Origin of the sequence: Feifania hominis (assembly GCF_014384765.1) — a bacterium.
Lineage (GTDB): Bacteria > Bacillota > Clostridia > Oscillospirales > Feifaniaceae > Feifania > Feifania hominis.
The window spans coordinates 1-115343 of the sequence record NZ_JACRSP010000002.1 but is presented as its reverse complement, the minus strand read 5'-3'; the positions used below and the strand labels follow the sequence as shown (position 1 = coordinate 115343).

Below are 115343 nucleotides of genomic sequence, written 5' to 3'. Positions count from 1 at the left end.
CAGGCAGGTGCGCTGTCCGTCGCGCATTTTGCCGGCGAGCATCGGGCCCCCCGAGACGAAGATGGTGGGGATGTTGACGCGCGCGGCCGCCATGAGCAGCCCCGGCACGTTTTTGTCGCAGTTCGGAACCATCACGAGGCCGTCGAACTGGTGGGCGATGGCCATGGCCTCGGTGGAGTCGGCGATCAGCTCGCGGGTGATCAGCGAGTACTTCATGCCGATGTGGCCCATTGCGATGCCGTCGCAGACTGCGATGGCGGGGAAGACGACCGGTGTGCCGCCGGCCATGAGCACGCCCGTGCGCACGGCCTCGGTGATCTTGTCGAGATTCATGTGGCCCGGTACGATCTCGTTGTAGGAGCTCACGATGCCGATGAGGGGGCGCTCAAGCTCCTCTTTCGTCATGCCGAGCGCGTTGAACAGGGAGCGGTGGGGCGCCTGCTGCAGCCCCGATTTGACATTGTCGCTTTTCATATGATACCGCCTTTCGGGTGATTGAAACAAAAATCTCAGCCGGGTGCGCCGGCTGAGATTTGTCGGTGGAATCTCTTACTTTTTCAGCCAGCTCATCATCTTGCGCAGCTTCGCGCCGACCGAGGAGCTCTGATGCTCGGCCTCCATGCGGCGGCGGGCATTGAAGTTCGGTCTGCCGCACTGGTTCTCCAGAATCCAGTTCTTGGCGAACGTGCCGTCCTGAATCTCGCCGAGGACTTTTTTCATCTCTTTTTTGGTCTCCTTGGTGATGATGCGCGGGCCGACCATGTAGTCGCCGTACTCGGCGGTGTCGCTGATGGAGTATCTCATGTACTCAAAGCCGCCCTGGTTGATCAGATCGACAATGAGCTTCATCTCGTGGATGCACTCAAAATAGGCGCTCTCCGGCTGGTAACCGGCTTCGACGAGAGTCTCGAAGCCCGCTTTCATCAGCGCGCAGACACCGCCGCAGAGAACGGCCTGCTCGCCGAAGAGATCGGTCTCGGTCTCCTCCTGGAAAGTGGTCTCCAGCACGCCGGCGCGCGCGCCGCCAATGGCGAGCGCATAGGCCAGACCGATGTCATGCGCCTTGCCGGTGTAATCCTGATGGACTGCAATCAGACAGGGTACGCCATGGCCCTCGACATACTGGCTGCGCACCGTGTGGCCCGGCCCCTTCGGGGCGATCATGAACACGTCGACATCTTTCGGCGGAACGATCTGACCGAAGTGGATGTTGAAGCCGTGGGCAAAGGCCAGGGCCTTGCCCTCGCTCAGGTTGGGCTCAATGGATTCGCGGTAGAGCTTGGCCTGCTTCTCGTCGTTGATGAGGATCATGATGATGTCGGCTCTCTTGGCGGCCTCGGCGGCAGTATAGACTTCAAAGCCCGCCTGCTCGGCGCTGGCCCAGGATTTGCTGCCCTCGTAGAGGCCGATGATGACGTGGACACCCGACTCTTTCATATTCAGCGCGTGGGCATGGCCCTGGCTGCCGTAGCCGATGACGGCGACGGTCTTTCCGTCGAGCAGCGCGAGATTGCAGTCTTCCTGATAGTACATTTTAGCCATTGTAATACACTCCTTTTAAATGGGTTGCTATTTTGATCGGAATTGGATATACTTCTATTAAGAGAAGCCGCGCCCCTGCCCGTTAGAGCGCCACCTTTGAGGGTGGAAGAGCCGTTAAAGGGGGCCCCGCTTCTCTTCTTTATGTTTTTAATGTCGCGTACCGCACCTATTGGGAAGGCGGCGCTTTCCGCAAAATCATTGCTGTCTGTTGCGATTTGTGGTATATCATTATTAGAAGTGTTCGCACTCTGTGCGTTACTTCCAGATGGAACTGTGCGCTTGACGTCTTGGACGTACACCCGGGGGACGGCCTTTGCCGCATCACCTGGACTGCGCAGGTTCCATTTTTTATTGATTGTCTCTCGAATGATTTTAATAATTGTGTGGGGCGGGTGCTTCTGTGCCCTGTAAACCCCAGGCTGGTCGTAATCGAAAGGGGAAAGCCGCTTTTGATGAGATCCTGATCAATTGAACTGTCTGGCGTCGGCAATGCCGCGTGTGACTCCGGTGAGACCGGTTTGGACCAGTTCCTTGATGTTATAGCCCTTGAGAATTTCGATAAAGGCCTCGATTTTGGGAAAGTCGCCTGTGATTTCAATGGTCAGAGAATCGGGTGCGACATCGACGATCTTCGCGCGGAAGATGCCGACGGTCTCGACGATGGCGGGCCGAGTTGTCTCGTTGGCCTCGACCTTGATCAGGGCGAGCTCGCGGTATACCGACTCACCCTCGGGCAGCTCAATGATCTGAATGACATCGTAGAGCTTTGCCAGCTGTTTTTTGATCTGGTCGAGAATCTGGTCGTTGCCGGTGGCGACAACTGTGATACGCGAGATGGTGGGATCCTGCGTGACGCCGACGGTGAGGCTGTCGATGTTGTAACCGCGCCGGCTGAACAGGCCCGTAACCCGGCTGAGAACGCCCGAGAGATTGCGAACCAGAATGGAGAGTACCAGTCGTTTCAAATGTGTTCCGCCTTTCTTTTTTCAGGTGTCCGATGGCCTTGAGACGGCCCGGAAGATATGACGAAACCTCGTACCAAAGCAAAAACTTAAAGTACGAGGCGGCTTAACAGAGCGTGTCGTGTGCACCCGGTTGACAGAAGCAGAACGCCTTAAATTTTAAGGCGGCATCAGCCGGGACACCGGTCCAAAAATTGTGTTAACTATTATAACAACTGGCGGGGGGCTTGTCAACGCCCAGTATCCGTGCAATCTATCCCAATTTCCCGCACGACGCGGCGCATTTTTTGTAGTGCCTTTCAGAAAAAAAGTGCAAACTTCTTCCAAAAGCTCTTCCGGGTGTGGTATACTACAAATAAGTATGACTTTTTCAGGACTGTACCGCCCGGCACGGCTGGGCGATGAAGAATAAGAGGCAAAGGAACGTTAGAATGAATTTCACCGATTTAAACCTGATCCCCGAGCTCATGCACGCCATTTCAGACATGGGCTACGAGATGCCCTCCCCGATTCAGGAGAAGGCGATCACTCCGGTGCTGGCGGGCTACGACCTGGTTGGCTGCGCCCAGACGGGCACCGGCAAGACTGCGGCTTTCGCGCTGCCTATTCTGCAGCAGCTGAGTACCCGCGAGGCGCAGGGGGTGCGGCCTATCCGCGCGCTGATTCTGACCCCCACGAGAGAACTTGCGCTCCAGATTGAAGAGAGTTTTGAAGCCCTTGGCAAATACCTGCCGCTCTGCGAGGCCGTCCTGTTCGGCGGCGTGGGTCAGCAGCCCCAGGTCGACGCGCTCAAGCGCGGCGTCGACATTCTCGTTGCGACCCCCGGGCGGCTTCTGGATCTCATCGGCCAGGGCTATGTCGATCTCAGACAGGTCGAGATCTTTGTGCTCGATGAGGCCGACCGCATGCTCGACATGGGCTTTATTCACGATGTGCGCCAGGTCATCAAAAAACTGCCAGAAAAACGCCAGACGCTGCTCTTTTCGGCCACCATGCCAAAGGAGATCCGCGAGCTGTCCAATTCCATGCTCAAAAATCCGGTGCGCGTCTCGGTGACGCCCGAGTCGTCGACGGTCGAGGCCATTGACCAGAAAGTCTGCTTTGTCGACCGCTCCAACAAGAGAAAGCTCCTGATTCACCTGCTCAAGGATGAGTCGGTGGTGTCGGCGCTCGTCTTCACCCGCACCAAGCACGGCGCCGACCGCGTTGCGCGCGAGCTGCAGCGCGCCGGCATCAAGGCGGCCGCCATTCACGGCGACAAGACCCAGGGCGCGCGGCAGGATGCGCTGGGCCGCTTTAAGGAGGGCAAAATCCGCGTGTTGGTCGCGACCGATATCGCGGCGCGCGGGCTCGACATCAGCGAGCTGTCCCACGTGTTCAACGTCGATCTGCCGGAGGTGCCTGAGACCTATGTCCACCGCATCGGCCGCACCGGCCGCGCGGGGCTTTCGGGCACGGCGATCTCCTTTTGCGAATACGGAGACATGGAGCTGTTTCGCGCTATAGAAAAGCTCATCGGCAAGGAGATTCCCGAGCTTGCCGGACATCCCTATCCCATGCAGGTGTTCTCCTCCGACGAACCGCGAGGCCGCGGCAGAGGCAGGGAGGAGGCCCGCCCGGTACAGGGTCTGCGCCCCGCGCCCGGCGAGAAGATCCGAAAGGCGGCGGCTCCGGTCGCAGCGCCGGGCGAGCGCATCAAAAAGGCGGGTACCCGCGATGAGGCCGCACAGAGACCTGCTGTGAAATCGTCGCTTGACCCGCTGGCGCGCCTGATCGCACCGGCGCCGAAGGATCAGCCGCCGGCTGACAAGGCCGACCGGGCTCAGCGCGCAGCCTCTGAGGAGCCGGCCGCGAAGAAGCGCCGTCGCCGCCGCAGAAAGCCGGCGGGCGAGACGGCCGCCGCGGCGTCTGCGCCGCAGGAGCCGCGCGTGCCGACCGCCCGGCCGGACCGCGGGCCGCGGTTCAGCCGGCAGGAGCCCTCGAGCGACTTCAAACCCTACTATCTGACGGAGTATCAACAGAGAAAACCGGGAAAGAAAAAAGTCTATCGCAGCCTGTAAGCAGAAAGCCCCGCGGGAATGTCCCGCGGGGCTGTTTTTATCAATTCGCTCTAGTACTGATCGGTTCTTGAAACGCCACAAAGAAACTCCGCCCGGGCGGAGCTGTCGAGTGGAGATCAGGCGTTTCTAAACGCCGGCAAGGCGGATGCAGTCCTCACACAGATACTTGCCGTGAACGGCGTGTAGTTTTTCCTCAGCCTGGCAGATGACACAGCAGGGGACGGCCTTGCGCATCAGCAGCGTATCGTGATCGGCATCATACGTCAGCGCCAGCGAGTCGCCTGCCTTGACACCGAGTGCCTGTCGGAAATCAGAGGGCACCACAATTCGACCGAGTTCGTCAATTCGTCTTTGATGAGTAAGCATAAAAACCCTCCTGTGACTGTATATATTTACCATATTACCGGAATATCCGGTAAAAGTCAATATCCATACGGGAGGTGATGCATACTATCAACAGGTGATAAGATGTACGAGAGAATCCGAAACCTCCGTGAAGACAAGGACTACACACAAAAGCATATCGCTGATGAACTGAAAGTTTCTCAGAAGACCTATTCCGACTATGAGCTGGGAAAGCTCAATATCCCAATATCCGCGCTCAAGATTCTCGCGCGTTATTTCGACACGAGCATCGACTATCTGGTGGGTCTCACCGACCGGCGCGAACCCTATCCGCCCGCAAAGGAGAAGTAGAGGGCAGGAGCCGTTGCTCCTGCCCTCTTTTTATGCCAATGGGACTTTTTTTGTCGCTTTTGAGAGCTTTGTGATGATGATGTAATAGCTGATGCAAAGGGGAATTGCCGAGCCGAGCCAGGCGAGGGGATTGGAGAAGCAGATCCCCTGAAAGCCAAACTGCTTTGACAGAACGCCCGCCGTAAAACAGCGCATCGCGAGTTCCATAAGTCCCGCGACCGTGGGGATGAAGCTGCGCCCGAGGCCCTGGAGCGTGTAGCGGTAGATGAAGAGAAACGCCAGCACAAAATACATCGAACAGTTGGTGACAAGATAGGTTTTGGCGTAGCCGAGAATTTCCGTTTTGCCCGGGCCGACAAAGAGGCCCACGAGGAAATTGCCGCCGAGAATGAGTATGGCCCCGAGTGTGAGCGAGGTCGCCACCGAGACCGCCGCACAGCGCCGCACGCCGGCGCGGATGCGGGGAATGTCGCCGGCGCCGAAGTTCTGCGCGGCATAGGTGCCCATGGCAATGCCAAAGGACATCAGCGGCTGCTGGCCGAGGTTGTCGATTTTGTGGCAGGCGGTGATGGCGGCGACGGCTGTCGAGCCGAGGCGGTTTACCGCCGCCTGCACCGTCATGGAGCCGATGGAGATGACCGAGGACTGAAAGGCCATGGGCAGCCCGATGCGGACGTGGTTCCAGACCGAGACCTGCTCGAGGCGCAAATCACTCTTTTCAAAGCGCAGAATGGGAAAGCGGCGCACAATGTGTATCAGGCACATGGCGCCCGAGACGAACTGTGAGATGACGGTAGCGATGGCCGCGCCCGCGACGCCCATGTGAAAGATGAGGATGAACGCAAAGTCGAGCACAATGTTCAAAAGACATGCGATCACCAGAAATACGACCGGCGTGCGGCTGTCGCCGAGCGCGCGGATGAGATTGGACAGCAGGTTGAACAGCATGGTTGCCGCAAGCCCTCCGCAGATGACCACAATGTAGCGGTAGGCATCCTGAAAAATGTCAGCCGGAACGCTCATCAGACGCATGACCGGTTTGCAGAACAGAACGCTCAGCGTGGTGAACACCACCGTGATCAGCACGGTCAATATCGCGCTGGTCGCCGCTGAGCGGCGCACACCGTCCTGGTCGCCGGCGCCGAAGCGCTGGGCTGTCACAACCGAAAAACCGGTTGTCAGCCCCTGTGAAACGCCGATGATCAGATAGGAGAAACTGCCAACCGATCCCACCGCGGCCAGAGCGTCGACGCTGATGGTGCGCCCGACAATGATGGTGTCGGCCATGTTGTAGAACTGCTGAAAAATATTGCCCAGAAGAAGCGGCAGAGCAAAAGACAGAATCAGCTTCAAGGGAGACCCCTTGGTCATATCTTTCATACAATCTCTCCCCTCGACATGTCATGGTGAATAGTTTAGCGCTGCGCGCTCCCGTCTGCAAGGGGAGCGAGACCTTTTTGTGAAAACTCACAGATTGGCGGCCGGCCGGACACGGATTCTGTGACAATATTATGGCGCAGCGGCGACATTGCAGCCGCCGCTGCGCGGCCGCGCACTTTTACAGAGGCTTTGGACACAAGAGGGCCCCGCGTCAAAGACGCGGGGCCCTTGGAATATCAGAGAGGTCCGCCGCACCTGGGGCAGAAAGAGAAGTCCTCCGTTGTCTCATAGCCGCAGTTTTGACACCGGCGAACTGTGGGGCCGGAAAAGTGCAGCTCGACGCCGTCGAGCGTCGTCTGTTCGCCGCGCTCCATGCGCCGGCCGATCCGGCTGTCGATTTCACAGGCCGCGCCGCAGCAGCTCATGCGGACAAAATAGTGACGCCCCCACGTGAACAGGGGGATGAAAAACAGCGAGAGTCGCTGGTAGTGCACGACGAGCTCCACCCGTGTGAGCCGCCCGCAGCGCGGGCAGGCAAGAAGCCCCTCAAGGGGAATGACCTTTTCGCCCGGCAGAATCCCAAAGAAGAAAAACATGTCAACCCTCCCCGATGAGTTTGAGCTTGCGTGAGCGCGGCATGGCCTTGATCTCACACTCGCGCGCGAGCGCAGCGCTCTTGGAGGCACAGGCCTCGCAGTAGACCAGCGTCAGCGGCCCCCGGCCGCGGGTGTATTTGGCGCCCTTGCCGCTGCGGTGCGCGGCGAGGCGCTTTTCGACGTCGTAGGTCCAGCCGGTGTAGAGCGTGCCGTCGGCGCAGCGCAGAATGTAGACGCTCGGTGTGCCGGCCGGTGTCAACTCCATGACAGAAGCAGCGCCAGCACGAGCGCAAGACTGATGAGAATCGAGAGCGACCCGAGCACGCCGCTGACTGAGCTCTTGCAGCCGCACTTTTCACAGTAGGCCGTGGTGACGGTCGGAATCGAGGCGAAGAGTCCAACGGTGAGGACCTGCTTGACGAGTGCGGGTACGGGCAGCAGCGCCCACACGGCGGCCGCAAAGACCGCGTTTAGCAGATAGCGCGCGCCGAGTATCCGCACAACGTCGCGGATCTCGCTGCGCTCGAGACGCAGATCGAACATGACGCCGATCATCAGCATGGCGAGAAAGGCGTTGCCGCTGCCAAAGATCTTTGCCACTGAGAAGACCTGAGCCGGCAGGCGAACCCGGCATAGAGACAGCACAAACATCACAAAATAGGTGAGGAAAGGCGCCGAGTGAAAGAGCTTTGAGACGATGTCGCGCAGCCGGACGCGGCGCTCGCCGGCAATGCTGCCGAACACGACGGCGTAAGAGCCGCCGAGGCTCCACAGGGCCTGTCCCATGTCAAACATGCTGATGACAACGATGCCGGCCGGCTCCAGAAAACTCTGCACAAAGGGCATGACAAAGGTGCCGATGTTGTAGCCGGGCAGATTGAGACCGTAGAGCGCGCGCACCGTCCCCTCCCGCCCGCGCGAGAGAAGAAAGCCGACCGCGAGCAGAATCACCGACGCGACGAAGCCCACCACGATGGAGACGAGCAGCGACAAGCTGAAAGAAAAGGTCTCAAAGCCGCCGATGAGCGCGGCGGGCAGCGTCAGATAGATTACGATTTTTGAGAGTAGCTTTGCGTCCTCAGCCTTGAAAAAACCGATGCGCTTGAGCACATATCCAACCGCGATGATTGCGACAAAACTCAGCGCCTTGAGCAGGACATCCCCCATGACAATCCCCCGATTTCACTGAACTGACCCAAATTATATCAGACCGTGAGGCGGGTGTAAAGCGCGTCAAAACAGATTGGCCGGGCGGTCTTAACAGAATCTTAACACAATAGACCTTACAATCTTTCCTCTTTTAAAATAAAATAGTATAAAAAGATAAGGAGGAGATGATTTGAACCAACGACTGCTGGCCAAAATCAAAGAATCGCTCGCCTCGGTCGCGCCCATTACGGCCCTTGTGCTGCTGCTGCATTTCACAGTGGCGCCTCTCGGGACGGGAACACTCGCGCTCTTCGCAGTCGGCGCGGTGATGCTGGTGCTCGGGATGGGTCTGTTCACCCTCGGCGCCGATGTCGCCATGATGCCGATGGGGGAGCGTGTCGGCGCGACGCTGACCAAATCGCGCAGTCTGCCGCTGCTCATCTGCGTGGGCTTTGTGATGGGAACGGTTATCACCCTCGCCGAGCCGGATTTGCAGGTGCTTGCGCGTCAGGTGCCCGCCGTACCCGACCGGGTGCTCATATGGACGGTCGCGGTGGGCGTCGGGCTCTTTCTCGTGGCGGCGCTGCTGCGCATCGTATTTCAAAAGAGGCTGTCCTATGTGCTGCTTGCGCTGTATGCAGTCGTGTTCGGACTCGCGATCTTTTCAAACGGGGATTTCCTTGCCGTGGCCTTTGACTCGGGCGGTGTGACGACAGGTCCCATCACAGTGCCGTTCATCATGGCGCTCGGCATCGGCGTCGCCGCCGTACGCGGCGGCGCAAGCGCAGAGGACGACAGCTTCGGACTGGTGGCGCTGTGCTCCGTCGGACCGATTCTGGCGGTGCTCGCGCTCGGCATGTTCTACGATTCCTCATCGGGCAGCTACGCCCCGACGCCGCTGCCGGCGGTGGAAAATCTCGGTGAGGCGCTGAAACTCTTCGGGCAGGAGCTGCCTCACTATGCCAGGGAGGTGGGCGTGGCACTGCTGCCGATTGTCGGCTTTTTCATTCTGTTTCAGGTGATAAAGCTGCGTCTGCCCAAAACGCAGATGATCAAAATGTGCGTGGGCATCGTCTATACTTATGTGGGCCTTGTGCTCTTTCTCACAGGCGTCAACGTCGGCTTCATGCCGGCGGGCAGCGAGCTCGGAGGGCTTATCGCCTCGCTCGATGCGCGGTGGCTGCTCATTCCCATCGGCATGGTGATCGGCTTTTTCATTGTCACGGCGGAACCGGCTGTCCATGTGCTCAACAAGCAGGTCGAGGAGATCACGGGCGGAACCATCACCCGCCGCGCCATGCTGCTGACGCTCTCCATCGGCGTCGCCGTATCCATCGGCCTTGCCATGATGCGGGTTCTTACCGGAATCGGCATCTGGTACTGTATTGTGCCGGGCTATCTGATCGCGCTGGGACTGACCTTTTTTGTGCCGCGGATCTTCACCGCTGTCGCCTTTGACTCGGGCGGCGTCGCGTCGGGTCCCATGACGGCGACATTTCTGCTGCCGTTTGCGATGGGCGCGTGCGAGGCGCTGGGAGGCAACGTGCTGACCGATGCGTTCGGCATCGTTGCCATGGTCGCCATGACACCGCTGATTGCCATACAGATACTTGGTGTCATCTATGTGTGCAAGGCAAAGAGAAACCCGGCACCGGAGCACAGAGAAGAGGAGCCGGAGATCATAGAACTGCAAACAGGGGGGACGACAAATGACACAGATTGAACAGCTGACGCTTACAGTCGGTATCGTCGACCGGGGAAAGGGAGAGAATATGACGGCCATTGCGAGGGAGCTCGGGGTGCGCCGCGCGACGATTCTGCTCGGTCTCGGCACGGCAAACAGCGAGATACTCGACTATCTCGGCCTCGGCGAGACGGAGAAAGACGTGGTGCTCATGGGAATTCCCGAGGCACTTCGAGAGCGGCTGTTTGCCGTTTTGACCGAGCGCATGCAGCTCGACCAGCCGGGGCACGGGATTCTCTTCTGCGTGCCGATGACGGCAATTGGAGGACTGCGGGCCATGGGCATGCTCATGGGAGATAAGGAGGGGACACGATGAGAGAATTTGAACTGATTGTCACCATTGTAAACAGAGGGTTTTCCGACAGCGTGGTCAAAGCTGCGCGCGAGGCGGGAGCCCAGGGGGGCACCATACTCCACGCGCGGGGAACCGGTGTCCACGAGGACGCAACCTTTTTCGGAATTACCATCCAGCCGGAAAAAGAGGTCGTGCTCACCCTTGTACCGCGCGCCGAGCGCGCCGAGATCATGCGTGCAATCTGCCGTGAGGCGGGACTTGATACGCCCGGCTGCGGGCTGTCTTTCTCACTGCCGGTGAGTGCCGTCGCAGGCATCAGCCACATGGGGCAGGAGCAGGCATAGCGCAAAAAGAGAGCGCCGGTGCGGCGCTCTGCCATAGACGAACGAGAAAAGGGCGGCTCACGGGAGCCGCCCTTTTAAAATACCAGCCGCGTGAGCAGCAGATAGATCACCGTGCCCCCGCCGATGGAGAGCAGGGTGTTTTTTCGCCAGAGGTGCAGCACTGTGATGCAGAGAAGGGCGATCAGCTCGGGGAATCCATGCGGGTAGACAGCGGGATTCACGCCCCTGAGACAGTAGACCACCAGCATCCCCATGATTGCAGTGGGCAGCACCTCGCCGAGGTAGACAACATACCGCGGCGGCGTACGCCGGTCGGGAAAGAGGAGAAAGGGAGCGATGCGCGTGAGAAAGGTGCCGGCAGCGACCGCACCGAAAAAGAGCATAGTGGAGAGAGTTGTCACAGCAGCTTCTCCTTTCTCATGGGCTTTTGCATCAGTGTCACCACGAGCAGAATCAACCCCATCGCGGGCAGCAGGAACCGGTCGGCGCCGAAGAGGACAAGGCAGAGCACCGTGGCCGCAACGCCGACGACAGCCGGCAGATGGTTTTGGGTCGCGCGCCACTGGTTCAGAAAAATGACCGTGAACAGCGCCGTGAGGACAAAGTCGAAGCCGGTTGTGTCAAGGCCGCTGAGAAAGCCGCCGGCAAGTCCGCCGATGGCCGAGCCGCCAATCCAGTAGAGGTGGTCGAGAAGCGTCACATAGAAGTAGAAGAGTGTCCGGTCGACCTCCTCAGGCGGCTTTGCTGAGCAGATGACGGAGAATGTCTCGTCGGTCAGCCCGAAGATCAGGTAGGGCTTGTATCGCCCTGTCCCGCGGAAAGTCTCAAGTGAGGACATGCCGTAGAAGAGGTGGCGCGCATTGACCATGATCGACATGAGAAAGGCATACAGCGGCGAAACGCCGAGCGTGATCAGGCTCACCGCGAGAAACTGCACGCCGCCGGCATAGATAAAGACACTGGTGCCGATGGCCCACCAGATGGAAAAACCGGCCGTTGTGATCAGAATGCCGAATGCAGTGCCAAGCACCAGATAGCCGGTCAGTATGGGTATGGTGTGTGGAAAAGCGGCTCTCAGCGCCGCCTGGTGCTGCGCGCGCCGCGTCTGTGTGGTCATGCTCTCACCTCTTCGGGCTGGAATGGAAAAATCATACCGCACCGGACGGCGCCGTGTCAAGCGCGTTGGGCCTGCATACGATGCACGTTTGCGCGTATGCCTATTGTGCGGTTGATGCCAAACGGTCTTCCGGCACGCGGTTGGTCTGCTTTCTGTTCAGAAAGTAGGACTTGTTTTTTAAGTAGGTTCCGTCCTCCGGTTTAAAGCTGCCGGCGAGCTCATTGTAGTATTCAGCGTTCTCCCACTCCCCGAGCCGGTCGTAGCAGACACACATCCAGATGGCGGGAAGATAGCCGCAGGAGTCGACGCTGACAAAGGCGCCCGTGCGCTCGTCGGTCTTGCGCCCGAGGGCGAGCGCATACCAGAAGATGGCGTCACGGTAGCGGGCGCGGCTGCGAAACCAGTGCCCGAGATCACAGCAGAGCTCAGCGTCCGGCGGGCCGTAGCGCAGAGCCTGCAACAGCGCGCCGAGCGCGCCGTCGGCATCTCCCAATTCGCTTCGGCAGGCCGAGAGCAGACGGCAGGCGTCGATGTTGTTGACCACCCAGCCGCGCCCCTGTGAGAGAAAGCTCGCAAAGGCGGCGGCAGCTTCCTGATACCGGCCGGCATAGTAGAGTTCGCGGGCGTAGTAGAACTGCTCGCGGGGTGTGAGAACTCTGCCGCCGGCGAGCAGTTTCTCGAAGATGCGCAGATTTCGCCCGGGTTCGGCGGCGTGAAGTTTTTGGTGAGTTACGGCGAGAGGGGAGTGGAGAATGACACCCGACGGCGCGATGACCTCGTGCACGGCCCCCTCCCAGCGAAACTTGCCGCGCCGAAGAATCCGCTCGCGGTAATAGCTGAAAGTGGGGCGGCCGGCGCTGTCGAAGGCCGTGTTGTACTTCATCATAACGACGTCGGTCTCGGGCAGGAGAGAGCTCTTGAGTGCAATGAGTCCGTCGCGGTCTTCAGCGGTGAGCACATCGTCGGCGTCCAGCCACATGCAGTAGTCCATGGTCGCCTGGTCAAAGGAGAAGTTGCGTGCCGCCGAGAAGTCGTCAATCCACAAAAAGTCGTATACGCGATCCGTGTAGCGCAAGGCGATTTCGCGGGTCGAATCGGTGCTGCCGGTGTCGACGATGACGATTTCATCCACTGCACCCCGCACGCTGTCCAGGCAGCGCGCGAGCACCTGCTGCTCATTTTTGACAATCATACACAGACTGATTGTTGCCATGGTCATTCCCCCCAAACGTGATTTCTATCACATGGTATGCCGGGGGAGGGCAATCGGTTCGTGCGCCGGACTGACACGGCTGCTCACAGGCAGATGAGCTTTAAATGGAGGCGGGTGTGCAGCGCGCCTGCCGTAAAATTGAGACGAATTGTGTAAAAACGGGCAAAATTGACTGTTTTGTCGCCGCAAGGTATGAAATCACATTGAAAACCACCTGTTTTTGTTATAAAATGACAGCAAATCGCAATTACTAAGGATGTCAGTTTGTGGCTGTGAGTTCGAGGTGATTTTACATGTCCCCGGCGATTCTGAAAGTGAATATGTTGGGCGGTTTTTCCATTTCCGGCCCCAAGGGCAGCTTTGACGATGACAGCAATCGCTCCAGGAAGATCTGGCTGCTGCTGAGTTATCTGATTGTCCACCGCGGCCGGCCTGTTGCGCAGAGAGAACTCATTGACATGCTTTGGCACGATGAGGAGATCACGGATCCGTCGAATGCACTCAAGGCGCTGATCCACCGGCTGCGTCTGATGCTGGAAACACTCGGCGACTGGCCGGGCAAGAAGATGGTTGTCTACCGGGGTGACAGCTACTTTTGGAACGCTGATCTGCCCGTGGAATATGACACAGAGCTCTTCTCGCTGCGCTGTTCCCGCGCGGCGGCACAGGGAATTTCCAATGAGGAGCGGCTCCAGCGCTGTGAAGAGGCGATGGAGCTCTACTGCGGCCCGTTTATGCCGAAGTATGAAAATGAGACATGGACAACGCCGCTGCGTGAGCAGTACCACGACATGTATCGGGAGAATGTCCTTCGCATGGTGGAGCTTCTGCGGCCGAAAGAGAACTACCGCGAAATTGTGCGGATTTGCAACACAGCGCGGACCTTTGACCCCTATGATGAGGAACTCTACTACCAGACGATCCATTCGCTCATTCAGCTCGGAATGCAGCAGTCGGCGCTCAACCTCTATCGCCGCATGACAAGTCTGTTTCTCGAGCACTCTGGCCAGGCGCCGAGCGAACGCGTCACAGAACTCTGCCGCAACATCACCGAAGTCTCGCACAGCACCGAGCGGGATCTTGTGAAAATCTCGGAGCAGCTGCGGGAAAAGGAACAGATCAGCGGCGCCTACTACTGTAAGTACGACCTCTTTCGGGAGATTTACCGGCTCCTGGCCCGCACGATTTCGCATACGGCGCAGCCGATTCACCTGTGTCTGTTCACGGTTGCGAATCAGCGCGGAGAAATTCCCACCGCGGGAATCCTCAGTGGAGCGATGGAACGTCTGGCGAGTGTCATTCATGTCTCGCTGTGCAGTGGTGACGTCTACACACGGTACAGCCCGTCGCAGTTTTTGCTGCTTTTGCCCTCGGCGACCGAGCAAAGCGGAGAGCAGATTGCCGAGCGGATTCTAAACCGCTTCTGGCAGGGGCAGAATCAGCATGATCTGGTCATCAGCTACAAGCTCTACCCCATAATGCCGGCGCACACAGTTGCACCCGATGAGGATCAGTCAGAGTTGGCAGTGGCCGCTCCGTAGAGGTGGGCATTCTCCGCCCTGAAAATGTATGAGTAATGCAAAAGTGGCGCCCGTCAGCAATGACGGGCGCCACTTTTACCGATAGCTCACTTTAAAAGAAGTTCTTTTTTGCTGAGGATGGCCTCGCAGGCAGCACAGGCGGGGCAGTCGCAGTACTTCGCTCCGGCGGCCTTGATCTCTCTGGCATGTGCCGCGATGTTTTTGGCGGCCTCCGCACCGAAATGGGCAGCGCCCTCATTCGATTCGGCAAAGGCGATCAGACCGTCAATCGGCCCGATGTCCTGCTCGAGCTCGGCGATGTAAGCCTTTGTCGCCTGGGCCTCGTTTTCCGTGCCGAGAGCGTCCAGCCAGGCCTGCGCGGCGGCTTTCGCCTCGGCGCAGCAGGACGCCGCGCCGATGAGTTCATGGGTCTTCTCTACGATAAAGTTGCGTTCCGCAGTGTTCATATTATCTGCTCCTTTTGCAGTTGAATTTCCTCTATTTTACCACTGCCGGCAAGTGGACGCAAGGCACGCGACGCCCGTTTTGACTCCGTGCACAAAAATGAAAAAAGAGACACCCCGTGCAGCATGGGCATGGGGTGTCTCTGTGCGCTGTATCTTTGCGTTTTGCCTGAGGCGGTTTCACCAGAGGTTTCCGCTCTCGTCAAAGGGCCACGGTGTCGGCTCGCCGAGTATGGTGAGATCGGGGTTGGCGCGCGCTTCGTCGAGCATGGCCTCGGAGATGAGTATGGTGTCAAGACTCAGCGTGTCCCGGATGCGGATGATGCGCGGCTGGGCATGGTCGATCTCCACGCAGGTGCGCACCGCCAGCTGTACTGCCTCTCGGTCGGTGTTGACGAAGAGGGGAATCTTGACCCCCTCGAGCACATTGCAGGTGATGGCGTTTGGATAGGTGATTTCGGTGTCCAGCTTGTTGACGAGGCGGCGGGTCGTCACATCGGCCATTCCCGAGCCGTTTGCATTGCCGTGAGTCTCGTCTGTCAGATCCAGAACCACGATGCGCTGCGCGTCGAACTTGCTGTCGAGGTAGGGAGTCATGGGCCGGCCGGTGATGTTGGGGTCCATGCCGTCGCCGCTGATGTTTTTGCCGATCTTGTCCACCACGAGCACATCCGTGCCGGAGAAGAGAAGTCTGCCCATTTTGGCCTTTGCCTCGAGCAGAAGCCCGGGCTCGCGCTCGGGAATTTCTTCGGCTGTCAGCGCGACGGCCCTGCAGGTCTCGTCGTAGGCATTTTCAATCAGACCGACGCCTGCGATGACATTGGCGCTCTTCAGAATGACGTTTGCAATTTTGGGCATGTTGACCGCCATGTGCTTGAAGCCCGCGGCGTGGCAGAATTCAGCGCCGTACTGCTTGCCCATGCCGATGGTGGCCATTTTCATCAGGCCGCTCTCATAGGGCCCCTGAAAGCCGGTGTGGGCCTTGATGCGGCCGCAGAGGATGATGCCGTCCGCCTCGGCGGCAAAGCGGTCGATGTAGACGGGAATCCCGTCGTCGGTGCGGCCGATCTGAACGGTTTCCATGCTGCAGAGGATGGGACAGCCCATCGCCTGCTCGGTGACGCCGTAGCTGGTCAGAATGTCCCGCTGTCCCTCAGCGGTCGCGCCGCCGTGACTGCCCATAGCGGGGAAGACAAAGGGTTCACCGCCGCACTCGCGCACAAAGTCCACAATGGCGCGGGTGATGAGGGCGATGTTGGCGACACCCCGGCTGCCGCAGGTGATGGCAACACGCATACCCGGGTGCACGCGGCTTCGGATCTTCTCACGCATGAGTTCGCCGCGGACAATGTCGGGCAGATTGGCCGGCTCGATGCGCTCTCTGGAAAAATGCTGGCGAACTTCAACCATACGGGGCAGGGGAACATTGGCAAGCAGTTCGGATACCACTCCCATTTGACATACCGCCTCTCCTTTTGATACTACCAATACTCTACCATAGTGAAGCGACCTTTTCAATGTGACAAAGTCACGCAAAAACGACAGGAAAGTCTTGTGAGAACCCGGGGGATTGGATACAATAGCAGTATCAATTTCTGGAGGACATACCATGACACTACAGACCGGCGTTTCAGCGCTGACCGTATTTTTTCAGGGGCTGCTCAGCTTTTTCTCCCCCTGTGTTCTGCCGCTTGTTCCGCTCTACATCGGCTATCTCGCCGGCGGCGCAAAGACTGTGGGTGAGGACGGCGAGATCCGTTACCGCCGCGCAACGGTAATCAGAAACACGGCCTTTTTTGTGCTGGGCGTGAGTTTTGCCTTTTTTGCCCTCGGCTTTGGCTTTACAGCTGCCGGCCGCTTTTTCAGCGGCAACCGCGCGCTCTTTGCCCGCATCGGCGGTGTTGTTGTCATTCTCTTCGGTGCGTTTCAGCTCTTCTCCGACCGGCCGATGGGGCGTGAACACCGGCTGCCGTTTAACCTCTCCCGGTTTTCCATGAACCCGTTGGTGGCGCTTGTGCTCGGTTTTACATTCAGCTTTGCCTGGACACCCTGCGTGGGGCCGGCGCTGGCAAGCGTACTGCTGATGGCGGGCTCGGCCGCCTCCTCGGCGGCGGGCTACGCGCTCATCGGGGTGTACACCCTCGGCTTTGTATTGCCCTTTCTTGCGGTGGGACTCTTCACCGGGACACTTCTGAGCTTCTTTCGCAGGCACCGAAACGTCGTACGCTATACGGTTAAGGCGGGCGGCATTTTGATGATTGCCATGGGCGTGATGATGTTTACCGGCTGGATGAACGGAATCACAAGCTATCTCTCGGGATTTGGCGCGCCCAATCCCCCCGCGTCAACTTCCCAGAGCGGGCAGACGGAAAACGGCGGCAAAGAGGAACAGACCGGCCGGGATCCCGCGCCCGAAACAGAGCCGGACGCGATTGCCGCACCCGACTTCACTCTCACCGATCAAAACGGCGTGAGCCACACGCTGTCGGACTATCGGGGACAGGTGGTCTTTTTGAACTTCTGGGCGACCTGGTGTCCGCCCTGCCAGAATGAGATGCCCCACATTCAGCAGCTCTATGAGAAATATGAGGAGAACAGCGGCGAGGTCGTGGTGCTCGGCGTGGCGAATCCGCGCGACGAGGAGCACCCCCACAACAACGACAAGACCGCCGAAGAGGTGGCAGACTTCCTCGAGGCGGGCGGCTACACGTTCCCCACGGTGATGGATACGACCGGTGATGTGCTTGCGGCCTATGGAATCGGCTCTTTTCCGACGACCTTTATGATTGATGCCGAGGGCAATGTGTTCGGCTATGTGCCTGGCGGCATGACGGCAGACATGATTCAGTCGGTCGTCGATCAGACGCTGGCGGCGGGTGAGTAGAGACGTCTTCCCGCAGAGGGGAATGCCCCGGTATACAGGTGGTTCGGAGAAGAAACTTGAATATGACAGTAAAAAAGGCTGCGCCGAGGTGCGCAGCCTTTTTTGGCGCTGATGAGGAGACGATCACTTTTTCTCTCTGATATGGCGCAGGTGCAGATATACTGTGTTTTTGGAAATATTCATGGCCTCAGCCACGGCGGGTACGGCATTTTTGATGTTGAAAATCCCGCGCTCATGCAGCAGGGAGATGACCTCACGGTTTTTGAGCGAGGGGAGTACCGAGGGCAGAGAGTCCACCTGCAGCTGAGCCTGAGCCACGGCCAGAGCAACCATTTCATTGGCGTTTTTGCCGAAATTTTCTGTGATCTGCGCCGGGTCGAAAGTGGGGGCCGTCGGGCTGAAGACGGATAGAAATTCCGACAGAGATGTATTGAGGTAAAAATTGATACACAGAAGTCCGATGATGCGCTCGTGTTCCCCGTGAATGGCTATGGTGGTGGACTTGAGCGGATCGCCTTTTTGATTTCGCGTGAAGTAGGAAATAGCAGTAGACCCGTTGCTCTCATTGAGCTGATCGAGCATGGACAGCGCCAGATCCGTAATGGGGGCGCCGGGCTGACGGCCCGTGTGGTGGCCGTTGACAATTTTGATGACAGAAGCACTCGGATCCTCCAGACTGTGCAGAACAATCTCGTAGCCGTTTCCCAGATATTCGGCCAGACCGTCCAACAGCGCGGAACAGGACGCCAGAACCTGTCGGTCGACAGCGGTCAAGATCAGTTTACCCTGCTTCATTGTATGTCACATCCAAATCTTTTTCCATAGTTGCTCAAAACAAAATGGTACCATGGATTCAGGGGAATCCATGGTACTGGCCGTTTATCTGACGCCTCTGTAAAGGGCGGAACACGACCTGAATGAATAACAAAAACATTATATCATATAGAAATAGCGCAGAGAAGAGAAATCATCGTGATTTTATTGTCACCTTATTGGTCTGTGCTTTTTTTAGCTGTTTTTTCAGTAAAATCGCCAAAAAGATAAATTAAATTTTATTCATATAAGCAATTTACTAAAATATATTTTATTGCTATGATAAAAGTAAAGGGCGGTGCGCCCTAAAAAGGGAGGGAGTGATTCGCATGAAACAGATCAGCACATCCGCCGCGCCGGAGGCTATCGGCCCGTATTCACAGGGGTGGGTCGCCGGTGGGATGGTGTTCACCTCGGGACAGATTCCGGTGGACCCGGCAACCGGCTCGGTACCCGAGGGAATTTCCGCTCAGGCGGAACAGAGCTGCAAGAATGTCGGCGCAGTTCTGGCCGCAGCGGGGGTCGGCTACGAGAAAGTGGTGAAGACAACCTGCTTTTTGGCCGATATGGGTGACTTTGCCGTTTTCAACGAGGTCTACGCCCGCTATTTTACCGGAAAGCCGGCACGAAGCTGTGTGGCGGTTAGAGAATTGCCAAAGGGAGTACTGTGTGAAATTGAGGCCGTTGCGCTGGCCGAGTAGCGCAAGGCCTTAAAATGAACAAACGGGGAGGAATTGAACATGGTTGATTTTACCAACCAAAGCATCAACTTTGATGTTCTGCGCAAGCGGGCCTTCAACATGCGCTGGGCGGAGGTGCCGGAGGGTGTGATCCCGCTGACCGCTGCCGATACGGACTTTCCGCCCGCGCCGGAGATCAGCGAGGCGCTGATCGAGTACATCAAAGGCGGCTATTTTTCCTATACGCCCAAAAGGGGGTTCGCATCGTTTCGCACTGCGGTGTCCAAGGCGCTCAAAGAGCGCAAGGGCGAAGTGGTTGACCCCGAGCTGATTCTGCCGATCGACAGCGCCGCGCGCGGCATGGACGCGATTGCGAAAGCCATTTTGCAGCCGGGCGACGAAGCGCTGGTCTTTGATCCGGTGGACTTTCTCTTTAAGACGTCCATGACGGCCGCCGGCGCCAAGATCAACCTCTTCCCGATGAAATTCCGGGAGGATGGAACCATTGACTTCTCCGATCTCGAGAAGTACATCACGCCGAAGACCAAGATGCTGGGTCTGTGCAACCCGCACAACCCGCTGGGCAAGGTGTATCCCCTTGAGGACCTCGACCACATTCTGAAGCTGTCGGAGAAATACGGCTTCTACATCATGAACGACGAGATCTGGTCTGACATTGTCTACCCGGATGCCAAGTTCAACAGCATTTTGAATCTGGGCAACGAGCGCAACAGAAAGACTCTGTCGGTGTTCGGATTCTCCAAGAGCTTCGGCATTGCCGGTCTGCGCGCGGGGTGCGTCTACTGCCAGGATCCGGAGCTCTTCGAGAAAGTTGTGCGCGCCTCTCAGGTGGAGGACACCATCGGTGGCATTGACGCACTGTCCCAGGTCGCCGGCCAGGCCTGCGTGGAGAAGTGCTACTATTGGGTGGATGAGTTCATGGCGCACGTCACGAAAAACAGAGACTATGCGCTTGAGCGTCTCAACGCCATGCCCGGTGTGAGCTGCTACAAGCCCCAGGCGACCTTTGTGCTCTTCCCCGACGTGAGCGGCGTGGGAATGGAGGCGGAGGAACTGGTGGGTTATCTCGCCGAAAAGCACAAGGTATCCATCGTTCCGGGCGGCGCGAAATTCTTCGGCCCCGGCTCGGCGGGACATGTGCGTATCTGTCTTGCCACCAGCCACGAAGTGCTCGCCGAAGCGCTCGACCGCATTGAGGCGGGCATTCGAGAGGTCGCGCAGAGAGCATGAGCGAAGAGCCGAGAAGCGGGCAGGGGAGATTTCCGGCGTCTTTCTGGCTTCTGAGCGTCTCATCCATGCTGGCGGGGGGATACGCCATCATGCTCCTGTCCCTGACGCTGATGTATGGCAACGACAGCGGCTATTCCTCCGCGGCGGCCGGATTTCTGTCATCCGTCTTTGCGTTCAGCTCCCTGGGGGCGCGCCCCTTTACCGGGCTGTGGTGTGACCGCCGCTCAAAGAGAGCGCTGCTCATTTTGGCCGCGGCTGGGTTCGCCGTCACTCCGGTGGGATTTCTGCTCCATGCGCCCTATGGCGTATTGGTGGCCGTGCGGATTGTGCAGGGAATCTGTCTGAGTGTGGCGACAACGGCCGCAGGGGCGCTTGCGACCGAACTCATCCCGCGCGGACGCTTTACCGAGGGAATTGGCTACTACGGTATCGGAATGGCCGCGTCTTCCGCCATTGCGCCGGGCGTGGGGCTCTGGCTCCACAGCAGTTTTGGCTATCTGGGTGTGTTTTTGTTCAGCAGCATTCTCGGCGTCGCCGTCATTGCGCTGACTCTTCCCGTTGCAGTGCCGGCCGCGCGGCGGGAGCAGGGTACTGTGCGGGCAAGAGGTTCTTTTCTCCGGGAGATGGTGGAACCGACCGCGCTTTTCGCCACGGCGGTCACACTGGTGCTTTCCGTGGCCCAGGTGACGGTGATGCAGTTTCTCAGCTACTTTACGGGAGAGTGGGGCATGTCGGGAACCGGCCTGTTCTACCCCGTCTCGGCGGTGGCTGTGATCGGTTTGAGGGCCGGGGCAGGACAGCTTCGCAGATGGGCTTCGGAACGCAGAATTCTGTTCGCCGGCTTTCTGCTGCTGATTGCGGCTTATGGGGGCCTGTCCCTCTTTCACCCATCGGCGGTTCTTCTCGCGGCGCTGGCGCTTTTCTATGGTTTGGGGCACAGCATGTCCGGCATGGTGCTCAACTCCATGGCCGTCGCGGATGCGCCGCCTGAGCGTGTCGGCGCTGCCAACGCAACCTACCTGTCCGCAAGTGACCTTGGTTATGCGCTGGGGCCCATTCTCTGGAATGTCTACTGCGCCCAAAGCGGATACCGCAGCATGTTCGCGATTGCGGCCGTGCTTGTCACGGCAATGCTTCTCGTGGTGTGTGCAAATTTTAGCATCAAAAAAAGAGAAACCGAGACTGGGAAATGAAAATGTTATAGAGAGGTTGAGTGTTTTATGGAAAAAATTCTCATAGCCATTCTGTATATCGCGGCAATCCTGTTCATCGGCGTCATGGCTGGACGCAAGGTGAAAACCGCCGATGAATTTGCCGTGGCAGATCGCAATATCCCTTTCTGGACCAACGTATTTTCGATGTCGTCCGCCTGGATCGGCGCCGGCTCGACGCTGGGCTGCGCGAGTATGTGCTACGCCTACGGCATTTCGGGCTTTTACCTTGCCATCGGCGTGGGCCTGGGCTCCGTTCTGGCGAGCGTGGTCTTCGCAAAACGAATCCGCATGGAGAATGTCACGACTATCCCCGAGCTGATTCGAAAACACCTGGGCAAAACCTGTGCCGACGCCATTGCGCTGCTGGCCATTTTCTCGACGTTCTCCGTCGTCGCGTCTCAGGTCCGTTCGCTTGGCACCATTCTCAACATGTTCATCCCCTCGCTGCCTCTGCTGACGGCCATGATCATCATGACGGTCATCATGCTGATTTACACGGTCATCGGCGGTATGACCGCCGCGACCAAGACAGACAAGCTGAACATCGGTCTGATGGTGCTTGCCGTCATGATTATTCTGCCGATTCTCTCACTGGTAAGCGTCGGCGGCGTGTCCAATATGGCCAAAACCATTCAGGCAGCCGAGCCGCTGAAGATGAAAGTCGCCGGTATGGTGGGCTGGGGAACCATGATTTCGTCCGGTCTGTACTTCGGCTGCAGCGGCATGGTCAACAGCGAGAACTTCCTGCGCGTCTGCGGCGCCCGCAGCGCAAAAGAGGCTCAGGGAGCCTCTCTGGTCGGCACGCTGATGATCTATTTCCCCTATCTGCTCTTTGCGAGCCTTGTCGGCCTTGTCGGCAGCGCGCTGCTTCCGGGCCTTGCGTCCTCTGACGCCGTGCTTCCTGCGATGATCGACAAATTTGCGGGCCCGCTTCTGGGCGCCGTTCTCCTGGCTGCACTTCTGGCCGCCGTCATGGGGACCGCTGCCTCCGTTACCATGCTGACGTCCGTAACCATTTCGCGCGACATCATCGGCCGCTTCAAGAGAGATATGACTGACAAGCAGATGCTGACCACACAGCGGATACTGATGATTCTTGTAGCTGTTGCAGGTCTTCTTGTCGGCTATTTCGGCTCCTCGATCGTCTCCATCATGGAAGATGTCGGTGCCCCCTCCGGTGCGGCGCTTGTGCCGATCTTCTGCGGTTTGTTCTTCTGGCGCAAGAAGATGAACCCGAAGGGCAGTCTCATCACCATCGGTGTCGCGGTGGCGTCCACTCTGATCTACTGGGCAGCGGGCTCTCCGCTCGGCATCAGCCACTTCCTGTTCGGTCTGGCCTGCTCCACAGTGACCATGTTCGTTGCAAACAGTATTTGCTACAAACCTGTTCCGGTAATGGATAAGCAGTGATTGAAAGGAGAGTACTTATGGGAATCATCGACTATATCATCATTGCCATCGGATGTGGACTTGGCATCGCCGTCTTTTACAACATGATTCGGGAAATGGTTCATAAATAAAGCTGGAAAAAGGGGGGAACAGATGTCCGGAAGACGTCTGTTCTCCTCTTTAACAAAGAAAGGAGCGTTTCCATGCGTTACGACAAAAACTGGGAAAATCTCTATTTCCCCGATTTTTCTCCCTTTGCAGCGCTTGATCCGCAGAGGGGTATCATGCTGATGAGCGCCGACATGTTTGCCCCCGACGGCACATTTCCAAAAGAGGTGAAAGATGCCATCCACAGAGCGGTGGATGAGGATCAGCTCCACTACCCGTCAAACGCAGTGCGTGAGGAGTTTCGCGCAGAGGTTGCAAAGAAGCTGCGGGAGTTCAACAACATTCATCTGGATGACAAAACGAAACTTCTGATCGTGCCCGGTTCGGCGTTTGGGCTCTTTTTGTCCATCCGCACGCTCATCAATCCCAACAGCGGAGACGAGGTCATCAACTTTACCCCCACGTTCGCTGAGAATATGAACGATGTGACCATGATGGGCGCAAAAAACGTCTTCTGTCCTCTGCACGAGGAAAACGGCTATCAGATCGATGTGGATGAGCTTGAGACCTACATCACGCCGCGCACAAAGTGCATCATTGTGACGCATCCTGCAAATCCCATCGGAACGGTTTACCCGCGCGAGACGCTTGAGAAGTTGGCTGCGCTTTTGAAAAAACATGACATCTTCGCCGTGGTGGATCAGGTATTTGAGCGCTGTGTCTACGACGGCAGGGAGTACACCACCTTTGCCTCTCTGCCGGAAATGGCGCAGCGTACGCTGACGGTATTCGGCCCCTCCAAGGAGCTGCGCCTGTCGGGGCTGCGTATCGGCTATGTCACAGGGCCGGCGGAACTCATTGACAAGATGGAGGTCGCGACCGACAACTATGTGGGGCTGCCGAATCCCCTGTCGCTGGTCGCCTGTACAGAGGCGTACCGCCATTTGGAGTACACAGAGCAGTGGCTCGCGATTCTGGAAAACCGCCGCAACGTGGCAAGGGAGATTCTCAACGACATACCAAATGTCTCCTGCCCGCTGCCTCCGGCTGGCTTCTCGTTCTGGTTGGACGTGCGCAAACTCGGCAAGTCCGACGAGATTGTGGAGTACCTGGTGAAAGAGGCACAGGTGGGCGTCGGCCCCGGTACCTGGTTCGGTATCAACTGTGAGGGCTTTTTGCGGGTGATGTTTGCCTGCTACCGGGACGATGAGACGGTCTACGAGGCCTGCCGCCGGATCGCAGTGGCGCTGAAAAAATACCAGGGCATTGCATAGTAAATCGACACAAAAAAGCGGCGGGCACATTGCCCGCCGCTTTTGGCGTGGGGACCCGGTGTCACGGCAGCGCCTCCCGGTCATGAAACCTGCTTTTACAGTCGCCCTTGAGTCCCACGGTTTTCATCAGTGTACGGGCCATCTCCTCCGCGGGGACATCCGCACCGTTTTTGAGCCAGTCAAAGAGCATTTTGTAGAGGCCTCCCGCGAGAAAGGAGCGCCCGTAGGGCGAGGGGGGATTGGCAAGAGGCGCCTGTGAGAGCATCCGGTCAAAATAGCCGAAAAACTGTTCCATCAGCAGAGATTCCACCCCGGCGTGGATGATGGTCTCACAGAATTCCATCTCCTGTTGGTGAATGTACCGAAAGATGGAGAGAAACGCCTCGTAGGTAGACAGATCTCGCTGGTTTAAAAGCCAGGAGTAGTAGGTCTCAAAGCTCTGGTCCGAGTGCTGCCAGAGGATGGCCTCCTTTCGGCGGTAGCTGCGGTAATAGGTCATACGCGAGACACCCGCCCTCTCGCAGAGCTCGCCGACGCTGATTTTGGCAAACGGCTTTTCTCGCATCAGCTTGATCAGCGCCGTATACATGCACTGCTGCAGAAATTCCCTGTGCTTTGACTGTTCCATGAACAAATCCTCTCTTTTGTCACACCTTTGCGGCGGCACATTGACGTGTTTTTTTGCAGATGTTACAATTATAACACACAGACGGCAATGTTGAAAACATCCACCAGCTTTGGATAGAGCCGGTGGATGTTTGCCTTATTTTAACGAGTGAGGAGACAAGAGATGAGCAAAAAAGCAGTGGCAATGGTACTGACGGTTGTGCTGGTGTTCTCCCTGTGCGGCGCGACAGCGCTCGCCGACGGGGAGACGCCTCCCATGCAAACCGATCCGGCACAGGTCGTTTCCGATGAGCAGACACCTCAGCAGGACACACAGACGCCGGCCGACCCGGAGGGGACGCTCTCCTATGAGAATTTGGAGCAGAGAGTTCGCGCAGGCGATTTGAAGATTCTGATTCTGGAGGAGAATATCGCGAGAGCCGAGTCTGTCGATTTTACACAGCTCAAAGAGGAGCTACGCGACCAGCTCAACACCATTGCCGACAAGCAGTGGTCACTCATTACGGCGGGAGGCTCGTTTGGCAGCCCGGAGATCTCTTTTAGTCCTGAGTTTATGGCAAATCCCGACAACCAGAAACTGCTCGGCGTCATCGGCGCCATGCAGCAGGGCATGAGCGCACTCACGTCGCTTGCCACCTCCTCGGCGCGCCAGTCGCTCGATCAGGCGTACGCTACCGCGCGCGAACAGTTTGACGCCCTGCAGGACGGCGAGACGCAAAAGAGCATTGCCGACGGGGTACGCCAGATGCGGGATATGCAGAATGCGGAGGTCATGCTGGCGCAGGCCACCTACATACAGCTTGTGGAGCTCAACGCCGCGCTCAACACACTCGACCGCTCGCTCGCAGCGATGGACCGGCAGATTGAGGAGCTCGAGCTGCGCTATGAGCTCGGGCAGATCTCGGCGCTGACGCTCAAACAGGTTAAGACCGCGCGCAGCTCGCTTGCGAGCCAGCGTGAGAGCTACGCCCTGACAGCCAGAACGGGCCTGATGGGCCTCGAATTCATGATCGGCGCCGGACCGACAGGCACGACGAAGCTCACCGCTCTGCCGCTGGTCACCAAAGAGCAGCTCGCGGCAATGGATCTGGAAAAGGATCTCGAGGCCGCCCAGCAGGCGAGCTACAGCCTGTACTCCGCAAAAAAGACGCTTGACGACGCCGAGCAGACATTCAAGGACGCCCAAAAGGAGTACGGGGAGCGGGAGTATCAGTATACCCAGGCGCAGCACACCTGGCAGGCGGACCAATACACCTATGAGGCTACGATCAAGGGCTTTGAGATATCCTTTCGCACGCTCTACGCCCAGGTGAAAGACTATGCACAGGTTCTCGACGCAGCGCAGACCGCACTCGCCGTTGAACAGGAGAGTTACGCGGCCGAGCAGCTCAAATACGAGCAGGGGAACCTCTCGCACAACAAGCTGCTCGACGCGGCGGATACCCTTGCCGCCGCGCAGGACAAGGTCGACACGGCACAGAGAAATCTCTTCTCAGCGTACAACAACTACCGCTGGGCCGTGGACTGCGGCATTTTAAACTGACAGGAGGCATATTTCGCCATGCAAACCAGAAGAATTCTATCACTCATTCTCGCCGCCGCCTGTATGCTGACGCTCGGCGGCTGTCAGAGCGCAGATGAGTCACCCGAAGGGGACGCGCCGACCGAGACCGGTGTGGCCGTTCAGGTCACGCAGGTGACGCTCGACACCGTTTCGACCGAAAACAGAGTTTCGGGCAAAATTGTGGCCGACAGCGAGACCTCCATCATGGTGGCCTCCACCGCCAAGTGCACGGAGGTCTATGTGCAGGCGGGCGACGAGGTTGAGGCGGGCGACAAAATCTGCCGCCTGGATCTGGAGAGCACCCTCTCCTCCTACAGCGCCGCTAGCATCAGCTACCAGTCGGCGGCGAGCAGCTACCAGGACCAAAAGGCCATTTTCGACAAGCAGGTGGCCCTCTACGAGAAGAATCTCAAGGATACCCGGGCGCTGCTTGAAATTGGGGCAGCATCCCAGGCCGAGGTTGATGCGGCCGAGCTCAATCTCATGACAGCGAAAGCCCAGAGGGACTCGACGCTTGCCCAGCTGGAGGCCGGCATGCAGAGCTACAAGTCCAACATGGAGCAGCTCAAGCTGGTCATTGAGAATGTGGACGCCGACGGCAACGTGATCGCCCCGGTGTCCGGAACGCTCGTGTCGCTCTCCGCAGTGGAGAACGGCTTTGTATCCGCCTCCATGCCGGTGGCGGTCATCAACGGTGTGGAACAGATGAAAGTGTCGGTCTCCGTCTCGGAGGCGCTGGTGCCAAAACTGGGCATCGGAGACGAGGTCGACGTATCGGTTTCGGCGGTCGATGCGAACTTTACGGGTACCGTCCGCTCGGTGGAGAAGACGGCAAATCTTCAGACAAAGCTCTATGCGGTGACCGTCTCGGTGCCGGCGGATGTGCCTGGGCTTCTCTCGGGTATGTCTGCCGACGTGACTTTCCACACGGACGTGTCGGCGGGCGCGGTTGTCGTTCCGAGCGAGGCCGTTCTCACAAGCGGTCAGACGCAGTATGTCTATGTGGTGGAAGAGGGGCTCGCAAAGTATGTGGAGGTGACCACCGGCCTGATCGGAAACGGTGTGACGGAGATCACTTCGGGTCTCGAAGCCGGCGCAGAGCTGGTGACGACGGGCCAGACCTATCTCAGTGACGGCGAGCCCGTTCGCATCGTCACGGTGGAGGGCTAGAGCCGGATGAATATCGCCAAGTTCTGTATCAAACACAAGGTCACAACGCTGATGGCAGTCATCATGGTCGTCATCTTCGGCGTGGTATTCACCACACAGCTTCAGATGTCCCTGCTGCCGGATATGGAGGCGCCGGCAGCTGTGGTCATGTGCTATTACAACGGCGCAAACCCCAGCGACATGGAGGAATTGGTGACCCGCCCGCTGGAGTCGGCCATCATGTCGGTTTCCGGCGTCGAGTCGGTGAGCTCCTCCTCATCGGACGGGGTCAGTCAGATTCAGATCACCTACGTCGAGGGTACGGATCTCGACATCGCAGCCACCAAGCTGCGCGAGCGCTTTGATATGCTCACGCTGCCCGACGGGGCCATTGACCCAGTCATTGTCAACATCAACATCAGCGACCTCATGCCAACGGCCATGGTCGCACTGATGGGTGACGACCTCTCACAGCTTCAGACCCTTGCGCAGGACACGGTGATTCCGGCGCTCGAGCGCATTGACGGCGTGGCGCAGGTCACCATTTCCGGCGGGGTGGAAAACCAGATCGCCGTGGAAATAGACACCGCCCGCGCCACCGGCCTTGGCCTGTCAAACACCTACATCTCCCAGATGCTGACCGCCGAAAACCTGCTCTATCCCGGCGGCAGTGTAAAAAACGGCTCACAGAATCTCACAGTATCCACCGACGCCAAATATCAGTCGGTGGAGGAGGTCGCCAACACCATTTTGCCACTGCCGACCGGAGGTACCATCCGGCTGGCAGAGGTTGCACGGGTGGGCCTTGAGACGACCGATCCGACGACGGTTGCAAAGCTGGACGCCACGCCCTGCGTTATTTTGCAGGTGTCCAAACAGTCGGGTGCAAACGAAGTCACAACGTCGCGCGCGGTGACACAGACACTCGAGGAGCTTCACGAAAAGACGCCGTCTGTGGTCTATTCGGTGCCCTATCTGGCCTCCGATTACATCACCATCGCGGTGGATGCCGCGATTCAGAATATCATTCTGGGTGTCGTTCTCGCCGCCGCCGTGGTCTTTGTCTTTCTGCGGCGCTTCGGGGCGACGGCAGCCATCGCGGTCTCCATGCCGGTCTGCATTCTGTCGGTCTTTGTGCTGATGAATGTGTTTGACCTGACACTGAACATGATGAGCCTCGGAGGCATCGCCATGGGCGTGGGCATGATCGTTGACAACTCCATCGTGGTGCTGGAAAACATCTACCGCTACGCCGGCAATGGCAGCAGCCGCATGGAGGCCTGCGTCGAGGGGACCCGAGAGGTACTGCTCTCTCTGACCACCTCCACTCTGACCACTGTGGCAGTCTTTCTGCCGCTCGGCCTTGCGGGCGGTCTTGCCGGCATGATTTTCACCGATTTTTGTCTGACCATCTCCTTTCTGATTCTGGCGTCGCTGGTCATTTCGGTAACGCTTGTGCCGCTGCTGTGCTATTTTCTGCTGGACGACCGGCGCGGGCTTGAGCACAAGCGCCACATGGCCCAGAGAGACCCCGAGAAGACTCTCGGCGGGCGGCTGATGAAGCTCTATCAGAAGATTCTCGACTACTTTTTGCGCCACCTGGGTTTTGGAATGCTTGCCTCCGTGGCGCTTGTGGTATTCTTTAGCGTGTGCTGTCTGTCGACGAATATGGTGCTCATGCCGGAGATGGACCAGGGGACTGTATCCGTTGCCGTGAGTATGCCGGTGGGCTCCGAGCTTGAGCAGACCACGGCGGTTGCTGACCGGGTAGTGGCCATCGCGCAGGAACATGTGCCAGAGCTCGACTATCTCTACTACACGGCCGAGCCGGAGTCGGCCTCGGTCAATTTGAACCTGGTCGGCCGGGCAGACCGCTCGCGCAGCAATGCTGAGGTGGCGGATGAGCTGCGTCTTCTGCTGCGGGATATTGCCGGCTGTGAAATTACAGTAGATTCGTCGGGAATGACCGCCATGCTCGGCGGGGGAGACGACATCAGCGTGGATATCACGGGTACGGACTACGAAACGCTCGCGGTGATTGCCGATGATCTGGTTGAGCGCATCTCCGAACTCGAGGACGCGGTGGAAGTGACAAGTTCGGTGTCCCGCCAGGTGCCGCAGGTGAGTGTGCGCATGAAGCGCGAAGCGGCCGCGCAGTACGGTCTGACCGCGGCCACAGTGGGAGCGGCCGTCCGCTCGGAGCTGACCGGTGCCACGGCGACCACTGTGACAATCCGAAACAGGGAGCTCGACGTTGTGGTGCGCGGTGACGGCGCCGCCTCCGGCAGTCTCGACGCGCTGCGCTCCATGCCGGTGGCAACACCCTACGGCGGCACGGTACCGCTGTCCGCCGTGGCGCAGGTGGAGGTGAGCCTCGCGCCGCAGACAATCACCCGCGTCAACCAGTCCCGTCAGGTGAGCGTCACAGGTGACACGATCAGCGGAAATACAACCGCCATCACCGGGCAGATCAATCACATTCTGGAGAGCTACCCCATGCCCGACGGCTATACGGCTGAGATCAGCGGCGCCTACACCAGCATGATGGAGAACTTCGGCGATCTGTTGCTCGCGCTCATTGTGGCGCTGGGACTTGTGTACTTTGTGCTGGCGTCCCAGTTTGAGTCCTTTCTCATGCCGGTCATTGTCATGATGATTCTGCCGGTCGCCTTTTCGGGAGCGCTGTTCGCGCTGCCGCTGACAGGTCGCGATCTGTCGATGGTCTCGCTGGTGGCGCTGATTATGCTGGCGGGCACCGTGGTCAATTCCTCCATCATTCTGGTCGACTACATCCGCCAGCGGCGCGAGCAGGGAGAGAGCCGGGAACAGGCGATCCTGCAGGCGTGTCCGCTGCGTGTGCGCCCGGTGCTGATGACCACACTGACGACGATTCTGGCGCTGGTTCCCATGGCGCTCGGCATCGGTGAGTCCAACGAGATGATGTCCGATATGGGCATTGCCATGATCAGCGGCATGGTGATCTCCACGGCGATTACGCTGCTGTTCACCCCCGTTTACTACTCGGTTATCGACAATCTCAGCCGACTCTTCCGCCGAAAGAGAGGTGGCGGCGAGCCACAGGTGAACTGGGAGACCGTTTTACAGGATGAGACAATCGAACAGAAGAGCTGACCAACAGAGCAGGCGGGTATTTTTCCCGCCTGCTCTGTTAGCAGAACCCCCCGTTGGCGCATAAAATGAAGTGGCGGCCTGTGCTCTTTGACACGCCGCGAATCCCAAAAAGGAGACTTCATATGGCAGCGACCATAACGGGGATTGTTTTCAACGATCTCAATCACAACGGCCAGTACGACACGGGCGAACCGGGGATTCCGGGCGTCTATGTCACTCTATACAGTGCGGGCGGGTGCACGACAACGCAGACCGATGCCGCCGGAAACTACGGCTTTTCGGTGGCGTCGGCGGGTACCTACACGGTCTACGAGCCCGTGGCGAGCCCCAACGCCTGTCCACCCACTGCATTCTATCAACCCAACGGCTTTACCATGTCAAATGGACCGCGAAAGCTGACGCTCAGCGTGACGGCGGCCCAGGTCAACAACGGGGCCGTAATTGGCTCACAAAATTTCAGCCATGACACAGTGGACAACCCGCTTGTCTGCAACACACGGCTGATTCAGTTTGTGGGGCGACCCACCAACTGGTACAACATCAACATCGTCACCGGTCAGTCGGTTCTGCAGGGGCCGGTTTCACCGGCACATGATGTCAACGCCATTGGCTACAACATTCTCGACAACTATCTCTACGGCTACGATCATACCACCAACAACATCGTCCGAATCGACGAGACGGGCAATCTGATCCAGTTGCTGAGGCCCACGGGGCTTCCCGCGAGCAATTACAACACCGGAACCTTTGACATCAGCGGTTTTCTGTATCTGTTTGTCAACAACGGCACCCGGTTTTACACGGTGGATCTGCGTCCCAATTCCGCGACGTTTATGAAACTGGTGGATCCCGCGGCGGGATACACCGAGCAGACATCGAACTACGGCACGGCGCTCTCTGCCGCGACCAACATCAGCGACTGGGTCTACGACCTCGTGGACGGCGACCTCTACGGAATCCAGCGAAACGGCGTTTTGACCCGCATCGTACCCGCAACGGGGCAGGTTACATCTCTCACCACCACCGCGCCGAATCCCGACGCCTCGTTCGGCGCCGTCGCCATCGACAGCACCGGCACCATCTATGCCATCGCAAACAACGACGGCACCATCTACAAGTATACGTTCAGCGGGAATACGGCAACCGGCACGGCGTTTTCCAAGACTTTTTTTGATTCGTTCAACGACGGCACCATGTGTCCCACGGCGGCAGTCAATGTGGACTATGGGGACGCTCCCGACACCGGCAGCGGGAACGGGCAGGGAAATTACAACACGCTGCTCGCCAACAACGGCCCGCGGCACGAGCTGATCAACGCACTCTACCTCGGAACACAGGTCACCGCCGATCCGGATGCGCACCAGAACGCAACTGCGACCGGAGACGATCTGACGCTGGGCATTCCAGACGACGGGCTCACGCTGCCGCTGACCCCTGTGTCGCTGAGTGCCACGAGCTATTCGCTGCCTGTGACGGTGACGAATCAGACGGGTGTCCCCGCCAATCTCTACGGCTGGATCGACTTCAACAAAAACGGCCTCTTTGAGCCGGACGAGGCGGCGCCGGTGGTCAGTGTGCCAAGCGCGACAGGAACCCAGACGGCAGTTTTGACTTTTGCCATCCCGGCTGGAACCCTCAGCCCCGGCGACACGTTTTTGCGCCTGCGGCTGACGACCGATTCCCTCTCGGGCGCGACGGGCATTCAGGATGGCAGAAGCGTCGGCCCAGCCTCAGACGGCGAGGTCGAGGACTATCTGATCACCCTGGCGGCCATTGCCGATCTCGCGGTGGTAAAGACGGCTGACCGGGCCACACTGACAACCGGTGAGACGATCACCTACACGATTGCTGTGAGCAATCTCGGCCCCGACCCGGCGACGGACAGCGTGCTCCATGACGTGGCTCCAGCGGAGCTCACGGGGGTGCTGTACAGCACGGACGCGGGGGTGACCTGGTTTGTCTGGCCGGGCAGTCTTTCGCTCGGCACACTGGCTCCCGGTGCCTCGAACACCATTTTGCTGCGGGGTGTCTACAGCGCCGCGGGAAACGGTGCTGTGGCCAACACGGCCGAAGTTACGACGTCGGCGACCGACCCCGACCTGAGCAACAACACCTCGACTGTCATCACGCCGGTCGTACCGTCGGCCGATCTGTCGGTGACAAAGACTGCAGACCCCGCATCTGTCACGGCCGGACAGCAGCTCACCTATACGCTTCGCGTTGCGAACGGCGGCCCCAATACCGCCCAGAATGTGATTTTGACCGACGCCGTCCCGAGCGCCGTGCTCAATGTGGAGTATTCCACTGACGGCGGCGTCACCTATCAGCCCTGGAGCGGCTCACTTTCGCTGGGAGATATGGCGATAAACGCGGTTGAGAGCGTTCTCATACGAGGCATCGTCGACCCTGCCGCAAGCGGTTCCATTGTCAATACGGCAATTGTGGCCTCGGTTACGCCGGACCCCGATCTGAGCAACAACACCTCGAGTGTTGAGACACCGGTGGAGGAGTCGGCGGACATCTCTGTCGTAAAACTGGGCAGCCCGAAGCCGGTTCAGGCCGGCCAGACTCTCAGCTACACCGTCGCCGTTGCAAATGCGGGCCCCTCGGTGGCGCAGGCGGTCACACTGACCGACCCCGTTACGGGTGAGCTCACAGACGTGGAGTTTTCCACTGACAACGGCGCGACGTTTCAGAGCTGGCCCGGCTCATACCAAGTCGGCGACATGGTCCCCGGCAGTGCCCGGACGATTCTCATTCGCGGTACGGTGAGCTCCTCTGCTGACGGCGACATCGAGAATACGGCGACGGTGTCGAGCCCGACGCCCGATCCCGACCCGACCAACAACTCCTCAACGGATGTGACCCCGGTCGATCTCAGCGCCGATCTCGCGGTGACCAAGACCGGCAGCCCGAGCCCAGTGCCGGCCGGAGGTGCTTTGACCTACACCGTGACGGTGACGAACAACGGCCCGTCCGATGCGCAGACGGTCACACTGAGCGATGCGATTCCCGCTGAGGTAGAGAGTACGGAGTATTCGCTCGACGGCATCTCATACCAGCCGTGGGCCGGATCCGTTGTTCTGGGAACGCTGGCGCAGGGTGCGAGTCAGACCGTTTTGATCCGCGGCACGGTCGCCGCGGCGGCAGCCGGAACCATCTCCAACACGGCGGTGGTGTCGAGCCCGACGCCCGACCCCGATCCAACCAACAACGAGGACACCGTCATCGTTCCGGTCAACACCTCGGCCGACCTGGCCGTGACAAAGTCGGGCGCGCCGAATCCGGTCAACCGCGGGGAGCTGTTGACCTACACTGTGACGGTGACAAACAACGGTCCCGACCCCGCTGTTGACGCAGTGCTCACCGATGCTGTCCCGGCGGAGCTGACGGGCGCGGAGTTTTCTGTCGACGGCGGCGCAAGCTGGCAGAGCTGGACCGGCACCTACGCGCTCGGAACTCTTGCAAACGCGGCCAGCAGACAGATTCTCATCCGCGGCACTGTCACGCCCGCGGCCGCGGGGCTCATCGAAAACACCGCCGTCGTGTCAAGCGACACGCCCGACCCCAATCCCGACAACAATGAGGCGACTGAACTCACGGCGGTGGGCGAGGCTGCGGACCTGTCGGTGGTGAAAACCTCATCCCCCTCGCCGGTGCAGGCGGGAGACCAGCTGACCTACACAGTGGTCATTGCCAACGCCGGCCCGGATGCCGCACAGAATGTGGAGCTGGCAGATTTGCTGCCGTCGGGGCTTTTAAATCCCGAATTTGCGGTGCAGGGCGGTTCCAATTTTGCACCCTGGGTCAGCCCCTATCAGGTGGGGACACTGGCCGCCGGAGGTCAGTTCACCGTCACCATCCGTGCGACGGTAGACCCGTCGACTGCACCCGGCGTCATCTCCAATACCGCCGTGGTGAGCAGTTCCACGCCCGACCCGGAACCGGATAACAACACAGATTCTGAGGACACCCCGGTGGAGGTTCTAGCCGATGTGGTGGTGACAAAGGTTGCAAATGCAACACCCGCCGTGCCGTCGGAGTCCTTTGGCTACACGATCGCCGTGACCAATGCCGGCCCCTCCGACGCACAGAATGTGATTTTGACCGACGCAGTGCCTGCGGCGCTGCTCGTACCGGAGTTCTCAGTCGACGGGGGAGGGAGCTACTTTCCGTGGAGCAGCCCCTATGCGCTCGGAACGCTTGCAGCCGGCGACAGCCGCAGCATCCTCATCCGGGGAATTGTCAGCCCGTCTGCCACAGGTGCGCTTCTCAACACCGCCGTGGCGGCAAGTTCCACCCCGGATCCCGACCTGTCAAACAACACCGCGACGGATGAGACGCTGATTTTATCCGTGGCCGATCTCTCCGTTGTCAAGACGGGGAGTCCGAACCCCGTGTCCGCCGGGGGGCAGATTGTCTACACGCTCGCTCTGGCAAATGCGGGCCCGGCCGAGGCTGAGAACGTCGTACTCAGCGATGCGCTGCCGCAGGGACTGAGCGCGGCGGAGGTGTCGCTGGACGGCGGTGTGAGCTGGCTGCCGTGGAGCGGAACGCTTTCCGTCGGCAGTCTGGCGGCAGGGGAGGCACGTACTGTTCTCATCCGCGCTGCAGTGGGCTCCGATGTGACGGGAACGCTTCAAAACACCGCGGTGATCTCGAGCGACACGCCCGACCCGAATCCCGACAACAACACCTCCACCGAGGAGACCGCCGTGGAGGCCTCGGCTGATCTCGCAGTTGTGAAGACGGCCCAGCCCTCCCTTGTCGTACCGGGCGATGAGTTGACCTACACGGTTGTTCTCTCAAACGCAGGGCCGGCGGATGCCCAGAATGTACTGCTGAGCGATGAGCTTCCCGCTGCGCTTCTCAACGCCGTCTTTTCGACTGACGGCGGCGCCACGTGGCAGAGCTGGAGCAGCCCCTACGCGCTCGGAACGCTTACAGCCGGCGAGAGCAGAAGCATCCTGATTCGCGCCACGGTGGGTTCCGCCTCCGGGTCCATTGTCAACACGGCCGTGGTGAGCGGCACCACTCCCGATCCGGACCCGTCAAACAACTCCTCTTCGGTTGAGACGCCTGTGGGAGCGCTGGCTGATCTCTGTATCACCAAGACGGCCAGTCCCTGCCCGGTGGGGCGCGGTCAGCGACTGGTCTATACGATCTGTGTCGCCAATGCCGGGCCGGGCGACGCGCAGGAGGTGACGATCGCCGACACGCTGCCGTGTGAGCTGTGCAACGGGGCACTTTCTCTGGATGGCGGCGCCTGCTGGCAGCCCTGGAGCGGAATCTATACACTCGGTACGCTGCCGGCGAACACCTCCGTGTGCATTCGGGTATCGGGTGTGGTGAGCCGCTGTGCCTGCGGCAATATCGTCAACACCGCGCGGGTGCTCTCTGCAACGCCTGACCCAAACCCCGACAACAACACCGCGTGCACCACAACCCCGGTAAGAGGCGGCTGTGGCAGTTCATCCTGCTGCTGAGTACGCGAGCCATAGCATAGAATAGAAGAGACCTGCGGCCGACGGCCGCAGGTCTCTTTGTGTAAAAAACAAAAGCTTGCGAGTAATCTCGCAAGCTTTTGTTTTCTTAGGTGGTGGAGACGAAGAGGATCGAACTCTCGACCTTACGGATGCGAACCGTACGCTCTCCCAGCTGAGCTACGCCCCCATTTTTTCGACGAATTCTATTTTACCACAAATAAAAATTCGGTCAAGAGGTATTTTTAAAATTGGCGTTTTTTGAGTGGCGCAAAAACTTACATATTTTTTACCGCCCTTGGCATAATGTGGACAGAGGACATCTGTTTCGATTATAATGGGGGTGAAACGTTGAATCATTTGGGAGGCGACAGCTTGAAAAATTTTGATTCCCGGACATACAGCATCAACGACTTTGTCGAGTGGGATGAGCGTAAGCAGCTTGAGATCGCGCCGAAGTTCCAGCGCCGCTCGGTCTGGTCGCCCCAGGCGAAATCCTATTTGATCGACACCATTCTGCGGGACAAGCCTCTGCCGAAGATATTCATCCGCTCGATCACCGACCCAAAGACCCGAACCACTCTGCGCGAGATTGTCGACGGACAGCAGCGCACGCGCGCTATTTTATCCTTTGTGCACGACGGCTTTCGGGTGAGCAAGGTCCACAATGAGGAGTACGGTGGGCTCAAATACTCGGAACTTCCCGAGCAGGTGCAGGCGGAATTTTTGAAGTATGAGATTTCGGTTGATCTGTTGCTCGATCTCGACGACCGCGATGTGCTCGACATCTTTGCGCGGCTGAACACCTACTCCATCGCTCTGAACAAGCAGGAACTGATCAACGCCAAATATTTTGGCTACTTCAAACAATTTGTCTATAAGCTTGCCGGCGACTACCTCACGTTCTGGAAAGAAAACGGCATATTTACCGACCGACGTATCATGCGCATGGCGGAGGTGGAACTGGTCACCGACCTTGTCATCGCCATTCTCGACGGCATTCAGTCGCACAAGTCGGCGGAGAAGTACTATCAGCTCTACGATGAGAGTTTTGACGCGCGCAAACAGGTGGAGGAGCGCTTTCACGCAACCATTGACCTGATCGGCAATCTCTTTGACAATGGGCTTGGAGACACGGCCTTTCGCAATGTTCCCATTTTCTACTCCATGTTTCTGGCGCTCTACCATATGAACTATGGAATCAAGGGGCTCGATGCGCCGCGGTGCGCGATCACCAAAAGGGAATACCCCAAAGTGAAAAACGCGCTCGAGGAGCTCGACAGCATTCTCACCAGCGAAGAGGTACAACCCGAACACTATGAGTTCATCAGCTCCACGCGCGGCGCTACGGCGGATGTGCCGGCCCGACGCACCCGCAGCGAGTTTATCAGCCGGATGATCTTCGAGAATCTGGAGTCGTGACATGACAGATGATCGAAGGCTCGACACGCTGCTTGAGGAGTTTCAAGGCATGTGTGATGTCTGTCTCAAATGTTTTTACAGCGCGGTTGATCTCCATGAAAACCACCCTGAAATTCGACCGCTGTTTGATGACGCCATGCGTGATATGGTCGTTGAGCAGGCTTTCGCCCGTGTACTCAATGAGTGGCAGAACTTTCTCGAACAGAGCTTTCTGCTGCTCATGCTAGGTGTGCCCCTGCGCGGCGGCACGCCGGTGAAAACCTATGTCTCCCCGCTCGATATTGAGCATGCGCAGCGCCTCGTTCGCAACACCAACCCCTATCCCGACTGGGGAGATTTGGACAAGGTCCTGACCTGTGCGGAAAACTTCTTTGAGAGCGGTGGCCCGTTTGCGGTGCTCAAGACCATGCGCAGCCAGCTCAATGCGGTCAAAAAAGTGAGAAACCGCGTTGCCCACAACTCGGCAAAGGCCCGCAAGGACTTTGAGAACCTTGTGCGCGGCGTCAAGCCGAGACAGACATTTTTCGAATACTATACGGTCTATCTCAAGGATGTGGCGGAACTGCTCACGGGCCCGCCGCTACATAGCGACGGAGGAACCCCATGACCCAGCAGGAACGACAGGCGGATATCGAGGCGATCCTCTCCCACCGGAGAGACAATGGCGGCGATTTCTGGGCCACGGCAGACGGGCGGCTGCTCAAGGGAGCGCCCTTTTCCACGATCGAGTGCGCAGGCTATCTCGTTGAGCTGGGGCTGCCGCCGGAGGACCCCGTCATGCTTGCAACGGCGGAGCGTATTCTGCAGGCCTGGCGGGAGGACGGACGTTTTCGCGTGTATCCCCAGGGTGTAATTTACCCCTGTCAGACAGCGCATGCGGCGTCGGCCCTCTGCCGGATGGGATATGCGAGTGATGCACGGCTGCAGAAGACCTTTGAATACTTTTTGGACATTCAATACCACGACGGCGGCTGGCGCTGCGGAAAATTCAGCTTTGGCCGCGGGCCCGAGACCGAGTATTCCGACCCCTTTCCGACGCTGACCGTTCTCGACGCTTTCCGCTTTCTCGAGGGCTATGAGAGCATACAGCTGCTGGACCGGGCGGTGGAGTTTCTTCTCTTTCACTGGACAGTCCGACGGCCGATTGGCCCCTGTCACTATGGAATCGGAACTCTCTTTATGCAGGTGGAATACCCCTTTCGCGGCTACAATCTGTTCCACTATGTCCACACGCTGTCCCACTATCGCCGCGCCCGGGAGGATCCGCGCTTTCAACAGGCCTTTGAGACGCTTCGCCAGAAGACGGTGGACGGGCAAATAGTCGTACAGCGGGTGGTGCCAAAGCTCGCAAAATTGAACTTCTGTAAAAAGGGTCAACCGAGTGACGCGGCGACACAGCGCTATCGAGAAATACTGGAAAACCTTGAAAAATGAGATGGGCGTGGCCGTAGGCCGCGCCTTTTTTGCATTTTTTGGGGCAAATTCTATTGTCGGTTTTCGACGTTACTGCTATAATGATGACAACTTGGAATACAAGGGAAATAGAAGACGCATTCTCTGTAAAGGAAAGGACTGGCATCGGTATGGAACACTACTATCAGCCCGAGATCGAATGTGCATCCCGGGAACAAATCAGGGCCTGGCAGGATGAGAGACTTGTCAAAACCGTGCGCCGCGTGTGGGACAATGTGCCCTACTACAAAAAGAAGATGGTCGAGCGCGGCGTGACCCCAGACGACATCCGGTCGGTGGACGACCTGCGAAAGCTGCCCTTTCTGACCAAGGATGATCTGAGGGACGCCTACCCCTACGGCCTGATGGCGACGCCGCTTCACGACTGCGTGAGAATCCAGTCGACCAGCGGCACGACCGGCCGCCGGGTGGTGGCCTTTTACACTCAGCACGATATTGATCTCTGGGAGGACTGCTGCGCACGCGCTATCATGGCGGCCGGCGGCACGGCGGACGATGTGGTGCACGTCTGTTACGGCTACGGTCTTTTCACCGGCGGCCCGGGGCTCAACGGCGGTTCGCACCGGGTGGGCTCGCTGACGCTGCCGATGTCTTCGGGCAACACGGACCGTCAGATTCAGTTCATGTGCGATCTCGGCTCCACCATCCTCTGCTGCACGCCCTCCTACGCGGCCTATCTCGCGGAGAGCATCTGTGAGCGCGGGCTGCAAAATCAGATCAAGCTCAAAGCCGGCATCTTCGGCGCCGAGGCGTGGACGGAGGAGATGCGCCGCGACATCGAACAGAAACTCGGTATCAAGGCCTATGACATCTATGGTCTGACGGAAATTTCGGGCCCGGGCGTCTCCTTTGAATGCAGTGCGCAGACCGGCATGCACATCAACGAGGACCACTTCATCGCCGAGATCATCGATCCCACGACCGGCGAGGTTCTGCCCGACGGTGAGAAAGGTGAGCTGGTCTTCACCAGCATCACCAAGGAGGCGTTCCCGCTTCTGCGCTACCGTACGCGCGACATCTGCGTACTCACGCGGGAACCTTGCTCCTGCGGAAGAACCCATGTCAAAATGTCCAAACCGATGGGGCGCAGCGATGATATGCTCATTGTCAAGGGCGTCAACGTCTTCCCGTCTCAGGTTGAAACCGTACTTCTCAACAAGGGTTACCCGGCAAACTACCAGATCGTCGTCAGCCGGGAGAACAACAGCGACAAGCTTGAAGTTCAGGTCGAGATGACGCCGGAGATGTTCTCCGACGCACTCAGCGAGGTCTCCACGCGCGAGAAAGAACTGGTGGAGGCGCTCAAGGCCATGCTCGGCATCCACGCGGTGGTGAAACTCGTCGCGCCGAAGAGCATCGTGCGCAGCGAGGGCAAGGCCGTACGTGTCATTGACAAACGCAAACTCTATTAGGAAGGGAGCGATACCATGACCGTCAAACAGATTTCTATTTTCATGGAAAACCAACCCGGCAAGCTCGCGGAGTTTACAAAGCTGCTCGAGAGAAACAACATCGATCTGCGCGCGCTGTCCATCGCCGACACGCAGGACTTCGGCATCCTGCGCGTGATTGTGGACGATTCGCTCGCCACCATTCAGATTCTGCGCGAGGCGGGGTATGTCTGCTCGGTCACGCCGGTTCTGGCACTGGAAATTCCCGATCAGCCGGGCAGCCTTGTGAAACTTCTCAACATTCTCGGCGACAGCGGCGTCAACATCGAGTACACCTATGCATTTCTCTCGCGCAAGAAAGACCGCGCCTTTATCATTCTGCGGGTGGCCGACAACGCACAGGCCATTGAGGTGCTCGGTCAAAACGGCATTCAGCCGATCTGCCAGGAGGAATTTGCAGAGATCTTCGAATAAAAGCAAAGAAAGAGGCGTCGCATGACGCCTCTTTTTTATGCAGTTGACAGACGGCGCAGAAAAATGTATCATAAGTATGAAAAATTATATTTTTCATACTTATGATACAAGCGAGGGTTTGCCATGAAAGCGCCGGAGGGAAAATACATGGGTTCGGTCAAAGTGGGCGAGAGAGGACAGATTGTCATTCCCAAAGCCGCCCGCGAACTGTTTGGCATTCAGCCGGGCGACACGCTGTTGCTTCTGGCGGATGTGCAGAGGGGAATCGCACTGGTGCAGTACGATGACTACTTTGAGTTTGCCAAGGCGATTTTTGAGGCGGGAAAGCCGCCGAAGGAGGAGCACCATGACGGCGATTGAGACGCGTGGCCTTTCCAAAATCTATGGGAAAAAGGCTGCTGTCAGTGAGCTGGATCTCGCCATTCAAGCGGGGGAGTTCTTTGCTCTGCTGGGACTCAACGGCGCAGGGAAGACTACGACCATCCGTATGCTGACCTGCCTGACGAGACCCACGGGCGGCGATGCGTTGATTCTGGGCAGAAGTGTGATACGGGAGCCGGAGGCTGTCAGAAAATGCGCCAATATATCCCCGCAGGAGACGGCGGTTGCTCCGAATCTCACCGTGAGAGAGAATCTGATGCTCATCGCACAGATCTACGGAATGAGTCGGGCTCAGGCCGCACGCCGGACAGATGAAATCACGCAGCAGCTCTCACTCGACGAGATTGTGAAGAGCCGGGCGAAAACCCTGTCAGGTGGCTGGCAGCGCAGATTGAGTCTTGCAATGGCGCTCATAACACAGCCCAAAGTGCTCTATCTCGACGAACCCACCCTGGGACTTGATATTCTTGCCCGCCGCGAACTGTGGAGAGCAATGGAAGATCTCAAGGGGCGGGTTACCGTTGTGTTGACCACCCACTATCTCGAGGAGGCCGAGGCACTCGCCGATCGGATCGGCATCATGGCGAACGGTCGGCTCAAGGCAGTTGGTACGGCAGCAGAGATCAAAAGTGCTGCCCGCAGCGACAACTTTGAGGATGCGTTTCTCGCGCTTGCACAGGGGGGAGGCACGGTATGAAAAGTGTGGTCTTTGCTGCGCGAACACAGCGGGAGCTGCTGCGCGACCCGCTGAGTCTCTCCTTTGCGCTTGGGTTCCCGCTGGTGGTTTTGCTGCTGCTCACGGCCATTCAGGCGAATATTCCGGTCAGCCTGTTTGAGCTCGATCAGCTCGCTCCGGGAATTGCGGTGTTCGGTCTGTCCTTTGTGGCGCTCTTCTCGGGACTGCTCATTGCAAAGGACCGGACCAGCTCTTTTCTCACGCGGCTTTTTGTCTCGCCAATGAGACCGGTCGATTTCATACTTGGCTATACGCTTCCGCTTGTTCCGCTCTCCCTCGCCCAATCGGCTGTTTGTCTTGCAGCGGCTCTTGCGCTCGGTCTGCGTGCAACTGCGAGGCTGCTGCTGGTACTCGTCACATTGCTGCCAACGGCTGTCCTGTTTATTGCGATAGGTCTTCTCTGCGGAAGTCTTTTGAGCGATAAACAGGTTGGAGGGGTCTGCGGAGCGCTCCTGACAAACCTGAGTGCCTGGCTCAGCGGTATCTGGTTTGACCTCTCTCTGGTTGGAGGCGCTTTTGAGACCATCGCGTATCTGCTTCCTTTCGCCCATGCAGTTGACGCGTCGCGTGCGGCGCTGTGTGGCGACTACGCGGCGATTATGCCCCATTTGTGGTGGGTGATCGGCTATGCGGCGGCGCTTTTTACAATTGCAGTGGCGGTGTTTCGGCGAAAGATGACAGGCGACAAAGGCTAGTTAAGGAAATCACAGCATTCGCACTGGTGTGGACGGCTGTTGAGGTTGCGATGGACGGCTGGCCGGCAGAGAGCATTTTTCAGAATGGGACATATCGAAACGGAGAATGGGAGCGTGACATGGACAGAGAAAAGCTGATTGCGGCGTTTGAGAGAAACAACTACCGCGCGCACTTTTTTGAGACGGCGGCACAGGCTGTCGACTATCTGGACCGTGAGATCGACGGACAGACCGTGGGCTTCGGCGATTCGCAGACACTCTATGACATGGGTGTCTACGAGCGGCTGGCCGTCCACAATGAGGTGCACGACCCTCAACACAGACCGCAGGGTGCATCCTTTCATGAGGTGGCGCGCGAATGTCTGTTGACCGACGTTTTTCTCACCTCAGTCAACGCCGCGAGCGAAAGCGGGATTCTGGTCAACATCGACGGCACCGGCAACCGGGTCGGCGGCTCGCTCTTCAGCCACAGGAGGGTCTTCTTCATCTTTGGCGTCAACAAGATTGCACCGACGCTGGAGCAGGCCGTCTGGCGCGCGCGCAACATCGCGGCGCCTCTCAACGCGAAGCGGCACGGCTATCGGACACCCTGCGCGGTAAAGTGCGACGGATGCTACGACTGCGCGAGTGCCGATCGAATCTGCAACGTGCTCGCCATTCACTACAAGAAGATGCGCGGTACTGATGTTGCCGAGATTGTTATCATCAACGAGAAACTCGGGCTGTAAAGAGCGCTCCGTCCACAGGACGGAGCGCTCTTTTTGTCGTCAGAGACAGCTGCACTATTTTTTCTTTCGGTCGCGCCTCTTGTGTGCACGCTCTGCGCGCAGGGAGGCGAGACGGTCGGCGGCCGCCTGTTTGAAAGTCTCGAGCCCCTCGGCCCAGCGCTTCGAGCTCATCCGCGGGAACGCCCTGAGCAGGCGCTGAAAGGAGAACTGCTCAAAACGGGGAAGTTCCGCAAAGCGTTCGCGAAGCCGCTGGCGAAACTCATCGAGCTCGGGGTTGCCCGGATGCTCGGCGCGCCATTCAGCAAGCCGCTCGTTCCACTTTTCGGCCGAAAGCTCCCACTTTTCGCCAAATTCGGCCGCCGCTGCGCGGAAGCGGGCCAGAGTTGCCCTGAAGTCGATCAGAGACCGCACGGTCAGCGTGATATCCACAACGAGCACGGTAAAAAGCACGAGGGCAACGCAGGAGCGCTCACCATCCGGCAGCAGGCCGATGAACCATACGACCAGCGGGTGGATAAAGTAGATCACAGCGACCGCCATCAGACCGAAGAGGATGGAGTTAGTCAGGCACACGCGGCCATTCAAGTGGAAGCGGTGATTGGAATAGTCCCACCAGCGGGCGTGAAAGAGCCACTCCATCAGTACGCTCGTGACATATTCGAGCGCGCTCATCACGAGCAGTCCAAGCGCGAAGACTGCGAGCGGATGCGCGGCAACGGGCTCGAGAAGCCACACGCCGAGAAGCGCCCCGCAGCCGTAAATCGGACAGAGCGGCCCATAGAGAAAACCGCGGTTTATAAATTTTTTCGCCGGTATGGAGCAGTAGACCACCTCACAGCACCAGCCGAGTACGCTGTAGAGCAAAAAGTAGAGAAACCAGAGTTCCGTTTGTGCCGGCACGTATGCCACTCCCTCAATCAAACTGACAACAGTATACCGCATCGCCGGCTACGCGCGCCATAGACAGATTGCACGATTTGTCCGAAGCAGCAGATTGAACAAAGAGCTTTTTGACAATTTGTGCAGTCAGACGAATTTGTGGAAAATTCATACGCCATTCACAAAGATGCTCTATACTGAATTTGTTCGTAAAAAGTGACAAGGGGCCGTGATCATGACACAGAAATTTGACTTTGCCGATGCGCTTGACCTGTCGGAGGACACCGCGCTCTCCTGGCGGTCGCTCGGCGAGCTCGCAGCAGGATACATTGAAGTACAGAACACTTACCGCGCCGCCATTCGTGAAATCAACACCAAGCTGGAAATTCTCGACGATGAATTTCGCATGCGCCACCAGAGAAATCCAATCCACTACATGCAGAGCCGGCTCAAGACGCCGCGCAGCATCATGGAGAAGCTCCGGCGCAAGGGCCTGCCGTTCACGCCGGAGTCGGTGCGGGAGAATCTGACTGATGTCGCTGGGATTCGGGTCATCTGTCACTACATCGACGACATCTATATGGTGGCAAAGCTTCTCACAGCGCAGGACGACATCACACTGGTGCGCGAAACCGACTACATCAAGAATCCAAAGCCCAACGGCTATCGCAGCCTACATCTGGTCGTTCAAGTGCCGGTCTTCTTCGCGGAGCGCACAGAGCGCGTGCCGGTGGAGATCCAGATTCGCACCGTCGCGATGGATTTCTGGGCGAGTCTCGAGCACGAGCTGCGCTACAAGGCGGCGGAGGATGTGCCGGACTACCTGGTCAAGGAGTTGACCGAGTGTGCCGAGATCATCAACCGCACTGACATGAAAATGCAGTGGATTTACAAGGCGCTCGGCGAGATCAAAGACGTGGGCAAGAAAAACTGAAGTCGAAACAGAAAAACGGCCGCATCACTGCGGCCGTTTATTTTTGTCTCTTTTGGAAAAAGTAAGGGGGAAATATTCTGACAGAGGGTGATGCATTTGGGTACCACAGTGGGCACCAGACTTGAGCGCCGCGAGGCATGGGAAAAGGTGACGGGAAAGGCAAAGTACACTGCCGACACCACGGCCGCGGGCATGCTCTATACCAGCCTTGTTACCAGCACGGTTGCACACGGTAAAATCGTGAACATTGACACAACAGAGGCCGACCACGCCGCAGGGGTGATCTCCATTCTCACCGGCAAGCGGGTGAGTATTCTCTCAGGCGCTCTGCTGGAGGACCGGCCGCCGCTCGCCTTTGAGAAAGTGCGCTATTACGGCGAGCCGGTCGCCATGGTCGTGGCGCTCGCACCTGAGCTCGCGGCCGCCGCGGCGCGGCTGATTGCGGTCGAGTACGAGCCGCTGCCGGCGGTGGGTACGGTTGAGCAGGCGCTCGCGCCGGGGGCGCCGCTGGTGCACGAGAAACTCGGCGAATACGTCGTCACAGCCGAGGACGTCTCACCTGAGCCGGGCACCAACATCGCAAGCTCCTGCAAAATCCGCAAGGGCGACATGGCGGTTGGCTGGGGGGCAAGCGAAGTGGTAATCGAGCGTCACTTCTCACTGCCCGCGTCGAGCCACGCCGCGATGGAGACCCACTGCGCCGACTGTGAGATTGCGGCTGACGGCACGGTGACTGTCACAACGGCCTCACAGTCGCCCTACACGGTCAAGAAGCTGCTCGCCAAACTCTTCTCGCTCGAGGAGAGCAAGGTCATCGTCAAAGTACCGCTTGTCGGGGGCGGCTACGGCGGGAAGTCGACGGTGGAGCTTGAGATTCTCGCATATCTTGCAAGCCAGGCGGCGGGAGGGCGGCCGGTGCGCGTTCAGTTCGACCGCGAGCAGGAGCTTGCGACCACACCGGGGCGCATGGCGCTCGAGGCCGATGTCAAGCTCGGCGCGACGAGAGACGGACTTCTGCAGGCGGCCGAGTACCGCTTTTGTCTTGACACAGGGGCCTACTCCGACATCGCGCCGTACATGGCCAAGGCTATGGCGGTCGACTGCACCGGACCCTACCGGCTCGAGAACGTGTCGTGTGACTCGCTGTGTGTCTACACCAACCACAATTACTGCACGGCCTTTCGCGGCTTTTCCCACGAGAGCTTCACGTTTTGCATTGAGCGGGCGCTCGACGAACTCGCAAAGGCCTGCGGCGTCGACGCACTGGAAATTCGACGCAAAAACGCCGTTGGGGAGGGGGATACCTCGCCGACTCAGGTACGCATCACCCGCTCCAACACCGGCGATCTTACGGCCTGTTTGAATCAACTGGAGAGCATGGCAAACTGGCAGGAGGGAGACCTTGTTGACATCGGCGACAACAAGGTTCGTGCAAAGGGCCTTGCCTGTCTGTGGAAGACACCCGACCCGCCGTCCAACGCCTCGGCGGGGGCGGTGATCACATTCAATTCCGACGGAAGTTTAAATCTCAGTACCGGTGTTGTCGAGATGGGCTCGGGCGGGCAGACAAGTCTTGTACAGATGCTCGCAGACAAGCTGAATATGGAGGCTTCGCGCATCCATGTCACACTCGGTGTCGACACGGCGCTCGCGCCCGAGTACTACAAGACCGTCGCGAGCATGACGACCTACATCGCGGGTCGGGCTGTGATGCAGGCGGCAGATGATCTGGTCCGCCAGCTCAAAGAACGCGCTGCAATCGCGCTGAGAAGCCCGGTGGAGGATCTGGAGTGCGGCGGAGAAAAAATCTATCTGCGCCACCTACCCGAGATGGCAATCGGCTTTCAGGACCTCGCGTTCGGCGTCAAGTATCCCGACGGCAACACGGTCGGCGGCCAGGTGATCGGCACCGGTAGCTTTGTGGTCAACCACATCGGGCCGCTCGACCCCGAGAGCGGAAAGGGAAAGGCCGGCACGGCGTGGACAGTGGGCGCGCAGATGGTGGAGGTGGAATACGACCGCACCGAGCACACCTACCGCCTCATCCGCGCGGCGACGGTCATGGACGTCGGCAGGGCCATTGACCCGGAGCTGACGGCCTGTCTCATCCGCGGCGGCATGAGCATGGGACTGTCACTGGCAAGCCGGGAGATGTTCCACTACAGCGCCGACTGCAAAAACGAGACGACAAGTCTTCGCACCTATAAACTGCTGCACTTCGGGCAGGAACCGCGGTATCTTGTCGGTTTTGTCGAGACCCCGCAGCAGGACGCACCGTTTGGCTGTCGGGCCTGCTCCGAACACGGCATCATCGGCATGCCGGCGGCCCTCGGAAATGCACTGAGCCGCGCGGCGGACGTGGAACTCAATGCGCTGCCCATTCAGCCGGAGAACATCTGGCAGGCGGTCAGAACACAGAGGGGAGAGAAGAGATGAGCATACCGGTCAATTTCAAATATATCCGCCCCGACACGCTGCAACAGGCGTGTTCGGCCTATGACGCGGTCGTGTCCCAAAACGAAACGCCTCTCTTTTACGCGGGCGGATCAGAGATCATCTCCATGGCGCGCGTGGGCAGCATTGCGCCGGCGGCCGTTGTGGACTTAAAAGGCATACCCGAGTGCACCGCCTACCGCAGCGAACCGCAGAGACTTGTCATCGGCTCCTGCGTGACGCTCAGCCAAATTCGTGAGGCGGGGGATTTTCCGCTTCTCGGCGAGGCAGGCGGGCGCATTGCCGACCACACCAACCAGACGCGCATCACACTCGGCGGCAACGTCTGCGGCACGATCGTCTACCGCGAGGCGGTTTTGCCGCTGCTGCTCGCCGACGCGGCAGTCTGCCTCTGCGGGCCGGATGGAGAGCGGACAGCCCCCATAGCAGAGGTGTTCGACGAGCGACTGCGGCTTGGGCCGGGCGAATTTGTCACCCAATTTGCTGTGGAAAAGAAGTACTGCACGGCGCCCTTTGTACACGTCAAGAAGATGAAAAACGAGAAGATCGGCTATCCGCTTCTGACAATCTGCGCCATGAAAGTGGACGGCAGCGTTCGACTCGCTTTTTCGGGGCTTCTTTCCTACCCCTTTCGCAGCAGGCAGATGGAGACGGCGGCAAACGACCGTTCGCTGGGGCTTGGCGACCGGGTGCGCGCCACGGTGGAAAAGCTGCCGCAGAGCCCCATGGCAAATCTCGACGGCAGCGCCGAGTATCGCCTCTTCGTACTGGAGAACACGCTTCTCAAGACTTTGCAGAGAATGGAGGAACTGTGATGGTGCAATACGATGGAAAGGTGACCATTGAGCTGACGGTAAACGGCGAGAGGCGCGAGGCGACCGTGCGTCCGGCGGATGTGCTTCTCGATGTGCTGCGTGACAGACTCGGGCTCACGGGGGCCAAGGCGGGATGTAAGAATGGAGACTGCGGCGTGTGCACAGTACTTGTGGACGGGTGGCCGGTCAAGAGCTGCCTGATGCTCGCCGTCGAGGCGGTGGGCCATACCATCACAACGGTGGAGGGCCTTCACAACACGCCGCTGCAAAAGGCATTTGTCGACAAGTCAGCCTTTCAGTGCGGCTACTGCACGTCGGGTTTTCTGATGGTGATGCAGTCGCTTCTGCTCCAGCATCCCGACTGCGATGAGAACACGCTCGAACAGTGGCTTCAGTCGAACCTCTGCCGCTGCACCAGCTATGCCGAGATCCGCGAGGCGGCGCAGAGCCTCTTTCCGAATGCGCACACCTCGCGGTAGGGCTCATACCACGGGGCAGACAGGCATACAATGGTGGGGACAACAAACGAAGGGAAGTTCTCACCATGCAAAAGAAAAGTCAGACTCTGTTTCACGTTCTGTTCTGGGGTTCGCTCTGGGGGATCACCGAGGCGACGGTGGGCTATGCGCTGCATCTGCTGCCTGCGGGAATCGGTTGGGTATTCTGGTATCCGATCGCCTTTGCCTTTCTGTCGCTGGCGTACCATTTTTCAAGAAGCGATTCGGCGGTCATGCTCACGGCCTGTTTTGCCGCCGGAATCAAACTGCTCAACCTCCTCACCGGAATGCGTCCCGATCGGGTAGTCAACCCCGCGGTGTCGATGCTGCTCGAGGCGGCGGGATTTCTCATTGCCTGCCGTCTGGTGCAGAAGCTCTCGTCGCGCAGCGGCTGGATGCTGCGCTCGATAGGAGCCAATCTGATCTGGCGTGTCGGATATCTCTACTATCTGCTCTGCGTGCCAGACTGGATGTTTGAGATTTCGGCCTACTCCTCGCGCGGGGCGATGGCCGGATTTCTGGTGCGAGAGCTGCTTGTAACAGGGGCAATTGTCCTCGCTGCGCAGGGACTCTGCCGGCTCGCGGCGAGAAGAGTCAGTCCGCCGGTGTGGCGGCTCGGCTCGGGTGCAAAGCTCGCCGTCGCGTTCGGTGTGGCGGCAGTGAACCTCGCAATGCAGTTTCTGTGAGACCGGTTCGCTTTGTCACAGGGGCGATCGACGCGGGCAAGACCACATGTCTTCGCACGATGTGGGCCGGGGAGGGCGGCGAGGGCCTGGCGCTGGAAAAGTGCTTCTGGCGCGGGCAAATGGTCGGCCAGCGAATGGTGAGCCTGTGCAGCGGGCAGGGCGTTCTCTTCAGTGTAAAAAAGCCCTTTTGCCCCCGGGAGTTTCAGGCCGCCGATGAGATCGGTGAATTCTGCGTTTCAGGAGAGGGACTTGCGTTTTTTGAGAGCGAGCTTGAGAGCTTTACGGCGTCGAAGATCTTTCTCGATGAGTTCGGCCCGCTTGAACTGATGGGCAGGGGTTTTGCCCCTGCGCTGCGCCGCTTTCTCAACAGAAGTGACGCCGCACTCACCATTGCGGTGCGCGAGAGCTGTCTTGACAACATTCAGACGGCATTTGGGTTTGAGGCGCAAGAGATCATTTGGGTATAGAGAGAGGGCTGGAACCTGTGGTTTCCAGCCCTCTTTTTCTCACTGGCGGCTGACCAGAAAGGCGTTTGGCAGAGTTCGGCCGTTTTCCTTGTCGCCCGCAGAGGGCTTTGTGATCTTGCGGCCGTTGTAGTACATGATGCTCGAAGAGCCGCCGTCGAGGTTGCAGGCCTGCACCGCGTCGTAGCGCAGCATGATGTCGGCGCAATCCTCAACAGTACAGCCAATGGAATAGCCCGGCTGGCGGCCGTCGATGATCAACATGAGCACTTCGCCGGTCTCTGTCTGGCCGATGGCCGAGCGGGGGTGAAGCCCCCAGCCGGCGGAACCCTCGACCATTTTTTCGCCGTTGATGACAAGTGCCGGTTTGAATTCGACTGCGTCGCGAAACTGCGACAGATCGGAGTAGGTTCCGATGTTCAGCCGGTTCTTTTTGTCAAAGCCGATGACCTTGTAGCTGCCGCCGGCGGGCTGATTGAGAATCTCACCGTCTGAGAGAACGAGTCCGTAGGGAGTGCCGCCGTTGCCGCGTCCGTTCGGATCGAGAAAGCCGCTGGCGTTGATGCCGAGTACCGCGTCGTTTTGCTCGGCGAGCTTGGAGAGGATGGTGCCTCTCTCGCCGAGCGTGGGACTCGGGGCCAGGCTGACCGTGGAGGGATCTTTGACGATGGCGAGCTTTCCGACATAGCCCTCGCCCTCGACCTGCACAATGACGATTCCGTTGCGGGTGTCGATGGCGAGCACCTGATCGCCGGCGGTGGTGCGAATCGTGGTGCCGCCGTCGCCGATTCCAGCCTTGTCAATCATCAGATAGCCGTCGGCATCCAGCACCTCGTCGGGGTGAGCAGCAACATAGGCGTTGAAGCTGTCCTGATCGATCATCGGATAGTTGGCGAAGAACTTTTTCTGCTCTTTGGCCCAGGGTTTTGCGTCTGCCACAGAGGGGAATGTTCCGTTCCAATCGCTCGCCGCGCCGTCTTGCAGCTGCTCGGTGTTTTCAAGGCCGGCCATTGCCTCTTCGATGACACTGCGCGGAATGAAAGCGGTGGCAAGCCAGTGATGGGAAAGTGTGCTCATGGCAGTCTCAATGTAAATGGTACGCCACTTTTTGATAAAGGGAATGTCCGAGAAGACGGCGATGCAGTAGAGAACCACCAGAACTGCCGCGGCGACGGCGAGCTTGGTGAGCCGCCGGCGGACCCGGCTGCTCTTTTTCACCGGCGCCCCGGGGCGTGTCTGCGCCTGCGCGGGAGAGCGGGACGGGAGAGCGGACGGCTTTGGCCCGTTATTCCTGACGGGCTTCGCCTCTGCCGCGGCAGCGTGCTGTACCTCAGCGGAACAGACCGGCGGCGCAGGTGTTTTGCTCACAGCTGCCGCTGCTGCCACGGGCTTTGGCAGTTCAACCGGCTGCGCCACAGCGGCCGATGGACCGGCGTCTCGCGCCGGGGCGCTCTGAGCGGGGCGCAGGCGAATCACCTGGGCCCCGCGGCGCGGCGGAATACTGCCCACGTGGTAGATCGCGGTGGGGCGGGGATCCTCGGGGAGATTTTGGGCGCGCTGAAGTTCCGCGATTTCACGGTGCAGTTCGTTCCAGACGGAATCCCAGTTGCCGTTGATCTCGCGGATGTCCTCTTTGAGAGCGGATGTGCCGCTGTTTGGCTTTTTTTCGTAATCCAATGTACTCACTCTCTTTGGGTAAATGGTGGCGGGCCTGTCCGCCCGCTCCACTCTATGCGCCGGTTCGGTATTTTATGTACTGTATCTTTAGACGAATGGGAACAAAGTTTGTTTCCGGCGGAATTTTAACAAAGTGTAAAAAGTGGGGGTTGTCGCAAGGTGATCCCTCCATTTATCAGATTGTGTTTTGAAACTCTGTTTTGTATGCGATAAACTGTGATATACTGGATGCATCGATGAAAAAGGGGAGACAGCAATGAGAGCACATGTGAAAAGACCCGAGCCGATCGCGCTGATTCACGGCCTTACGGCGCAGGATTTTTCGACGGTGGAGAACATACTGCGCGAACAGGAGGCACAGGTACTGGAAGTCGGCTGCGACCGGCTGCACTGGCAGGTGGGGACGCTTGCGGGCTTTGCGGGTTTTCAGCCGCCGCAGCCGGCCGAGAATGTCCCGCTTGCCTCGGCAGTGCTTCTCTTTTCGGGTTTTTCCGGCAAGGCGGTTGACCGGGCGCTGGATGCGCTGCGCACCACCGGTGTGAAAATTCCGCTCAAGGCCGTTGTGACGGCGACAAACCAGAGTTGGAGCTTTTCTGCGCTCGCCGAGGAGCTCGAAAAGGAGCGCGCGGCAATCATGGCCCGAAAGAGCGTCGATAACCCGGAGTAGAGTATGCAATAGGCGCACTGCGGTTACCGGAAAACACACAGTGGGGGCGAAACGTCGACGGCCGTCGACGTTTCAAAAAAATGTTTTAACACGCCGGACTTGCCGGTGTTGACGTGGGGAGCGGCAGCATGCTACGCTGAGCTCAAATCCGGGTCAAAAGGCCCTTTGGAGGCGAGCGGTATGGAGAACAGATATCCCCATGAGAGCGTGACACAGTTTGTCGAAGAGGTATTTTGCAGACTGGGTGCCCGGCGGCAGGACGCCGGGCGCGCCGCTGAGGTCATTGTGACAGCCGATCTCTTTGATATCTTCACCCACGGCGTTGAGCGCGTTCCCGACTATTATGAGGCAGTTCGCCACGGGCGCATCCATCCGGCGGCGCAGCCGGAAATTCTGCGGGAGACACCGGTCTCGGCTCTGGTTGACGGGCATGAGGGAATCGGCCACGCACTTGCCGTGTGGTGTATGGAGCTTGCCATCCGCAAGGCGAAAGAGAGCGGCGTTGGAATCGTCAGTCTGCGCAATTCCAATCACTACGGCTTTGCGGGCTACTATCCGCTCATGGCCATTCGAGAGCATCTGATCGGATTCTCGGTCACAAATACCGAGGGGATTATGGTCGGCACAAACAGCCGTCAGGCGCTGCTTGGAACAAATCCGATTGCGTTCGGCATGTATGCCGAGCCCTATGTCTTTCTGCTCGACATGGCGACGACTGTCATACCGGCCGGCAAAGTTTCGCTCTACTCGCGCGACGGCAGAGATCTCGAGCGGGGCTGGGCTGTGGGAGCAGACGGCCGTGTCTGTACCGATGCGCCGACCGTACGGGCCTGTATCAACTCGAAAAAGACCGGCGGAATTCTGCCGCTCGGCGGAGAGGGTGAGACCTTTGGAGGCCACAAGGGGTATGGACTGGGCCTCATGGTGGAAATCCTCTCAGGCATTCTCGCGGGGGGCGATACGAGCAATCTCATTCGCCGCCTGGACCCCTGGGTGGACCGCAACAGCGAATTTTTTGTGGCCATGGACTATGGAATGTTCGGAGAGCCTGCGCAGATGGAGGCACATCTGTCGGACTATCTCCACACGTTGCGCACGGCCGAGCGGGCCGACCCGGCCGTGCCGATTTACACCCACGGAGAGAAAGAGCAGCGCGCGGCCGAATACAACCGTGCGCACGGTGTTCTCATACACGAAAAGACCGCTCAAAAGCTGCTGCATGTCGCGCAGGAGCTCGGCATTGACTTTGATGCCTGTCGGAAGAAAATACAGCCGTAGAGCATGCGGCGCCCGGAGAGGAGAGACATGAGGCCTCTGAGCAGAAAGCAGGCGATCCTTTTTCACATTTTTCTGTCTGTGGTGTTGAGCGCCGTATTGGCGCTCTACCTTTCAGGCAGACTTGCGTGTCCGCTGCGGCGGTTTGCGGGGATTCCCTGCCCGCTCTGTGGCATGTCCCGCTCAATTTTTGCCCTTTTGAGAGGACAATTCGCCCTCTCCGTTCAACTTCATCCCATGACGATTCCGCTGCTTACAGCAGTGTTTTTGGCCGTACACGCGCGTCTGTTTTCAAAGCTGCGCCCGTATCTTTACCGGGGATGCGCGGCCGTGGCAGCGCTGACGCTGGCAGTCTATTTCTACCGGCTCTGGCTGGAGCAGATTCCCTAGAGCAGCCAGTCGCACCGTTTTATGAAACTGGCTTCGTTATAAAAAAGGCTCTTTTGCAGATACTATCGGCAAGGAGGGTTGTCCATGAAAAAAGAACCGAGCTTTTATACCGACCCCGAGGCGGGGACAATTGTACAGGTGATCTGCGGCGGACACGGCGAGGTGCTGCAAAATGGCGGGCTGAATCTGCGCCGTCTGCAGTCCAATGACACCGAGGCTGCCCACGAGAAGCACCTGCCTGTGGTGCGGCGGTACAAAAACGCCATCCGTGTTGAGGTCGGCGAAGTCTTTCACCCTATGACGCCGGAGCACAGCATCGGCTTTGTCTATCTTGAGACCGAACGCGGCGGCCAGCGCGTGGATCTCAAGCCGGACGAGGAGCCGGTTGCCGACTTTGTTGTCCCCGAGGGGGATGTTCCCATCGCCGCCTACGCCTACTGCAACCTGCACGGCTTCTGGCGCACGGAAATCTGACAATTCAACAGCGGGGAGCGCGGAGGATTCCGCGCTCCCGTTTTTTTGTGATACACTGAAAAAAAGGCAGGGAGTGCTGTCCGAAACTGCGGGGCTCAGACGCTCTATAGACGGAGAACGAAAGGGGGGCTGACATGCACCGGATGGAACTTGTCAGAATCTGTGACCGGGCGGTAGTGGAACTTGCCGCCGGAAGCAGTCAGGCGCTCGGCGTCCTATACGACCACATGGCAAGGCTGATCTACTCCATTGCCTACGCCATTGTGGAAAATGAGCAGGATGCGCAGGATGTTTTGCAGGATACGCTCATTGAGACGGTAAAGTATGCGCCGACCTATCGTCCGGGCAGCAACGCCAGGGCCTGGATTCTCACCATAGCCCGCCATCTGGCTGTTGACGCCGTCAGAAAGAGAAAACCGCTGGCACCGCTTGAGGCGGCAGAAGAATTGGCAGCGGACGGCGGTGTCGACCGGTCGTGCCTCGAGGTGTTCGAGCTGCTCGGCCGTCTTGATCTGGAGGCACGTCAGATCGTGGTGTTTCGCCTGTACGCGGGCCTGTCCTACCGCGAGATATCTCAGGTGATGGGGCTGACGGTGGCAAACGCACAGAAAAAGTACCAGCGTGCGCTCAAAAAGCTGAAAATCGAATGTGAGACGGGAGGCGCCGTATGAATAAGAGAGAGATCAGACACACACTTGAGCAGCTCGACAGACTCCCCCTGCCGGACCGGGAGGCAATGCTGCGCTTTTATCAGCCGCAGGCGCGGCCCGCAGGAACCGCGCCTCGAAGACCGGCACACCGCAGATTCGCGGCGGTCTGCGCTGCCGCTGTGCTTGTGATCGCCGGGGCCGCCGGCATCGCCGTCGTGGCAGAGGCGAGAGAGTACAACACGGCAGTGGCTTTCTTCGAACAAAACGACCTGTCTTCACAGGGACTCACCAGAGAGGAACTCAAACGGGTTTATCGCGACATCAAAACGGGAGCTTTTACCTATGGGAAAACGGCGGATGTACTCGCACGCAGCGTAAGCGGTTACGAGATCTTTCAGCAGGAACCGACACCACAGGATCTCGAGGAGATTTGGAACTACAAAAACAGCGGCGATCTCCTGGCCGCGCAGACCACTCAGAGCGACATGCGGTGGGAGTATCACTATCAAATGGATTCCACGCTCGGTTTTGAGAGGCTTGCATACACCACGCTGACAAAGTGGGAGGGGGATACCGAGCTGTGGAGCGCCGAGCTTCGCGATTTTGTCATCAGCGGAACCGCCGCCGCCGGAGAGTATGTTGTGGTCTTTGGCGAGAGCAGCAGCTGGTCATCCGAGCAGAGGGATTTCGGCCGGCTTGCACTCATTGACGCGGACGGCACGGTTCTGTGGGACATCTCGCCCGACAATGGGTTTCACAGAGAGACCTATTCGCAGGCACTCTGTGACGAGAGCGGAATTGTCGTCTTTGGCAGAGGAGATCTCGAGCAGCTCTGTTTTACAAGATACGACTACAGCGGAAATTGTCTGCAATTTGAAAAACAGCAAGTCGGGCTCTATGGCATTGGTGCAGCCGTCAGGCTAAACGACGGCTATCTCGTACAGTTGAGAAGTTTCTCGCGCGACATTCTGATGCGCCTTGACGCCGACGGATCCGCTGTGGATTCTTTTACCTACACAGCGGATGACGCGCAGTATGTGATTCGAGACATGCTGCCGTTCGGCGGAAAAATCTACCTGAGCGCCTACGCGGTGCCGAAGACGGGAGAGGATCGCGAGGGCCTGAATTCACTCGTCGAGTACATCTTTGAGCAGAGGGGTGGGGCGATTGCGCCGGATGAACTGACGCCGCTTCTGCGCGAGCACTACACGGCAGTTCTTCTCGTCTGTGATTCGGCGAGCGGCCAGCCGGTCGAATTCTACTCGGTCAGGGGATCGGTCGGCGCAGAACTTACCGAGTCGGATGGCGGGAGCATGGTCTGGGAGGTGGAGAGCATTGCCGATGTCTCCTTTTCGCCGATGACCTCCTCGTTTACTTTCGGTGGGACGAGCCGCCTGTTTCGCTATGAATTCGACCGGACAGGCTTTCTCATTCACCGAGAGAAAACCGGGGAACTGCGGGATTTCAGAAGATGATGAAAGGGCTGTGGGGGATACTCCACGGCCCTTTTCACTGTCAGGGGACAAAATGTAACACCCTTGTTTCGCATTGGCTTTCGGATTGACAAGACCTGTAAATTCCCCTATGATATCTTTAGCATTTTACCCCTGTTGCCCGGGAGGGTGACGACAAAGGCGGAGGATTTATGGAGAAGACATACGATATTGTTGCGCTGGGAGAGTGTCTGGTGGATTTTATCTCCACTGCGCAGGGAGAAAAACTGTTTTTGGAGGGAAATCCGGGCGGCGCGCCGGCAAATGTTCTTGCGGCGGCATCTCGCCTCGGACGGCACACCGCGTTCATCGGCAAGCTGGGAGACGATGGATTTGGCCATTTTTTAAACCGGGCTCTGAAACAGGCGGGTGTCGGAACCGGCGGTGTGGTCTTCACGAAAGAGCACCCGACGACACTTGCCATGGTGACGCTGGATGAGGATGGAAACCGCGACTTTTCCTTTTACCGCGAGCGTACGGCGGACGTGATGCTCCGGCCGGAGGAGATCGACTGGAAGCTGATCGAAACCACGCGCATCTTCCACTTTGGTTCGGTCTCCATGACGGCAGAGCCATCGCGCGGCGCGACTCTTGCCGCAGCGCAGCGGGCGCGTGAGGCGGGCGCCGTGGTCTCCTTTGACCCCAATCTCCGCGAACCGCTCTGGGGGAGTCTGGAGCAGGCGAAAGAGAGCATCCTGCAGGGAATGGCTCTGGCGGACGTGGTCAAGCTGTCGGGAGAGGAACTTGTCTTTCTCACCGGCGGCGAGGGGGAGGCTGCGATGCGGCAGCTTGCACAGCAGTGTGACACAAAGATCCTGACGGTGACACTTGCGGCGCAGGGCTGTCTGTGCCTTGCGGGCGGCGCATTCTATGAGAGCCGCACCTACGATGTCAAAGCGATTGATACCACCGGTGCGGGCGATGCCTTTTGGGGTGCGTTTCTCAGCCGGCTGACAGGGGCCGGGATTCCGGGAGAGCAGGAGCTTCTGCAGATTCTGGACTTTGCCAACGCGGCGGGCTCCCTCACCACAACCAGAAAGGGAGCCATTCCCGCGATGCCGGATGAGGAGCAGATCAGAGCTTGTATGCGGTCGATTGCCAAGGCTTAGAGTGCAATAAAAGAGCCGCGTGTTAACGCGGCTCTTTTATGAATCCCTATCTTTGCTTTTTCCCTCCGAAAAGTCCCGTTACTTCCTGCAGAAATCCTCCACCACATCGTAAAGATGGATGGGGGAGAGCCCGTGTATGTTGCACTGCTGCGCAAGCTGATACACAGCGCGGTAATCCGTAGAGAGCCGGCGCGAACGAATGCCCTTTGTCGACTCGATGCCGAACATGGGCGGCGCGACGGTTCTATCCAGGTACACGCGATAGGTACATGCCATCTTCCACACACTCCTTCCACTTCATAAATCTCCGCCTGCATAGCATCCTATGCGCAAGCGGTTTTCATGCAGTCAGAATCAACTGTAGATCTTGTTGAATCTTGACCGCATACATACAATATGATGTATTTTATCGCCAAAGTCAAGATGATCTGACAAAATGTAGCAAATTTGAGGCAAATTTTACCGCTTGTGGTTATCTGAGTAGATAATTCGACAGGGAGGAACACGAGAACAGTGGCACTCGCGGAAAAATTGGTTTATCTCAAACGAAAACACCATCTGACAACAGCGGAATTGTCGGCCATCTCCGGCGTTCCGGTGGGCACGCTCAACAAACTGCTCTGCGGCGCAATCCGAAATCCGGCGACAAGGACGCTGACCAACCTTGCCAATGCCCTGGGTGTAACAGTGCGCTATCTCATTGACGACACGATTGACACAGTCTGCGAGCAGGTTGTCGTCTCGCGGGGCGTCGGAACCGTGGCAGTCAGCGCCGACGAAGTGCAGCTGCTGCGCCGGATCCGGGCGCTGTCGGAGTCGGGGAAGCGGTCGCTGGAGCTGCTTTTGGACGGCTACGATTTTTGCCGCGGTACACAGCGCAGTGAGGAGAAAAGACAGCTTTTTTGCTATATTCCTGTTGCCAATGGCCACAGCGGCATCTATGTTGACGCGGTCTGTGTCGATCTCTATGAGATAGAACGCAACGCCGCAACTGCGCAGGCTGACTTTCTAATCAAGCTCGTCAGCCAGGACCTCGAGCCGCTCTACCCGAAGGGGACGCTTCTGGCTGTAAAAGAGGGGGAGCTGACAAATGGCCAGCTCGGCGTATTCCTGCTTCAGCGCGAGGGCTATGTCGGGCGTTACCAGAGAAAGGGCAGGTCGGTCAGGATTGTTTCCCTCAATGGAAAGAGAAAGATCACTGTCGGTGAAGACGACGAATTTCGTGTTGTGGGCAGGGTGCTGGGGGCTGCGAGAAACTGCACCTGGATCGGGCACAGTTCCAGCATTGTACTCTAGAGGATAAACAAAAGCGGCGCATCCGATCGGATGCGCCGCTTTCCTTTGAATCAGCTCAGTATTTGATAACCCGGTAGAGAAGCACAGCCATCTCGGCGCGGGTCATACGCCCCTTGGGATTGATGGTGTCGCCGTCGCCCTGGATAAGTTCGGCGCGAACCAGCGTCGCGACCGATTCCATCGCGTAGGAGGAGATGTCAGACCGATCCACAAAGCCAGACAAATTTGAGTAACTGCCCTTGGTCAGTGAGCGATCATAGGTGTCAAGCGTTCGCATGACGAGAACCATGGCGTCCTCGCGGGTGAGCGGGTCACCCGGGCGGAAGTAGCCGTCGGAGCCCTGGGCGATGCCGAGCACTTTGGCTGCGGTGATGGCATCGTAGTAGTAGCTGTTTCTCGGAACATCTCGAAACGGATTGGAACTGGTGCCCTTAAAGTCAAAGGCCCGGCTGAGCATCAAAATAAAGTCGCCGCGGGTGATGTTGCTCTGAGGCTGAAACGTGCTGTCGCCGACACCGCCGACAATTTTTTCCTCATAGAGATTGTCAATGGCTTCTACCGCCCACTTGTGACTTTTGGTGACATCCCTAAAATAGCGGGAACTGTCGCGCGGCTGCGTCACCTCTACGGCGACTTTTCCGGTGAAGCTGTATCCCTCGCTGTCGTAGCCGGTGTAGGAGATGCTCACTGTGCCGCTGTACCCTTCGGCCGGCACAAAACTGACCGAGGAGAGATAGGGGGAAGAGCTGCGGTAGTACTTGGTGCTTGAAGAGACTTTTGAGCCGTACTGTGAGAGGGAAGTGAAATCATAGTAAAGCGTACCGCTGCTCTTCGATGGCAGAGTGAATTTGACATAATTCAACGTCCGCCCGGTTGCGTTTTTACAGGCAGCGTTGAAGTCGGCGCTGTCAAAGGCGACGCTGGAGCCGCTGCCGGTCTGATATTTTACGGGCTTACCGACATAGACTTTTATTTTTCCGGTGAAAGAGTAACCGCCGGTACTGGTTCCGGTATAGGTGAGCGTGACGCTTCCGGTAAACGTGCTCTTCGGCACAAAGCTCACCGCAGAGAGGTAGGGCGAAGAGCTGCGGTAGTATTTGGTGCTCGAGGAGACCGCCGAGTCGTAATTGCCGTTGACGGAATAGTCATAGTAGAGCTTGCCGTAGCTGGAGGAGGGGAGTGTGAACTTCACATAGGAGAGATTGGAACCGGTTGCGCTCTTGCTGGCGCTGTTGAGATCGTCGGAGGATAGAGTCAAAACTCCACCCTGCTCCATATAGTAACTGAGCGTCTGTTCCTCCGTTTTGGAGACGACTATCTCAACCTGACCGCTGTAGCTGCCGCCGTCGACATCATAGCCGGTGTAGGAGATCAACACGGTTCCACTGTACCCCTCTTTGGGAACGAAGGTGATATCCGACAGGTTAGGGGAGCCGCTGCGATAATATTTGGTCTTGTTGCTCACCGCCGTACCGGTGTCTGAGGGCGAGGAGTAGCTATAGTAGAGTTTTCCGTAACTCGAGGATGGAAGCGTAAAGACCACATGGGAGAGAGTCTTGCCCTTTTCATAGGAACAGACAGTGTTAAAATCAGTACTGGAGAAAGTCTGAGGCGTCTTGTCATTGGTGGCGTAGGAGACAATCGTCTGACTGCGCTTGGAGACTTCGATGAGAAGTTTGCCGGTGAACGAGTGTCCCTCCACTCCCACGCCGGTGTAGTTGATGGTGACAGTGCCGGAGTAGCCGCTCTTCGGAACGAAGCTCACACTCGAGAGTTCCGGCGACTTGCCGCGGTAATACTCCCGGTCCTCAGCCACCGCGGTGCCCGGTTTTGCGGCGCTGGTATAGCCAGTGTAGAGCTTTCCATAGCTCGTGGAGGGCAGAGTGAACATCACATGGCTCAGTTCTTCGTCGAGCACTTTTTTGCAGACGGTTTCAAAGGGAGCGGCCGTCAGGGAGACGGGAGTATCGTACTTGGTCTGAAGTGTAATGTTCTCGGTCGAAGCAGCGCTTGCCACAATTTGCAAAATAATGGTGCCGACCGGCTTTTCGGGCTCCTCCCTGGTGTAGCCGCTGACAAGATAGGAGACGTCGCCGCCGTCGGATGCAGTGAAAGTCAGAGGGCTGCTCTTGAGATCGGCGAGGCGAAAGCTCGTGCCGTATTCGTAGTTTCGCCCGCCGTACTTCAGAGTACCGAAAGAGGGGTTGACACCCTCAATGACAAGGCTATAGAGCTCTCCCTCATCGTTCTTCTGGTAGCGGGAGGTGAATTCATCCGCCGTGATGGTGACACTCGCCGGCGCGGTCAGGCTCTTCTTGATGGAGCCGGTGAATGTGGCGGTACTCTGCTCGGCGCGAATCACGCGGATGGTATAGTCAGTCCAATAGAGATTGTTGTCGTCTTTTTTCTGGTAGACCACCCTCATTCTGACGGCTGCACCGCCGACCTCGGCAACGGAGCCGTCGGGAAACTGCGCAATGGCATGGGGATATTTTGCCTTATCGTAGTGGATGGATATTCCCTGAACGAGATCGACCGTTCCCTGAAACGTGTAGCCTACCGTCAGCGTCAGTTCGACCGACTGGGAGGCGTCCACCTCGGTTTTTGCAGAGGAGTGAGAAACTTCACTCAAAACCAGGTCGCCGCCCTCCAGAATATCATCGGCGTAGACGGGCAGCGCCGGCACACCGGCAAGCAGCGACACCAAAAGTATCAGACTGAGTGCGCAGGACAGAAACCGCTTCATAAAAAACCCTCCATTTGTTACTTGCTTTCCCAATTGATTAGACGAGAGCAGATGTTGAAACGTTGCAAAAGACACCGGGCTGCAACCCGAAAGTTTTGTCAAATTATTATAGTATAGGTTTTGCGCGAAATTGCGCAAATAGAGCGGACAGCCTCGCTTAAAACGACATCGCGCGGCCGCCGTGCTCGAAACAAAAGCGGCCTGTCTTTGACGGGCCGCTTTTACTGGTTTTATTCGGTGCGCTCATCGCCCCAGAAGAAGAGGGCGACGGTGCCGGGGCCGGTGTGGCTGCCGATTGTGGTGCCCACGCTGTTGATCACGACCGGGCCGTTGAGCTTTTTGAATCGGGCTTCGACGAGGTCTGCGACTGCGCGGGCGTCCTCGTAACAGTCGGAGTTTGAGATATAGCACTTGCCGCTGTAGTTGAGCCCGTCTTTCGCGTGCTGCTCCATGCGGTTGACAATCTCTTTGATCACCTGCTTTTTGCCGCGGATTTTACTGCGCGGAATCAGACGGCCCAGATTGTCCATATTGAGCAGCGGGCAGATGGAGAGAACCGTGCCGAACCAGCCGGCGGCCTTGGTGATGCGCCCGCCTTTGACATAGAAAGTCAGATCGGTGGAGAAGAACCAGTGGTGCAGGTGGAGCCGGTGCTCCAGCGCCCAGGCGTAAAGCTCGTCAAGCTCCATGCCCTCGTCGCGCAGATCGGCAAGCCGGTCCATCAACAGACCGTAGCCCGAAGAGGCGCCGAGCGAGTCGACGATGTAAATTTTGCGGTCGGGATACTTCTCAAGCAGTTCGTCTCTCGCGGCATTGGCGGAGTTGAGCACACCCGAGATACCAGAGGAGAGGGTGACATGCAAAATGTCCTTTCCCTGTTCCAGAAAGGGCGTGAAGTAGTCGACAAACTCCTCCACGTTCACCTGGGAGGTCCTAGTCTCGGCGCCGTTTGCCATGGCGCGGTAAAACTCCTTAAAGGGCATGGTCTGTCCGAGATCGTCGGGATACTGTTTGCCATCAAGCTCGTAGTGAAAGCAGATGTAGTGGATGTCTCTATTTTCAAAATGCTCTTTTGAAAGATCAGCCGTTGAACAGCAGCTGAGAATATAATTGGCCATGAAATCCTCTCACTTTCTCTGTAAAATGCCGCAGATATGACAAATAATTACAGTTCTATTAAAGCAGATTCCAAAACATCTGTCAATTTACACTTTTGCGTCTGTGTCAAAAACTTGTGTTTGCCCGGCCGCCGCTGTGTCGAGCGGGGCTGGAAGTACAGAAAAGCGGACTGTGTGCCCTAACATGGGCAGACAGTCCGCTTTTTTGCCGCTTCTGTGTATCGGGTTACTTTTCCATAAAGTTTTTGAGCATCTGAGCTGTCTCGGCGCGGGTAGCTCTGCCTGTCGGGTCGAGAATGCCGTTGCCTTTGCCCTCCATGATTCCCTCTCTTACAGCCCAGCGCATGGCATCCAATGCCCAGGCGCTGATCTGATCGGCATCAAGGAAAGTTATTTCCGCATCTTCCGCAGGCTTTCCCGCATACCTCCAGAGCATGGTGGCAAGCTGCTCACGGGTGATCGCATCCTCCGGGCCAAAAGCTTCGGCGCTGTATCCGGTCACCACGCCGCTGGCTGACGCCCAGCGGACAGCATCCGCATACCATGTATGCTGCAAAACATCCTGGAACGTGAACGCATCGCTCACGGCCGGGTTGCCCTCCTTATTGTAAAGGATCTGAACCAGCATGGCACGAGTCAGGGTGTCGTCGGGGGCAAAGCGTCCCTCTCCATAGCCGTGCATCAGACCGTGCTCCAGACAGAAATGGATGCCGTCGTGGTACCAGGCATGGGGGTCGGCATCTACATAGTCCGCCATGGGGCAGCTGCTGTCACGGGGACAGGTTGTGTAATCGCTCTCCAGGGCGAAGACCACCGCCACGGTGACGCTTCGCGCGGGCATGGTAAAGGTGTAGCTCCCATCGTCCTGACGGGTGAGCTTAAGCTCATTGCCGAGGCTGTCGGTCACAGTGACGCAGACCGGGGCATATCCCTCATCCGGTGTGGGTGTTACAGCGATGATTTGACCGCTGGAAGCTCGGATATGGCTGGTTTTGACCGTTCCGTGTTCGACACTCTTAACGGCAATGGCATGGGTGATCGTGCCGCTGCCATCAGAAGAGGTAGAGGACGCGGTATAGCCGATGGCGTAGGTGGAAAATTTACTGGCATAAATGTGAATGCGGCCGTTGGCGACATCCAGCCGGAACGTTCCGCCGGCCCGGGTGTCACTCGCTGTCAGGGCTTCGGCCTGTGTACCATGATAGCGGTAGACTGTCACACTGTCTGTGCGTTTCCCGGCGAAGTCAAAGGGTACCACAATCTCCATAACCGTATTGCCGGTGTCGCTTATTGCCTGCGGGTCGCCGTTGTCGAGCTTTTTCTCAATCTTGATGTCGAGATAATTCAGAGTTTTACCAGGGGCGGCCGCCTTGATGGCATCGGCGTTTTCAGCGGTATCCTCGGTCCGGCTCTCCACCGTCATGGTGACAGTGACAGAGGTTGCCGCACTTTCGTCCTTGACCGCCTGAGCCACCCTTTCCAGGCCGCCCACCACCACAGCTGGGGTAGTGGTGCCGCTGATTACCAACTCGGAATTCACATCGTCGCCGGGCAGAGTGATCGTATCCACAGCCAGATCCCCGGTCTTCACCTCGATCAAAACGGTCATGATCTTATCCCCCTGGGTGGCCACGATGTTGTAGAATCCGGCGGGCGCGTAGAAGGTATATTTGCCCTCGGCGTCGGTGGTGGTTTCGGCAATGGTTTTTCCGCCCTGTTTCAGAGCGACGGCCACACCGGCGGCCGGAGTGTGACTGCTGTCCTCCACATCGCCGGTGATGACGTGCTCACCTTGATCAAAGATATGGACGGGCCCCTCTGCGTAAGCGTAATAATACGACTCTTCCTCACCGGCGGACTCGCTCTTCAACATGATCTCTCTGTCAAGCCGCTTTCCATCGGCGACCGCGCCGGTGAGAAAGGCCTCGGCCTCGTCTTCGCCGGCATCGGAGAGGACCAAAATGCCGTAGTTGGCGCCGTCGCCCAGCATATCAGCCCCCAGGAATGTGCCGCCCTTCAAGGACAGCTGCGAAAGGGCGGTGGGCGTATGGTCATCCACGGTGGAGTAGGCGTAGGTCATCAGCCCGCCGTAGGTGCCGCCCTCGACGGTCAGCCGGCCGCCCCTCTGCTGGATATATCCGCTCAGTCGGCCGCCGCCGGCTTCGTCTTTCAGGGTCAGGCTGCCGTTGCCCAGCGAGAGGAAAGCCTCCACGGTTTTTCCGTTTAAATCAAGCGTGAGTGTCTTGTGCTGCGCCGGGTCCTCGCTTTCGACAAACAGGCCGGCCATTCCCTCCACATCGGTATAGCTCTCGAGCACCTTGATGGTGCTGCCGCTCGGGGCCTTTTCAAAGGCCATGCTCAGAGTGGGGTATCGGGTCGTCGTTCCGTCGGGGGCGGTGACCTCCAGCACGTTCTTACCCCAGATGGCGTAGAGGGTGATGTCGCTTTGAATCCAGGTGTCGTGTCCCACCTTATAGGGATCACCGCTGGGGTATTCTTTCTTGTTGTTCCACTTCAGGAACGTATAGCCCTCCCGGGTCATACTCTCGGGGGAGGCGATGGTGAAGTAAGCCCCGCCAGTCCCGTCAAAGGTTTTGCTCTGCGCCGCCGGAACGCCGGTTACAGAATCACCGTCCCCGTTGCCGTCGTAGGTCACGAGAACGGTGGTGACGTTGAGGGTCGTGAACGTGTCGCTCACAGAGGCCGAGGCCTTATAATTCTTACTTTCCTGTTCCCGGACCTGGATGGTGTACTCGGTGGCTTTCGTCAAACCAGTGACGGTAAATTTGCCGTCGGAAACGCTCACCGCTTTCCATGTGTTCCCGCCGTCGATGCTGTATTCGAGGGCCTTTGCCCAGTCGGCCTCTGCCACACGCACCGCGGCACTGCTGCCCGTGATGTCCATGACCTCAATGCTGCCCATCGTCCCGGCATCCGCCTGGGCAATGACGGCGGAGACCGAGGCGGGTGCTGTATCCGCGTGGTCGGCGTCCCCCACGACCTTGTACCAGACGGTATACGTCCCGGCGTCCGTGCCGGTGGGGAGATCTTCGCTCCAGCTCGTACCGTCCAGGCTGTACTGCATGGTGCCGCCGCTGGCGACGCCGGCGGTGATCAGAGTCTTGGCTGTCTGACTGTAAACCATGTCTTTCACCCCGGCAGGCGGAGTGGTCACAGAGGAGGCCGCTTTGGAGATGGTGTACTCCGCAGAGGCGGTAGCGCCGCCCACGGTGATGCTGGCCTTATAGTTTCCCACGCCGGTGGGAGCGGCATTCAGGTCGCTCCAGCTCTCGCCGCTCTTTTGGGCATACTTGATGCTGCTGGCACTCACACTTGCGCCGGCTAAGGTGCTGGCAGAAAGGGTGGCCGCCGCGCTTTCCGCGCCGCCCACAGTGGTCAGCGCGGGCGCGCTGATGGTCAAGCTCGTGTCGGTTGCCGTACAGTTTGCACTGCCGCAGGTGGCCGTGATGGTGGCGCCGTTTGCGGCGTAGGTCCAGTTGTGGGTGTGGTTGATGGCGAAGACCAGCTCTCCGCTCGCGTTTTTCGCAATGGTATAGGTGGGGTCATAGCTTACAAAATAGTCGGAAATCTCCGCGTCTGCCATGTGGGTCGCCCAGCCGGAGGTAAAGGCACTGGTCTGCAAGTATTTTGGCTTATTGGCATAGACTGCGGCGGGGCTGGCCGGTTTGGCCAGCGGGCCCGCGATACGAACCGGCTCAAACGAGCTGTCATAATTGTAGAAATTCAGGTCGCAGGCCGTGGTGCCGTCCTCATCGTGATTTCCGGAGAAGAGGGCGTCGCCGGAAATCGTGAGCACATCGTCATCCTTCAGCTGGATGCCGCCGGCGCCGGAAGACGAGTCATGACTACTACCGGGGTCATGGATATTCCCGGTGATTTCGCCGCCGGTGATGGTGATGGTGTTGTCGCCGCCGCAGTAGAGGCTGGCCGTGCTCGCGTCATTCCCTGTGATTGAACCGCCGGTCATGGTAAAGTCCACATATCCGTACAGACGGATGCCGCCTCTATCGTTATCCCGGATTACCGTCTTGTCGGCGAGAAGAACCGTGACGCGGTCGGTGGACCCCGGCTTACCGATTTGGGCGCCGTTTACATAGTTGTCGCTGATGACCGCGCCGTAGAGATTGAGATTCCCGCCGGTGGCTTTAATACCCGTGTCGTTATTGCCGGACAGCTGGCCGCCGTAGAGGTTGGCGGTCCCTTTCTCCAGATTGAGGCCCTTTGCGTCTGTGCTTGTACCGTTTGTGTTGTTAATGAGCGCGCCGTTCCACAGGTTGAAGGTGCCGCCGTTTACATGGACAAAGCCGGCATTGGGTTTGCCGGTGATGTAGCCGCTGTTGACCACAAAAGGGCCAGCCTCATCCTTCACCCAGAGCATCCCGTCCTCCCTGAAGCGATAGGTTACGCTGCCCGCCTGGCAGTCGCTGAGATTGAGAGTACCGCCCTGATTGACATTAATCGGGCCGTTTGCGTTATCCGAGCCGTTCCAGTCATCGGTCGTATAGGTGATGCTGTGGCCGTTCAGGCAGAGGTTGAGGGTTGCGTCGTTGATGTGGGCCTTGCTGGAACTGGTGAGCGTCACATCCGTGGCCAGGAAATAATTGCCGCCGGTGGGGAGGGCATCGCTTTGGTTCCAGGCAATCCAGGTCTCCTCCGCATGACTGCAGGTATCCTTCCCGTGGGAATTCGTATTGACGCAGAGGGTGTGCCTGTGGTTGGAGCTTGCGGTGAAAGAAACATATGGTTCGTTGGTATAGCTTTCAACGGTGACGGCGGTATCTGCGTCGTCACCGGCTTTGAAATCGGAGTAGTCGGAGCTGTCCGGTTTGGCGAAGGGGTCGCTGTCGGAGCCCCATGCCAGAGCCTGCGTCTCGCCGGAGGCGGTCACCCGGCCCGCATCTGCGATGATGCCGTCTTCGCCGTAAACGCCGTAGCTGTTACCGTTTTGAACGGTCGTTCCGGTAGCGGTGAGGCTCCCGCCGCTGACGATGATTCGGGAGGATGTGCCATAGGAATACACACCGACACTGATATTGGTTCTGTGGAAGTCGGTTTTGGTGCTCTCTCCGCCCACGGCTGTCACCGTGCCGCCGTTTAGGAACAGACTGCCGCCCAAATAGATGCCCCTGCTGCTATATTCGGCTTTTGAAGCGGTGACGTTCAGAGTCACCCCTTCCTCAACGACAAGAGACTTTGATAAATTCAGGGCATAAATATCATAGGGCATGGAATCTTCCGGCGTCTGCGTGACCACATTCAGTGTGCCGCTGCCCTTGATGGTCAGATTCCCGGCGCATTTGATGCCGTAGAACTTGCCCGTGCTGCTGTTGGTTATGGTATTGACCGAGTTATCCACCAGTACGATGGTGGTATTGCTGCCAAGATCGAGGGCCCATTCTTCATTCGACGTCTGCAAATTCAGTCCGTCTAAGGTCAGGGTGCAGGTGGCCTTGTCCCAGCTGTACCCGTCGCCGGATGTGTCCGCGGTACTGCTCTTAAAACTCAGCGGTTCGGTCAGCGGCGCATCTGCCGCCAGGGCCGAAACAGGGAGCAGACCGAGGCAGAGGCACAAGGCCAACGCCAAACTCAAAAGCCGTTTTTTCATAAAAGCATCCTTCCTCTTTCATTTTTTGGGTGCCAGATTGCAGGAGAAACATCGTGTGTGGGAAAACAGACGGAATGACGCCATGTTTACCAAAAGCCGATCTGTCAGGGAATTCATTGCGTCGGCCTCTGTTTTCCATGCCAGTGAGTCTATATACAAAGATTATACAATATATTCAGAGTAAAAGCCACATAAAAAGTAGTAGAAAACAATGCCCCGCCCAGTATAAAAACAGACAGGATGATTTTTATAAAATCATCCTGGTTAATCCGGGCCATAAAAAGTTGGCAGAAGCGGAGGAGCTGCGAGTGTGTCACAGGCGAACGGCGGAGAAATGCGGGCTTGTAAGCGCCAAGCAGCCCGGCGGCCAGCCGGGCGGAGGGAGCGGCGGGGCAGAGCCGAGGCAGCACCCGTGCCGAGCTGGGCAAATGTGACGAGTACGCACCCCGCCGCAGACGGCGCAGCCCGAGAGGGCGGCGACGGCGAGGACGAGGAGGCGAGCGCAGGAGCGCGAGCGAGAGAACGTGGAGCCCCCGCCGAAACCGTAGTTTCGGTGGGGAAGAGGAGGCGCAGCGGAGCAGACGGATGCCCGGTGGCCAGCCGGGCGGAGGGAGCGGCGCTTGCACCGACGACAGCCGAAGCGAACCTTGAGCCGCCCCGCGGCGAAAGGGCTCGCGCAGGCGGTAGGGTGGCGGGGGATATTCCAAAGTGTGAAAAAGTTGAGTTTAACCACACCCCGAGCGCGTGATCTTGCAGGGTATTTTTTATCTGGTACACTCGGTTTTGTATGACTGGCCCCTCTTCCACAGATGGGGGGAGGGGATGAAGAAAGCCCCCGCAATGCGCGGAGGCCTTTTGCTTACTTGATATGGAGCAGCCGGATTACGTCCTTTTCGGATTCCATCACCCGATCTGCGATGAACTCAATGAATGGTCTGTCGTCGGTGTGAGCCTTTTCCAATAGAGCGATATATTCCTGCCGAAGCACCGGAGGGATGACTGCGAGCATATAGCCGTCCTGAATCAGCGCGGTATTCATCAGCAGACGGGCAAGTCTTCCGTTTCCATCTATGAACGGATGGATGAAGACAAACTTCTTGTGGAGCAGGGCGGCGAACTCGACCGGGTGATATTGTTCGCGCTCGGAGTTTGTCCACTCAAAGAGATTTTTCATCTCGCGCTCGATGGTATCAACCGCGCTGACCTCATATTGAGACCCGGAGATAAAGACGGGGATACGACGGTATTGCCCGGCCTTGTCCGGCTCAATCTCTGCATAGAACATTCTGTGCATGGTGAGCGCGTCAGCCTCGGTGATCTCCCTCTTCCCAAGCAGAGTAAACATGAAGTCATATGCCTTTCCATGACCGATGGTCTCGAACGTATCACGCAGTGGCTTCCCGCCGACGGTGAGACCATCTTCAAGAAGAACCTTTGTTTCGCTGATGGTCAGCGTGTTCCCCTCGAGAGCATTGCTTGACCATGTAAGACCGATTCGGTAGTAGTCTTTGAGTTGATTGAGCAGCTCGCCCTCAAAGGGGCGCAGCGCGTCAATTTTGGCCTTGTATTCGTCGATCGTCTGATAGAGGTTCATCTATTCCTCCCGCTCCATTTTCTCGTCTATCGCCTCGTTGATATAGCCGTTGAGGCTTTTCCCCTCACTGTCGGCTTGAGCCTGTATGATGGCTTTTTTGCCCTTTGGCATAGTGAGATTTACACGGTCGTAGTTCTCTTTCTGCCATTGGTTTTTATATTCTGCTTTTCCTGCCATAATAAACCCCTTTCGGTGATTGTATCTGAATTTCAACAACTTCCCCACCCTGACTAAAGTATATCACAAAAACAAATCTTGCGCAAGATAAAAGGCTTTTTCTCAAAAACTTGAATGGCGCGATAAAGACATTTTTTGACGTCTATCTTGACGCCTATTTTGCTTGAAAAGGGGTGAAAAAAGGGCCTTTTTTTGAAAATGCCAAAGACAGAAAAACACCCGAAAAGCCTAGAACCAAGCGGCTTTGCGGGTGTTTTGAATGGTGGAGACGGAGGGGCTCGAACCCACGACCTCACGGATGTGAACCGTGCGCTCTGACCAGCTGAGCTACGTCTCCGTTTTTTTTCGGTGAATGTTATTATACATGATTTGAATGGCAAATGCAACAGTGAATTTCGGCAAATTGGCGCGGGGTCACTCCATCAGGCCGTACTTTTTTTTCACCCGGTCGAGCTTTGTGAGAATGGGCCCGGTCAGCACAAGCAGAAAGACGACACTCGCCGCCGCGTGAATGAGGTTGAAGCTCACCCCCGCCGCATAGGCGGCAAGCACGGTCTTTTTTGTCAGCGTGCCATAGATGGTCAAAACACTGACCAGATCCATGATTCCGCCATAGAGAAAAAAGGTGGCCACGCCTCCGTAGATCGTGAGGGCAAGCGGCTTTTTGGGGTATCCGGCGCGGCAGAGGAGCCCCGCGAGAAAACCGATCATACCAAAGCAGAACATCTGAAAGGGCGTCCACGGTCCCTGTCCGAAAAAGAAGTTTGACACAAAGCCCGAGAGGGCGCCCACCAGAAAGCCGCTTTCGGGGCCGAGGCCCACCCCGGCGAGAATGACAATGGCGGCGACCGGCTTGAAGTTCGGCACCATGAAAAAGGCGCCCCGCCCCGCCACGGCGAGAGCGGTGAGAACGGCGATGAGCATCAGCTCGCGCGCCTGGGGCCTGCGCCGCTCAAACACAAGCGCAAAGGGAACCATGGTGTAGAGCAGGAGCAGAACGCTGATCAGATAGTACTGCCGGTCGCCGAGCACTCGCACGCCGAACCAGAGCGTCAGAGGCATAGCGATAAAAATAAGAAGCGCGCAGAGGATCGTCCGTCTGCTCAGAGCTGTTTTTTGCACAGCGCACACACCTCCTCAACGGTAATGGCGTGGGGAAAGAGCCCGCGGCACATGCGGTTTGCCGCGGTCGTGTAAAAGTGGTTGCCGGGGAAGAACGAGGCGGGGGTGCCCGACGAGACAATCTGCCCATCGAAAAAGAGCGCGCAGAAGTCGGCATAGCGCGCGCAGAACTCCACATCGTGCGAGACGAGAAGAACCGTGACACCGCCCGCGCAGAGCCTGCGCAGCAGCGCGCCAAATTTCTCCTTAAAGGCGCCGTCCATCCCCTTGGTCGGCTCGTCGAGAAGCAGAAGCTGCGGCTCGGTGAGCAGAACTTTCGCAAGGGCCGCGCGCTGCTGCTCTCCGCCCGAGAGGTCGTAGGGGTGCGCGTCGAGCAGAGAGGAGAGCTCACACAGAGAAATCATCTCTTCGATGCGGGCCGGGTCCTCCGTCATCTCGGCGAGCTCCTCGTGCACGGTGCCTTTGGCAAAGAGCGTCTCGGGGCTCTGGGGGAGCATGCCCGTGCGAAGCGTGGTCTGCACATGGCCGCGAAGCGGGCGGCGAAGCCCCATGGCAAGGGCGAGAGCGGTCGATTTGCCCGCGCCGTTTGCGCCGACCATCGCGCAGCAGCGGCCCGCCGGCACACGTAGACTGAGCCCCTTGAGCACGTCTTCGCTGTGGCGCTCGTAGCGAAACCAGACTTCGTCAAAGGTGAGCGCGGCCGGCTGTGCCGCGGGCTCATCCGGCGCGGCCGTGTCGTCGGGGACCAGAGGGAGAGTCTGAAGAAAATCGCGCCCCTCGCGCACGGTCAGCGGCGCGGGACCGACGCCGTTGAGTAGACCGTAAAGCTGCATGGGCGCCGGCATGGAGCGAAACATCGGGTGACCGAGCGCGCGGAGCCTGGCCCCGATCTCCCGCGGGGAGCCGTCGGCGAGCACACGCCCGCCGTCGAGCACAACGGCGCGGTCCGACAGGGGAAGGGCCTCCTCGAGGCGGTGTTCGGTGAGCAGGACGGTGACGCCGAGCTCGCGGTTGAGACGGCGCACGGTCTGCAGAAAGTCGGCGGCGGCGATGGGGTCGAGCTGGCTTGTCGGTTCGTCGAGCAGCAGCACCGAGGGGCTCATGGCCATGACCGACGCGAGATTGAGAAGCTGCTTCTGCCCGCCCGAGAGGGTGGAGACGTCGCGGTGGAACCAGTCGGCAATGCCGAAATAGCTCGCCATTTCCGCGACGCGCAGACGGATGGTCTGCTGCGGAAGACCGAGGCTTTCCAGGCCGAAAGCGAGCTCGTGCCAGACCTTGTCCGTGACAATCTGACTGTCCGGATTCTGCATGACATAGCCGATCTCGGCGGCCTCGCGCCGCGCCCCAAGGGCCGTGAGCGCAAGCCCCTCAAAGAGAACCTCACCCGAGCGCTGCCCGTGTGGGGTCAGCACACTCTTGAGCTGGCGCAGCAGCGTCGACTTTCCGCAGCCGGACACCCCGCAGAGCGTGACAAACTCACCCGCTTCGATGGAGAGGGTGACACCATCGAGCGCGGGCCGCGGCGAGGCGGGATAGGTAAAGCTCAGATTTTGGAAAGCGATCTGTTCCATTGAAGCTCCTCAAGGACGGCGGCAGCCGGGGGAATGAGACAGAGCAGGGCAAAGCCGATCATGCCCAGCAGAGAGAAAACCCCGGAGCCGCCAATTTGAATGGCGGGAAAATAGCGGGCTGAAAGCAGGCCTGTGGACATGCAGGCAGCGGTGGCGGCGGTGAGAACGGCGATGCCCGCGAGCAGCGCCGCGTCGCGCCGGGTGAAACGCCACAGGCCGAAAGAGGTGCGCCCGGGCAGCCCGTAGCCGCGCGCGCGCATGCTGTCGGCGGTCTCAATGGAGTGCTCGAGCGCCCAGGTTGTCATGATCGAGACAATGGACAGCCCGCTTCGGATTCGTTCCATCAGCCGGCCTTTTCCGGCGTCGCGGCCGATGCAGCGCCGGGCGGCCGCGATCTCGCCGATCTGTCGGCGGTACCGGGGAACAAAGCGCAGCACCATGGAGAAGACGAGCGACAGCGCCGGAATCACCCGGCCGAACAGGTGGATGAATTTCTCAGATGTCATCACGATATTGTAGCAGTGAAACCACATAAGGATGCACACGAGCATGCCGCCCGCCGCCGCGCCGTACCACAGAGATTCGAGCGTCAGCGGATTGCCGCCGGCAAAGTAGCCGAGCACGGTGACCCCCCGGTGATTGAACAGGGGATTGACGGCGACGCAGAGCACAAACATCGGCAGCAGCACACGAAGCGCAAAGCGCAGGGCCTCTCTCCCCTGGAGCAGCACCCCGTAGAGCAGCGCCGCGCCGAGGGACACAGCGAGCAGAACTGGGTGGACGGTGAACATGCTCAGCGCGATGACCGCGATAAAATAGCAGAAGTTCACCGCCGGGTGAAACGAGCCGAAGCCGTCTCTCAAGACAGAGCCCCCCCCTCGCCGGCGCCGACGTCGCGCCCGAGGTCGCAGGTGTAGACCCACTCGACCGTCTCGCCGCCCGTCAGCGCAAAAGAGGAGCAGCCGACACTCGGAAAGACGCCGTCTACGCGGTACATCCAGCCCGAGCGCTCGCCGCAGTCGAACTCATAGAGGTTGCCGATGCCCTCGATGTAAGCTGTCTGATAGAGGGGAGAATCGGTGAATTCCAGATGAATTTTCTCCTGGCGGGTCACGCGCTTGAGCACGCTGAAGACGGTGTCACCCTGCTCGAGGGGGATCTCGGAGGCATGCAGGAGGATGCCGTCTTGCGGCAGCAGCTCGCGCACGGCATCGTCGAGCGCATCGCTCTCAACGGCGCGCTCACAGCGAATCGATACGGTACAGACGGCGGACTTGTTGGTCTCGCCCGGCTCGCTTGTTTTTTCGGGCTCGTCCGGCTTCTGCTCCGGCGGCGCCGGAGCGGGTTCCGGTTCAGAGGGCTCCTCCGGGGAGAGCGGCGCATCCTCGCCGGGGTCCTCCACGGGTGCGGCTGTGGGGGAAGATGGCGGCTCGTGCGTCTGCGGCGTCAGGTCGTCCGGATTAGAGTCAGACGGAGAAGCGGTCTCCTGCGGGGGGACGGCCGGCGAGCAGCCCGCGAGCAGCGCCAGAATAACAAGCGCGGCGAGCAGCACGGCAAATTTTCTTTTTGTTACGAGTGTTTTCAAGTTTTCGCTCCTATCGTTCACCGAGCAGGGAGTTCAGACGGCTCAAAATGGTGATAACTTCGGCGCGGGTGATCAGGCCCTTTGGCGCCAGATCGTCCCCGCGGCCGCCGACAAGCCCGTTTTCCACGCAGAATGCGGCCGCCTCTGCGGCCCATTCGGAAAGCGCGCCGCGATCGGGAAATTTTGCAAGAGCCGCGCGGTCGGCTGCCGTTTCGAGCCCGCACGCCTCAGCGGCGCGGGCGACAATGGTCATCATCTCCTCACGGCTGATGGGACTCATGCCGTCAAAGAGGCCGGCCTCCCGGCCCTTGACCACTCCGCGCGAGGCGGCAGCCGCGACGCCGGGACAGAACCACCGGTCAGGCGCCAGGTCGGAGAGCACGGGCGTTGACAGCGGCTCGAGGAGCCGCCAGCCGAGACTCTCTGACAGAGCGCCGACACACTCACCGCGCAGCGCCGTGCGGTCGGGCTCAAACAGGGTACCCTCGCGCACGATGCCGTAGCCGCCGGTCGCGGCAACCTGGCCGGCGCACCAGTGGCCGTCGATGTCGGTGAAGACGGGAACTGACGGCTGCACGGCGTCGGTCAGATCATAGAGCCGGTTTTTCCCGCTTCTCAGCCGCTCGACAGCGCTGAGTGCACAGAGCGCCTGTTCGGTTGCCATGCGGTTGGACGGGCCGCCTGCGAGATGGGCAAAGCCGCCGTCGCTGTTCTGAAAGGCGAGCAGCGCATCGAGCACTCCCGCAAAACGCCCGTCGAGTTCCGGATCAATGCCGAGCGAGGCGAGCGCAATGACAACCTGCGCGGCGCTCTCACAGTTGGCCTCGCCATAGGATTCGTAGCCGCCGCCGGGGAGCTTCAAAGAGGCGAGAACCGTGACGCCGCGGTCGACAGCCTGCCGCACACGCTCCAGATGGCAATAGGGGGCAAGGGCGCTCAGAGCCATGGCGGTGACGTCCGCATCCGGCTCGCCGCCGAGAGAGAACCCGCCGCCCGGCAGCTCGCGCGTGAGGATCAAATCGATGAGATACTCCCGCGCGGCGGGATGGGTGGCATCGGTATCGGGAATCGGGTAGTCGGCGCTGTCAAAGGCGACCAGTGCAAAGATAGTGCCGTTGATGCCCTGCTTTGACACCTTGTCGGCGTCGGTGAGACAGTCGAGTAGCGAGTAGCCGCCGACGTCGTCCACCCCGGCGCCGAGCGCGGTGAGGGCGATGACACGGCGGGAGTACTCGGTGTATTTTGTGCGGGTGAGGACCCCCTGTTTGTCGCGCAGCTCCTGCGATACTCTCGCGACATAGCTCTCGCGCAGCTCGTCGGGGAGCTGGCCCGCGCGGGCGAGGGCAAAGATGGCCCACTCGGATTCGTCGTAGATTCCGGAGTCAAAGGTGCGAAGCAACCACCCGGCAGCGCGGCCTGCTTCGTCGGTGACAGCCAGGGCCGCAAGCCCCGCCGTCAGAATCAGACACAGGGCAAGCACCGCTGCCAGAAGTCTCTTACGCATAACCATTACCTGCTTTCCAAAAAAATAGAAGCTCAAAAAGAGCTCCCGTTGTGCGGTGCTGCTCCTCTCATCCCAAGAACGCGCGCGGCTGCGGCATGGCAGTTCTCCTGGCTTATGGCTCATCCGCCGGAACGCCTTCTCGGGCCGAAACCCAATGGCATCTGTTCCCTTGTCGCCAAATACAGTAATGGATGTTGCGCGGGATTCGCACCCGACTTCTCTCTTGGGGGTCGCCCCACCATGCCGAATCAATTGTGATATATCATAGAAACGCAGGGAACGTTTGCCCCGAATGGTTTCCATCGAATACTTTTTCATTATAATCTCTTTTGCTCGGCGATTCAACGCTCTTTTTTGTGTTAAGATATACAGTAGAACAAAAGCGGAGGTTCCGGTATGCAGGAAGAGTCAATCACAGAATTACTCAAACGGCAGCGCGATTTTTATCGCGCGGGGAAAACGGTGGCTCTCGACTTTCGCCGCGCGGCGCTCGAGGCGCTTGACGCAGCGCTTGTGCGCTGGGAGAGCGATCTCTATGAGGCGCTTTGGCGCGACCTCGGCAAGAGCAAAACGGAGAGCTATGCAACGGAGCTCGGCTTTGTGCGCGCCGAAATCCGCCACACGCTGCGCCATCTGCGCCGGTGGGCGGCGCCGCGGCGGGTGCGCACGCCGATGATGCTCTTTCCCGCGCGCGGGCGTATTTTACAGGAACCCTATGGGGTGGCGCTCATCATCGGGCCGTTCAACTACCCGGTTCAGCTTTTGCTCGAGCCGCTCGTCGGGGCGATTGCAGCGGGCAACTGCGCGGTGCTCAAAGCGTCCGAACTCACCCCTCATGTCGCCCAGGTGCTCGCCGAGCTCGTCTCACAGACCTTTGACAGCGGCCATGTCGCGCTTGTCACCGGCGGACCTGAGACGGCGCAGGCGCTTCTGCGCTGCCGGTTTGACACCATTTTCTTCACCGGCAGCACCCGGGTGGGCAGACTGGTATATGAGGCGGCGGCACAGCATCTGACGCCGGTGACGCTCGAACTCGGCGGCAAGAGCCCCGTCATCGTGTCGGCGCGGGCAAATCTCGCCGTTGCCGCCGAGCGGATTGTCTGGGGAAAGCTGCTGAACGCGGGTCAGACCTGCGTTGCGCCCGACTATGTTTTGGCTGAGCGGCCGATTGTGGGTGAGCTCACTGAGAAGATCTGCAAGACGATCACAGACTTTTACGGGCCTGACCCGCGCCGGAGCCCGGACTACGGCAGAATCGTCACACAGTCCCATACCGAGCGCCTGCGCGGACTTCTTGAGGAGGACCGCGACCGGATTGTCTTCGGCGGCGAGACGGATGTTGAGAGCCGCTATGTGGCGCCGACCGTGGTCATGGCGCAGCCGTCGAGCGCCTGCATGCGCGAGGAGCTCTTCGGGCCGATTTTGCCGGTGCTGGAGGTGGGAGATCTTGACGAGGCCATCCGCTTTGTCAAAGAGAGGGAAAAGCCGCTTGCGGCCTATGTTTTTACCGAGGACCGCTCTGAGGCGAAGCGCGTGACGCGGGTGATTTCCTTTGGCGGGGGCTGTGTCAACGACACCATCACCCATCTGATCAACCCCAATCTCCCCTTTGGGGGCGTCGGCCTGTCGGGCCTTGGCGCCTACCACGGAAAGGCGAGTTTTGACACCTTTTCCCACGCAAAGTCCATTGTCACAAAGACGACGCGTTTTTCCGTCCGGGTGCAGTATCCGCCGTACAGTGAGAAAAAACTGGGGCTGCTGAAAAAAGTGATGAAATGACAGGCCGCGCCGCCGTGCGGCGGGCCGGTTCATAGAGTGGAGGAGAAAGAATGGTATTGTATTTTTCCGCAACGGGCAACAGCGAGTTTGCGGCAGAGCGCATCGGCCGGACGACAGGCGACGAGGTGCAGAATCTCTTTGAAAAGATCAAAACCGGCGATTTTTCCCGGATGCATTCGGACCGCTCGTGGGTGGTTGTCGTGCCGACGTATGCCTGGAGAATCCCGCGCATTGTGCAAAACTGGCTGGAGAACACGACGCTCTCGGGGAACAGACGGGTGTATTTTGTGATGACCTGCGGCGAAAATGTCGGCAACGCAGGCAAATACCTGAAAAAGCTCTGTGAGAAAAAGAAGATGGACTACTGCGGATGCTTTGCAGTCAAAATGCCCGAAAACTACATTGCGATGTTCACCACGCCGAATGAAGACGAGGCGGCGCGCATCGTGGAGCGGGCCGAGGGCGAAATAGACCGCGCGGCCCGTCTCATTGAAACAGGCGAGAACTTTCCGCAGAGCGCCGTTTCCCTCGGCGGCAGAGTGAGCAGCAGTTTTGTCAATAAGATGTTTTATCCGCTGATTGTCCACGCAAAAAAATTCTGCGCTACCGACGCGTGCATATCCTGCGGCCGGTGCGTTGAAGTCTGTCCGCTCTCCAATGTCCGCCTCAAAGAGGGAAGACCGGTGTGGGGCGACCGCTGCACACACTGCATGGCGTGCATCAACCGCTGCCCGACAGAGGCGATTGAATACGGGACGCACAGCAGGGGACTGCCGCGCTACGTCTGTTCAAAGAAAGTGTAGGCAGAAATGTAAAAAAGGGAGATGATACCGGTTTGGTATCATCTCCCTTTTGTCTCTGTGCCGCCTGTTGTTATGTTCTGTCTTCAAACCGGCCGAGAGGGAAGTTCGCGTCAATGGAGACCGCCATCTCACAGGTGAGTTCGGCGAGCTGAGCAATGTCTGCAAGCGAGCTCGTCTCAATGGGGGTGTGGGTGTAGCGGGTCGGCCAGGCGAGTTCCAGCATCCCGATGCCCTCGCCCTCAAATTGCAGATAGCAGGCGTCGGTCACCGTACCGATGGAGGCTGTGCGCTGCAGATTGATGCCGCGGCGCTTCGCGCAGGCGAGCGCGTGATCGCGCAGATTCTTGTGGGCAATGTAGCCGTTGAGGGTGCCGCGGCCGTGAAAGTCGTAGAGCACCATCACAGGGCCGTTGTCCATGGTGACGTTGTCCTTGCCGTGCAGGTCGGGTGTGTCGCCGCACTGCGCGCAGTCGAGACTGATGGCAAGATCGCACTTCGCCGTGCGCGCGGCCATCATGGCGCCGCGCAGATTGAACTCCTCCCAGCAGGTGCCGACGACATAGATGGTCGCCTCGTGCGGGAGGCCCTTGAGCATGGAGGCCACCTGACACAGCGCCGCAACACCGGCCTTGTCGTCAATGGCGGTGCCGCTGACGCGACCGTTTTGCAGCTCGCGAAACGTCGGCGTGTAGCAGATGGGACAGCCGACCTGAATGCCGAGCGCGCGCACCTCGTCGCCCGATTTGCAGCCGATGTCGATGTAGAGCTCGGGAATTTTGTTGACGACATACTTCTCCTCGGGCGGGGTGACGTGGTGCGCCTTGTTGCCGACAACGCCCTTGTAGAAGCTCACGCCGTCCTCCGCGCCGACGGTCATCTCAAGCGCAGGCAGTATTTTTTCCGGAATGCCGCCGAGGCGGTCAAAGCGGATGTAGCCGTCGTCGTCGATGCAGCGCACAATGAAGCCGAGCGTGTCCATATGCGCAAAGAGCATGACGCGCGGCGCCGCGGGATTGGAGCCGGGGAATGTGGCAATCACATTGCCGATTTTATCCTGTACAACATCGTCGGTGTATTTTTGGAGTTCCGCTTTCACCTTGTCTGCGAGCAGACTCTCGTAGCCGCACAGGGAAAAGGTGGTCATAAACTCCCGCATGGTCTCTTTGAGTGGGTACATGGTATTCCTCTCTTCCGATTAAAGTTTGTGCATGAGCTCTTTTGTCGCCGGGTAGAGCTCGTCGTAGAGCTTGCGCAAAGGCTTGTAGAGCTCGTGCTGCCCGGCATTGGGCGAATAGGTCACACCGGGCTTGATCAGCCGGTCGAATTCGCTGCGGTCACGGTAGTAGCCGACGCCGAGGCCGGCCAGCATGCAGTCGCCGTAGGAGGCGCCGACCGTGATTTGACTTGTGTGTATGGTCTCGCCGGTGACGTCGGAGATCATCTGCAGCCACGGCGGATTCTTCGTGCCGCCGCCGACCGCCATGACCTTGCTGATGGTGGAATTGCCCGCGTGCCAGATGTCAAAGTGCTGGGCGATGGCGTACGAGATGCCCTCGAGCGCCGACTTGTAGAGGTGGGCGCGCGTGTGGTTGAGATTGAGCCCGAAGAAGACGCCGCGGGCCTTGGGGTCCTGAATGGGCGTGCGCTCGCCGACAAAGTAGGGCAGGCAGATCAGCCCGTCGGATCCTGCGGGGATTCCCTCGATTTCGTCCATCATGATGTCGTAGGCGTTGCGGCCGGTCTCACGCTCTTTCTCGATGGCGTCGAAGAAGATGTTGTCGCGAAACCACCTGGTCAGTGTGCCCGAGGTGGAGGTTCCGCCCGCGATCATATAAGTGTCGGGGAAGATAAAGGGGGCGGTGGAGAGTAGATCGTCCTGCTTCCACTCGTCCGTGACGAGAATGAAGAACGTCGAGGAGCCGAGCATGACCATCAGCGATCCTGTGTTGTAGACGCCGGTTGAGACGGCCTCGGCAGGTGCGTCGATGGTGCCGACGATGACGGGCGTGCCCTCGGCGAGACCTGTGGCCTGCGCAGCTTCCTTTGTGACCTTGCCGGCGATGTCGGTCGTCCAGCCAAAGTCGGCGAGCTTGTCGCGCGGAATGTCGACGAGTTTGCCGACGGTCTCATCGTAGGCGAGCTTGTCGTGACGGTAGAGCGGCGACCAGCCGTTGCAGGTGTAGTAGTCCATCACGAAGTTGCCGGTGAGCTTGGCCACCAGATAGGTTGCGCCGGGAATGAGCTTGTAGGTCTTTTTGTAGATCTCGGGCTCGTTGTTTTTGATCCAGAGCGCCTTGGGCAGCAGGGTCGTTGTGTTCATGCGGCGCGTCAGTGAGACGTTCTCGCGCTCGAAGAGGTCGTTTAAATAGGCGATTTCTCTGGTGTTTCTCGTGTCGATGCCATAGAGGATGGCGTTTCGCAGGGGCTTGCAGTCGCGGTCGACCGGCAGCACGTCGCCGCCGTTGACGCTTGTGCCCACCGCCGCAATGTCGGTGGGTGCAAGGCCGCTCTTCTCAAAGAGGGCCCGGGTGATCACGCACAGATCGCCCCACCAGGACTGCTCGGCGTCGTGCTCGCACCAGCCCGGTTTCGGCGTGAGAAGTTTGTGGCCGACGGCGTGCTTGGCAATCAGATTGCCCTCGCCGTCCATGATGGAGCCCTTGCTCTCATAGGTGCCGACGTCCACGCCGAGAAAATAGGTCTTTTCCATGTTGCCTCCTCCTCGCACAGCGGCGAAGTGAATTTGAGGGAAATGTCAATACCAACATTATAGCGAAAAGCCTCAGAGGAAACAAGGGTGGGAGGACGATTGTCCTCCCACCCGAGACAGGGAAGTCAGAGATTATTTTTCAAACCGGCCGAGTTTGAAGTTCTTGTCAAGCGAGCAGACCATCTCGCCGACGATGTCGCCGACCGCCTTGATGTCCTTGACGTCACAGACCTCATTCGGGCTGTGGGTGTAGCGGAAGGCGTTGCCGCACTCGAGCATGGCGACGCCGTCGCCCTCGAGCTGCAGATAGGCCGAGTCAGTCAGACCGCCGATGCCGGCAGTGCGCTGAACAGGGAGTCCCAGGCGGTCGGCGCACTCGACGAATTTGTCGCGCAGACCACGGTGCACAATGGTGCCGTTGAGAGTGCCGCGGCCGTGGAACGTGTACGTTTTCAGGCAGGCGCCGCCGCCCATTTTGGCGTTTGCGGAGCCGCGGGTGTCGGGGGTCGTGCAGTCGGCGCCGCCGTCGATGCAGATGCCGATATCAACGTTGCAGGTGCGGTTTGCCATCATGGCGCCGCGCAGATTGAACTCCTCCCACACAGTTGCGACGACAAAGACAGTCGCGGCGTGGGGCGTCTTCGACAGACGCTCGGCAACTTCCACCAGAGCGACGCAGCCCGAGCGGTCGTCAACCGAAGTGGCGGCGATGCGGTCGTTTAAGAGCTGACGGAACGCGGGCGCGTACACGACCGGGCAGCCAACCTGAATGCCGGCGGCATAGACCTCCTCGGCGGATTTTGCACCGATGTCAATGTAGAGCTCGGGAATGGTGTTGACTTTGTATTTCTCGCTGGCGGGCGTGATGTGGTGGGCCTTGAAGCCAAAGGTACCGGGAACCCAGCCGGAGCCGTCCTCCTTGCCGACAAGCAGCTTCTTCGCCGGCAGGACTTTCTCGGGGATGCCGCCCATACGGTCGACGCGGATGTAGCCGTCGTCATCGATGCGGCGCACGATGAAACCGAGCTGATCGGTGTGGCCGAAGACCATGATTCTCGGCGCCTCGGGATCCGTGCCGGGGAATGTGGCGATGCAGTTGCCGACCTTGTCGATGCGCACATCGTCTGTGTACTTCTCAAAGTAACCCTTAATCTTGTATGCCATTTCCGACTCGTAGCCGCACAGCGCGGGAGTCAGGCAGAAATCCTTTAAAATTGCGTTGAGTTCTTGTACATTCATCTGGTTATCCTCCTTTTCGTTGTGGTTTAGAAACGGTGCAGATCGAACGACTTGTCGATGCTCAGGCAGACGTTGCCGGCGAGAATGCCGAGCATCTGCACGTCGAGCAGGCCGCTGAGCTCGCCCGGCGAGTGGTTGTAGCGGCTGGTTGCGCCGACATTGATGCAGGCGACGCCGTCGTTTTCAAGCTGCAGGTAGGAGGTATCGGACAGACCGCCGATGGCCGCGTTGACCTGGTAGGGCATATTCAGCTCTTTGGCCACCTTGATGAAGCGGTCGTAGAGACCCTTGTGGGCGATGGTGCCGTTGAGGGTGCCGCGGCCGTGGAACGAGTAGGCGCTGATGACAGGGCCGCCCTCGTAGACGGTGTTGTTGACGCTGTTGTTCTTGAGATCGGGGGTGTCGGCGGCGAGGCTGCCGTCAAGGCAGATGCCGATGTCGCACGGAGCGGTGCGGTTCGCCATCATGGCGCCGCGCAGGTTGAACTCCTCCCACACCGTGCCGACAAGGTAGATTGTCGAGGCGTGGGGCTTCTGCGAGATGATCTCGGCAGCCTCGATCAGGGCGGTGCAGCACTTGCGGTTGTCACCGGAGGTGCCGAGCGCGCGGTGGTTGAGCAGCTCGGTGAAAGCCGGCTCATAGACGACCGGGCAGCCGACCTGGATGCCGGCGTCGTAGACCTCCTGAGCGCAGAGCGCGCCGATGTCGATGTAGAGCTCGGGGATGGTGTTGACGGTGAACTTCTCCTCAGCGGACTGCTTGTGGTGGGGCTTGACGCCGAAGACGCCCTGCACATAGCCGGAGCCGTCCTCCTTGCCGATCCAGACGGCAGAGGCGGGAAGAACTTTCTCGGGGATGCCGCCCATGCGGTCGACGCGGATGAAGCCGTCGTCATCAATGCGGCGCACGATGAAGCCGAGCTGGTCCATGTGGGCAAACATCATGATCTTCGGCGCCTCGGGATCGGTTCCCGGGAACGTGGCGATCATGTTGCCGATCTTGTCGAGCCGGACGTCGTCTGTGTAGGCTTCCATATAGGCTTTCATCTTCTTGGCAACAAGAGATTCATAGCCGCACAGGCCCGGCGTCAGCATGAGGTCTTTGCAGATTTCTGTGACACGATTGATATCCATTTGTCGTCCTCCTTGCGCTATTTCAATTTGTACTGACACGGTTAGGGGAGGTTGCCCTCCACCATGAATTCTACCATAGCGAATTTGGGAAAACAACGAGCGCCGCTATGGAATCGCCGAAAAAAGAGGCAGAAAGGTACAAATTGGTTTTTTGAAATTAGACCATTCTATGAAAGGTTCAATACCATATGGATACCATTTACAGCTGACCCCGCGGGTATATGAAAAAAGAGAGGACGCCGAAGCGTCCTCTTATTTTATGCGGGGCTCTCGCTGCCTACGATTTTGGTCGAGAGCTTTTTCCAACTGCCCGAGTGGTAGCGAATGGCCGACGGTATGAGGCCGAGCGCCCAGCCGATGGGAACGGCGTAGCAGACCCCGTGATAGCCCCAGAGGATGCCGAACAGAACAGACAGCCCGATCTTGGCCACCAGTTCCACGATACCCGACAGAAGCGGCACTCTGACGTCGCCCATGCCCTGGAGCATGTAGTTGTAAAGCCAGATGAGCCCCAGAAAGACGAAAAAGGCGGCTGAGATGTTCAGATTCATTCGCGCCAGAGGGACAATGTCCTCAATGTGGGCGTCGGCATCCGAGATGAACAGGCGGATGAGCCGGTCGCCGAAGACAAACAGAATGCCGGCCGCGGCAACGCAGAGACCGGTCACGATGCCCGCCACTTTGCGGTGCCCCTCTCTGATGCGGTCAAATTTCTGGGCACCGAGATTCTGCCCGGCGTAGACTGCAAAGGCCTCGGCAATGGTGAAGTAGATCATGGTTGCGAAGTTTTGAATGCGGTAGCTTGTGGAGTGAGCGGCCACCACATCTGTACCAAATGTGTTGACGACGCCGGACACCGTCATATCACCGATGGAGAGCAGGACGCTTGAAAGGCTCATGGGAATGCCGATGCGCGCAATCTGCCCGATGCTGTGAAAGTCGGGGCGCCACTCGCGCCCGCGGGCGCGAAAGATCGGGAAGCGCCGCCAGATGGTGACGACGCACAACGTCGCCGAGATGATCTGCGAGAGCACCGTTGCGATCGCGACGCCGGCGACCCCCATGCGAAAGACCAGCACGAAGATCAGATCGAGCAGAATGTTGAGCACCGACGAGAGAATGAGAAACAGCAGCGGCGTGCGGCTGTCGCCGACCGAGCGGAGGATGGCGGCGGCCGCATTGTAGGTGAGCTGGCCCACGCTCGCGCCGATGCAGATCTGAAGATAGAGCGAGGCGCTGTCGAGAATCTCGGCCGGCGTCTGCATCAGAATCATCAGCGGCCGCGCGCCGAAGATGCCGGCAAGGGACAGCAGAACCGCGCAGACCGCAGTGATGTAACAGGAACTTACCATCGTGCGGCGCACCATCTTCTCGTTTCCGGCGCCGAAGTACTGCGCGATAACGGCCGAAAAGGCGGTGGTCAGCCCCATGGTGAACGAGAGCAGGAAAAAGGTCGCGTTGCCCGTCGTACCGATTGCCGCAAGCGCGCGCGAGCCGTCAAAATTGCCCACGATGAGCATGTCGATCACATTGTAGAGCTGCTGAAACACGGCGCCCACCAGCATGGGGATGGTGAAACGCAGAATGAGCCCGAGCGGCTTGCCGGACGTCATGTCGTTGACCATGGAGGACCTCCTCTCCGAATTAAAACGTTTTGATTATAAAGAACCTGCCTAGCTTTGGCAGGCATGGACGAAATCTTCAAACAGAGCGAGACAGGCGCCGTCGCGAGACACGCGCCGCTCGGGGTGAAACTGTACAGCATGCAGATAGGCGCCCTGTGTCCCTTCGATAGCCTCGATGACGCCGTCGGCGGCTCGAGCCGTGACACGGAGCCCCTGACCGAGCGCTTTGATCGCCTGGTGGTGGGTAGAATTGACAAGCGACTTTTCGCCGCCAAACAGCCGTTCCATTCGGCTGCCGGGTTCGATGGAAATGCCGTGGTGCAGGTCATAGGGCTCACCGGGCTGCCAGTGGGCGAGAGACTCGGGAAGCTCTGTCGGAAGATCTTGATAGAGGGTGCCGCCGAGCGCGACATTGAAAAGCTGCATCCCGCGGCAGACGCCGAAGAGCGGCAGACCCCGCTCGCGGGCGAGACTGACCAGCGCAAGCTCAAACACGTCGCGCGCCATGGAGCAGGCACTGCAGCCGCGAGCCGGTTCCTGCCCGTAGAAAGAGGGGTGAATATCCGCCCCGCCCGGGATGAAGAGACCGTCGAGAAGCCTGATCATCTGAAGGAGATTCTCCTCACAGTCGTGCTGATGAAGCAGCAGAGGAAGTCCGCCCGCTGCAACGATCGCATTCGGATAGTCCTCATAGAGAGAACACTTGTTGTATTTTTCCGCCTCATCTACAAAAGTGGGAATTCCAATGACCGGTTTCAAGTAAAAACCCCCTTTACACAGTACCATCATTATACAAAAGCCGCAGTGAAAGTACAAGAGATTTCAAACGTATGACAGGGGCGCACCCAATGGGTGCGCCCCTGTCAAAAAGAAAAAAAGGGGGGATTAAAAACGTTTCACATCAAAGCTCGCGTCGAGACTTGTCACAATGGCGGCGACAAGCTCGCCGGTCTGCTCGATATCCGAGAGCTGCGAGAGCTCCGCCGGAGAGTGGGCATACCGACCCGGAGAGCCCATATCGAGAATGGCGACGCCGTCATTTTCGAGCTGCATATAGGCCGAATCGGTGAGACCGCCGATGCCGGCGCGGCGCTGAACGGGAATGCCCTCGCGCTCGGCGCAGGCCACGGCGAGATCAAAGAGATGCCTGTTGGCGATGGCGCCGTTGAGTGTGCCGCGACCGTGGAAATTGTATTTGGTGATAACGGGGCCGCCGCCGACTTTGACGCTGTTTTGCGAGCGGGTGTCGGGCGTGTCGCCGCTGCCGCCGCCGTCGACCGAGAGGGCAATGTCCGCCCGGGCGGTGCGGTTGGCCATCATGGCGCCGCGAAGATTGAACTCCTCCCACACCGTGCCGACGAGGTATACCGTACAGGGGTGCTCTCTGTCTTTGAGAAGAGAGGCCGCCTTGACGAGGGCCGTACAGCCGGAGCGGTTGTCGCGAAACGTCGTGACGACGCGGCCGTTCAGCACCGGCGTGTTTTGCGGCGCATAGACCACGGGGCAGCCGACCTCAATACCGGCGGCGCGCACCTCTTCGGCCGACTCCGCGCCGATGTCGATGTAGAGCTCGGGCAGGGTGTTCACCCTGTATTTTTCCTCGGGCGGGGTGATGTGGTGGGCCTTGAAGCCGAAGACGCCGGGCACCCAGTCCGTGCCGTCTTCGCGGCAGATGAGAACCGGCTTTGCAGGCAAAACCTTCTCGGGGATGCCACCGAGGCGGTCGACGCGGATAAAGCCGTCATCGTCGATGCGGCGCACGATAAAGCCGAGCGAGTCCATGTGCGAAAACGCCATGACCTTCGGCGCGCTCGGGTCGGTGCCGGGGAATGTGGCGATGACATTGCCGACTTTATCAATTCTCACATCGTCGGTAAAGCGCCCGAACTGGGCGCTGAGCGCCTGCGCCATGCGGGACTCATAGCCAGAGGGCGCGGGCGTCAGAGTAAAGGTGCGATAGATTTCACGAAGCTCTGTTCTGTCCATACAATCCCTCCTCAAAAGCGCTTCGGGTCGAAGTCTGCGCGTAGCTCAAGCAGCATGGCGCCCACAAGCTCGCCCGTCTTTTCGATGGAGAAAACATCGGCCGACTCGTTCGGCGAGTGGGCATAGCGGCAGGGCGAGCCGATCTCGATGCAGGCGACGCCGTCGTTTTCAAGCTGTAGATAGGCGGCGTCAGTGAGACCGCCGATACCCGCCGCTCTCTGACAGGGCAGGCCGTGGCGCTCGGCGGTTGCGAGCGCATGCTCGAGAAGAGGCCGGTTGACAATCAGGCCATTGAGCGTGCCGCGGCCGTGGAATGAGTACTTCTTGACCACGGGTCCACCGCCGAGAGTGAGGTTGGAGGCCGAGCGCATATCGGGCGTGTCGGCGGCGCTGCTGCCGTCGACGCAGATGCCGATGTCGCATTTGACTGTGCGGTTTGCCATCATGGCGCCGCGCAGATTGAACTCCTCCCACACTGTGCCGACGAGGTGCACCGTGCACTCGTGGGCCTGACCGGCGAGAAGAGACGCCATTTTGATCAGCGCCGTACAGCCGGAACGGTTGTCAATCGAGGTGCCCGCCACATGAGTACCGAGCAGCTGCTGGAAAGCGGGGCGGTAGACGACCGGACAGCCGACCTCGATACCGGCGGCGCGCACCTCTTCGGCCGACTTTGCGCCAATGTCGATGTAGAGCTCGGGCAGGGTGTTGACGCGAAATTTCTCCTCGGGCGAGGTGGTGTGGTGAGCCTTGACGCCGAATGTGCCGTCGATCCAGCCCGCGCCATCCTCCCGGCAGATCTTAACCGGCGACGCCGGAAGGACTTTCTCAGGGATGCCGCCGAGACGGTCGACGCGGATGTAGCCGTCGTCGTCGATGCGGCGGATGATAAAGCCGAGCGAATCCATATGGGCAAAGGCCATCACATGGTGGGCGTCGGGTCTGGTGCCGGGGAATGTGGCGATGCAGTTGCCGACGCGGTCGATGACAACGTCGTCGGTGTATTTGAGAAAGTACTCTCTCATTTTGAAGGCCATCGCCGACTCGTAGCCCGACGGAGCGGGCGTGAGCATCAAATCGCGAAGTACGCCGGTCAGTTCGCTGGTATTCATAGCGGCCACCTCAGAAGCGGCTCGGGTCAAAGTCCCGATCAAAGGTGCAGAGCATTTCGGTAATCAGCTCGCCGACCTGAACCATATCGCCCATGTCGGTCATTTCGACCGGCGTATGGGTATAGCGGAACGGAGAGCCGATTTCAATGATGGCGACACCCTTGTCTTCGAGCTGTACCCACGCGCCGTCGTTGACGCCGCCGAAGCCGGAGGCACGCTGGATGTTGAGACCGAGCTTTTTCGCGGCTTTGAGCGTGTGGTTGACCAGCTTCGTGTTGGCGATTGTGCCGTTTAAGGTGCCGCGGCTGTGGAAAGTGTACTTGGTCATGCCGGGGCCGTCGCCCATTTTGATGTTGTTCCAGCCCTTGAGATCGGGGGTGCAGCCGTCGAGGCCGCCGCCGTCGATGGCGATGGCGATATCGGGGTGTGTCGTGCGGCAGGCGATCACCGCGCCGCGGATGTTGAACTCCTCCCACACGGTTGCAACGAGAAAGACGGTGGAGGCGTGCTCGCGGTTCTTGAGCAGAGAGGCAACCTGCACGAGATTGGCGCATCCGGCGCGGTCGTCGATGGCCGTGCCGATCACGCGGTCACCCTGAAGCTCTTCAAAATCGGGCTTGTAGACGACCGGGCAGCCGACCTCAATGCCGAGCGCGCGAACCTCCTCGGCCGATTTTGCGCCGATGTCGATGTAGAGCTCGGGGATGGTTGCCACCTTGAACTTCTCGTCAGCCGACGTCAGATGGTGAGACTTATTGCCGAACATACCGGTGATATAGCTCTTGCCGTCCTCCGTGCCGATGAGCACCTTGAGCGCGGGCAGAACCTTTTCCGGGATACCGCCGAGGCGGTCGACGCGGATGAAGCCGTCGTCGTCGATGCGGCGCACAATGAAGCCCAGCGAATCGGTGTGGGCGTAGACCATGACTTTGGGCGCTTCGGGGTCGGTGCCGGGGAATGTGGCGATGACGTTGCCGATCTTGTCGATGCGCACATCGTCGGTATAGGCCTTGAAATCCTCCTGGATGCGATAGGCCATTTTGGATTCATAGCCCGACAGGGAGGGGGTCATACAGTAGTCGCGAAGAAGTGCGGTGAGCTCCTGTTTGTTCATAAACTTAAATCCTCCTCAATCTTACCATAATGGATCACTCTAAGCTCATTCTAGCACGGAGACGGCGGCAACTCAATGGACCGCGGCCGGAGCCGGGAAAAATTTGCAGATTCCGCCGGAACTGATATGGACCACCGGTTATTTGGAGCTGAACCACATCAAGACCAATTCCCGCGCCGTAATCGAAAGCCCCGCCGGGGCTGCCGCATCCGCCGGCGCCGGCGGGAGAAAGCTCTGATTGCCTTGTCTGGCCCCGGCGATCGGTGGTATACTGGTATCAACAAATCTGTAGCGGGAGCTGATGAGATGGAACTGCTGTTGGACACGGGCAATCTTCATGAAATTGAGCGCTGCTGCGCGCAGTATGCTGTCGCGGGCGTGACGACCAACCCGAGCATCATGTCAAAGGAGAGCGCGGACTTCTTCGAGTTGCTGCGCGCCATCCGCGGCGTGATCGGCAGGGAGGCGACGCTGCACGTTCAGACCGTGGGGGCGAGCACGCAGGAGATTTTGAGAGACGCCGACACGCTGCTCGACCGCGTTGGGAGCGACACCTATATCAAGATTCCGACCACCGCGCAGGGGCTCACAGCGATGAAGCAGCTCAAGGAGCGCGGCGTACATGTGACGGCAACGGCGGTCTACTCGGTTTCGCAGGCGCTCATGGCAGCCTCTGTCGGAGCCGACTACATCGCGCCGTATTTCAACCGAATCTGCAACTTCGGCGCCGACGGCGCGGCGGAGATTGCGCGGATGGCCGAGCTCTACCGCGTACAGGGCTGCAAAACCAAGATCGTGGCCGCGAGCTTCAAGAACATCGGCCAGGTGATCGAGGCGCTGCTCGCGGGCGCACAGGCTGTGACGGTGCCGGGTGAGCTGCTCGACCAGATGACGGCCAATCCCGCCATTGAGCAGGCGGTCAAAAACTTCCGCGCCGACTGGGACGGCCGCCATGGCGGCAGGGCGATCTGTGAACTCTGACGGGGTGGTGAACATGCAGCTGCGCGACTATCTGCCTTTCTGGGCGAAACTCGACGGCAGTCAGCAGGACCGCCTGAACCGGGCGGCGCTGTACTGCACGGCGAAGAGGGGAACCATCCTGCACAACGGCTCGCAGGACTGCGTCGGTGTGCTCGTGCTCACCGACGGCCGCATGCGGACCTACACCCTGTCCGGCGAGGGGAGAGAGGTGACGCTCTACCGGCTGTTTGAACGGGATATGTGCGTCTTTTCGGCGTCCTGCGTCATGCGGGGGGTCACCTTTGACGTGACCATTGCGGCGGAGAGCGACGTCTCTTTCTTTCAGATTCCAAGCGATCTGTTCCGCGAGCTGATGCGGGAGTCTGCCGTTGTGGCAAACTATGTCAACGAGCTGATTGCAACGAGGATGAGCGACGTGATGTGGCTGCTCGACCAGGTGATGTACCGCCGGATGGACGCACGGGTCGCCGCCGCGCTTCTTGAGGAGGCGGAGCTTGAGCAGAGCGAACAGCTCAAGCTCACCCATGAGGAGCTCGCGCGCCATCTGGGCAGCGCCCGCGAGGTGATCACCCGCATGCTCAAGTATTTGCAGAGCGAGGGGCTGGTCTCGCTCGGGCGCGGCGCCGTCTGTCTGCTCGACGAGGCGGGGCTGCGCCGCCTTGCGGGAGACAGCCTGCGCTGAAACTGTGACATGGTCACGGAAAGAACTGCTGCGAACGCGTATGATACAGACAAAAGAACCCGAAAGGAGAATACGCCATGTCAGTCGTATCTGTAAATGAGAGAAATTTTGATTCCGAGGTGCTTCAGAGCACTCTGCCCGTCCTCATCGACTTCTGGGCACCCTGGTGCGGGCCGTGCAAGATGTTTTCGCCGGTGGTGGATGAGGTCGCCGAGAGACAGCAGGGAAAGCTCAAGGTCTGTAAGGTCAACATCGACGAGGAGCCCGGTCTCGCACAGCGCTTTGGCGTGATGAGCATTCCGACGGTCGCGCTGATTCGCGGCGGCAAGCTTGAGAAGACCTCTGTCGGCTACCGCACCCGGGAGCAGTTGGAGGAGATGCTGTGATGAGAGTTGTTATCATCGGTGGAGTGGCGGGCGGCGCAACGGCGGCCGCCCGCCTTCGCCGTCTCGACGAGTCGGCGGAGATCATTGTACTGGAACGGGGCAACTATGTCTCCTATGCGAACTGCGGGCTGCCCTACTATGTGGGCGGCGAGATCACCGACCGCCGCCGTCTGACGCTGCAGAGCAGGGAGGGCTTTTGGAGCCGGTACCGCATCGACGTGCGCCTCAACAGCGAAGCTGTCGCGATTGATCCGGCCCGGCGGAGCGTGACAGTGCGCGAGGGCGGGGACACCTACGAGCTCGACTATGACAAGCTTCTGCTCTCACCGGGCGCGCGCACGGTGATGCCGCCGATTCCCGGCATCGACGGCGAGCATCTCTACACGCTGCGCACGGTCGACGATGCGCTCGCGCTGCGTGACGTTGTGGAGAGACGCCGCCCACGGGAGGCGGTTGTGGTCGGAGGCGGCTTCATCGGTCTCGAGGCAGCGGAGAATCTGGCGAATGCCGGTGTGCATGTCACGCTGATTGAGCGGCTCAATCAGGTGATGACGCCGCTCGACTACGATATGGCCTGCTCGGTGCACACCTATCTGCGCGATAAGGGCGTTACACTGCTGCTCGGGCGCGGGGTAGAGCGCTTTGAGCAGACGCCGGACGGCGTTCTCGTTCACTGCGACGGCGCACAGGTGCCGGCAGAGCTTGCGGTGCTCGCCATGGGCGTCTCGCCGGAGAGCGCGCTCGCACAGCAGGCGGGCCTTGCGCTCGGCATGCGCGGCGCGATTGCTGTGGACGAATTTCTGCGAACGTCCGACCCCGATATCTACGCCGTGGGCGACGCGGTGGAGATTACGCACTTTGTAAGCGGACAGAAGACGACAGTTCCTCTCGCGGGCCCGGCAAACCGCCAGGGGCGTATTGCGGCGGACAACATTCTCGGGCGGAGAGTGCCCTATCACGGCGCGCAGGGGACAAGCATTCTCAAGCTCTTTGATCTGACGGTGGCTGCCACCGGTCTCAATGAAACCGCAGCCCGGCAAGCCGGGCTCGCCTTTGACAAAGTGGTCACGTTTTCCCCGTCCCACGCGACCTACTATCCCGGCGCGAGCAACATGACTGTCAAGACCCTCTTTGAGCGTGAATCGGGCAGGATACTCGGCGCCCAGATTGTGGGCTTTGACGGGGTGGACAAGCGCATTGACGTTCTGGCAACCGCCATTCGGGCCGGAATGACGGGCGAGGAGCTCACCGAGCTCGATCTCGCCTATGCGCCGCCCTACTCCTCGGCGAAAGACCCGGTGAATATGGCGGGTTATGTGATTGAGAATGTGCGCGACGGCACGGTGCGGCAGTTCCACTGGGATGAAGTGGAGAAGCTGCCGCGCGGGAGCGTGACGCTTCTGGATGTGAGAAGCGCGCGTGAATTTGCGGGCGGACACATCGAGGGTGCTGTCAACATTCCTCTCGATGAACTGCGGGACAGGCTCGCAGAACTCGACGCCGCAAAGCCGGTCTACGTCAACTGCCACAGCGGCCTGAGGAGCTATATCGCCTGCCGGATTCTCACGCAGCGCGGCTTTGCGTGCTTCAATCTCTCGGGCGGCTACCGCTTCTATGAGAGTGTGCTGTGCGCCGACCGATTCAACGCGGATCCGGCTCACTCCTGCGGGGTAAAAATCGAAGAGAAGTGAGAACCCGCGACACTGCGGCAGATAGAGCGGAAACGACAAAAGATAAAACACAAAGACAGGAGCCGGTTTGTTGCTGGCTCCTGTCTTTTGATTGAGGCAGGCCCTGGTTTCTCCGGCGCTCGATGAGGGGCGGCTGTGTGAATACCACCGCCGGTGGAGCGCTCGACTTTCAACTTGCAAATGTTTGTTTTGGGGAAGAGAATACGGATTGATAACGACTGAAAGTCCTGATATAATCACAATATGAAAACTATAAAACGATTCTGAAACAGCGCTTTTGTGAGCAATGCCTCTGTGCGCCAATATCGTATTTATGGGGAGAAGGAGAAATGAAAAGACGTGTTTCTGTTCTTGCTGTGATACTATTGCTGTGTCTTGGTCTGGCAGCGTCTGCCCAGGCGGCAGGTAAGGTTCCGGAGATCGCTATCACATGGTTGTCCGGGGCAGAGCGGCCATCTGCATACAATCGTGATCTAAATTGGCTGACCGTGACCAGCGACAAGTATGAAGTATCCACTTTGAATCTGGAGACGGGCGAAAAAGTAGATGACTTTGTTGTAGTATTTGAAACTTCCGATGGGTTGATATTGGCAACAGTGGATGGTCCAGACGGATATTGGAGATATGGCTTTATCAACAAGTCGGGTGAGATCATGATACCTCTGGAGTATGATGGCGGAGGCTCGTTCACTGAGGGCCTGGCGGGTGTAATGAAAGTGGATGCCTACGAGAATAACAGGTGGGGCTACATTGACAAGACCGGAAAAGTTGTGGTGCCCATGGAGTATGATTATATTCAGCCCTTTGCTGAAGGACTGGCGGCCGTCATGAAAGAGGATGCCCGCGGATATGACAGATGGGGTTACATTGATAAGACCGGCAGGGTCACGGTGCCGCTGGAGTATGATGACGTCCGGCCTTTTTCCGACGGACTGGCAACGGTTATGAAAATAGATGACGATTTTTACCGAAAACACGGCTATATCGATAAGACCGGCGAGGTTGTGATACCACTGCAGTACTACGATGCAAGACCTTTTTCCGAAGGATTGGCGGCCGTGGAGGCAGACGGCTTCTACGGATATCGCCGGTGGGGCTATATAGACAAGGCTGGCGAGATCGTGGTACCACTGGAATATGATGATGCCGGTCCCTTTTCCGAGGGCCTGGCAGCGGTGATGGAAATAAATCTCTATGGGGATATCCTGTGGGGCTACATCGATAAGGCCGGTGAGATCGTGATACCGATGGAGTATAACGACGCCAGTGTGTTTTTCGATGGAGTGGCAATCGTAATGAAAGAGGATGCCCGTGGAAATGAAAAATGGGGCTGCATTAACAGGAATGGAGAGGTAATAGTACCACTGGAATACGACGATATCGGGTATTTGTCAACAGGGATGTTTTGGGCAAAAAAAGGAGCCCGCTACGGTATATTTGAAAGTCCCTACTATCGTTCAGATTCATCTAAGAACATGGCGATACCTGCTGTGATTGCCGTTTCGGTTCTGGGCGCTGGCGCGGTGCTGCTGGTATTGGTATTCAAAAGGAAAAAGGGTGTAACTTGCGCAGAGACGGAGAAAGCCGGAAAGGAAAGTCTCACAGCGGAAAAGAACGCTCAGAATCCCGCCGAGGCTGTGCCAAAAGAAACCATTGGAAAAGCGAGCAATCTCTGCTCCTGCGGGGCAGAGATCGAGGCGGGGGCGAACTTCTGTTTTAAGTGTGGCAGACCCCTTGGTGACGGAGCAAATACCCCGGATGCATAAAAGAGCTTTTGGCGCTGTGCCGATCGTAGAGACACATTGCTTTCCAGGTATGGGTATCAGCAGACTCTGTACTGAGATCACAAAACGGAGTGGTCATAAAAGACCACTCCGTTTTGTGGTTGCATTTTCTACAGTCCCTCGCCGTCAAACAGGGGGATGAAGCTCTCGCTTGCGGTATCGTCCTCCTGAATGAAGCCCTGTGTCACACCGAGAGACAGCGCATACTCTATGGCGCTCTCGTAGTCGCCGGGGTCGACTCTGCGCTGGAGCTCGGGATACTGCTCGAGCCCTGCCATCGGCGTGTACTGGTTCATCAGGCTCAGGTAGACACGCCCGCCGAAGCGGTCTTGGATGGCGGCGATGATGCGTCGGGTATCGGCGAGCTGGCCGGGCAGCATGAGATGGCGCACGATGACGCCGCGGCGCATCATGCCGTCCGGCTCAAAGACGGGCGAGCCCGTCTGGCGCACCATCTCGGCAATGGCGGCGCCGGCAATGGCAAAGTAGCCGGGAGCCGCGCTGTAGCGTCTGGCGAGAGCGTCGTCGCAGTATTTGAAATCGGGCAGATAGATGTCGACGGTGCCCTCGAGCAGCCGCAGGGTCTCGACGCGCTCATAACCGCTGCTGTTGTAGACGATGGGCAGACAGAGACCGCGCGAGCGCGCGAGCGCGACCGACTCGATGATTGTCGGGACAAAGTGGGTGGGCGTGACGAGATTGATGTTGTGCGCGCCCTTGTGCTGAAGTTCCAGAAAGATGTCTGCGAGTCTCTGCGTGGTAACCGGCTTTCCCGCATGGTTGTGGCTGATGGCGGCATTCTGGCAGAAGACACAGCCGAGCGGACAGCCGGTAAAAAAGACAGTGCCCGAGCCACGCTCGCCTGACAGACAGGGTTCCTCCCAGTGGTGAAGAGCGGCGCGCGCCGCGCGCAGCTCGGAGGTCTCCCCGCAGACGCCGGTCTGGCCGTGGGCCCGGTCCGCCCCGCAGAGACGCGGGCAGAGGGTGCAGTTTTCGTAGTTCATAGAACTTCTCCAATCCCATTGAAAATCCCCCGCGTGAGCGGGGGATTTTTTTACTTCAGTTCGTGCATGAGCTCCTTTGTCGCCGGATACAGACGGTCGAAGATGCTGCGGAAAGGTTTGTACTGCTCGTGCTTTTCCATGTCGGGCTCAAAGGTCATGCCGGGCTTGACGAAATCGGCGAGAGCCTTGGTGTCCTTGTAGTAGCCGATGGCAAGCCCCGCGAGCATCGCGTCGCCATAGGAGGCGCCGATGGTGATTTTGGCGGTGTTGATGGTGCGCCCGGTGATGTCGGCGATCATCTGCAGCCACGGCACATTTTTTGTGCCGCCGCCGACGGCCATCACCTTGTTGATGGTAAGACCCATCTCGTCATAGATGTCAAAGTGCTGCGCAATGGCAAAGGCAACGCCCTCGAGCGCCGAGCGATACATGTGCGCGCGGGTGTGATTTAAGGTCAGACCGAACATGGCCCCGCGGGCAAACGGGTCGTTGAGCGGCGTGCGCTCCCCGAGAAAATAGGGCAGGGTGATCAGCCCGTCCGAGCCGACGGGGATGTCCTTGATCTCGTCGAGCATGGCGTCGTAGGCGTTCGGGCCACCGTCTTTCTCGTCGGCGAGCTTGTCAAAGTAGATGTTGTCCCGGAACCACCGCGTCAGAGAGCCGGAGGCCGACATGGCGCCTGCGACCATGTAGGAATTCGGGAAGATGAACGCCGAACCCTTGAGCTTTTCGTGGTTTCTCAGTTTGTCGGTCAGCGGGATGAAGAAGACCGAGGAGCCGAGCATGAGCATCATGTCGCCCGGATTGATGACGCCGGTGGAGATCGCCTCGGCCGACGCGTCGCAGGAACCGGCAATGACGGGAGTGCCCACCGCGATGCCGGTGGCGGCAGCGGCCTTTTCGGTGACGGTGCCGGCGATATCGGCCGTGTAGCAGAGATCGGCGAGCTGATCTTCGCGCAGATCGAACAGCTCGAGGAGCTCTCTGTTGTAGGTAAGCGTATAGGGGTTGTAGATCGGTGTCGCGTCGGTGCTGGTGTAGTGGTCGATGTAGTAGTTGCCGGTGAGCTTCGCCGCGAGAAACGAGGAGCCGGTCAAAAACTTATAGGCCTTGTTGTAGATCTCCGGCTCATGGTTGCGAAACCACAGAATTTTCGGAATCATGGACGAGGAGGTCAGCGGAGCGCCGCCGTATTCAATGACCTTTTCAACGCCGCCCATCTTCTCGGTCATGTAGACAATCTCGTCAGCCGTGCGGCTGTCGATGCCGTAGAGGATGGCGTTGCACAGGGCGTTGCAGTCCCGGTCCACCGGTACGCAGTCGCTGCCGAGAGCCGAGAGGCCAACGGCCTTGACGTCGGTATTTTTGATGCCGGTCTTCTCAAAGAGAGCTTTTGAAATGGTGCAGAAGTCGCCCCACCACTCGGTCTCGGCGTCGTGCTCAAAGCGACCGGGCTTGGGGGTCAGCAACTGATGCTTGCAGACGTGCGTGCCCATAATGACGCCGTCGCTGTCCATGATGACGCCCTTGCTCTCCTGTGTGCCGATGTCAATGCCCAAAAAGTAGACTTTCTCCATGGATCACACCACCTTAACTTATTTCTTCAACTCATGCATGAGCTGTTTGGTTGCGGGGTAGAGGTCGTTGTAGATCTGACGGTAGGGCTGATAGGCCTCATGGGCCACCGGGTCGGGAACGAGCGCCTTGCCGGGCGTGAGAAGCTTCTTGAGTTCCGCTGTGTTTTTGTAGCGGCCAACGGCGAGCGCCGCGAGCAGCGTATCGCCGAAAGAGGCGCCAATGGTCACCTCACGGATGATCTGCGGGACATTGGCGATGTCGGTGATCAGCTGCATCCACGAAAGGCTCTTGGTGCCGCCGCCGACAGCGTAGACGTTTTTCGGCTCCTGTCCCATGGAGCGGATGATGTCAAAGTGCTGCGCGATGCCGTAGCCGACACCCTCGAGAGCCGAGCGGTACATGTGCGCGCGGGTGTGATTCAGAGTCAGGCCGAACATCATGCCCGTGGCGTTCGGATCGTTGATCGGGGTGCGTTCCCCCGAGAAATAGGGCAGGGTAATCAGTCCGTCGGATCCGGCGGGGATAGCGTCGATGTCGTCGAGCATGATGTCATAGGCGTTGCGCCCGGTCTGCCGCTCCTTTTCGAGCGCGTCCGTGTAGAACTTGTCGCGGAACCACCTTGTGATGGTGCCGGAGGTGGACATGCCGCCCTTGATGACATAGGTGTCCGGGAAGAAGTAGTTGCCCGCATAGAGGCGCGCGTCGTCGCAGAGGCGGTCGACCACGTCGATCAGAAAGATGGAGGAGCCGTACATGAGCATCATGTCGCCCGGGTCGATGACGCCGGTGGAAAAAGCCTCGGCCGACGCGTCGGCGGTGCCGACGATCACGGGCGTTCCCTCGGCAAGGCCGGTGGCCTTTGCAGCCTCTGCTGTGACGCGGCCGCCGATCTCGGTGGTCCACATCGGGTCGGGCAGCTGATCGCGCCGGCAGCAGAGGCCCATGTAGGCGTCGTCGTAGTCGCCTTTTTCAATGTCATAGACGGGAACAAAGGCCGCCAGAGAGTACCGGTCGGCGACAAAATTGCCCGTCAGACGCGCCACAAGAAAAGATGTGCCAAGCAAAAATTTGTAGGTTTTTTCATAGACTTCGGGCTCGTTGTTCTTGATCCAGAGCACTTTCGGCACAAAGGACTGGGTTGTGATGGGATTGTGGTAGCGGGCGATGAACTCTTTCTCGTCAAAGAGAGATTTGACATACTCGATCTCTTTGGCCGTGCGTGTGTCAACCCCATAGAGAATGGCGTTTCGCAGGGGCTTGAGCTCGCGGTCCACCGGTACGCAGCAGGTCGCCGCGGTGCTGCAGCCCAGCGCTTCAATCTGGTTCGGGCTGACGCCGCTCTTCTCAATGAGATTTTTTGAGATGGTGCACAAGTCACCCCACCAGTCTCGCTCGGCGTCGTGTTCACACCAGCCGGGCTTCGGGGTGAGAAGCTCGTGCTTTGCCACATGCTTTGCTACAATGTTGCCGCAATCGTCAGAGAGCACGCCCTTGCTCTCATAAGTTCCGATGTCAATTCCCATAAAATATTGTCTGGACAAATATATCACCATCTTCTCGCAAATTTCGGTAACTCTATTATAATATGAAACGGCGCAGAAATCCACAGAAAAACAGCACCGATGGAAAAAGCCCGGCGCTGCAGCGCCGGGCTTTGATTCTGTGATTAGAGACCTTTGCTCTTTCTGAACTCTTTGACGATGTTCATGAAGTCCTTGACTCTCGGCGGATCGACGAGGTTGTCGAACTTGCCGTCCACTTTGAACGTGGTGCCGGTCACGCAGCCGTCGGCAGCGGTGAGCTGCGTGGCAACCGTGTGGGGCTTGACGCCGGTGTTGCAGAACACCAGAGTGTCCGGCACGGCCTCTTTGACCTTGTAGAGAAGCTGGGTGTCGGTGTCGGCGCCGGCGGTGAGACCAGACACGCAGAACGCATCGGGATGGGCGGCGAACACAGCGGATTTCGCCGTGTCGACAATGTCTTTCTCCTCGATGAAGGTAGCGGCCTCCGGCACGATGTTGAACAGCAGCTTCACATGCTCAAGACCGAGCTCATTTCTGTGGCGGATGGACTCGCCGAGGCAGGTGTTCCACAGGCCGAAGTCGGAGCCGTAGACGCCGGTCCAGATCTCGCGGATGAACAGCGCGCCGGTGGCGGCGGCAAGATCGAGGGAGGCATAGGGATCCCACAGGACGTTGACGCCAAAGGGGATTTTGATCTCGTGCTTGAGTTCGCCGATGATGCGGGCCATGGCGCAGGTGGTCTCGGTCTTGACCTTGGTCAGATAGGGCAGGGAGAACTCATTGGAGAACATGACGGCGTCGACGCCGCCCTCCTGCAGGGCGAGGAAGTCGTGGCGGGCATCCTCCATGACTTTCTCCATACCGCCCTCATAATCAAAGAACGGGTCGCCGGGCAGCGCCCGGATATGGCACATCGCAATAACAGGTTTTTCAGTACCAATTACGTCTTTTGTCCAACTCATGGTAAGTGATCCTCCTTAAGATTTATCTAATTTTATCAATTCCACTTTGTACCGGTCAGAGCCGGTGCATCAGTTCCCGCGTCGCGGGATAGAGCTCGTCGTAGAGCTCACGGTAGGGTTTGTATTCAGCGTGGCGGCCGGGGTCCGGCGCCACAGTGATACCGGGGGCGATGATGGCTTTGAGTTCCCGGGGACTGCCGAAGACGCCAACGCCGAGACCGGCCAGCAGCGCGTCGCCATAGGCGGCGCCCACCGTGACCTGAGCGGTCTGCAGCGTCTCGCCGGTGATGTCCGCAATGATGGAAAGCCAGAGCGGATTGCGCGTTCCGCCGCCAATGGCGAGCACCCGTTCGATGGGTGCGCCGAGTGAGCGCATGATGTCGAAGTGCTGCGCAATGCCGTAGCCGACGCTCTCGAGGCAGGCGCGGTAGAGATGCTCTCGTGTGTGGCCCAGTGTGAGGCCGAAGAGTACGCCTCGCGCTTTCGGGTCATTGATGGGCGTTCGCTCGCCTGCAAAGTAGGGGAGCATCACGAGTCCGTCACTGCCCGCGGGGATCGCGCCGGCCGCCTGGTACATCCTCTCGTAGGCACTTGGGCCGCCCGTCTGCTCAAGGCGGACATAGTCCGAAAAGAGCGTGTCCCGAAACCATCTGGTCAGAGTTCCGGCGGTTGCCATGCCAGCCGATACGGCGCTTGTGCCGGGCAGGATATACTCGCTGATCCAGAGCCGGGAATCGGCCACTTTTCGATCGGAGCAGAGTATCATGAAGTTCGAGGAGCCGAGCATGAGCATCATGTCGCCCGGCGTCAGAACGCCGGTTCCGATCGCCTCGGCCCCGGCGTCGCCGGTGCCGGTGGTCACGGGCGTTCCCTCGGCGAGCCCGGTTTCGCGGGCAGCTTCGGCGCTGACGCCACCCACAACCTCTGTGGTGGGGAGCACCTGCGCCAACTGATCGGGGCGGCAGACAATGTGTGCAAACGCAGGGTCGGGTTCCCCGTTTTCGTCCAGCATGGGACGGTAGGCGGCGAGCGCGTTGTAACGGTCCATCACACAGCGGCCGGTGAGCTTGGCCACCAGAAACGAGGGGCCGGTGAGAAACTTGTAAGTTTTCTCAAAGACTTCTGGCTCATGCCGCCTCACCCAGAGAATCTTCGGCATGATATCCGAGGAACACAGGGTGTGGCCCATCAAAGAGATCAGTCGCTCTTCGCCAAACCGGCTGTTGAGCTCTTCACACTCGCGCTGCGCTCTCGTGTCGATTCCGTAGAGAATCGCAGGACGCAGTGGATTGAGCTCGCGGTCCACCGGCAGACAGTCGGCGCTGATGGTGCTACAGCCGACGCCGAGTATCTCGGTGTTGCGGATGCCGGCGCTCTCGATGAGCTCGCGGGAGAGCAGACAGAAGTCGTGCCACCAGACCTGCATGGCATCGTGCTCGAAACAGCCGGGTGCGGGATTTGACATGGAGTGGGAGACCTCGGCTGTGGCAATTACTCTGCCGCCGCAGTCTGTGAGAACGCCCTTGCTCCCGGAGGAGCCGATGTCGATCCCCATGAGGATTCCGCTCAATTTCATCACCGCCGCATGTGATCTTCTAACGGATCTTAAAGAGTCTCGCGGAAAGCGCGGACCTTGTTCATCAGCTTCTCAACCTCTTTGGGATCGACGTAGTTCTCAAACTTGCCGTCAACCTTGAAAGCGGTGCCGACGAACGCGCCGTCCGCAATGGCGAGATGGGTCTCAACGTTGTTGTAGCGAAGACCGGTGTTGTTCATGACCGGGACATCAGGGCCGACAGCCTCTTTGACAATGGCCAGTTTGTCCTTGTCGGTCTCGCCGCCCGCGCAGGCGCCGGAGACGCAGACCGCGTCGGCCTTGCAGTTGAAGACGGTGGATTTCGCGATGGAAGCGAGGTCGCGCTTGCCGAGATAGACAGCGCCCTCGGGAGTCAGGCTGTAGAACATCTTGAGGTCTTTCAGGCCCAGAGCCATCTTGTGGCGGGCGGTCTCACCGACGTTGCGCGAGACAAGGCCCATACCGTCGGAGGCGTAAGTACCGGTGATCTGGCCGCGGATGAAGCTCGCGTCGATCGCAACGGCGAAGTCGAGCGCGGCATAGGGATCGGCGATGATGTTGGCGCCGTAGGGCACTTTGATCTCGCTCATCAGCTCGCCGACGATGCGGCTCATGCAGGCGACAGAGGAGGTCTCGGCCTTCTGCAGATAGGGCATACCAAACTCATTGGAGAACAGGATGCCGTCAACGCCGCCAGCCTGAAGAGCGTGAAGATCGTTTCTGGCAATTTTGACAATTTCTTTCATGTCGCCCACGTCCGTCTTGTAGCGCGGTTCGCCGGGAAGAGCGCGGACATGCATCAGAGCGATAATGGGTTTCTCAACACCAAACATTTCTTTCAACCATGACATTTTGAAGTTCCTCCTAAAATAAAAATTTTGATCTGAATTATGTGTGAACACAGAGGACCGCTCGCGTCTTCTCCACTCCGCGGGGGCTTGAATTCTCCATCACACAAATCAAAACTTCCCATGACATAGTATCACAGAAGCCCGCCGTTGACAAGCAAAAAAGCGGCGCGGGACCGCCTGTAACGGGCCCTGCGCCGCTTTTCATCAAAAACTCACGAAAGCTTGTGCATGAGGTCTTTGGTTTTTGCGTAAAGTTCATGAAAGATGGGCTTGATCTCATTGTACTTCGCGACATTGGCGGGAATCGGCTCGATGGTCTTGCCGGGCTTGATGACGCGGTAGAGATCGGCATAATCTTTATAGACACCGGTGGCGAGCGCAGCGGTGATGGCGTCACCGTAAGAGGCGCCGATGGTCACCTTTGCCGTGTGAACCGGCTTGCCGATGCAGTCGGCGAGAATCTGCAGCCAGATGGGATTCTTCGTGCCGCCGCCGACCACACGGATCTCCTCGACGTCGACGCCGATTTCCTCCATGATGTCGTAGTGGACGGCAATTCCCATGGAGACGCCCTCCAAAATGGCCTTGTGAATGTGATCACGGGTGTGATTGAGCGTCAGGCCGAAGAGTACGCCGCGCGCAAGCGGGTCATTGAGGGGAGTGCGCTCGCCGGAGAAGTAGGGCAGGGCAATGAGCCCGTCAGAGCCCGCGGGAATGTCGTCGAGCCCCTCGAGCATGATATCAAAGGCATTCTTGCCGGTCTCCTGCTGCTTTTGGATGGTCTCGGGATAGAGCTTGTCACGCAGCCAGGTCGACATGCCGCCGGCGTTGTTGGTCGCGCCCGAGAAAGAGTAGGTGCCCGGCACGACATAGCGGATGCAGGGGAAGCGGTTCTGGGGATCCTGGAACGGCTTGTCGGTGCAGGCGTAGAGACAGCAGGAGGTGCCGAGCATGATGGTCGACTTGCCGGGCACAATGACGCCGGTGGAGACCGACTCGGCCACCGCATCGTCCATGCCGGTGATGACCGGAGTGCCTTCGGCAAGACCGGTCTCGGCGGCAGCTTTCGCGGTGACGGTGCCGACCACTTCGTTCGCCTCGCGGATGTCGGCGACCTGATCGCGCCGGCAGATCATGCTCAAAAAGTCGGGCTCGCCGATCTCTTCGGCCGTGTAGATGGGGTGGTAGGCCTTTGAGAGATAGGCGTCAATGAAGAACTTACCGGTGAGCTTGGCTGTCAGAAAAGTCGAACCGGTGATGAATTTATAAGTCCTGTTGTAGACTTCGGGCTCGTTTTTCTTGATCCACAGCACGCGCGCGATCTGGTCACCGGCTGTCATCGGGCGGCCGAAGATCTCGATGATGCGCTTTTCGCCAAAGTGGGCGGTGATCTCCTTGACCTCCTCGGTCGCGCGGGTGTCGATGCCGTAGAGAATGGCGGGACGCAGCGGTGTGCAGTTCTCGTCGACCGGCAGGCAGTCGGAGCCGAGGCAGCTCGCACCGAAGCCGGCAATCTGCGTATTGGGAATGCCCGTCATCTTCAGAAGTTCTTTGGAAATGATACACAGATCGTTCCACCAGATCTTCTCGGCGTCGTGTTCATAGTAGCGCGGCTTCGGATTGGAAAGCCCGTGCTTGGTGGCAAATTTTGCGATGAGCTCGCAGTTCTCGTCAATGATGACGCCCTTACTCTCCTGGGTGCCGATGTCAATGCCCATAAAGTACTTTTTCATAAGGGAAGTAGCTCCTTTTTGTCATAGTGCTTTTAGTTTATAACAGGTTACGGCTCTTGTAAAGAGAGAAGACAGCGAAAAAGAGGGCGCGCCAATATGGCACGCCCTCGGAAAAAGCTGCTTACAGAGTCTTGCGGTACTCCTTGAGAGTATCCATGAACTCCTTGACGCGCTTGCCGTCGACGGTGTTGTAGAACTTGCCGTCTTTCTTAAACGCGGTGCCGACACAGGCGGCGTCAGCAATCTGCATCTTCTCGACAATGTTGTCCTTGTTGCAGCCGGTGTTCGCGAAGACCGGAACCTCACCCGCAACGGATTTGACCGCCTTGAGCAGATCGTTGTTGGCGGCAAAACCGGCATGCTGACCGGAGACACAAAGGCCCTCGGGATCGCAGTTGAAGATCATGGATTTGACGACATCATAGATGTCGCGGTCGTTGAGCCAGACAGCCGACTCGGGGTTGCAGTTCATCATGATCGGCAGATTCTTGATGCCGAGCTCTTTCTTGCGGCGATAGGTGGCGGCGACATCGTGGTCGGAGAAGCCGCCCTCGCCGACGAACGCGCCGGTGAATGTGCCGCGCACAAAGCTCGCGTCGGTCGCCTTGGCCAGATCGATGACGGCGCGGTTGTCAGAGATGACGTTGACGCCGTAGGGGATTTTAATCTCGCTCATCAGCTCGCCGATCAGGCGGGCCATGCACTGAGAGGTGACATAGTCGGTGTGGCCCTGGTAGGGAAAGCTGTACTCGTTGGAGAAGAGAATGCCGTCGACGCCGCCGTCCTGCAGAGCGTGCAGCTCCTGACGGGCGATCTCGATGACTTTCTCCATCGACATGGTGCTGTCATCGTAGTTGAAGTCGCCGGGGATCTCACGGATGTGCAGCAGAGCGATGATCGGTTTCTCCACGTGGAACAGGTCTTTGAGCCAGGTTTTCATTTTTATTCCTCCATAAAAATATTATTGAAAACGCCGGAAGCCCTCATCTCCCGTGCGTTCTCTCACAGAGTTAGAGTGTCTTGCGGTACTCTCTGACGACCTCCATGAAGTCGCGCACGCGGTTGACGTCCACGGTGTTGCGAAATACACCGTCGTATTTGAAAGCCGTGCCGACACAGGCGGAGTCGGCAACCGAGAGTTTTTCGGCAATGTTTTCGCGCCGGCAGCCATTGTTTGCGAACACCGGCGTCTCGGGAGCGAGATCCTTGATGGCACGAATCAGGTCGGAGCTCGCCTCAAAGCCGGCGCACTGACCTGAGACACACAGCCCGTCGGGGTCACAGTTGAAGACCATGGACTTGACGACGTCGCGCACGTCGCGATCCCCCACCCAGACGGAGAACTCGGGATTGACATTGTAGAGCATGTGGAGACCGGCGATGCCAAGCTCCTTTTTGCGGCGTTTGACCCGTGCGATGTCGGTGTTGATCAGACCGAGTTCGCCGACATAGCAGCCGGTGAAGTTGCAGCGCACAAAGCTCGCGTCCACTGCGCGGGCAAGCTCGACAGTCGCGAGGCCATCCTCGATGACATTGACGCCGTAGGGGACACGGATGTCGCGCATCAGTTCGCCGATGACACGGGCCATGCACTGGGAGGTGACGTAGTCCGTTTTTCCAACGCCCATCTGGTAGGGGAAAGAGTACTCATTCGAGAAGAGAATGCCGTCGACGCCGCCGTCCTGCAGAGCAATGAGGTCACGGCGGGCGGTGTCAATGACTTCTCTCATCGACATGGTGCTGTCGTCAAAGTAAAAATCGCCGGGCATCTCCCGGATGTGGAGCAGTGCAATGACCGGTTTTTCCACATGGAACAGGTCTTTGAGCCAGGACTTCATAATACAAACCTCCATATATCATTCAACGGGTTTTATTGTCGGCACAAGTCAGCGAAGCCGGTGCATCAGTTCCCTGGTGGCGGGATACAGCGCATTGTAAATTTGCTGATACTGCCGGTAGCTCTCGTGGTTTGCCATATTCGGCACAAATGTGACGCCGGGCTTGAGATGGGTTCTCAACTCATCAAAGCTCTGGAAACGGCCGGTTGCGAGAGCGGCCATCATGGCGTCGCCGTAGGAGGCGCCGATAGTCACGGCGCCGGTCTGTATGGTCTTGCCGGTGATGTCGGCAATGATCTGCATCCAGGGACGGTTCTTGGTACCGCCGCCGACGGCATAGACGTTTTTCAGCTCGACATGGTTTTCTGCAAAAATTTCAAAGTGCTGGTTGATGCTGTAGCCGACTCCCTCGAGAGCAGAGCGGTAGAGGTGTCTGCGGGTGTGGTTGAGCGTAAGGCCGAAGATCATACCGCGCGCCGCGGGGTCGTTGATCGGGGTTCGCTCGCCGGCAAGGTAGGGAAGCGTGATCAGCCCCTCGGAGCCGGCCGGAATATCGTCGATTCCCTCGAGCATGAGATCGTAGGCATTGACCCCTGTACGTTCTTGCTCGGCCATGACCTCCCAAAAGATGTTGTCGCGAAACCAGCGGGTGAGCGTACCGGCCGTGTTCGTACCTGCCGAGATGCTGTAGGTGCCGGGCACGACATACTCGCTCGACCAGATGCGCTCGTCGCGAACGAGGCGGTCGACACAGTAGTACATGAAGCAGGAGGAGCCGAACATCAGCATCAGATCGCCGTTTGCGACGACTCCCGTGGAGACAGCCTCGGCTGCCGCGTCGTCCGTTCCGGTGATGACCGGTGTGCCCTCGGCAAGTCCGGTCTGGCGGGCGGCCTCCGGCGTCACGCAGCCCACAACGTATGCTGTGGGGACGCACTCGGCGAGCTGATCGGGCCGACAGAAGAGCGCGCACTCAGCCTCGTCGATGGTGCCGTCGGCCCGATAGGCGGGTCGAAAGGATGACAAGGCCAAGAGCTTGTCAATGTAATATCTGCCAGTCAGCTTGGCTGTCAGATAGGTGGAGCCGGTGATGAACTTGTGTGCTCGGCGATAGATGTCGGGCTCGTTGTTTTTCAGCCAGAGTATCTTGGGCATGATGTCCGAGGAGCACAGCGGAGAGGGAAAGAGCTCTTTTGCGCGAGAGCCATAGTGCTCCTCCAGCCAGGCGATCTCCCGATCGGCGCGGGCGTCGATTCCATAGAGCATGGCGGGCCGCAGGGGAGTGCAGTTCTCATCAACAGGCAGGCAGTCGGCGCCGAGCGCGCTGCCGCCGATGCCGCAGATGGAGGTGTTCGGTATACCGGTTTTCTCAAGAAGCGCGTTTGAAATGGCGCAGAAGTCATGCCACCAGACTTTCTCGGCGTCGTGCTCAAACTGGTTTGGCGCGGGGTTGTCCATGACATGCTTTTCCACATGAGTGGCCACGATGTTGCACTCACTGTCAATGATGACGCCCTTGCTCTCATAGGAACCAATGTCGATTCCCATATAGTAGGAAGCTTTCATACACCCTCCGGAACAGTCAAACGACGATTTCACATATTGTAGGCAAAATTACGTGACCATCGTAACATAGAAGAGTTGGAATGACAAGCCCATTTGGAAATCTTTCGCAGCACAGGAGGGCCAGCTTATATGTAAAGTTTAAAAACTTTACATATAAGCTGGCAAAATGAAATATCATGAAATTAGTAAAAAATCAACATTATTATAATATATATGTAATAAAACGCTTTAAGGGCAAACAGAGAAACAGTCCGGAAAGAAAAGACAATTTTCAATGGGCATTTTATACAAATTAAAACCTGAATATTCGGTAATATGACGAATCGAGCCCCAATAAATGACTATTTTCACGTATGAAAACAGGAATACAACATTGCGCATTGGTATTATGGGATCAAAGTGGATGAACCACATTGCGAAACTGTTTGAACTGGCAAAACAGTGCCAGAAATGTAAATTTTACGAAATTATGAACTAACTTATTGACAAAATAAACAGTGGTGCTTACAATATGTAGATATAAGTTGTACAATCTACATAGACGCACTCATGAACATTGAAAATTAAAGAGTTTAGCGGGTTGGTTATAACTCGAAAATAGGCTTGTCAAGGGGCTTTTTTCGGAGAAGTGACAGAAAATAGCCGTTTGATTTTGACGCAACTGTCAAAATCTTTGAAAGTTGACAAAACAGGCTTGAAAAAAATGACTGAAACTGCTATCATTGTTATTGCATTCCAGGTGCGCGCATTGTTCGCGCGGAATGTACATACGGACAATCCCGGCTGCGAACAGCAGGCACCTTGAAATTCCCACTCGGTATTAAGTCGCTTTTTCTTCAGGGCGGCTCAATATAATATTAAAACATGTGGAGGAAAATATGAAGAAATTTCTAGCTTTACTTCTCGCAGCTGTCATGCTGACAGCGGTCTTTGCTGGTTGTAAGCCCGCAGAGAAAGATCCTGGCACGACCGATCCTGGCACCACGGATCCCGGTACGACCGATCCCGGCACTACGGATCCCGGCACCACCGAGAGAAAGAAACTGACCATCGTCAACGTTCCGAAGAGAAAAGGTTCCGACTGGTTCAACAGAATGGACTACGGCAATCAGCTCTGGGCTGAGAAGACCGGTGACGATGTCACCCAGCAGGGCCCGAACGCCATGGACCCGGTCGCTCAGGTTCAGAACCTCGAGGACTGCATCGCCGCTGGCGTTGATGTTGTCACTGTCGTTCCGTCTTCGCCTGAGGCTGTTGAGCCCGTTCTGAAGAAAGCTATGGAAGCCGGCATCGTCGTTCTGACTCACGAAGCTGAGAATCAGCAGAACTGCGACTACGACCTCGAGGCTTTTGACAACACCGCTTATGGTGCTCACTTCATGGATAACCTGGTCACCCTGGCCGGCGATTCCGGTGAGTATGTCCTGATGGTTGCTCAGCTGACCCATGCGACCCACAGAGTGTGGTCTGAGGGCGCTGTTGAGCAGAACAAAGCCAAATACCCGAACTGGAAGATGGCTACTCCGGACTTCCTCGAGGGCCCGTCTGCTGAGGAAGGCCAGAAGAAGTTTGAGGAAGCTCTCAACAAGTATCCGAACATCACCGCTTTCATTGGCTGCGACTCTTCCAACCCGCCCTCTGCGGCTGCTGTTGTCGAGTCCAAGAACCTCTATGACAAAGTGACTGTCATGGGTACTTCCATGCCGAACCAGTCCAGAAAGTATCTGGAGTCTGGCGCGATCAAGCAGATCTCTTTCTGGGATCCCGGAATGGCTCAGATGGCTATGTGCGCTGTTGCTGACATCATGATCAATGGCGACGGTGTCATCGAGACCGGTATGGATCTTGGCGTTGAGGGCTACAACAACATCACTGTCAAAGAGACCGACATCAACACCGTTATCTACGGCAATGCGTGGGTTGACTGCGACAAGGATTCTGTTGGTGAGTACAACTTCTAATTTCCAAGTGAACATGGTAACAGAAATCTAGTTATCAAAAATGCAAAGCACGCTGTGTGCCGGCGCAAGCCGGCATACAGCATGCTTTCATTATGTAACGGAATTCTTTTGCCTGTTGCAATCGAAAAAGGGGGCTCTAATGTGAGTGAATATTTGGTAGAAATGCGGGGCATCAGCAAAGCGTTCCAGGGCGTCCAGGCGCTTAAGAATTGCGATTTCAGTCTGAAGCCCGGCGAGGCCTGCTGCCTGTGCGGCGAGAACGGCAGCGGCAAATCAACGCTGATCAAGGTCCTTACCGGCGTCTACACAGCCGATGAGGGTACGATTACCATCAATGGCGAGACCTTTACCGAACTGTCTCCGATGCAGGCCATTGACAAGGGCATTCAGGTTATCTTCCAGGACTTCGCGCTGTTCCCCAATCTGACTGTTGCCGAGAACATCACACTCAACAACAGCATCAGAGCGAAGAAAAAGTTTGTCAACTGGAAGCAGATCTACAAAGACGCGCAGGCCGTTATCGACAATCTGAACGTACAGCTCGACCTCAAAGAAATTGTTGAGAATCTGCCGGTCGCGCAAAAACAGCTCGTCGCCATCTGCCGCGCGCTGGCACAGGATGCGAAAGTTGTTATCATGGACGAGCCGACAACGGCTCTGACCCAGAAAGAGGTTGAATCCCTCTACAAAATCATCGAGGACCTGAAGAAGAGAGGCATCGCGCTGATCTTCGTCAGCCATAAGCTTGATGAGGTCTTCGAGGTATCGGAAAAAATCTGCATCATTCGAGATGGCCAGAATGTATGTGAGGGACCTGTCAGTGAGTTTGATAAGTCCAAGGTTACATATTACATGACTGGTCGAGAGATTGAGTCGCACAGCTTCGAGGGTGAAGCGAAAAACGATACTCCTATTCTTAGTGTTCGAAATTTAACAAGACCTGGAAAGTTTGAGGATGTCTCCTTTGACCTCTACGATGGCGAGATCCTCGGAATCACCGGTCTTCTTGGATCCGGACGTACGGAGGTTGCGAAAGCGATCTTTGGCGTTGCGCCGGCAAAATCGGGTGAGATCTATCTTGACGGCAAGCTTGCTCACATCAAAAAGCCGAGCGACGGCATCAAGAACCGCATCGCCTATGTTCCGGAAGATAGACTGACTGAGGGCCTGTTCCTCAGAACGGAAATTGGCACCAACATCATCGCTGCTATCATCAGTCAGCTCAAAAAGCACAAGATCTTTATTGACGGAAAGAAAAAGGACAAAATCATCGACGATGGAATCAAGAATCTTTCGATCAAGCTTGGTTCGCCTGACAACCCTGTCTCGAGTCTCTCGGGTGGTAACCAGCAGAAGGTTCTGATGGCCAAATGGCTTGCGACTAACCCGCGTTATCTGCTGCTCAACGGACCGACTGTCGGTGTCGACGTCGGCGCAAAGAGCGATATCCATGAGATCATTCGCAACCTTGGCAGAGCGGGCATCGGCGTTATTGTCATTTCCGATGACCTCCCTGAGATTCTTCAGACAACCAGCCGTATCATCATTATGAATCAGGGCCGTGTTGTTACCAGCGTCAAAACCGCCGATGTGACAGAGAAAGATCTTCAGGCTCTGCTCGTCAAGGCTTGATCAGGGGGGAATAAGATGAATACTACAACGATTAAAAAGAGAGAATTGCCGGATTTTGTAGTTCCGGCGGCTTTCCTGGTACTGATGGCGATTGTCTTTACCTCCATCAGCCCGGTCTTCCTTTCGCTGGAGAACCTGTTCTCCATCATCCGCAATACAACCGAGTACGCGCTGTTTGGCTTTGCGCTTCTGTTTGGCACCATCGCCGGCGGCCGTGACTTCTCGTTTGCTTCCATTGCAAACTTTGCATCTTTTGCTGTTACCATCACGCTGATCGACTACAATCTCGATCTGCCGCTGATCGTCACGTTCCTGCTCGCGGCAGTTGTGGGCGGCATTCTTGGACTGCTCAATGCGTTGATTATCTCGAAATACCGCCTGAACGTGTTTATCACCACCATTGGTATGCAGAACTTCTTCCGCGGCCTGATGTTCACCATCTTTGGTCTGCGCACAGTCTATGACATTCCGCCTAAAATGGATGCTTTTGGCAATGCAAGTATTCTGACCATCATGGATGGCGATACGCCTCTGAGAGTGCATCCCGGCCTGATCTTCGTTGTCATTGTTGGCATTTACACCTACATCATTCTGAAGTACACCATGATCGGCCGTGGCATCTATGCCATGGGCGGCGACATTGCTGCCGCAGAGCGTATTGGCTTTAACATTCCGATGCTCTATACGTTTATCTTTGTCAACAGCGGCGTCCTCTCTGCGATCACCGGTATGATGCGTGTTTCGCTCTACCGTGTTGTCGCACCTGGCGACCTGATTGGTAAGGAGATCAACTACATGGCTGCTGTCTTCCTTGGCGGTGTCAGTGTTGGCGGCGGCAAGGGTACGGTCGGCGGCACCATTATGGGTGTTCTTGTTATGACCGTGCTCACATCGAGCCTTGTTCTGCTCGGTATTCCATCCTACTTCCAGGTCTTTACCACAGGTATTATCGTAGTTATTGGTACTGCGCTGTCCGCTTACCGTGTGGCCAAGGCTGAAGCACAGAATATTTAAGGAGGGGACGAAGATGAGTAAAACAACCAACAGCAAACTGTCCCGCTCGATGCACAAGCCGGTTAATCAGTGGATTTTCCGTATCATCATTATCACCATTGTCATTTTCCTGTTCTTTACCTTTGCTACCAGATTCGTTACTGGTGATTTTAAGTTCATCAAAAAGGCCAATATCACCTCGATGATGTACCAGATGGCTGACGTTGGTACGATGGCCATTGCTATTATGTTTGCCTTTGTCACCGGTGGTATCGACCTGTCGGTCGTCGGTGTTGCAAACTTCTCAGGCGTTGTATGCGCCATGTTCCTGACGAAGCAGTGGATGATTCCGGGCATGGAGTCCGACACTCAGATCATGATTATCGGTATGATCGCCGGCATTCTGACTGGTATGTTCGCAGGCTTCATCAATGGTTTCTGCGTGACACAGCTCAAAATCACGCCTATGCTTGCAACCCTTGGCACGCAGTCAATATTTACCGGCGCAGCGATGATTATCACACGTGGTAGCGTTGTTCCGACTTTCCCGTCGAACTTCCAGTATATTGGCGGTGGCTCGTTCTTCGGCGGCTGGCTGCCTTTCTGCTTCCTGCTCATGATCTTCCTCTATATCATTACCTTTATTCTGATGGAGAAGACCACGTTTGGCCAGAGACTCTACCTCTATGGCGCAAACAAGAGAGCGTCTTACTACACCGGTCAGAACAACAAACTTCTCGGCTGGACTGCATATGTCATGAACGGTTTCCTGGCAGCGTTTGGCGGCATCATTCTGATCTCGAAGAACAACTCTGCCCGTGCTGACTATGCGACAACTTACAGCACCCTCGCCATGATCATCATCATTCTGGGTGGTGTATCGCCGTCGGGCGGCGTTGGTCGTGTCATCGGCATCTTCTTTGGACTGCTCTCCACGCAGTTTATCTCTTCGGGTCTGAACCTGATCAAGGTCACCCCGTATTTCAAAGAGTGCCTCTGGGGTGCGATGCTCGTTCTCGTTCTGATCATCGACTACTACTCCACAAACGGCTTCCAGAAGAAGCGCAGAAAACCCAAAGCGCCCAAGGCACCCAAACAGGCACCTGCGGCGTAACCAACCTTTCACTCACAGCAAAGGGGGCACATTATTGTGCCCCCTTTTTCTATGCAAAAGGGAGAGCCGTGCGGCTCTCCCTGATCGGTTTGCAAAAGTGTCAATTCTGTGTGGAAAATTTGTTGATGACCTTGTCGATTCTCTGCTGATTGGCCTGTTCGGTCGGATACCAGCCCTTACCCGACATCTTGGTGTAGATTTCGTTTTGCAGCTGAAGTGAGTCGGTAAGAGCTGTGCAAAAAGCCTGGTGAATGTTTGGCGTGCCAGACTCAATTGAACCGTGCAGGTAGAGGTCACAGACTCCTTTTTCCTGTAAAAGGAGATCCTCCATCAAGTTTTTATCATCCATTTTGGGCGCCTCCTATTTGAGTAATTGAAAAAGGGAAGAATAGATCTGCTGATGTTTGGTAGCCATCTGTTCGACGAAGGATTTCAGCTCTGCATCCTGGAGCTTGGAAGCCTCCTCATTGCACTTGGTCTGCATGAATTTCTCATGACCCAGTGCGTCTTCGATATAAAGCAATTCTTTGGGACTCATTTGCAATTCACCTCCGGTATTTAAAATACCCATTATTCACCAAACTATACATTGTGTTCAACAGTCTCCTCGAGTGAGATTGTCTGCGTAGTGGCACATCGATTCAAAGGAATTGATGCTGTCGGCGCGGTTTTCCATCTGCTCTTTGACATAGTCAGGAAAGGAATCATAGAATTTTTTTGCCTGTGGATTTGCACGAAGCAGTGCGTGAAGAGTGGGGTACTGGTGCATGAAATAACCTCCTTATCCGTTTTTCAATGTTGCGACATAGTGCTGCATCTCTTCAAAAGAGGAGAGATCGTATTTTTCGATTTCCGACTGAATATTTTTCGGTAGAGAGTGGAAATACTCATAGCTGGACAGATCCTGATCCAACAGATCGGAGAGACCGTTGAAATAACTGCCGTTTTTCATTTGATCACCTCAAGCAAAGTTTTTGCGTTTTGCTCCAAACCATGAGCGCGAGATTTTGGAAACGACGAGCCAAATTTTGAGAGAAAAACTGCTTGACTTTTCTAAAAAAAACAGTATAATGATAAATGCACGCTGCGAGATTGTGTAATGGTAGCACGGCAGACTCTGACTCTGCTTGTGAGGGTTCGAATCCTTCTCTCGCAACCATATAAAAAGGCCCGGAAACACTTGATTATTCAAGGCTTCCGGGCTTTTTTTTGTTTTCTTACTGCATTTCTT

103 protein-coding genes, 3 tRNA genes and 1 riboswitch (1 of these 107 running past the window's edge) are annotated in these 115343 nt (G+C 58.1%); of the genes, 52 read left to right on the top strand and 54 right to left on the bottom strand.

Going from position 1 to position 115343, the window contains the following annotated elements; all coding sequences use genetic code 11:
- From ilvD to ilvN, 3 genes are all read right to left on the bottom strand, one after another.
- Nucleotides 1-474, bottom strand: the beginning of a protein-coding gene (gene ilvD, locus H8695_RS04035) for a dihydroxy-acid dehydratase (protein ID WP_249299605.1). It extends 1203 nt beyond the left edge of the window; only the first 474 of its 1677 coding nucleotides appear in the window; the start codon lies at nt 472-474; the stop codon falls past the left edge of the window.
- A 75-nt stretch (nt 475-549) separates the two neighbouring features.
- Nucleotides 550-1542 carry a ketol-acid reductoisomerase gene (gene ilvC / locus H8695_RS04030; RefSeq protein ID WP_249299604.1) on the bottom strand — a complete coding sequence of 331 codons (993 nt, stop codon included), beginning with the start codon at nt 1540-1542 and terminating at the stop codon, nt 550-552.
- A 464-nt stretch (nt 1543-2006) separates the two neighbouring features.
- Nucleotides 2007-2507 (bottom strand): acetolactate synthase small subunit, encoded by a 501-nt coding sequence (ilvN, locus tag H8695_RS04025; protein ID WP_249299603.1) that lies wholly within the window; start codon nt 2505-2507, stop codon nt 2007-2009.
- Between the two features lie 428 nt (nt 2508-2935).
- On the opposite strand from ilvN, the gene H8695_RS04020 reads away from it, so the two are divergent.
- Entirely contained in the window at nt 2936-4564 is a 1629-nt protein-coding gene (locus H8695_RS04020) for a DEAD/DEAH box helicase (RefSeq protein WP_249299602.1), read from the top strand.
- Nucleotides 4565-4690: 126 nt separating this feature from the next.
- Here the strand turns inward: H8695_RS04020 and H8695_RS04015 are convergent, their stop codons facing one another.
- A complete protein-coding gene (locus H8695_RS04015; protein ID WP_249299601.1) occupies nt 4691-4930 on the bottom strand; it encodes an AbrB/MazE/SpoVT family DNA-binding domain-containing protein in 240 nt (79 codons plus the stop codon).
- Between the two features lie 102 nt (nt 4931-5032).
- Between H8695_RS04015 and H8695_RS04010 the strand changes: the two genes are divergently transcribed.
- Nucleotides 5033-5260 carry a helix-turn-helix domain-containing protein gene (locus H8695_RS04010; protein ID WP_249299600.1) on the top strand — a complete coding sequence of 76 codons (228 nt, stop codon included), beginning with the start codon at nt 5033-5035 and terminating at the stop codon, nt 5258-5260.
- A 30-nt stretch (nt 5261-5290) separates the two neighbouring features.
- On the opposite strand, the gene H8695_RS04005 is transcribed toward H8695_RS04010, so the two are convergent.
- The 4 genes from H8695_RS04005 to H8695_RS03990 form a co-directional block, all read right to left on the bottom strand.
- Nucleotides 5291-6640, bottom strand: coding sequence for an MATE family efflux transporter (locus H8695_RS04005; protein WP_249299599.1), 1350 nt, complete (start codon nt 6638-6640; stop codon nt 5291-5293).
- Between the two features lie 236 nt (nt 6641-6876).
- Nucleotides 6877-7236: a zinc ribbon domain-containing protein gene (locus H8695_RS04000; RefSeq protein WP_249299598.1), complete on the bottom strand. Its 360-nt coding sequence runs from the start codon at nt 7234-7236 to the stop codon at nt 6877-6879.
- A gap of 1 nt (nt 7237) precedes the next feature.
- Complete coding sequence (locus H8695_RS03995; protein WP_249299597.1) at nt 7238-7501, bottom strand: GIY-YIG nuclease family protein; 264 nt, start codon at nt 7499-7501, stop codon at nt 7238-7240.
- Nucleotides 7492-8403: an AEC family transporter gene (locus tag H8695_RS03990; RefSeq protein ID WP_249299596.1), complete on the bottom strand. Its 912-nt coding sequence runs from the start codon at nt 8401-8403 to the stop codon at nt 7492-7494. The genes H8695_RS03995 and H8695_RS03990 overlap by 10 nt, the downstream gene beginning before the upstream one ends.
- Nucleotides 8404-8575: 172 nt before the next feature.
- Here H8695_RS03990 and H8695_RS03985 point away from each other — a divergent pair, with 172 nt between their 5' ends.
- Genes H8695_RS03985 through H8695_RS03975 form a run of 3 tightly spaced genes read left to right on the top strand, consistent with a single transcriptional unit; the run spans nt 8576 to nt 10768 of the window.
- Complete coding sequence (locus H8695_RS03985; protein WP_249299595.1) at nt 8576-10108, top strand: DUF1538 domain-containing protein; 1533 nt, start codon at nt 8576-8578, stop codon at nt 10106-10108.
- Nucleotides 10095-10445, top strand: coding sequence for a hypothetical protein (locus H8695_RS03980; RefSeq protein WP_249299594.1), 351 nt, complete (start codon nt 10095-10097; stop codon nt 10443-10445). Before H8695_RS03985 ends, H8695_RS03980 begins: the two co-directional genes overlap by 14 nt.
- Nucleotides 10442-10768: a P-II family nitrogen regulator gene (locus H8695_RS03975; RefSeq protein ID WP_249299593.1), complete on the top strand. Its 327-nt coding sequence runs from the start codon at nt 10442-10444 to the stop codon at nt 10766-10768. Before H8695_RS03980 ends, H8695_RS03975 begins: the two co-directional genes overlap by 4 nt.
- A 74-nt stretch (nt 10769-10842) precedes the next feature.
- Here H8695_RS03975 and H8695_RS03970 read toward each other — a convergent pair whose 3' ends face one another.
- The 3 genes from H8695_RS03970 to H8695_RS03960 all read right to left on the bottom strand — a co-directional run bounded on the left by H8695_RS03970 (nt 10843) and on the right by H8695_RS03960 (nt 13098).
- Nucleotides 10843-11169 carry a branched-chain amino acid transporter permease gene (locus H8695_RS03970; RefSeq protein WP_346726795.1) on the bottom strand — a complete coding sequence of 109 codons (327 nt, stop codon included), beginning with the start codon at nt 11167-11169 and terminating at the stop codon, nt 10843-10845.
- A complete protein-coding gene (locus H8695_RS03965; RefSeq protein ID WP_249299592.1) occupies nt 11166-11885 on the bottom strand; it encodes an AzlC family ABC transporter permease in 720 nt (239 codons plus the stop codon). Before H8695_RS03965 ends, H8695_RS03970 begins: the two co-directional genes overlap by 4 nt.
- 100 nt (nt 11886-11985) lie before the next feature.
- Nucleotides 11986-13098, bottom strand: a complete 1113-nt coding sequence (locus H8695_RS03960) for a glycosyltransferase family 2 protein (protein ID WP_249299591.1) — start codon at nt 13096-13098, stop codon at nt 11986-11988.
- Nucleotides 13099-13391: 293 nt separating this feature from the next.
- On the opposite strand from H8695_RS03960, the gene H8695_RS03955 reads away from it, so the two are divergent.
- Nucleotides 13392-14639: an AfsR/SARP family transcriptional regulator gene (locus tag H8695_RS03955; RefSeq protein WP_249299590.1), complete on the top strand. Its 1248-nt coding sequence runs from the start codon at nt 13392-13394 to the stop codon at nt 14637-14639.
- Nucleotides 14640-14725: 86 nt separating this feature from the next.
- Here H8695_RS03955 and H8695_RS03950 read toward each other — a convergent pair whose 3' ends face one another.
- Together H8695_RS03950 and H8695_RS03945 are read right to left on the bottom strand one after the other, a co-directional pair.
- Complete coding sequence (locus H8695_RS03950) at nt 14726-15085, bottom strand: molecular chaperone Hsp90 (RefSeq protein ID WP_249299589.1); 360 nt, start codon at nt 15083-15085, stop codon at nt 14726-14728.
- A gap of 177 nt (nt 15086-15262) precedes the next feature.
- The gene (locus H8695_RS03945; protein WP_249299588.1) at nt 15263-16537 is read right to left on the bottom strand and encodes a nickel pincer cofactor-dependent isomerase, group 22; all 1275 of its coding nucleotides are present in this window, start codon (nt 16535-16537) and stop codon (nt 15263-15265) included.
- 154 nt (nt 16538-16691) lie between these two features.
- Between H8695_RS03945 and H8695_RS03940 the strand changes: the two genes are divergently transcribed.
- Complete coding sequence (locus H8695_RS03940; protein WP_249299587.1) at nt 16692-17966, top strand: redoxin domain-containing protein; 1275 nt, start codon at nt 16692-16694, stop codon at nt 17964-17966.
- A 123-nt stretch (nt 17967-18089) separates the two neighbouring features.
- Here the strand turns inward: H8695_RS03940 and H8695_RS03935 are convergent, their stop codons facing one another.
- Nucleotides 18090-18761: a helix-turn-helix transcriptional regulator gene (locus tag H8695_RS03935; RefSeq protein ID WP_249299586.1), complete on the bottom strand. Its 672-nt coding sequence runs from the start codon at nt 18759-18761 to the stop codon at nt 18090-18092.
- Nucleotides 18762-19108: 347 nt separating this feature from the next.
- Here H8695_RS03935 and H8695_RS03930 point away from each other — a divergent pair, with 347 nt between their 5' ends.
- From H8695_RS03930 to H8695_RS03910, 5 genes are all read left to right on the top strand, one after another.
- Nucleotides 19109-19480 carry a RidA family protein gene (locus tag H8695_RS03930; RefSeq protein WP_249299585.1) on the top strand — a complete coding sequence of 124 codons (372 nt, stop codon included), beginning with the start codon at nt 19109-19111 and terminating at the stop codon, nt 19478-19480.
- A gap of 39 nt (nt 19481-19519) precedes the next feature.
- Complete coding sequence (locus H8695_RS03925) at nt 19520-20710, top strand: pyridoxal phosphate-dependent aminotransferase (RefSeq protein ID WP_249299584.1); 1191 nt, start codon at nt 19520-19522, stop codon at nt 20708-20710.
- Nucleotides 20707-21903, top strand: coding sequence for an MFS transporter (locus H8695_RS03920; protein WP_249299583.1), 1197 nt, complete (start codon nt 20707-20709; stop codon nt 21901-21903). The genes H8695_RS03925 and H8695_RS03920 overlap by 4 nt, the downstream gene beginning before the upstream one ends.
- A gap of 27 nt (nt 21904-21930) precedes the next feature.
- The gene (locus tag H8695_RS03915; RefSeq protein ID WP_249299582.1) at nt 21931-23334 is read left to right on the top strand and encodes a sodium:solute symporter family protein; all 1404 of its coding nucleotides are present in this window, start codon (nt 21931-21933) and stop codon (nt 23332-23334) included.
- Nucleotides 23335-23516: 182 nt separating this feature from the next.
- On the top strand, nt 23517-24695 hold the full coding sequence (locus H8695_RS03910; RefSeq protein ID WP_249299581.1) for a pyridoxal phosphate-dependent aminotransferase: 1179 nt from the start codon (nt 23517-23519) through the stop codon (nt 24693-24695).
- A gap of 61 nt (nt 24696-24756) precedes the next feature.
- On the opposite strand, the gene H8695_RS03905 is transcribed toward H8695_RS03910, so the two are convergent.
- Nucleotides 24757-25323, bottom strand: a complete 567-nt coding sequence (locus H8695_RS03905) for a TetR/AcrR family transcriptional regulator (RefSeq protein ID WP_249299580.1) — start codon at nt 25321-25323, stop codon at nt 24757-24759.
- A 162-nt stretch (nt 25324-25485) separates the two neighbouring features.
- Here H8695_RS03905 and H8695_RS03900 point away from each other — a divergent pair, with 162 nt between their 5' ends.
- The 4 genes from H8695_RS03900 to H8695_RS03885 all read left to right on the top strand — a co-directional run bounded on the left by H8695_RS03900 (nt 25486) and on the right by H8695_RS03885 (nt 36653).
- Nucleotides 25486-26865, top strand: a complete 1380-nt coding sequence (locus H8695_RS03900; protein ID WP_249299579.1) for a TolC family protein — start codon at nt 25486-25488, stop codon at nt 26863-26865.
- Nucleotides 26866-26883: 18 nt separating this feature from the next.
- Nucleotides 26884-28056 carry an efflux RND transporter periplasmic adaptor subunit gene (locus H8695_RS03895; RefSeq protein ID WP_249299578.1) on the top strand — a complete coding sequence of 391 codons (1173 nt, stop codon included), beginning with the start codon at nt 26884-26886 and terminating at the stop codon, nt 28054-28056.
- Nucleotides 28057-28062: 6 nt separating this feature from the next.
- Nucleotides 28063-31167 carry an efflux RND transporter permease subunit gene (locus H8695_RS03890; RefSeq protein ID WP_249299577.1) on the top strand — a complete coding sequence of 1035 codons (3105 nt, stop codon included), beginning with the start codon at nt 28063-28065 and terminating at the stop codon, nt 31165-31167.
- Between the two features lie 122 nt (nt 31168-31289).
- Entirely contained in the window at nt 31290-36653 is a 5364-nt protein-coding gene (locus H8695_RS03885) for a DUF7507 domain-containing protein (RefSeq protein WP_249299576.1), read from the top strand.
- A 111-nt stretch (nt 36654-36764) separates the two neighbouring features.
- Here H8695_RS03885 and H8695_RS03880 read toward each other — a convergent pair.
- Together H8695_RS03880 and H8695_RS03875 are read right to left on the bottom strand one after the other, a co-directional pair.
- Nucleotides 36765-36840, bottom strand: a tRNA-Ala gene (locus H8695_RS03880).
- Entirely contained in the window at nt 36831-37010 is a 180-nt protein-coding gene (locus H8695_RS03875) for a hypothetical protein (protein WP_249299575.1), read from the bottom strand. Before H8695_RS03875 ends, H8695_RS03880 begins: the two co-directional genes overlap by 10 nt.
- A gap of 15 nt (nt 37011-37025) precedes the next feature.
- On the opposite strand from H8695_RS03875, the gene H8695_RS03870 reads away from it, so the two are divergent.
- The 9 genes from H8695_RS03870 (at nt 37026) to H8695_RS03830 (ending at nt 43950) form a co-directional block, all read left to right on the top strand.
- Nucleotides 37026-38072 (top strand): DUF262 domain-containing protein, encoded by a 1047-nt coding sequence (locus H8695_RS03870; RefSeq protein WP_249299574.1) that lies wholly within the window; start codon nt 37026-37028, stop codon nt 38070-38072.
- Between the two features lies 1 nt (nt 38073).
- Entirely contained in the window at nt 38074-38679 is a 606-nt protein-coding gene (locus tag H8695_RS03865) for a hypothetical protein (protein WP_249299573.1), read from the top strand.
- A complete protein-coding gene (locus H8695_RS03860) occupies nt 38676-39506 on the top strand; it encodes a prenyltransferase/squalene oxidase repeat-containing protein (protein WP_249299572.1) in 831 nt (276 codons plus the stop codon). The genes H8695_RS03865 and H8695_RS03860 overlap by 4 nt, the downstream gene beginning before the upstream one ends.
- Nucleotides 39507-39655: 149 nt before the next feature.
- Complete coding sequence (locus tag H8695_RS03855) at nt 39656-40957, top strand: phenylacetate--CoA ligase family protein (protein ID WP_249299571.1); 1302 nt, start codon at nt 39656-39658, stop codon at nt 40955-40957.
- 15 nt (nt 40958-40972) lie between these two features.
- A complete protein-coding gene (locus H8695_RS03850; protein ID WP_283243594.1) occupies nt 40973-41410 on the top strand; it encodes an ACT domain-containing protein in 438 nt (145 codons plus the stop codon).
- Between the two features lie 123 nt (nt 41411-41533).
- The gene (locus tag H8695_RS03845; RefSeq protein WP_249299569.1) at nt 41534-41770 is read left to right on the top strand and encodes an AbrB/MazE/SpoVT family DNA-binding domain-containing protein; all 237 of its coding nucleotides are present in this window, start codon (nt 41534-41536) and stop codon (nt 41768-41770) included.
- Nucleotides 41757-42488: an ABC transporter ATP-binding protein gene (locus H8695_RS03840; protein ID WP_249299568.1), complete on the top strand. Its 732-nt coding sequence runs from the start codon at nt 41757-41759 to the stop codon at nt 42486-42488. The genes H8695_RS03845 and H8695_RS03840 overlap by 14 nt, the downstream gene beginning before the upstream one ends.
- Entirely contained in the window at nt 42485-43222 is a 738-nt protein-coding gene (locus tag H8695_RS03835) for an ABC transporter permease (RefSeq protein ID WP_249299567.1), read from the top strand. The genes H8695_RS03840 and H8695_RS03835 overlap by 4 nt, the downstream gene beginning before the upstream one ends.
- A 119-nt stretch (nt 43223-43341) precedes the next feature.
- On the top strand, nt 43342-43950 hold the full coding sequence (locus tag H8695_RS03830) for a lactate utilization protein (RefSeq protein ID WP_249299566.1): 609 nt from the start codon (nt 43342-43344) through the stop codon (nt 43948-43950).
- 54 nt (nt 43951-44004) lie between these two features.
- On the opposite strand, the gene H8695_RS03825 is transcribed toward H8695_RS03830, so the two are convergent.
- Entirely contained in the window at nt 44005-44850 is an 846-nt protein-coding gene (locus H8695_RS03825; RefSeq protein ID WP_249299565.1) for a putative ABC transporter permease, read from the bottom strand.
- 214 nt (nt 44851-45064) lie between these two features.
- On the opposite strand from H8695_RS03825, the gene H8695_RS03820 reads away from it, so the two are divergent.
- The 6 genes from H8695_RS03820 (at nt 45065) to H8695_RS03795 (ending at nt 50682) form a co-directional block, all read left to right on the top strand.
- A complete protein-coding gene (locus tag H8695_RS03820; RefSeq protein WP_249299564.1) occupies nt 45065-45763 on the top strand; it encodes a GTP pyrophosphokinase in 699 nt (232 codons plus the stop codon).
- Nucleotides 45764-45853: 90 nt separating this feature from the next.
- The gene (locus H8695_RS03815) at nt 45854-48199 is read left to right on the top strand and encodes a xanthine dehydrogenase family protein molybdopterin-binding subunit (protein ID WP_430413286.1); all 2346 of its coding nucleotides are present in this window, start codon (nt 45854-45856) and stop codon (nt 48197-48199) included.
- A complete protein-coding gene (locus H8695_RS03810) occupies nt 48196-49032 on the top strand; it encodes an FAD binding domain-containing protein (protein ID WP_249299562.1) in 837 nt (278 codons plus the stop codon). The genes H8695_RS03815 and H8695_RS03810 overlap by 4 nt, the downstream gene beginning before the upstream one ends.
- Nucleotides 49032-49511: a (2Fe-2S)-binding protein gene (locus tag H8695_RS03805; protein ID WP_249299561.1), complete on the top strand. Its 480-nt coding sequence runs from the start codon at nt 49032-49034 to the stop codon at nt 49509-49511. Before H8695_RS03810 ends, H8695_RS03805 begins: the two co-directional genes overlap by 1 nt.
- A 65-nt stretch (nt 49512-49576) precedes the next feature.
- Entirely contained in the window at nt 49577-50215 is a 639-nt protein-coding gene (locus tag H8695_RS03800; protein WP_249299560.1) for a hypothetical protein, read from the top strand.
- Nucleotides 50212-50682 carry a nucleoside-triphosphatase gene (locus H8695_RS03795; protein ID WP_249299559.1) on the top strand — a complete coding sequence of 157 codons (471 nt, stop codon included), beginning with the start codon at nt 50212-50214 and terminating at the stop codon, nt 50680-50682. Before H8695_RS03800 ends, H8695_RS03795 begins: the two co-directional genes overlap by 4 nt.
- A gap of 39 nt (nt 50683-50721) precedes the next feature.
- On the opposite strand, the gene H8695_RS03790 is transcribed toward H8695_RS03795, so the two are convergent.
- Nucleotides 50722-52356 (bottom strand): phosphodiester glycosidase family protein, encoded by a 1635-nt coding sequence (locus tag H8695_RS03790; protein WP_249299558.1) that lies wholly within the window; start codon nt 52354-52356, stop codon nt 50722-50724.
- Between the two features lie 256 nt (nt 52357-52612).
- On the opposite strand from H8695_RS03790, the gene H8695_RS03785 reads away from it, so the two are divergent.
- The 7 genes from H8695_RS03785 (at nt 52613) to H8695_RS03755 (ending at nt 58414) form a co-directional block, all read left to right on the top strand.
- Nucleotides 52613-53023, top strand: a complete 411-nt coding sequence (locus H8695_RS03785; protein WP_249299557.1) for a DUF3783 domain-containing protein — start codon at nt 52613-52615, stop codon at nt 53021-53023.
- Between the two features lie 180 nt (nt 53024-53203).
- Complete coding sequence (locus H8695_RS03780; RefSeq protein WP_249299556.1) at nt 53204-54301, top strand: Ldh family oxidoreductase; 1098 nt, start codon at nt 53204-53206, stop codon at nt 54299-54301.
- A 3-nt stretch (nt 54302-54304) separates the two neighbouring features.
- Nucleotides 54305-54688, top strand: coding sequence for a DUF2752 domain-containing protein (locus H8695_RS11585; RefSeq protein WP_346726794.1), 384 nt, complete (start codon nt 54305-54307; stop codon nt 54686-54688).
- Between the two features lie 84 nt (nt 54689-54772).
- Nucleotides 54773-55162, top strand: coding sequence for a desulfoferrodoxin family protein (locus H8695_RS03770; RefSeq protein ID WP_249299554.1), 390 nt, complete (start codon nt 54773-54775; stop codon nt 55160-55162).
- 134 nt (nt 55163-55296) lie between these two features.
- Nucleotides 55297-55833, top strand: coding sequence for an RNA polymerase sigma factor (locus H8695_RS03765; protein WP_249299553.1), 537 nt, complete (start codon nt 55297-55299; stop codon nt 55831-55833).
- Nucleotides 55830-57287 (top strand): hypothetical protein, encoded by a 1458-nt coding sequence (locus H8695_RS03760; RefSeq protein WP_249299552.1) that lies wholly within the window; start codon nt 55830-55832, stop codon nt 57285-57287. Before H8695_RS03765 ends, H8695_RS03760 begins: the two co-directional genes overlap by 4 nt.
- A 170-nt stretch (nt 57288-57457) precedes the next feature.
- Nucleotides 57458-58414, top strand: coding sequence for a PfkB family carbohydrate kinase (locus tag H8695_RS03755; protein ID WP_249299551.1), 957 nt, complete (start codon nt 57458-57460; stop codon nt 58412-58414).
- 78 nt (nt 58415-58492) lie between these two features.
- Here H8695_RS03755 and H8695_RS03750 read toward each other — a convergent pair whose 3' ends face one another.
- Nucleotides 58493-58690: a DUF6514 family protein gene (locus tag H8695_RS03750; protein ID WP_249299550.1), complete on the bottom strand. Its 198-nt coding sequence runs from the start codon at nt 58688-58690 to the stop codon at nt 58493-58495.
- Nucleotides 58691-58945: 255 nt separating this feature from the next.
- On the opposite strand from H8695_RS03750, the gene H8695_RS03745 reads away from it, so the two are divergent.
- Nucleotides 58946-59710, top strand: coding sequence for a helix-turn-helix domain-containing protein (locus H8695_RS03745; protein ID WP_249299549.1), 765 nt, complete (start codon nt 58946-58948; stop codon nt 59708-59710).
- Between the two features lie 55 nt (nt 59711-59765).
- On the opposite strand, the gene H8695_RS03740 is transcribed toward H8695_RS03745, so the two are convergent.
- The 11 genes from H8695_RS03740 to H8695_RS03690 all read right to left on the bottom strand — a co-directional run bounded on the left by H8695_RS03740 (nt 59766) and on the right by H8695_RS03690 (nt 76756).
- Nucleotides 59766-62456, bottom strand: a complete 2691-nt coding sequence (locus H8695_RS03740; protein WP_249299548.1) for an S-layer homology domain-containing protein — start codon at nt 62454-62456, stop codon at nt 59766-59768.
- A 230-nt stretch (nt 62457-62686) separates the two neighbouring features.
- Complete coding sequence (locus tag H8695_RS03735; protein WP_249299547.1) at nt 62687-63574, bottom strand: DegV family protein; 888 nt, start codon at nt 63572-63574, stop codon at nt 62687-62689.
- Between the two features lie 226 nt (nt 63575-63800).
- Complete coding sequence (locus tag H8695_RS03730) at nt 63801-69179, bottom strand: S-layer homology domain-containing protein (RefSeq protein ID WP_249299546.1); 5379 nt, start codon at nt 69177-69179, stop codon at nt 63801-63803.
- Between the two features lie 880 nt (nt 69180-70059).
- Nucleotides 70060-70794 carry a Fic family protein gene (locus tag H8695_RS03725; protein ID WP_249299545.1) on the bottom strand — a complete coding sequence of 245 codons (735 nt, stop codon included), beginning with the start codon at nt 70792-70794 and terminating at the stop codon, nt 70060-70062.
- Nucleotides 70795-70971, bottom strand: a complete 177-nt coding sequence (locus H8695_RS03720; RefSeq protein ID WP_249299544.1) for a hypothetical protein — start codon at nt 70969-70971, stop codon at nt 70795-70797.
- Between the two features lie 260 nt (nt 70972-71231).
- A tRNA-Val gene (locus H8695_RS03715) sits at nt 71232-71308 on the bottom strand.
- Between the two features lie 77 nt (nt 71309-71385).
- Nucleotides 71386-72093 carry an ECF transporter S component gene (locus H8695_RS03710; RefSeq protein WP_249299543.1) on the bottom strand — a complete coding sequence of 236 codons (708 nt, stop codon included), beginning with the start codon at nt 72091-72093 and terminating at the stop codon, nt 71386-71388.
- Nucleotides 72075-73667 carry an ABC transporter ATP-binding protein gene (locus H8695_RS03705; RefSeq protein WP_249299542.1) on the bottom strand — a complete coding sequence of 531 codons (1593 nt, stop codon included), beginning with the start codon at nt 73665-73667 and terminating at the stop codon, nt 72075-72077. The genes H8695_RS03710 and H8695_RS03705 overlap by 19 nt, the downstream gene beginning before the upstream one ends.
- Nucleotides 73640-74530 (bottom strand): energy-coupling factor transporter transmembrane component T, encoded by an 891-nt coding sequence (locus tag H8695_RS03700; protein ID WP_249299541.1) that lies wholly within the window; start codon nt 74528-74530, stop codon nt 73640-73642. The genes H8695_RS03705 and H8695_RS03700 overlap by 28 nt, the downstream gene beginning before the upstream one ends.
- Nucleotides 74527-75252, bottom strand: a complete 726-nt coding sequence (locus H8695_RS03695; RefSeq protein WP_249299540.1) for a DUF4430 domain-containing protein — start codon at nt 75250-75252, stop codon at nt 74527-74529. Before H8695_RS03695 ends, H8695_RS03700 begins: the two co-directional genes overlap by 4 nt.
- A 10-nt stretch (nt 75253-75262) precedes the next feature.
- Nucleotides 75263-76756 (bottom strand): S-layer homology domain-containing protein, encoded by a 1494-nt coding sequence (locus H8695_RS03690; RefSeq protein ID WP_249299539.1) that lies wholly within the window; start codon nt 76754-76756, stop codon nt 75263-75265.
- An 80-nt stretch (nt 76757-76836) separates the two neighbouring features.
- Nucleotides 76837-77014: riboswitch (cobalamin riboswitch) on the bottom strand.
- A gap of 138 nt (nt 77015-77152) precedes the next feature.
- Between H8695_RS03690 and H8695_RS03685 the strand changes: the two genes are divergently transcribed.
- On the top strand, nt 77153-78535 hold the full coding sequence (locus tag H8695_RS03685; RefSeq protein WP_249299538.1) for an aldehyde dehydrogenase: 1383 nt from the start codon (nt 77153-77155) through the stop codon (nt 78533-78535).
- Nucleotides 78536-78585: 50 nt separating this feature from the next.
- Nucleotides 78586-79338 carry an EFR1 family ferrodoxin gene (locus tag H8695_RS03680; RefSeq protein WP_249299537.1) on the top strand — a complete coding sequence of 251 codons (753 nt, stop codon included), beginning with the start codon at nt 78586-78588 and terminating at the stop codon, nt 79336-79338.
- 70 nt (nt 79339-79408) lie between these two features.
- On the opposite strand, the gene H8695_RS03675 is transcribed toward H8695_RS03680, so the two are convergent.
- From H8695_RS03675 to H8695_RS03635, 9 genes are all read right to left on the bottom strand, one after another.
- Nucleotides 79409-80515 (bottom strand): M42 family metallopeptidase, encoded by a 1107-nt coding sequence (locus tag H8695_RS03675; protein WP_249299536.1) that lies wholly within the window; start codon nt 80513-80515, stop codon nt 79409-79411.
- An 18-nt stretch (nt 80516-80533) separates the two neighbouring features.
- On the bottom strand, nt 80534-82048 hold the full coding sequence (locus H8695_RS03670; protein WP_249299535.1) for an FGGY-family carbohydrate kinase: 1515 nt from the start codon (nt 82046-82048) through the stop codon (nt 80534-80536).
- A gap of 132 nt (nt 82049-82180) precedes the next feature.
- Nucleotides 82181-83287: a M42 family metallopeptidase gene (locus H8695_RS03665; protein WP_249299534.1), complete on the bottom strand. Its 1107-nt coding sequence runs from the start codon at nt 83285-83287 to the stop codon at nt 82181-82183.
- Nucleotides 83288-83313: 26 nt separating this feature from the next.
- Entirely contained in the window at nt 83314-84420 is a 1107-nt protein-coding gene (locus tag H8695_RS03660) for a zinc-binding metallopeptidase family protein (protein WP_249299533.1), read from the bottom strand.
- Between the two features lie 257 nt (nt 84421-84677).
- Nucleotides 84678-86045, bottom strand: coding sequence for an MATE family efflux transporter (locus tag H8695_RS03655; RefSeq protein WP_249299532.1), 1368 nt, complete (start codon nt 86043-86045; stop codon nt 84678-84680).
- A 48-nt stretch (nt 86046-86093) separates the two neighbouring features.
- The gene (locus H8695_RS03650) at nt 86094-86804 is read right to left on the bottom strand and encodes a gamma-glutamyl-gamma-aminobutyrate hydrolase family protein (protein WP_249299531.1); all 711 of its coding nucleotides are present in this window, start codon (nt 86802-86804) and stop codon (nt 86094-86096) included.
- 126 nt (nt 86805-86930) lie between these two features.
- Nucleotides 86931-88031 carry a M42 family metallopeptidase gene (locus H8695_RS03645; RefSeq protein ID WP_249299530.1) on the bottom strand — a complete coding sequence of 367 codons (1101 nt, stop codon included), beginning with the start codon at nt 88029-88031 and terminating at the stop codon, nt 86931-86933.
- Between the two features lie 11 nt (nt 88032-88042).
- A complete protein-coding gene (locus H8695_RS03640; RefSeq protein WP_249299529.1) occupies nt 88043-89143 on the bottom strand; it encodes a M42 family metallopeptidase in 1101 nt (366 codons plus the stop codon).
- A gap of 10 nt (nt 89144-89153) precedes the next feature.
- Nucleotides 89154-90257 carry a M42 family metallopeptidase gene (locus tag H8695_RS03635; protein ID WP_249299528.1) on the bottom strand — a complete coding sequence of 368 codons (1104 nt, stop codon included), beginning with the start codon at nt 90255-90257 and terminating at the stop codon, nt 89154-89156.
- Nucleotides 90258-90360: 103 nt separating this feature from the next.
- Here H8695_RS03635 and H8695_RS11580 point away from each other — a divergent pair, with 103 nt between their 5' ends.
- From H8695_RS11580 to H8695_RS03610, 6 genes are all read left to right on the top strand, one after another.
- Nucleotides 90361-90495, top strand: coding sequence for a hypothetical protein (locus tag H8695_RS11580; RefSeq protein ID WP_283243591.1), 135 nt, complete (start codon nt 90361-90363; stop codon nt 90493-90495).
- A 68-nt stretch (nt 90496-90563) separates the two neighbouring features.
- Complete coding sequence (locus H8695_RS03630; RefSeq protein ID WP_249299527.1) at nt 90564-91238, top strand: fructose-6-phosphate aldolase; 675 nt, start codon at nt 90564-90566, stop codon at nt 91236-91238.
- On the top strand, nt 91228-91920 hold the full coding sequence (locus H8695_RS03625) for a Crp/Fnr family transcriptional regulator (protein WP_249299526.1): 693 nt from the start codon (nt 91228-91230) through the stop codon (nt 91918-91920). Before H8695_RS03630 ends, H8695_RS03625 begins: the two co-directional genes overlap by 11 nt.
- 77 nt (nt 91921-91997) lie before the next feature.
- The gene (gene trxA / locus H8695_RS03620) at nt 91998-92306 is read left to right on the top strand and encodes a thioredoxin (RefSeq protein WP_249299525.1); all 309 of its coding nucleotides are present in this window, start codon (nt 91998-92000) and stop codon (nt 92304-92306) included.
- Nucleotides 92306-93997 (top strand): FAD-dependent oxidoreductase, encoded by a 1692-nt coding sequence (locus H8695_RS03615; RefSeq protein WP_249299524.1) that lies wholly within the window; start codon nt 92306-92308, stop codon nt 93995-93997. The genes trxA and H8695_RS03615 overlap by 1 nt, the downstream gene beginning before the upstream one ends.
- 329 nt (nt 93998-94326) lie before the next feature.
- Nucleotides 94327-95763, top strand: coding sequence for a WG repeat-containing protein (locus H8695_RS03610; protein ID WP_249299523.1), 1437 nt, complete (start codon nt 94327-94329; stop codon nt 95761-95763).
- A gap of 128 nt (nt 95764-95891) precedes the next feature.
- Here H8695_RS03610 and H8695_RS03605 read toward each other — a convergent pair whose 3' ends face one another.
- From H8695_RS03605 to H8695_RS03560, 10 genes are all read right to left on the bottom strand, one after another.
- Nucleotides 95892-96785 carry a radical SAM protein gene (locus H8695_RS03605; RefSeq protein WP_249299522.1) on the bottom strand — a complete coding sequence of 298 codons (894 nt, stop codon included), beginning with the start codon at nt 96783-96785 and terminating at the stop codon, nt 95892-95894.
- A gap of 50 nt (nt 96786-96835) precedes the next feature.
- The gene (locus H8695_RS03600) at nt 96836-98362 is read right to left on the bottom strand and encodes an FGGY-family carbohydrate kinase (protein ID WP_249299521.1); all 1527 of its coding nucleotides are present in this window, start codon (nt 98360-98362) and stop codon (nt 96836-96838) included.
- An 18-nt stretch (nt 98363-98380) separates the two neighbouring features.
- Complete coding sequence (locus H8695_RS03595) at nt 98381-99886, bottom strand: FGGY-family carbohydrate kinase (RefSeq protein WP_249299520.1); 1506 nt, start codon at nt 99884-99886, stop codon at nt 98381-98383.
- Between the two features lie 143 nt (nt 99887-100029).
- Entirely contained in the window at nt 100030-100848 is an 819-nt protein-coding gene (locus H8695_RS03590; protein ID WP_249299519.1) for a BtpA/SgcQ family protein, read from the bottom strand.
- Between the two features lie 55 nt (nt 100849-100903).
- Complete coding sequence (locus H8695_RS03585; protein WP_249299518.1) at nt 100904-102424, bottom strand: FGGY-family carbohydrate kinase; 1521 nt, start codon at nt 102422-102424, stop codon at nt 100904-100906.
- Nucleotides 102425-102453: 29 nt separating this feature from the next.
- Nucleotides 102454-103275 (bottom strand): BtpA/SgcQ family protein, encoded by an 822-nt coding sequence (locus tag H8695_RS03580; protein WP_249299517.1) that lies wholly within the window; start codon nt 103273-103275, stop codon nt 102454-102456.
- A gap of 212 nt (nt 103276-103487) precedes the next feature.
- On the bottom strand, nt 103488-105008 hold the full coding sequence (locus H8695_RS03575; protein ID WP_249299516.1) for an FGGY-family carbohydrate kinase: 1521 nt from the start codon (nt 105006-105008) through the stop codon (nt 103488-103490).
- A 121-nt stretch (nt 105009-105129) separates the two neighbouring features.
- Nucleotides 105130-105948, bottom strand: coding sequence for a BtpA/SgcQ family protein (locus tag H8695_RS03570; protein ID WP_249299515.1), 819 nt, complete (start codon nt 105946-105948; stop codon nt 105130-105132).
- A gap of 70 nt (nt 105949-106018) precedes the next feature.
- Nucleotides 106019-106846, bottom strand: coding sequence for a BtpA/SgcQ family protein (locus H8695_RS03565; protein WP_249299514.1), 828 nt, complete (start codon nt 106844-106846; stop codon nt 106019-106021).
- 48 nt (nt 106847-106894) lie between these two features.
- On the bottom strand, nt 106895-108412 hold the full coding sequence (locus tag H8695_RS03560; protein WP_249299513.1) for an FGGY-family carbohydrate kinase: 1518 nt from the start codon (nt 108410-108412) through the stop codon (nt 106895-106897).
- Nucleotides 108413-109290: 878 nt separating this feature from the next.
- Here H8695_RS03560 and H8695_RS03555 point away from each other — a divergent pair.
- The 4 genes from H8695_RS03555 (at nt 109291) to H8695_RS03540 (ending at nt 114112) form a co-directional block, all read left to right on the top strand.
- On the top strand, nt 109291-110373 hold the full coding sequence (locus tag H8695_RS03555) for a substrate-binding domain-containing protein (RefSeq protein WP_249299512.1): 1083 nt from the start codon (nt 109291-109293) through the stop codon (nt 110371-110373).
- 141 nt (nt 110374-110514) lie between these two features.
- Entirely contained in the window at nt 110515-112005 is a 1491-nt protein-coding gene (locus H8695_RS03550) for an ATP-binding cassette domain-containing protein (RefSeq protein WP_249299511.1), read from the top strand.
- A gap of 84 nt (nt 112006-112089) precedes the next feature.
- Complete coding sequence (locus H8695_RS03545) at nt 112090-113019, top strand: ABC transporter permease (protein ID WP_249299510.1); 930 nt, start codon at nt 112090-112092, stop codon at nt 113017-113019.
- A gap of 13 nt (nt 113020-113032) precedes the next feature.
- Complete coding sequence (locus H8695_RS03540; protein WP_249299509.1) at nt 113033-114112, top strand: ABC transporter permease; 1080 nt, start codon at nt 113033-113035, stop codon at nt 114110-114112.
- Between the two features lie 100 nt (nt 114113-114212).
- On the opposite strand, the gene H8695_RS03535 is transcribed toward H8695_RS03540, so the two are convergent.
- The 4 genes from H8695_RS03535 to H8695_RS03520 are packed head-to-tail and all read right to left on the bottom strand — an operon-like array spanning nt 114213 to nt 115064.
- A complete protein-coding gene (locus H8695_RS03535) occupies nt 114213-114461 on the bottom strand; it encodes a spore coat protein (RefSeq protein WP_249299508.1) in 249 nt (82 codons plus the stop codon).
- A gap of 12 nt (nt 114462-114473) precedes the next feature.
- A complete protein-coding gene (locus H8695_RS03530; protein WP_249300275.1) occupies nt 114474-114683 on the bottom strand; it encodes a hypothetical protein in 210 nt (69 codons plus the stop codon).
- 24 nt (nt 114684-114707) lie between these two features.
- Nucleotides 114708-114881, bottom strand: a complete 174-nt coding sequence (locus H8695_RS03525) for a hypothetical protein (RefSeq protein WP_249299507.1) — start codon at nt 114879-114881, stop codon at nt 114708-114710.
- Nucleotides 114882-114893: 12 nt separating this feature from the next.
- Nucleotides 114894-115064: a hypothetical protein gene (locus H8695_RS03520; RefSeq protein ID WP_249299506.1), complete on the bottom strand. Its 171-nt coding sequence runs from the start codon at nt 115062-115064 to the stop codon at nt 114894-114896.
- A 133-nt stretch (nt 115065-115197) separates the two neighbouring features.
- On the opposite strand from H8695_RS03520, the gene H8695_RS03515 reads away from it, so the two are divergent.
- Nucleotides 115198-115271, top strand: a tRNA-Gln gene (locus H8695_RS03515).
- Nucleotides 115272-115343 lie beyond the last annotated feature (72 nt).

Bases quoted from the DNA above. Each gene is read 5' to 3' on its own strand.
- ilvC (WP_249299604.1), bottom strand. From the start codon at position 1,542: ATGGCTAAAATGTACTATCAGGAAGACTGCAATCTCGCGCTGCTCGAC.
- H8695_RS04020 (WP_249299602.1), top strand. From the start codon at position 2,936: ATGAATTTCACCGATTTAAACCTGATCCCCGAGCTCATGCACGCCATT.
- H8695_RS04015 (WP_249299601.1), bottom strand. From the start codon at position 4,930: ATGCTTACTCATCAAAGACGAATTGACGAACTCGGTCGAATTGTGGTG.
- H8695_RS04010 (WP_249299600.1), top strand. From the start codon at position 5,033: ATGTACGAGAGAATCCGAAACCTCCGTGAAGACAAGGACTACACACAA.
- H8695_RS04005 (WP_249299599.1), bottom strand. From the start codon at position 6,640: ATGAAAGATATGACCAAGGGGTCTCCCTTGAAGCTGATTCTGTCTTTT.
- H8695_RS04000 (WP_249299598.1), bottom strand. From the start codon at position 7,236: ATGTTTTTCTTCTTTGGGATTCTGCCGGGCGAAAAGGTCATTCCCCTT.
- H8695_RS03995 (WP_249299597.1), bottom strand. From the start codon at position 7,501: ATGGAGTTGACACCGGCCGGCACACCGAGCGTCTACATTCTGCGCTGC.
- H8695_RS03990 (WP_249299596.1), bottom strand. From the start codon at position 8,403: ATGGGGGATGTCCTGCTCAAGGCGCTGAGTTTTGTCGCAATCATCGCG.
- H8695_RS03980 (WP_249299594.1), top strand. From the start codon at position 10,095: ATGACACAGATTGAACAGCTGACGCTTACAGTCGGTATCGTCGACCGG.
- H8695_RS03975 (WP_249299593.1), top strand. From the start codon at position 10,442: ATGAGAGAATTTGAACTGATTGTCACCATTGTAAACAGAGGGTTTTCC.
- H8695_RS03965 (WP_249299592.1), bottom strand. From the start codon at position 11,885: ATGACCACACAGACGCGGCGCGCGCAGCACCAGGCGGCGCTGAGAGCC.
- H8695_RS03960 (WP_249299591.1), bottom strand. From the start codon at position 13,098: ATGGCAACAATCAGTCTGTGTATGATTGTCAAAAATGAGCAGCAGGTG.
- H8695_RS03955 (WP_249299590.1), top strand. From the start codon at position 13,392: ATGTCCCCGGCGATTCTGAAAGTGAATATGTTGGGCGGTTTTTCCATT.
- H8695_RS03950 (WP_249299589.1), bottom strand. From the start codon at position 15,085: ATGAACACTGCGGAACGCAACTTTATCGTAGAGAAGACCCATGAACTC.
- H8695_RS03945 (WP_249299588.1), bottom strand. From the start codon at position 16,537: ATGGGAGTGGTATCCGAACTGCTTGCCAATGTTCCCCTGCCCCGTATG.
- H8695_RS03940 (WP_249299587.1), top strand. From the start codon at position 16,692: ATGACACTACAGACCGGCGTTTCAGCGCTGACCGTATTTTTTCAGGGG.
- H8695_RS03935 (WP_249299586.1), bottom strand. From the start codon at position 18,761: ATGAAGCAGGGTAAACTGATCTTGACCGCTGTCGACCGACAGGTTCTG.
- H8695_RS03930 (WP_249299585.1), top strand. From the start codon at position 19,109: ATGAAACAGATCAGCACATCCGCCGCGCCGGAGGCTATCGGCCCGTAT.
- H8695_RS03925 (WP_249299584.1), top strand. From the start codon at position 19,520: ATGGTTGATTTTACCAACCAAAGCATCAACTTTGATGTTCTGCGCAAG.
- H8695_RS03920 (WP_249299583.1), top strand. From the start codon at position 20,707: ATGAGCGAAGAGCCGAGAAGCGGGCAGGGGAGATTTCCGGCGTCTTTC.
- H8695_RS03915 (WP_249299582.1), top strand. From the start codon at position 21,931: ATGGAAAAAATTCTCATAGCCATTCTGTATATCGCGGCAATCCTGTTC.
- H8695_RS03910 (WP_249299581.1), top strand. From the start codon at position 23,517: ATGCGTTACGACAAAAACTGGGAAAATCTCTATTTCCCCGATTTTTCT.
- H8695_RS03905 (WP_249299580.1), bottom strand. From the start codon at position 25,323: ATGGAACAGTCAAAGCACAGGGAATTTCTGCAGCAGTGCATGTATACG.
- H8695_RS03900 (WP_249299579.1), top strand. From the start codon at position 25,486: ATGAGCAAAAAAGCAGTGGCAATGGTACTGACGGTTGTGCTGGTGTTC.
- H8695_RS03895 (WP_249299578.1), top strand. From the start codon at position 26,884: ATGCAAACCAGAAGAATTCTATCACTCATTCTCGCCGCCGCCTGTATG.
- H8695_RS03890 (WP_249299577.1), top strand. From the start codon at position 28,063: ATGAATATCGCCAAGTTCTGTATCAAACACAAGGTCACAACGCTGATG.
- H8695_RS03885 (WP_249299576.1), top strand. From the start codon at position 31,290: ATGGCAGCGACCATAACGGGGATTGTTTTCAACGATCTCAATCACAAC.
- H8695_RS03875 (WP_249299575.1), bottom strand. From the start codon at position 37,010: ATGATTCAACGTTTCACCCCCATTATAATCGAAACAGATGTCCTCTGT.
- H8695_RS03865 (WP_249299573.1), top strand. From the start codon at position 38,074: ATGACAGATGATCGAAGGCTCGACACGCTGCTTGAGGAGTTTCAAGGC.
- H8695_RS03860 (WP_249299572.1), top strand. From the start codon at position 38,676: ATGACCCAGCAGGAACGACAGGCGGATATCGAGGCGATCCTCTCCCAC.
- H8695_RS03855 (WP_249299571.1), top strand. From the start codon at position 39,656: ATGGAACACTACTATCAGCCCGAGATCGAATGTGCATCCCGGGAACAA.
- H8695_RS03850 (WP_283243594.1), top strand. From the start codon at position 40,973: ATGACCGTCAAACAGATTTCTATTTTCATGGAAAACCAACCCGGCAAG.
- H8695_RS03845 (WP_249299569.1), top strand. From the start codon at position 41,534: ATGAAAGCGCCGGAGGGAAAATACATGGGTTCGGTCAAAGTGGGCGAG.
- H8695_RS03840 (WP_249299568.1), top strand. From the start codon at position 41,757: ATGACGGCGATTGAGACGCGTGGCCTTTCCAAAATCTATGGGAAAAAG.
- H8695_RS03835 (WP_249299567.1), top strand. From the start codon at position 42,485: ATGAAAAGTGTGGTCTTTGCTGCGCGAACACAGCGGGAGCTGCTGCGC.
- H8695_RS03830 (WP_249299566.1), top strand. From the start codon at position 43,342: ATGGACAGAGAAAAGCTGATTGCGGCGTTTGAGAGAAACAACTACCGC.
- H8695_RS03820 (WP_249299564.1), top strand. From the start codon at position 45,065: ATGACACAGAAATTTGACTTTGCCGATGCGCTTGACCTGTCGGAGGAC.
- H8695_RS03815 (WP_430413286.1), top strand. From the start codon at position 45,854: ATGCATTTGGGTACCACAGTGGGCACCAGACTTGAGCGCCGCGAGGCA.
- H8695_RS03810 (WP_249299562.1), top strand. From the start codon at position 48,196: ATGAGCATACCGGTCAATTTCAAATATATCCGCCCCGACACGCTGCAA.
- H8695_RS03805 (WP_249299561.1), top strand. From the start codon at position 49,032: ATGGTGCAATACGATGGAAAGGTGACCATTGAGCTGACGGTAAACGGC.
- H8695_RS03800 (WP_249299560.1), top strand. From the start codon at position 49,577: ATGCAAAAGAAAAGTCAGACTCTGTTTCACGTTCTGTTCTGGGGTTCG.
- H8695_RS03785 (WP_249299557.1), top strand. From the start codon at position 52,613: ATGAGAGCACATGTGAAAAGACCCGAGCCGATCGCGCTGATTCACGGC.
- H8695_RS03780 (WP_249299556.1), top strand. From the start codon at position 53,204: ATGGAGAACAGATATCCCCATGAGAGCGTGACACAGTTTGTCGAAGAG.
- H8695_RS11585 (WP_346726794.1), top strand. From the start codon at position 54,305: ATGCGGCGCCCGGAGAGGAGAGACATGAGGCCTCTGAGCAGAAAGCAG.
- H8695_RS03770 (WP_249299554.1), top strand. From the start codon at position 54,773: ATGAAAAAAGAACCGAGCTTTTATACCGACCCCGAGGCGGGGACAATT.
- H8695_RS03765 (WP_249299553.1), top strand. From the start codon at position 55,297: ATGCACCGGATGGAACTTGTCAGAATCTGTGACCGGGCGGTAGTGGAA.
- H8695_RS03760 (WP_249299552.1), top strand. From the start codon at position 55,830: ATGAATAAGAGAGAGATCAGACACACACTTGAGCAGCTCGACAGACTC.
- H8695_RS03755 (WP_249299551.1), top strand. From the start codon at position 57,458: ATGGAGAAGACATACGATATTGTTGCGCTGGGAGAGTGTCTGGTGGAT.
- H8695_RS03750 (WP_249299550.1), bottom strand. From the start codon at position 58,690: ATGGCATGTACCTATCGCGTGTACCTGGATAGAACCGTCGCGCCGCCC.
- H8695_RS03740 (WP_249299548.1), bottom strand. From the start codon at position 62,456: ATGAAGCGGTTTCTGTCCTGCGCACTCAGTCTGATACTTTTGGTGTCG.
- H8695_RS03735 (WP_249299547.1), bottom strand. From the start codon at position 63,574: ATGGCCAATTATATTCTCAGCTGCTGTTCAACGGCTGATCTTTCAAAA.
- H8695_RS03725 (WP_249299545.1), bottom strand. From the start codon at position 70,794: ATGAACCTCTATCAGACGATCGACGAATACAAGGCCAAAATTGACGCG.
- H8695_RS03720 (WP_249299544.1), bottom strand. From the start codon at position 70,971: ATGGCAGGAAAAGCAGAATATAAAAACCAATGGCAGAAAGAGAACTAC.
- H8695_RS03705 (WP_249299542.1), bottom strand. From the start codon at position 73,667: ATGGAACAGATCGCTTTCCAAAATCTGAGCTTTACCTATCCCGCCTCG.
- H8695_RS03690 (WP_249299539.1), bottom strand. From the start codon at position 76,756: ATGCGTAAGAGACTTCTGGCAGCGGTGCTTGCCCTGTGTCTGATTCTG.
- H8695_RS03685 (WP_249299538.1), top strand. From the start codon at position 77,153: ATGCAGGAAGAGTCAATCACAGAATTACTCAAACGGCAGCGCGATTTT.
- H8695_RS03680 (WP_249299537.1), top strand. From the start codon at position 78,586: ATGGTATTGTATTTTTCCGCAACGGGCAACAGCGAGTTTGCGGCAGAG.
- H8695_RS03675 (WP_249299536.1), bottom strand. From the start codon at position 80,515: ATGTACCCACTCAAAGAGACCATGCGGGAGTTTATGACCACCTTTTCC.
- H8695_RS03670 (WP_249299535.1), bottom strand. From the start codon at position 82,048: ATGGAAAAGACCTATTTTCTCGGCGTGGACGTCGGCACCTATGAGAGC.
- H8695_RS03665 (WP_249299534.1), bottom strand. From the start codon at position 83,287: ATGAATGTACAAGAACTCAACGCAATTTTAAAGGATTTCTGCCTGACT.
- H8695_RS03660 (WP_249299533.1), bottom strand. From the start codon at position 84,420: ATGGATATCAATCGTGTCACAGAAATCTGCAAAGACCTCATGCTGACG.
- H8695_RS03655 (WP_249299532.1), bottom strand. From the start codon at position 86,045: ATGGTCAACGACATGACGTCCGGCAAGCCGCTCGGGCTCATTCTGCGT.
- H8695_RS03645 (WP_249299530.1), bottom strand. From the start codon at position 88,031: ATGGACAGAACAGAGCTTCGTGAAATCTATCGCACCTTTACTCTGACG.
- H8695_RS03640 (WP_249299529.1), bottom strand. From the start codon at position 89,143: ATGAATACCAGCGAACTGACCGGCGTACTTCGCGATTTGATGCTCACG.
- H8695_RS03635 (WP_249299528.1), bottom strand. From the start codon at position 90,257: ATGAACAAACAGGAGCTCACCGCACTTCTTCGCGACTACTGTATGACC.
- H8695_RS03630 (WP_249299527.1), top strand. From the start codon at position 90,564: ATGGAACTGCTGTTGGACACGGGCAATCTTCATGAAATTGAGCGCTGC.
- trxA (WP_249299525.1), top strand. From the start codon at position 91,998: ATGTCAGTCGTATCTGTAAATGAGAGAAATTTTGATTCCGAGGTGCTT.
- H8695_RS03615 (WP_249299524.1), top strand. From the start codon at position 92,306: ATGAGAGTTGTTATCATCGGTGGAGTGGCGGGCGGCGCAACGGCGGCC.
- H8695_RS03610 (WP_249299523.1), top strand. From the start codon at position 94,327: ATGAAAAGACGTGTTTCTGTTCTTGCTGTGATACTATTGCTGTGTCTT.
- H8695_RS03605 (WP_249299522.1), bottom strand. From the start codon at position 96,785: ATGAACTACGAAAACTGCACCCTCTGCCCGCGTCTCTGCGGGGCGGAC.
- H8695_RS03600 (WP_249299521.1), bottom strand. From the start codon at position 98,362: ATGGAGAAAGTCTACTTTTTGGGCATTGACATCGGCACACAGGAGAGC.
- H8695_RS03595 (WP_249299520.1), bottom strand. From the start codon at position 99,886: ATGGGAATTGACATCGGAACTTATGAGAGCAAGGGCGTGCTCTCTGAC.
- H8695_RS03590 (WP_249299519.1), bottom strand. From the start codon at position 100,848: ATGAGTTGGACAAAAGACGTAATTGGTACTGAAAAACCTGTTATTGCG.
- H8695_RS03585 (WP_249299518.1), bottom strand. From the start codon at position 102,424: ATGAAATTGAGCGGAATCCTCATGGGGATCGACATCGGCTCCTCCGGG.
- H8695_RS03580 (WP_249299517.1), bottom strand. From the start codon at position 103,275: ATGTCATGGTTGAAAGAAATGTTTGGTGTTGAGAAACCCATTATCGCT.
- H8695_RS03575 (WP_249299516.1), bottom strand. From the start codon at position 105,008: ATGAAAAAGTACTTTATGGGCATTGACATCGGCACCCAGGAGAGTAAG.
- H8695_RS03570 (WP_249299515.1), bottom strand. From the start codon at position 105,948: ATGAAAACCTGGCTCAAAGACCTGTTCCACGTGGAGAAACCGATCATC.
- H8695_RS03565 (WP_249299514.1), bottom strand. From the start codon at position 106,846: ATGAAGTCCTGGCTCAAAGACCTGTTCCATGTGGAAAAACCGGTCATT.
- H8695_RS03560 (WP_249299513.1), bottom strand. From the start codon at position 108,412: ATGAAAGCTTCCTACTATATGGGAATCGACATTGGTTCCTATGAGAGC.
- H8695_RS03555 (WP_249299512.1), top strand. From the start codon at position 109,291: ATGAAGAAATTTCTAGCTTTACTTCTCGCAGCTGTCATGCTGACAGCG.
- H8695_RS03545 (WP_249299510.1), top strand. From the start codon at position 112,090: ATGGCGATTGTCTTTACCTCCATCAGCCCGGTCTTCCTTTCGCTGGAG.
- H8695_RS03540 (WP_249299509.1), top strand. From the start codon at position 113,033: ATGAGTAAAACAACCAACAGCAAACTGTCCCGCTCGATGCACAAGCCG.
- H8695_RS03535 (WP_249299508.1), bottom strand. From the start codon at position 114,461: ATGGATGATAAAAACTTGATGGAGGATCTCCTTTTACAGGAAAAAGGA.
- H8695_RS03530 (WP_249300275.1), bottom strand. From the start codon at position 114,683: ATGGGTATTTTAAATACCGGAGGTGAATTGCAAATGAGTCCCAAAGAA.
- H8695_RS03525 (WP_249299507.1), bottom strand. From the start codon at position 114,881: ATGCACCAGTACCCCACTCTTCACGCACTGCTTCGTGCAAATCCACAG.
- H8695_RS03520 (WP_249299506.1), bottom strand. From the start codon at position 115,064: ATGAAAAACGGCAGTTATTTCAACGGTCTCTCCGATCTGTTGGATCAG.